The organism is Myxococcales bacterium, assembly GCA_016717005.1.
Taxonomy (GTDB): domain Bacteria; phylum Myxococcota_A; class Polyangia; order Haliangiales; family Haliangiaceae; genus UBA2376.
In genome coordinates this window covers 518,132-633,474 of sequence record JADJUF010000039.1, presented here as the reverse complement: position 1 = coordinate 633,474, position 115,343 = coordinate 518,132, and the positions used below count along the sequence as shown (strand labels likewise).

Sequence of the window (115,343 nt, the reverse complement as noted above, 5' to 3'; positions counted from 1 at the left end):
CGGACACCTGGCGCTCGTCACGCCGGCGACCGCGACCGCGCCCGAGCGCGAGCTCGAGCTGGCCCGGTTCATCACGCCGTACCGGGTCGGCGCCGAGCTCACCGTCGACGTCACCGATCTGCAGCGCGTGCTCGAGGGCGAGCGCACCCTGCGCGTGTTCATCGACACCTGGGTCGGCCCCGGCCACGCCAACGGCGCCGGCTGGCTGGTCGACGCGTCGTTCGAGTTCATCGGCGGCCTGCCGACGCCCGACCCGGTCGCGGTCGTGCCGCTGTGGGCGCCGCAGCGCGTGGTCTACGGCGATCCGCTGCGCCCGAGCGACGTGACCGCGACCGTCGACGTGCCGGCCGGCACCACCGCGGTGCGGGTGCGCTCGCTGGTGACCGGCCACGGCCAGGGCAACGCCGACAACTGCGCCGAGTTCTGCGCGCGCGATCACACGGTCGCGATCGCCGATCAGCTCGACGTCCGCTCGATCTGGCGCGCCGACTGCGCGACCACGGCCGCGCCCGGGCAGCAGGGCAGCTGGCAGTACCCGCGCGCGGGCTGGTGCCCCGGCGCGATCGTCGCCCCGTGGATCACCGACGCGGCGCCGGCCGCGGGCCCGATCACGATCCGCTACGACGTCGCGGCGTACGAGAACACCTGCCGCCCCGACGCGCCGACCTGCGCCGGCTGCGCGCTCGGGACCGGCTGCGACTACGACGGCGGCGCGCACACCGAGCCCGGCTGGGAGCAGTCGGCGGTGTTGATCCTGTACCGATGAGCGCGCCCGCGGGCGCCGGCCGACCCTGAGGCGGGGACCGCGAGGTCCCGGTGCGGCCGCCGCGGTGGGACGTGGGCGATCCGGCGACCCGGCGCGCGGCGTGTGAGGTCGAGGGGTTGCGGGCTGGCCGGGGCCTTGCTGAAGCGAGTGGTGCGGCCACGCTCACCCGCCGCTTAGGAGCACCCATGACTCGCCTGATCACCCCCCTCATCGCCTCCACGCTCTTCGCCATCGCCTGCACGCCGGTGTCGCCGGCCGAGGAGGTCGCCAGCGACCTCGAGCTCGACAACGGTGGCCTCGACACCACCGACGAGGCGCCCGAGTTCGGCGACGCCGCCACGTTCACCGCGGCCGCGGTCGAGGCCGACACCGCGATCACCGACACGATGGACGCCGACGCCACGGTGACCGACCTGCGGACCCGCGCCGACGCGACCCACCTGCGGGTCGCGATCGTCTGGGGCCAGATGCCGCCCGATCGCGACGCCACCACCGGCCACGACTGGAGCGGCCGCATCCAGATCTCGCGCGGCGCGCTGGTCGTGAAGCGCACGATCGGCTTCGAGGCCGCGACCGATCAGCTGATGCCGCGGACCGCCCGCGACGCGGTCGCGTTCGCGTCGATGACCAAGCCGTTCGCCGACGGCCTCGTGCTCGAGGTCCTGACCGACGCCGCCGACCTGTCGACCGTGACGCTGACGTACACCAGCCGCGACGGCGCCACCACCGCGGCGGTGCCGCTGGCCGCGCTGATCGCCGGGCCGGTGAGCGCCGACGTCGGCGCCGACGGCGACCGCATCGTCGCCACGGCGCTGCGCGCCGGCGACGCGTGCGATCACGGGTTCGTGCGCGGGCGCTGGCACGCGCTGCGGCCCGGGCTGGGCCGCTTCCTCGGCGTCGCCACCGACGCCGACGGCCAGCGCATCGGCCACCTGCGCGGCATCTGGGGCCAGCGGGACAGCGGCGCCCAGGTGTTCTTCGGCAAGTACATCGACGGCGACGGCCGGTTCCGCGGGCTGATGGTCGGCAGCTACGTCGACGGGACCTTCCGCGGGCGGTGGATCGTCGGCACCGGCGACCACGGGCTGATCCACGGCATGTACCGCGACGGCGCGGCCACCGACGCGATCGGCGGGGCCTTCGTCGGGCGCTGGGCCGAGACCTCGTGCGCGGCCGACCTGCCGTCGTCGTGACCCGCGGCGGTCCGCGGCGGATCGCGATCAGCCAGCGCGCGCGATCAGCGCCAGCCCGACCGGCGCGCGCGGAGGCCAGGGCCACGCCGAGGTCGGGCCGCTCAGCCGCGTAGCCAGAAGTCCTCGCCCATGCCGAAGCGATCGTCGACCTCGATCGGGTCGAGGCCCGGCGGCGCCAGCCGGCCCTGGCAGCGCCCGAACGGCCCGCGGTAGCGGCTCTCGATCACGCCCAGGTTCAGGCGCACGTCGCCGGGCACGGTCGGCTCGAACACCAGGTCGACCTGGCCGGCGCGATCGCGCACCAGCCAGCGCTCGCCCGGCGCGCGCTCGCGCTCGCGCGTGACCGTCACCGCCGGCAGGCTCGCCACCTGGTCGCCGACCCAGACGCAGTTCTCGTTCCAGCGCTCGGGCTCGACGCACTGGTTGCGGGTCAGGTTGAAGCCGCGGGCCACGCCGTCGGCGCCGCGCCACAGGCTGGTCACCCAGTCGTACTGCATCGTGTACGGGTAGTAGGCCTTGTGATCGTCGAGCGTCGCGACCGCGCCGTCGAGGTCGTGGTGGACGCCGTCGATCGACAGCTCGCCGGTGACCGGGAACAGGCCCTTGTGCGAGTAGACGCTGCCGTGGACGAACGGCAGGTTGACGACCTGGGCCGCGCCGGCGTCGGTCGCGAGCGTGAAGTGGCCGCGCATCGCCGGGCCGCCGCCGTGGGCCGCGACGTCGAGGTCGACGTCGACGCGGCCGTGGGCGAGCTGGTTGGTGAAGGCCAGCTGGCTGGTGCGATCGGCGTAGGCCGCGCGCGAGTCGATCAGCTGATCGGTCAGCCGCAGCGCCCGCGGCCGCAGCTTGCGCTCGTGCAGGTGCTTGACCGCGCGCGCGCGATCGTAGGCCTTGATCTGCACCATCGTCACGAGCTTGGTGTCGACCAGCGCGACGTTCATGAACAGGGTCGGCGTCGCGACCTGCACCGCCTGCCACTCCTTGAGCCGCCACCAGCGCAGCGCGCGCGGCAGCCCGCGGTAGGGCAGGTCGATCAGGTTGGTCCTGGCCAGCGGGCCCTTCCAGCGGCCGAGGTGGAGGACGCCGTCCTCGACCAGGGCGACCGGCGGGGCGGTGAAGCCTTCGGGGAACGTCGCCACGGCGCGGGTATACCACCGGCGCTACACTGCGCGGCGATGCAGCTCACCTCGATCCTCGGCAACTCGCAGCGCCTCGACGGCGGCGCCATGTTCGGCAACGCGCCGCGCCCGATGTGGGAGCGCTGGATCGCGCCCGACGACCACAACCGGATCCCGCTGGCGTGTCGGTGCCTGCTGGTGCGCGACCGCGGCCGGACGATCCTGTTCGAGACCGGCATCGGCGCGTTCTTCGCGCCGACCCTGCGCGAGCGCTACGGCGTGGTCGAGGACCGCCACGTGCTGCTCGACAACCTCGCCGCGGTCGGCGTCGCGCCGGCCGACGTCGACGTGATCGTGCTGTCGCACCTGCACTTCGATCACGCCGGCGGCGCGCTGACCGCGTGGCAGGACGGCGTCGCCCCGGCGCTGGCGTTCCCGAACGCGCGCTGGGTCGTCGGCGCCGCCGCCTGGGCCCGGGCCCGCGCGCCGCACGCCCGCGATCGCGCCTCGTACATCCCCGAGCTGCCCGGCCTGCTCGAGGCCACCGGCCGGCTCGAGCAGGTCGCCGGCGATCGCAGCGAGGTGCTGGGCGACGGCTATCGCTTCCACACCAGCGACGGCCACACGCCGGGGCTGCTCCTGGCCGAGCTGGCCGCGCCCGGCGGGCCGATCGTGTTCGCCGCCGATCTGATCCCGGGGCGGCCGTGGGTCCACGTGCCGATCACGATGGGCTACGACCGCTACCCCGAGCGCCTGATCGAGGAGAAGCAGGCGCTCCTGACCGATCTGCTGGCCCGCGGCGGCCGGCTGTTCTTCACCCACGACCCGACGATCGCGATCGGCACGGTCGCGCGCGACGCCCGCGGCCGGTTCCACACCGTCGACGAGCACGCCGCGCTGCCGTGACCGTCAGCGGGTCTGGGCCGCCGCCGATCGCGTTCACTCGACGAGGTCAGCGGGATCTGGACCGCGCCGCTGATCGTGTTCACTCGACGAGGTCAGCAGCGCTGGACCGTGCCGGCGAGCGCGTCGCGCGGGGACCCCGTCAGCGGGTCTGGACCGCGCCGCCGATCGGGTCGCGCGGGGACCCCGTCAGCGGGTCTCGACCGTGCCGCCGATCGTGTCGCTCGGCGACCACGTGAGCGCGTAGGTGGTGACGCCGGCGCCGACCGCGACCACGCCGCCGGCGATGGCCCACACCCACCACGTCCGGTGCCACGGCGTCGGCGGGTCGTAGCGCAGCGGGATGTCGCGCGGGCGTCGCGGCGACGCCCACGCCAGCGTGTCGTTGCCGTCGGGGTCGTGGGCGATCGCGTAGATCTCGACGCCGGTCGCCTCGGTCGCGGTGATCGCCGGCAGCTTGACGCGCCGGCGCTGGCCCGGCGGCGGCAGCGGGACCTCGGCCGCCTGCCACGCGGTCGCGCCGCGCTGGCGCACGTACAGGGTCGCGGTCGCCAGCACGCCGACCGGGTCGGCGACGGTCTCGAGATCGACCAGCACCGGCTGGCCGACCTTGCGATCGCGCGGCCACGTGACCTCGAGCTCGCGCGGCGCCCGCTCGGCCAGGGCGGCGCGGATCGGCCCGAACCGATCGGTCGTCTGCTCGCTGAGCTGGCAGTCGAGCTGGTAGTCCGGCGCGATCGCCAGCAGGCGATCGAACGCGGCCCGGACCGCCTCCTCCTTGGCCGGGGTCGGATCGTCGTGGGCGATGTACGAGCGGACCTCGCCGCGCGCCTGCCACAGCCGCACGTGGCTGGCGAGATCGAGCGGCTCCCGCGCGGCCTGGTCGAGCGCGGCCAGCGCGGCGTCCATGTCGGCCGCCTTGGTCGCCTCGGCGCTCGCGGCGAGCGCGGCCGCCGCGGTGCGCGCGACGCAGGCGGCGCCGTCCCAGCGCCGACCCTCGGCGCACGCGTCGCGGAGCGTCAGCGTCGTCGCCGCCGGGCCGTGGTGGGCGCAGGCAGCGGCGGCGACCGCGATGGGGATCAGGCGACTGCAGCCCACGGGTCGCAACGATACCCAAGCTCCCATGGCTTTTCGATCAGCCGGCGACCGCAACGACCGCTCCACCGGGGCACCGGCTGATCGGGTTGCCGTCTCACGCGTGCAACATCCTGGAATCACGCTGACGCGTCCGCGATCACGCGTGGCACGCCGGCTGCTGTTGAGGGCTGGCATGAAGCGTCTCCTGTCCGCCTGCCTGCTCGCGTCGCTGCCCGTGGTCAACGCCTGCACCGACGTCGCCGACGACGCCGAGGCCAACCTGCCCGGCGACATCGACAACAACCCGGAGGCGACCGCCGGCGGCAAGGGCGACGCCTGGAACGCCGACAACGACCCGGCGCTGCTCGCGCGCGCGCTCAACTACCGCCTGGCCGAGCTGCCGATGCAGGGCAAGCTCGACAAGCCGGTCTGGAAGGATCGCTACCCGAACGCGCCGGCCGACATGGTGCCCGCGTGGTCCGACACCTACTGGCCGACCTACGAGGGCTCGACCAACCACCGCTGGGTCGATCGCCAGACCCGGTCGCCGCTCGAGAAGTACGACGCGGCCTACAACGGCGCGCCCGGCTGCGACGCGCAGCCCGCCAAGATGTGCGGCGCCACCGCCAAGGCCGACTGGGACCAGTACTTCACCTGCGCCGGCCCCGCGGCCAAGTGGCAGATGCGGAACTTCCAGTCGCTCTACCAGCAGATCGACGGCATCGACAACGACGGCGACGGCCAGAAGGACGAGTGCGACTCGTCGGACCGCGAGGGCGCGCAGGGCTGGTGGGGCCTGTGCCACGCCTGGACCCCGGCGTCGCTGCTCGAGCCCGAGCCCCAGCACGCGGTCACGCTCAACGGCCAGACCTTCGAGGTCGCCGACATCAAGGCGCTGACGATCACGCTCTACGACAAGACCAGCGCGATGATGCTGGGCGGGCGCTGCAACGCCGAGACGATCACCCACGACGCCGAGGGCTCGGACGCCAACACCGAGTGCATGGACGTCAACCCCGGCGCGCTGCACGTCGTGCTGACCAACTTCCTCGGCCTCAAGGACATGGCGCTGATCGAGGACCGCACCGCGTCCGATCAGGTCTGGAACCAGCCGCTGGTCGGCTACACCGTCGACAAGCAGGTCAAGGTCACCGCGACCCAGGCCAACGCCTGCGTCGGCGCGTCGGGCTCGACCTGGAAGTTCAACACCAAGGCCAAGAGCCTGTACGAGGTCGAGCTCACGACCGACTACCTGACCGAGGGCTCGGCGTCGAAGCGCCCGCTCGGCATGGCCAACTACGTCAGCCACGACACCTACCACTACATCCTCGAGCTCGGCTCGACCGGCAAGATCATCGGCGGCAAGTACTGCACCGACTCGGTCGAGGATCACCCCGACTTCCTGTGGGCGCCGACCGCGGTCTCGACCTCGAGCTCCGGCCGCAACCCGTTCGTCGACCTCGCCAAGGTCCGCCAGCTCATCAACCTGTCGATCAGCCCGGCCACGCCGCCGCCGGCCGGCGGCGTCAAGACCTACGAGTCGACCACCTCGGTCGAGATCCCCGACGACAGCCCCGCCGGCGCGGCCAGCGACATCACCGTGCCCGACACGTTCACCTTCACCTCGCTGTCGGCGTCGGTCGACATCAAGCACACCTACCGCGGCGACCTGCGCGTGTCGCTGCTCAAGAACGGCGCCGAGCTCGCGGTCCTGTCCGACAAGGTCGGCGGCTCGGCCGACGACCTGGTCCAGACCTTCACGCTGACCCCGGCCCAGCTCGGCGGCACCAGCGCCGGCCAGGGCACCTGGACGCTCAAGGTCGTCGACACCGCGGCGGTCGACACCGGCCACATCGCCGGCTTCAAGCTGGTGTTCACGACCGCGAACTGACGCAGCGGCGCCGGTTCCGCGCGACGCTGGGCTCGACCGCCGGGCGTCGCGGCGGTTTCGGCGGGCGCGACGCTGGGCTCGACCGCCGGGCGTCGCGACATCTTTGGCGGGCGCGACGCTGGGCTCGACCGCCGGGCGTCGCGACATCTTTGGCGGGCGCGACGCTGGGCTCGACCGCCGGGCGTCGCGACGCTGGGCTCGACCGCCGGGCGTCGCGGCATCTTCGGCGGGCGCGACGCTGGGCTCGACCGCCGGGCGTCGCGGCATCTTCGGCGGGCGCGGCGCTGGGCTCGCCCGCCGGGCGGCGCGGCATCTTCGGCGGGCGCGGCGCTGGGCTCGACCGCCGGGCGTCGCGGCATCTTTGGCGGGCGCGGCGCGGGGCTCGACCGCCGGGCGTCGCGGCGGTTTCGGCGGGCGCGGCGCCGGCGGGGTGCGACGGGCGCGGCGCTTCCGGGGGCACAGCGCCGGCGATGGTGCGACGAGCGGCGCCCCGGCACGGCGCGCGCGCGCCGTGGACGTGTTACCCACGGGCTCATGAGCAAACGCCACATCGGCGCCACGGTCCCGACGCCTGTCATGCCCGGCTTCGTCAAGTCGGCGCTGGCCGCCCGGGCGCTGACCGACGCCTACCGCGCGCGGCCGAAGTACCAGCAGACCGAGTACCTGACCTGGATCGAGGCTGGCAAGCTCAACGACGAGAAGCGCAAGCGCCTGGCGCAGATGCTCGACGAGCTGGCCGCCGGCGACACGTTCCAGGGCGCGCCGTGGGCGCCACCGGCGCCGGTCGCGCCGGCCGCGAAGTAGCCCGCGCCGGTCAGCGATCGGCGCAGCAGCGGTAGTCGTACGCGTCGAGCACCGAGTGGGTCGAGGTGTCGTCGCACGAGGCGTACCCGCGCTTCTGGGCCACGCCGCCGCTCTCCTCGGCCACCCACTCCCACTCGGGCGTGCTGCCGGCCCCGTCGTTGGCCATGTCGACCAACCCCGCCGCGCACGCGCAGGCCTCGGCCCACTCGGCGTCGGTGCACAGCCGGGCGCCGTCGGCGGCGCAGGCGTCGCGCGCCGCGGTCCAGTCGATGTTGCCGCGCTCGGCGATGTCGACGCAGACCGGGCCGCCCGCGCAGGTCGGGACCATCCCGGACGGGCACGCCGCCAGGCCGTCGAGCTCGACCGCGTCGACGGCGGCGTCGATCGGCGCGCTCAGCTCGTCGTAGCCGATCCGGCCGCACGCGCCAGCGATCAGCAGCGCGAACGCGAGGCGAGCCGGGACGGTCACGATCGTCGATTCTACGCTGGCCGCCGGCGGCGCGTCGCGCAAAGTTCGCGGGAGCCTGGCGCCCAGCCCGTCGGGGGGCCGACGGGCGCGATCCCGTCCGCCTCACCGGAGGGCCTCGGCGGCGTACCCGACGGTGACCCGCCGACCCGAACGCGCCGAAACGCCGACAGCGTGCCCGGTGTGACCCGCGGGCCGGAACGCGGACGGCGTGACCGGACGGCGTGAGCCGACGGCGTGACCGGGCCCGAAAATGCGTTCGGCGGCCGTAACCGGCCGCCGAGTGTGGTGTGTCCCCTTCGAAGGTTCGCGAGTCGCAGGCACCGGATCCATGCACACGTCGCCGTGTACCTGGCTGCCTCTCTTGGAGCTCACTGCTCTCGAGTGTTGTAAGAACCGTCGTATCGGCGCTTTTGGTTACGCCGCTCCCATCATTGCCTCGCCATTTCTGACGGACCGAGATGGTCTTCCGTGCGGTTCCGTTCGCCCGTTCTTCCAAAGAAGCCGGGGTCATCCTCGTGTGCGCTTCGCTCTCCTCCAGAGTTGGTCGTGTCCGCGTCGGCCCGTTCGCTTGCGTTCCCGGGCGCCTTCCATGGGGTCTGGTTCCTCTTCGCGACGTCGATCCAGCGAGTCCACTTGCCGACGAGCATCCCAGGCTCGTCTACGTTCCGCCCACAGCGTTTCGCACGCTCTCGACGGCTTCCTCCTCGCTCGATCTTGCAGATCTATTTCACTCTGCTGCCACGTCCAGGATTTCGCGTCGGGGTTGCTCCCCCGGCCAAGCTGCACCACCTCGTCGGTGGCCATGCCCTCGCGCCGTTGGCGCCGCGTCTCTGTCGCCGGTTACCCGACGACGCCAAGCCGCGTCGCGTCGACCTCAGGGCCTTGTTCCAGGCCGGGATCCGGTGCGCAAGCCCGAGCGGTTAGCCCGGGTGTCGTGCCCGTGTCCCTTCGCGTTTGTCTCCTTCGGACTCTAGCTGCCGACCTTGCCCCGGCGATGAACCGCGGCTCCACCCTCGACCTTCTCGCGCGCCGCTCACGTGCTGCGCGCGCTGGCCCTGGCGTATCGATCGACCGACAGCGTCGATGCTCTATCTCTAGATCACCCTTCCGTTCGAGATTTGCGGCCTGCTGTCGCCCCCGGTTGCCCGGTGACCCCAGCGAGGCCCACCACGCTCGAGCGGTCCGTTACGACCGCCGAACGGAGCGGTGTATTGCAGTCGATGTGCCAGGTCCGAGCGACGCGCAACCGCGCAGATCTTCGTCGGTGCCGCGCGACCGCACCGTCGCCGCTCCCGACACGTCTGTGGATAAGCTCTGGAGTGCGTGTGCGTGGGGGCGGCGCTCCCGTCAGCGCCGCAGGCCCTTGGCCGCCGACTGTCCGCGGCGGCGACAGTGTCGGGAGCAACGACACGCGCCGCGGTCCCGAGCGGGACGCAGGTCCCAACATCCGGCGGCGCGATCGGCTCGACGCCCGGCGCGATCTGGGCGTACGTTCCTGCCGTGATGAGTATCCGAACCCTGTTGCCGGTCCTCCTGCTCACGGCCGCTTGCGGCAGCGCCGCCGAGGAGGGCGCCAAGGAAGCCAAGCGCGAGGCCGACGTGGAGCGCGCCAAGGCGGCGGCCGCGGTCAAGCCGGTCGATCGCGTCAAGGCGCCGGTGCCCCAGGGCACCCGCCTCACCTGCGCCCAGGTGATGGACCCGACGGTCTACACGGAGGCGCTCGGTGAGCTCGACCCGCTGACGGTCCGGGACTCGACCGGCGCGATGGCCGACGCCACCGTGTCGTGCTCGCTCATCCGCGGCGGCGTGCGCCCCGACGCCAAGGCCCAGGACAAGCTGCTCAAGAAGAACGGTCGCCTCGGCGTGCTGCCCGGCGACGAGATCTGCAACGTCACCCTCTACTGCTGGGTGATCGAGGAAGAGGCCAAGTTCAAGGATCGGTGCCGCGCCACCCCGACCGAGATGCGCAGCCCCGACGAGGGCAACACCGGCGGCTTCGCCTGCAAGGAGACCCGTCAGAGCGGCGAGTTCGACATCGACTCGTTCCGGTTCTACGACACCGACACCAAGTGCGTGATCGGCGTCCGCGGCGGCCCGAGCATGAGCGACAACGACAAGATCGCGGCGTGCGCCCGGGCCGCGCGCGACTCGATCGGCCCCGAGCACATCAAGCCCGACGCGTCGCCCCGTTACGACGACGCGCCGGTCGCGCCGCCGACGCCCTGAGCCTCCCGGGCGGCCTGCGCCGGGGTACCCCGTCGGGCGCGAGCCGCCGCGACGCAGCTCCCCGACGCGAGCCTCCGGTCGCGTGGACGTGCGCTCGGTCGAAGCGGCTCGCAGCCCTGAGGCGATCGCGCGGGGTGAAAGCCGCCGCGTCGGGGTTGCCGCGGGTCTCGCCCGCCCGTACGGTCGCCGGCGGAGGAACTCATGCACGCACGCTCACTCCGTCCGTGGCTGGTCGGGCTCGCGCTCCTGTGCGCGGCGCCGCTGGCCGCGCAGCCGGCCCCCCCCGCCGCCAAGCGGGCCCCGCCGCCCGCGACCGATCCCGTCATCGTCCACGAGAAGTACGTCCTGCCCAACGGGCTCGAGGTCATCCTCGCGCCCGACTCGACGGTGCCGCTGGTCGCGGTCAACGTCTGGTACCACGTCGGCAGCGGCTACGAGGTGCCGGGCAAGACCGGCTTCGCGCACCTGTTCGAGCACATGCTGTTCCAGGGCTCGAAGAACGTCGGCGAGGACCGCCACTTCGACGTGCTCAAGAACATCGGCGCGGGCGAGGTCAACGGCACGACCAACCCCGACCGCACGAACTACTACGAGCTGGTGCCGTCGAACCAGCTCGAGACCGCGCTGTGGCTCGAGAGCGATCGCATGAGCCACCTGCTCGAGCTGCTCACCCAGAAGAGCCTCGACAACCAGATCGAGGTGGTGCGCAACGAGCGCCGCCAGCGCTACGACAACGTGCCCTACGGCAAGGCCCGGTTCGCGCTGTACGAGGCGATGTACCCCGAGGGCCACCCGTACCGCTACCTGACGATCGGCCGCCACGAGGACCTGGCCGGCGCGTCGCTCGACGACGTCAAGAACTTCTGGAAGACCTGGTACGTCCCCGCCAACGCCACGCTGGCGATCGTCGGCGACTTCGATCCCGCCAAGGTCAAGCCGGTCGTCGCCAAGTGGTTCGGCTCGCTGCCGCCGTCGACCAAGCCCGCGGTCGTGGCGGTGCCGGCGCCGACCCCGCGAGCCGAGCGCCGCGAGGTCACGGACAGCTTCGCCAAGCTGCGCCAGATCACCTGGGCGTTCCAGGCGCCGGCCAACTTCGGCGCCGGCGACGCCGAGCTCGACATCCTGGCCAACGCGCTGGGCGATCGCGGCACCGGCCGCCTCTACAAGATCCTGGTGCACGAGCGCCAGCTGGCGCAGAGCGTGAGCGTCTACCAGAACGGCTCGCAGTTCTCCGGCATGTTCGTCGTCTCGGTCACCGCCCAGAGCGGCGCCGACCTGAGCGAGATCGAGCGCGTCGTGCGGGCCGAGCTGGCGCGCGTGGCGGTCGACCCGCTGACCGAGCGCGAGGTGCGGCGCGCGGTCACCGGGTTCGAGGCCACCGTCGTCTGGGGGCTCGAGGGCCTCATGGCCCGCGCCAACGTCCTCCAGTCCTTCAACCACTACCTGGGTGCCCCCGACCGCCTGACCTGGAGCCTCGACCGCTACCGCCAGGCGACGCCCGACGCCATCCGCACCGTCGCGGCGCGCGTGCTCGACCTCGAGCGCGCGGTCGTGATCGTCACCACCCCCGGAGGTGGCAAATGAACCGCACCAGCCGCGTCGCCGCGAGCTCGCTCGCGACCCTCGTCATCAGCCTCGCCAGCGCGTGCTGCCCGGCCCCGGCCGCCAAGGCCGTCACGCCGACGCCGCCCCCGGTCGCCGACGTCACGCCCCCTTCGCCGCCCCCGGAACCACCCATGCCGCCGCCGCCGCCGATCCCGACCCAGACCGCCGCGCCGCAGGACCTGGCGTTCCCCGACGAGCCGTTCCGGGCCAGCCAGCCGGTGGCGGGGCCGCCGCGGCCGTTCCAGCTGCCGAAGGTCCAGACCTTCAAGCTGGCGAACGGCATCCAGGTCTACCTGGTCGAGCAGCACACGCTGCCGATCGTCAGCCTCGATCTGACGTTCGACGGTGGCGCCGAGAACGACCCGGTCGGCAAGGAGGGGCTGGCGTCGGTGTGCATGTCGCTGATGAGCGACGGCACCGAGGCCCTCGACAAGATCGGCCTGGCCGAGGCGCTGGCCGACACCGCCTCGAGCGTCAGCTCGTACGCCGGCAGCGACACGCAGGGCCTGTCGATGTCGACCTTGTCCAAGCACCTCGACGCCACCTTCGGGCTGTTCGTCGACACCCTGCGCACGCCCGGCTTCCGCGCCGACGAGTTCGACCGCGCGATCAAGCGTCGGCTCGAGGGCCTCAAGCAGGCCCGCGGCTCCGCCGACGCGGTGGCGTCGCGCGTGGGCGGCCCGGTCCTGTACGGCGCCGCGCACCCGTTCGGGCGCATCGTCACCGAGGCGTCGCTCGGCAAGCTGACCGTCGACGACTGCAAGGCCCACCACGCCAAGTTCGTGCGCCCTGGCGGCGCGCAGCTGTTCGTCGTCGGCGACCTCACCGCCGACCAGGTCCGCGCGCGCTTCGCCGACGGCCGGCTGGCCGCCTGGAAGGGCAAGGTCCCGGCCCGGGCGAAGCTGCCCGCGCCGAAGCCGGCCGGGGCCCGGATCGTGTTCGTCGACATGCCCGGCGCCGCCCAGTCCCAGGTCGGGCTGTCGTACTTCGGCCCCAAGCGGACCGCGCCCGACTACTTCCCGACCTCGATCATGGCGTCGATCTTCGGCGGCGGCTTCACCAGCCGGCTCAACATGAACCTGCGCGAGGACAAGGGCTACTCGTACGGCGCCCGCGGCGGCGTCAGCTACAACCGCGACTACGGCGTCATCGCCGCCGGCACGTCGGTCCGCAGCGACGCCACCTACCAGACGCTGCTCGAGATCGTCCGCGAGCTGCGCGAGCTCAGGTCGGGCAAGCGGCCGCCGACCGACGAGGAGCTGACCCGCGAGAAGGCCAGCGCCGTGCTGGGCATGCCGAGCCGGTTCGCGACCGCCGGCGCCGCGCTCGGCATGTTCCGCGCGCTGGTCTACTACCGGCTCCCGCTCGACTACTGGGGCAGCTACGTCGGCAAGGTCGGCAAGGTCGCCCAGGCCGACGTGGTCAAGGCCGCGGCCCGGTACCTCGACGACACCAAGGCGGTCTACCTGGTCGTCGGCGACGCGACCGCGCCGATGATCGTGCGCGACGGCGCCACCGACAAGCCGCTGATGCGGGGCGACAAGCAGCTGACGCTGCGCGAGGCCCTCGAGCTGCTCGTCGCCGACGGCACGCTCGGGCCGGGCGGGCTGCTGGTGCTCGACGCCGACGGCCAGCCGGTGCCGTGATCCGGATCGCGCGCGGCCGGCCGGGCCCGCGCATCCGCGACGGCGCGTGGTAGCCTGACCCGATGAGGGCCACGCTCTGGATCGCTGCGATCCTGGCCGCGGGCGCCTGCGAGTTTCGCGGGACCGCCACCGACCCCGACGCCGCGCCCCGGCCCGACGGCGGCGGCGACGCGGCCGGCCCCGACGGCGACGGCGACGGCGTCCCCGACGCGGTCGACGTGTGCCCGACGGTGTCCGACCCCGACCAGCACGACGAGGACGGCGACGGCGTCGGCGACGCCTGCGACAACTGCCCGACCGTCGCCAACCCCGATCAGGCCAACGTCGGCGAGACCGACGCCGGGGTCGCCGTCGACGAGGCCGGCGACGCGTGCGATCCGTTCCCGAGCGCCGCCGGCAACGACATCGTGCTGTTCGATGGCTTCGCCGGTCGGCGGGCGCTGTGGACCGTCGACAGCGGGACCTGGGTCTTCGGGGATGACGCCGTGACCGCGACGGATGCCGGCGCGGTCGCGCGGCTGTACTGGGCCGGCGACCAGCTGGGCGCCGGGGTGGTCGAGGTGGTCGGCCGCCTGGCGAACCCGTCACCGGGCGGCGACAGCGTCGGGGTCCTGGCGCAGTGGACCCCGACCGTCGACGCCGGCGGCGTGCGCACGACCTGGGACTCGGGCTACCTGTGCCAGGTCTACGACGCCCCGACCGCGAACCTGCAGGCCAACCTGTTCTTGCTCCAGGGCGCCACGATCGTCGGGGCCGGCACGACCGCGCTGCCGACCGCGTCCCCGTCGCTGGTCGTGGGTCCGCGCTGGCGCCTCGTGCACACCGCGGTGCCGTCGGCGCGGTCGTGCGCCGCGCGAGCTGACGACGGCACCAGCCTCGTGACCACGCCGACGTCGAACACCGCTGTGGTCCAGGGGCGGGTCGGGCTACGATCGGGGTACGCGGAGGCTCGCTTCGAGAGCATCATCGTCTACGCCGCGCCGTGAGTCGATGTGCTCTGTTTGTCTACCCGTGTGAGATCGCTCGCGAAGTCTGGCCCCCGCCACCCGATCGCTACCCCGGTTTGAAATTGGATCAGCGGCGACTTCCTGCGAGACTCTCTGTTGGGATCGCGTCCTTCGACGTGACCTGGACTACCCATGGACCCAACTCGCCGCCACCGTCCTTCGCCGCGCCAGGGTGACCGTCACCGCCGCGGCAGCGCCATGATCGTCGCGCTGATCGCGCTCACCGGGCTGGTCACGCTCGGGAGCCTCACCGTGATGTCGATCCAGGGCGGCATCACCGCCGTCGGACAGGATCGCTCGAAGTCGGTCGCGCTCTACATCGCCGAGTCGGGCGCGGCCGCCGGCGCCGACTACCTGCGCAAGAACATCCAGAACGTCACGTTCTTCAGCGATCTCGTCGAGCCCAACAACGTCAACCCGCAGAAGCCCACGGGCATCGCCGGCAACGGCGCGCGCCCCGGCCAGTCCGGCAACATGTTCTCGCTCGACCAGAACGCCTGGTACGAGGTCGAGATCCTCAACAACGTCGAGGACGGCGGGCTCGCGGCCGGCGACGACACCGACAAGGCCGTCGTGATCCGGTCGACCGGCCACGGCCCCGGCGGCGCCACCGCGCAGGTCGAGTGGTACATCGCGGCCGACGCGATCACCGGCCTCGGTCGGCCGTGTCCCAGCTACGGCCAGAAGGGCATGTCCGAGGACGGCGCCGGCCGCAACGACTGCCTCACGACCGTGGTGTCGACCGACGTCGCGACCTACTCGCCGGGGACCCCGTGACCATGTCCGTCCATCGCCCGTACAGGAGCCCTACCATGCGCGCCAACCCGATCTCTCGGACGGTCGCCGCGGTCGCCGCGGTGACGCTCGCGGTCAGCCCTGCGTACGCGGACGTGACCAACTGCCCGCAGACCTCGCCGACCACCGGCTGGGCGGGCGCGTCGCTCGACACCGGCACGGTCAAGAACGGCATCGTCTACGACAGCACCGGCGCCCGCCTGCAGCTGCAGAACGGCACCGGTCAGTTCCGGTCGACCTCGCTCGGCATCAGCGATCACTCGGTCTTCGCCGCCGTCGGCGACTTCGACCACGACGGCTGGGCCGACTTCGCCGGGGCGGCCGAGACCGACTCGTGGCTGCGCATCTACCGCAACCGGACCTTCGACAACCCCGCGCCTGACTGGAACGACGTCAACGCGGTGCGCACGCCCTCGTTCCCGACCGTGCGGGAGCTGATCGCGCCGACCTCCGGCGGCACCGCGGTCCGCCGTCGGCCGGTCGCGGTCGGCGACTTCAACGGCGACGGCTGGGACGACGTCTTCATCGCCGAGCACCGCAGCTCGTCGGGCCTCGACTTCGCGCCCTACAGCGCCAAGCTGTTCCTCAACCAGGCCTCGAACGACGGCTCGGGCAACCCGCGCTTCAACGCCGCCTACGACGCGATGTACAACTCGACCGCGCTGACCTCGCTCGGCATGCAGCCGTGGGGCGGCAGCACCGTCCAGGTCCTCGACTACAACGGCGATCGCAAGCTCGACCTGCTCTACGGCTCGGGCGACAGCGGCGGCACGCTCCGGGTGTTCCTCAACAACTGCACGCTGGCCACGGTCGCGAACCCGCCGGCGCCGCCGGCGCCGCTGCCGTGCTCGACCTCGCCCAAGTTCGTGTACTCCTCGGTGCTGATCACCAGCATGGGCATGGGCGCCTCGGGCACCGCCCGGTCCCCGGTGTTCTCCTACAGCGACATCGACGGCGACGGCTTCCTCGACCTCGTGGCGGGGTCGCCGGCCTGCTGCAGCACCGCGGGCGATCGCCTGCGGATCTGGAAGGGCCAGTCCGGCGGCGGCCTGGCGTCGACCTCGCAGTCGGTCACGTTCCAGGGCGGCGCCACGGTCGTGTTCCTCCACGACTTCTCCGGCGACGGCAAGGTCGATCTGGTCGTCGGCACCGACAACTTCAACTACAACGCCAACCACGGCGGCGACTCGTTCTACTGGGTCAACAACGGCACGGCGACGCCGTTCTCCGACACGCCGATGCAGCTCACGACCCACGACGACACGACGCTGATCGACTACGACGTCGGCTTCATGTTCGACTACGACCACGATCCGTCGGGCACGATGGACCTGATGATCGCCGACGGTAACCACACCGGCAGCTTCTTCATCCAGGCCAACCGCGTCGCCGCCAGCTACGTCGAGTGCGGCACCGCGGCCTCGGGCGTGGTCGACCTCGGCGCGCTGTCGTCGACTGAGATGGTCGTCACCGCCGCCCGCATCCACCCGACCTACTCGCTCAACGGCGGCTCGATCGCCTTCTACCTGTCCAACGAGACCCCGGAGAACTGGGTGCTGGCGACCGCCTGCCCGGACACGTCGGGCGACCTGTGCGTGAGCTTCCCGCACCCGGTCGGGCGCGACGTGCGGTGGAAGGTCGAGATGTGCTCGAACTCGTTCCACACGCAGACGCCGATCTTGACCAACGTCTCGGCGACGTTCGACTACACCGCGGCCCGCGAGCACTTCCGCGCCGGCGTGATCGTCAGCGACGGCGTCGCCTACCTGGGCGGCTTCCGCCAGCCCGGCGATCGCGGCCACCTGTTCGCGGTCAACGCCGGCCTGTCGCAGACCTACTGGGACGCGACCGACTCGATCGACGGCGTGTCCGACTCGGCGCGCAAGATCTACACGAGCAACACCAGCGGCACGTCGCGCCTCGACTTCACGACCAGCAACGCGTCGAACACCTCGCTGATCGCGACGATGGGCGCGGCCGACGGGGCGCAGGTCGCCACCGTGGTCGACTGGGTCCGGAGCGCGCGGTTCGGCGTCGGCAACGACGGCATCAACAAGAGCCGGGTCGGCGCCATCGAGAACTCGACCCCGGCGGTCCTGACCAAGCCCGGCTTCCCGATCTGGTACGTCTACGCCGGCGCCGCCGACAAGCTGCGCCACCAGAGCTTCCAGACCGCCCAGGCCGCCCGCCGCAACCTGATCCTGTTCGGCTCGAAGGACGGCATGATCCACGCCGTCCAGACCATGCCGACCGCGATGACCACGTCGCCGAGCGGCACCGAGGCCTGGGCGTTCGTCCCGCCCAAGGTCGCGTCGGGGATGATCGCCGACTACACCAGCAGCGTCAGCGCCGGGATCACGCAGATCGGCTCGTACCCCGACGGCTCGCCGACGGTCGCCGACTACCGCAAGGCCGACGGCAACTTCGCCACCGCCGTGGTCATGTCGAGCGGCGCCGGCGGCAAGAGCCTGATGGCGCTCGACGTCACCAGCACGATCAGCGCGAGCGGCACGGTCACCGGGCCGACCCCGATGTGGACGGTCGTGCCGGGCGAGGCCGACGCCGGCCAGGGCTTCTCGAAGCCGGCGGTCGCGCGCGTGCTGCTCAACGGCGTCGAGAAGTTCATCGCGGTCGCCGCCACCGGCATCGGCTACGACAACCCGACCGCGCCGTTCACCAAGGGCCGCATCGTCAGCGCCTACGACATGGCCACGGGGCGGCTGCTGTGGAAGTTCCAGGCGAAGTGCGCGATCACCAGCGACATCGCCACGTTCGAGACCGACGACGACCTCGAGCAGGGCGCGCCGACGTTCAACGGCTACGCCGATCGCGCGGTCTTCGCTGACGCCTGCGGCTACGTCTACAAGGTCGAGCCGGGGCGCGATCTCGACGGCGCCTGGAACGACAACACCGGCCTCGGCGCGATCGCGGTCGACGGCGCCACCACGACCCAGCCCGACGGCAGCCTGGTCACGACGCCGCAGTACGCGTTGTTCTCGTCGAAGCTCACCTCGGGCGCGCTCGCCGCCGAGAGCCCGATCGCGGGCACGCTGGCGGTCCGGTCGGACTCGACGACCCGGGTCGTCCTGTTCTTCGGCACCGGCGGGCTCGAGAGCCACGCGGTGACCGAGGCCAACGAGTTCTACGGGATCTACGCCGACACCGGTGAGATCCGCTCGAAGATGACCGGCGCCTGCGCCGGCAGCATGTGCGAGAAGTTCTACGGCGGCGCGGTGGTGACCACCCAGCAGGTGATCTTCACCCGCACCACCGACCCGGCGGTCGGGACGTCGACCTGTGACACCGGCTCCACCAAGGTGGCGGCGGTGTCGCTCGAGGCCGGCTCCGGCGACGCGTTCGCGGTCGACTTCACCCAGGACATCGCGTCGGCGGTCATGGGCGCGCTCTACGGCGACGCCGGGGCCCTGTACTTCGCGACCCTGGCCGGCGACGTGTCGCGCATCGGCACGCCGCGCTCGGCCGACGCCGGCGGTGACTCGGCCTCGACGACGATCAGCCCGTTCGGGCAGGGCAACGAGTCGGCCACGGTCGGCACCGTCGGCACCAACACCCCGCTGACGCTCCTGGGCTGGCGTCAGGTCTACTAGCGCAAGGATCGAGCGCACCACCATGTCCCGCGCCCCCCGCAGTCGCAGCCGACACCAGCGTGGCTTCACGCTGATCGAGCTGCTGGTCACGCTGGCGATCACCGTGATCGGGCTGACCGGGCTGATGTCGCTGCACATCGCCACGCTCAAGGGCAACGAGCGCACCGGCGACAACGGCAACGCGGTGGCGATCGCCCAGCAGACGCTCGAGGACATGCGCGCGCTGACGGTGCCCAAGCTGCTGGCCAAGTTCTCGACCACGACCCTGCCGATCGACGCCGCCCTCAACACGGTCGCGGGCCCTACCGGCACGACCTTCCGGCCGCGGGTCCAGGTCGAGGAGCTGACCACGGTCAGCCCCGACCTGATCAAGATCCGGGTCGAGGTGGCGTGGAGCGACGACAACGCCAACGGCGCCGGCACCGGCTCGGGCTCGGCCGCGGCGCTCGACCACTCGATCTCGCTCGAGCTGATCCGCACCGTCGGGGACGGCCTGTGAGCACGGCCGCCGGTTCGCTCGCCCAGCGGGGGCGGGGCGCGCGGTCGCCGCAGCGCGGCTTCACGCTGATCGAGCTGATGATCGCGCTGACGATCAGCGCGCTCCTGATCGCCATGATCCTGTCGATCTTCGTCCGCATGTCGACGGCGTTCCGCACCCAGCAGGCGGTGGCCGAGCTGCAGCGGACGTTGACCGCCGGCCAGGACGTGATCCAGCGCGACGTGCGCCAGGCCGGGTTCCAGATGATCGATGGCTTCCGCGTGTCCGGGACCCCGGCGGTCCACGCGGCGGTCGAGCTGCGCGACAACGCCAGCGGGTTCGGCCCCGACGAGCTCCACGTGTTCTACGCCGACTCCTCGGCCCAGGCCCGGGCGGAGGCCACCTTGGACACGGTGGCCGCCGATCCGTTCGTGACCTTCGCCGTCGACGACCGCGATCGCTTCGCGCCCGACGACGTCATCGTGATCACCAACCGCTCGTCCACGGTGCTGGGCACGCCGCCCAACCAGCTGGTCGTGATCCATACCCGCGCGTGCGTCGGCCAGATCCTGGCGATCACTGGGACGGCGCCGGCGACGATCACGCTGCGCACCGACGGCGACTGGGGCGAGCCCGACAACAACCAGTGCGACGACGTCCGCCTCAACCACGGCACCGTGACCCCGCGCAACACGATGGTCTACCGCTTCGTCGCGCGCGGCTACCGGATCGACGCGACCCGGCGGTCGCTCGGCGTGCTCCAGCAGTCACCGACCGGCGGGCTCCGGGCCAACGACTGGCAGGACATGGGCCTGGGCTTCACCGACCTGCAGGTGGCGTCGCGCTGGTACGAGGGCGAGGACCTGACGGCGCGGGCCACGACTGACACGCCCGACCTCGACACCGACGCGGACCGCGACTGGTACTCGGGCGCCGACCAGAACACGCTGACCGCGACCACGAACACGTTCACCGACGCCCGTCCGCTCCTGACCGAGCTGCGCGTCACCCTGGTGGTCCGCACCCGCGGCAAGCTCCAGTCGGTCGGCACCGCCAAGACCCCGTCCTTGACGGACCTGGCCCGACCCGACAACAACGACCTGGGCAACCGCGGCGCGGTGACCCTCGATGGCGTGCCCGACAGCAGCCGGCCCGAGGAGCTGCGCGGCGACGCGATCTACCGCTACGCGACGGTCGGCGCCGACCTGCGCAACCTGGCGGTGGCGCGGTGACCCGGACCGCGCGGCGCCGAGGCGGCTTCACGCTGATCGAGCTGATGGTCGTGGTCGCGATCGTCAGCGTCCTGGTGCTCTCGGCGTGGGTGTACCTGCGGCCCGATCCGCGACCGATCGACGTCGCCGACCAGCTCTCGGGCATGGTGTCGGAGGCGTCGCGGCGCGCGGTCGCCAGCGGGCCGGTCCGGGCCAACGTGTCGGACGCGCTCGGGGTCTCGGCGCGTACGCGGGTGATCATCGAGGCCGGCGACCCGGTCGTGATCTCGCTCGAGCGGCTCGAGGAGGACCCGTCACCGACCTCGACCGCGGCGGCCTGGGTCGAGTTCCGCCGGGTCGCGCTGGCGCGGCAGGTGAAGCTGGCGGGCTGGACCGAGCCGCCGACCGTGTCGGCGACGGCGGGGCCGGCCAACACCCTGGCCTCGGGCGCGAGCAAGGAGATCTACTGCGAGGCCAACGGGCGCTGCAGCGGCGTCATGGTGTACTTCGAGTCGGCCACCGGCAAGTACCGGGCTCGGATGGTCCTGCTGCCCCTGGGCGGGACCCCGATCACGTTCAGCTCGTGGTGACGTTGCGCGCTCCGCGAGAATCTCGCAAGATCGCGCCGATGGTCGCGTGGCGCTCTCTCCGTGTCGTGGCGGTGTTCGTGGTCCTGGCCCTGGTCGGCGGCTGCGCCCCGACCTTGCCCAAGTACGACTACGCGTCCGAGCCAGATCCTCGCAACGCCGAGTGGATCCTCGGCGTCGGCGATCAGATCTCGATCAACGTGTGGGAGAACCCGGGGCTCACGACCGAGGCCACGATCCGGCCCGACGGCAACATCACGATGCCGCTGGTCGGTGACCTGCACGCCGTCGGCGAGACCCCGTCGAGCCTCAAGGCGATGATCCGGGGCCGCCTGACCGACTTCGTCAAGCTGGGCTCGGGCTCAGAGATCACCGTCGCGGTGCGCGGGGCCAACAGCTACCGCTTCACGATCGTCGGCGAGGTGACCCGGCCGGGCGTGGTCCAGCTGGGCTACTACGTGACCGTGGTCGAGGCCATCGCGATGGCGGGCGGCTTCACGCGCTTCGCGGGCAAGAACAGCATCAAGCTCCTGCGCCGCGACCCCAAGACCGGCGTGACCCGCACGATCCCGATCGCCTACGACTTCCTGGCCGACGGCAGCCACCCGGAGATGAACCTGGTGATGATGACCGGCGACGCGCTCTTCGTTCCTTAGGGGGGCGCGCGCGCCTCCACGAGCGCCGCGTTCGAGCGGAGGCGCTTGGGTGACCAGGCCGCCAGGTCCCCTCGATTGGTTTGCGCGACGCGCGCGCGCGCGTTCGTGGTAGCGGAGGCGCTTGGGTGACCAGGCCGCCAGGTCCCCTCGATTGGTTTGCGCGACGCGCGCGCGCGCGTTCGTGGTAGCGGAGGCGCTTGGGTGACCAGGCCGCCAGGTCCCCTCGATTGGTTTGCGCGACGCGCGCGCGCGTTCGTGGTAGCGGAGGCGCTTGGGTGACCAGGCCGCCAGGTCCCCTCGATTGGTTTGCGCGACGCGCGCGCGCGTTCGTGGTAGCGGAGGCGCTTGGGTGACCAGGCCGCCAGGTCCCCTCGATTGGTCGCGACGCGCGCGCGTTGGTAGCGGAGGCGCTTGGGTGACCAGGCCGCCAGGTCCCCTCGATTGGTTTGCGCGACGCGCGCGCGCGCGTTCGTGGTAGCGGAGGCGCTTGGGTGACCAGGCCGCCAGGTCCCCTCGGACCGCGGTTCGGGGGACCCGGCGCGACGCGGCCGGAGTGCCGCACCACGGCCCTCCCGGGCCCCACCACCGGTCGGTGGAAATTACGCGGTCGACGGGGACCAGGGGCCTGGATCACCCGGCGCGCGCGATGACCTCGGACGCTGCAGATGCAGCGTGGGTCGGCGGCGCGGCGTCGTTGTGGTGGCGGCGCGATCGATTCGACTGCGCTGGTGGCGGGACGCGACGACCTCGGACGCTGCAGATGTAGCGTGGGTCGGCGGCGCGGCGGCGCGGGGTGGCGCGAGCGAGGCTGCGGGCGCTGGTGTCTGGCGGGCGGGCGGGCTAGACGGCGAGGCCCTTCTTGTAGGTGAGGAGGTCCTTCTGGGTCTTGAGGAGGAGCTGGTTGGTCTCGAGCAGCTCCTTGGTGCGCACGCGGATCTGATTGGCGAGGCGCTCGCGCTCGCGGGCCTCGGTCTCGAGCATCTCCTGGTACTTCACCTGGACCACGGCCTCGTCGGTGACGTTGCGCTGGATCTCGAGCGCGCCGACCGGCGCGCCGGCCTCGTCGGTGATCGGCACCGCCGACAGGATGAAGCGCAGCTCCTTGGCGTCGGGGTCGCCCAGGACCTTGCCGCTGATCTCGTCGAGGCGGACGTGGCGGTTGTCGGCCCAGCACTGCTGCGCGATGCACTCGGTCTTGCAGATGTTGAGCTCGAGCACCTCGTAGCAGCGCTTGCCCTTGAGGCCGCGCGCCACCTGGCGCGGCAGCATCGCGAAGAACGCGCGGTTGAAGTCGACGATCCGACGCTCGTTGTCGACGATGAAGTACGAGTCGACGATCGCGGTGGCGACGCGCTTGAACTCACCGAGGAACTGGGTCAGCGCCGGGTGCGGCTCCATGGCCTCGATCGTACCGGATCGCGCACGCGCCCGGGTCGCCCAACCCCAGGGTTCGCCCGGCGCCGCCGCGCCCGACGTCATCGCGGGCCATGACCCCAGCGCGTCCAGTCGAGTCGATCGCGCCGCCCCCCACCCCCCGCGGCGCCGCCGCCCCGCCGCCCCCCTCCCGGGCCCGACCCCCGCGCGTCCCGTCGAGCCGATCGCGCCCCCCCCCCCAGCGCCGCCGCGCCCGACGTCATCGCGGGCCATGACCCAGCCGCCAGTCGAGTCGATCGCGCCGCCCCCCCCCCGCAGCGCCCGCGCCTGACGTCATCCGGGCCAGACCCCAGCGCGCCAGTCGAGCGATCGCGCCCCCCACCCCCCCCGCGCCCGACGTCATCGCGGGCCATGACCCCAGCGCGTCCAGTCGAGTCGATCGCGCCGCCCCCACCCCCGGCGGCAGCGCCGCCGCGCCCGACGTCATCGCGGGCCATGACCCCAGCGCGTCCAGTCGAGTCGATCGCGCCGCCACCACCCTGAGCCGACGCAACGTGCGCTGAGTCCGCAGGGTCCGAGGTCATCGCGCGCGCCGGGTGATCCAGGCCCCTGGTCCCCGTCGACCGCGTAATTTCCACCGACCGGTGGTGGGGCTCGGGAGGGCCGTGGTGCGGCACTCCGGCCGCGCAGCGCCGGGCGCCCCGAACCGCGGTCCGAGGGGACCAGGCGGCCTGGTCACCCAAGCGCCTCCGCTAAAACCCCGTCCTGGTCACCCAAGCGCCTCCGCTAGAACCCCGTCGAGGAGTCAGCCGCTCGCGTCGCGCAAACCAAATCGAGGGGACCAGGCGGCCTGGTCACCCAAGCGCCTCCGCTAAAACCCCGTCCTGGTCACCCAAGCGCCTCCGCTAGAACCCCGTCGAGGACAGCCCGCCCAAACCAAATCGAGGGGACCAGGCGCCTGGTCACCCAACGCCTACGCTAAAACCCCGCCTGGTCACCCAAGCGCCTCCGCAGAACCCCGTCGAGGAGTCAGCCGCCTCGCCAAACCAAACGAGGGACCTGGCGGCCTGGTCCCTAAGCGCCTCCGCTAAAACCCCGTCCTGGTCACCCAAGCGCCTACGCAAAAAAACCGTCGAGGAGTCAGCCGCTCGCGTCGCGCAAACCAAATCGAAGGCGACCTGGCGTCGCCGCCGCCCCTCAGCTCGAGACGAGCAGCACCGCCAGCACACCGATCGCGATCATCAGCACGCCGACCAGCACGTAGATGACCATGCTCGAGCGCGGCTGCGTCAGCGGCCGATCTCCCACGATGCTGGCGCCGAAAGCCGGCGCCACGCCGGGGTTGGTGCCCGGCAGCGACAGGCCGCTCGGGCGGCTGCCCGGGTTGGTGCCCTGGAACGAGCCCACCGGCCGCATGCCCGGCTGGGTCGTGCCGGTCACCGGCGCGATCGACGGGCGGCTGCTGCTCTTGGCCGACATCTGCGGCTGGCTGCCGGTCGGCCGCGAGATCGACGGCAGCGACGGCACGCTCGGCAGCGACGAGATCGACGCGCCCGACAGGCTCGTGCTCGACGCGCGCGAGCGGACCTTGTTCTTGTCGTTGGCGTCGCCGGCCGCGAACTCCTTGATGACGCCGTTGATCTTCTCGGCCTCGGCGATCTTCTTCTGGTTCGACAGGAACGCGAAGTACGAGTCGGCCATGTCGTCGAAGTCCATGACCAGATCGCACTCGTCGCAGCGACACGTCGGCGGCTCGTGCGGCGGCGGGCCCATGTCGGTCGCGTCGACGAGCAGCACCTTCTCCTCGTCGCAGTCGGGGCAGAAGTACGGGACGTAGAAGCTCTTCACCACGCCCGAGCCGGTGAAGTTGTTGACCAGGTTGATCTGGGCGACGATCGCCGGCGAGCACTCGACCAGGACCGCCTTGGTCGCCTGGCTCTCGAGCTTGGTGAGCCAGTTGACCCAGTCGCGGACGCCGCACGAGTTGATGCGCTCGATCTCGCCTAGGTCGATCACGGCGGTACCGGCCGGGATCTTGTCCGTCAACGAGGTGAGCTCGTTGTCCTCGTCGATGACGCCAGCCAGCTTGACGTAGCTGACGTCGTCGCGATGGTGAACCGAGGCCTGAAACTTCTGGCTCATTGCGTCTCCGTCATGTCCTTCGAGCACAACATCCCAGCCGTCGCTGCGTAATGCCCGTGCCGCACCTTACACATTATACATCGCCTCGAACCCTTGTGTCGATCATATCGCGATCGTCCAGAGGGGATCCAGCGAGCGACCCGCCATCTGCAAGAGATCAGCCACTACTGGCCAGGTGCTCACGTATGCGTTGGTAGTCGTCGGACAGATAGAAGCGCACAAGGTCGGCGCCGCCGAGCACCGCGCCCAGCGCCACCGTCGCGTCGTGGGACAGGAGCATCTCGCCCGAGATGCGCGCGATCATCCAGGCCGCGGCCGCGAAGTCGTCGCACGCGACCAGGCCGCCGCGCTTGGCGTTCGCGAGCATGGCGTCGATCCAGACGTCGCCGTCGAGATCGCGGCCGCCGCCGGCGTGGCGCTCGAGCACCCGCTGGGCGCGCTTGGGCAAGGTGCGCACGAAGTCGTTGGTCGGCCCCGGGCGATCCGCCTCGGGCAGGAGCAGCGACTTCATGAACGCGCCCAGCTCGCTGCGCTGCTTGCGGCCGAGGTGGTGCAGGAAGGCGTAGCCGCCGCGCAGCGCCTCGAACGCCCAGCCGAGCAGGTACCGGCGCGGGCCGTCGGCCTCGTCCAGCAGCGAGCGATCGATCACGACCAGCCGGCGCGGCGACGCCACCATCGCGACCAGGCCGGGCACGCGCTCGCCCACGAACACGTCGGCGTCGATGCCGGTCAGGCGCGCGACGTCGGCGATCGCCACCCGCAGGCCGGCGTCGTCGATCCGCTGGGCCGGCATCAGGTTCTCGCCCACGAACGGGGCCGGGTAGAGCGCCGCCAGCTCCTCGTTGGCGGCCGCCATGATCTCGCCGAACACCTCGCGCGCGGCGCCGCTGACCAGCAGGCGCTGGCGGAGCTCGTCCTCGAGGCCGCGCACCGTGGGCGTGAACGGCAGCTGGGTGCGCACCCGCGCCGACTCGACGCGATCGCTGTCCGCGGCGAAGCCGAGCTGCTCCATGACGACGTGCGCGCGCATGGCCCGGTGGGTCTCGCCCAGCCGCTGGTAGTACTGCGCCAGCAGCCGGTACACCGGCGCGTGGTGGATCGTGCGGTCGAGCACCTTGCGCAGCTCGCTGACCGCCTTGCTCGGGTCGTCGATCGCGTAGATCTCGGCCAGCGCCACGCGATCGGTGGGGCTGTCGTCGACGCCGAGGATGCCGCGGTAGGCCTCGATCGCGGCCGGGCGCTCGCCGGCCGAGAGCAGGATCCGCGCGAGGCCGCGCTGCAGCGGCACCGCGGCGATCGGGCCGCCCTTCTCCATCGCGGCGTGGGCGGCGTCGATCAGGAGGGTCTCGGCGGAGGCGCGATCGCCGCCGTCGGCGGCGCGCCGGGCCAGCGCCAGCGCCGGCGGCGCGTAGCCGGGATCGTATTCGCAGGCGCGGCGGTACTGGGACGTGGCGCCGCGGGCGTCGCCGCCCACCTCGATGATGCGGCCGCGGTAGTAGTAGTAGCGGGCCAGGCTCTCGGGCGCGATCGCCGAGCCGGGCGCCGCCGCCAGCTCGATCACGCGATCGATCGCGGCCTTGGCCTCGGCGTGGCGGCCGAGCACGAAGTACTCCTGCGCGGTCAGGTAGTAGGCGTGCTCGTGGCTGGGATCGAGGTCGATGACCTGGCGCAGCACCGCGATCGCGCGGTGCGAGTCCATCTCGCCGTCGCCGTGGATCTCGGCCTGGCGCATCAGCGCGGCGATCCGGACCGCCAGCGGCGGCGGCGGCGTGGTCGTCACGAACGCGGTGATCGCGTCGGTGGCCTCGGCCCAGCGCCGCATGTTCAGGTCGAGCGTGATCCGCGCCGACAGCACGTTGAAGTCGTCGGGCGCCAGCGCGACCGCCTCGGCGTAGATGGCCTGGGCGCTGTCGAGATCGCCGTCGCGCTCGATCGCGGTGGCCTGGGCGACGCGCACGCGCGCGAGCAGCGGGCCGGCGTCGTCACGCTTCTTGTAGAGCTTGTCGAGCTCGCGGTAGACCGACTCGAAGTCCCAGGCGTCGGGGCGCAGGCGCTGGAGCTCGAGCAGGTTGTCGAGCGCCTCGAGGTTGGTCGGCTTGATCTCGAGCGCGACGATCAGGCTCTCGGCCGCGCCGCGGGCGTCGCCGGACTCGCGCTGGACCACGCCGCGGCGGCGGTAGAACTCGCTGCGGGTGTTGGGGTCCCCGTCGCGCATGGCCTTGACCGCGAGGGCCTGGGCCAGCGGCAGGGCCTTGGCCCACTGGCCGGCGTCGAAGAAGTGCTCGAACAGGGCCTGGTTGGCGGGCAGGCACTCGGGATCGACCGCGAGCGCGCTCTCGTAGTAGTGCATCGCCCGGCCGGCGTCGCCCAGGCGCTGCTCGTAGATGCGGCCGATCTGCGCGAACACGCCGGCCCGCTCCTTGTCGTCCTGCCACAGCTTGACCTCGAGCTCGAGGGTCTGGATGACCCGCGGCCAGTCCTCGCGCCGGCGGTACAGGTCGCGCAAGCCGTGGACGGCCGGCAGGCACGACGGCGACGTCTTGATCGCCGCGTCGTAGTAGCGGATCGCGTCCTCCTCCTTGCCGAACTTGGCCTCCATCACCGAGCCGCACTTGAAGTACAGCAGGGCCTTGAGGTTGCGATCGGTGGTGACGCGGATCTGCCGGCGGGTGACGTCGACGAACTCGGCCCACTGCTCGGTCGACTCGTAGATGCGGCCGAGCGCCTCGAGCGCGTCCTTGTTGGCGGGCGCGATCTCGAGGATGCGCTGGTAGTACTCGGTGGCCTTGGCCTCGTCGCGGAGGCCGTCCTCGGAGATCTGGGCGATCCGGCGCAGGATCGCGGTCGCGGCGTCGCCGGCGGGCGCGGTCGCCAGGCGCTTGCGCAGCACCTCGACCAGCTTGCTCCAGTCCTGGTTGCGGTCGTACCAGCGCTCGAGCGCGTCGAGCGCCTCGGCGTCGGACGGGTCGGCGTCGAGCACCTGCTGGTACAGGCGCGCGGCCTCGGCGAAGTCGCGCATCTTGGCGGCGGCGACCCGGGCGGCGCGCCGCAGGGCCTCGAGCCGGCGCTCGTCGTCGCGGATCAGCCCGGCCCGCTTCTCGTAGATGCTGATCAGCCCCGACCAGTCGTTCTTCTGCGAGTAGATCGACTCGAGGAACTTCACCGAGGTGTCGTTCTCGGGATCGATCTCGACGACCTTGGCGTACGACGACGCCGCCGCGTCGGCCTCGCCCAGGTACTGCAGCTGGACCTGGCCCCGGCGGGCGTACAGATCCGACAGCCGGTAGGCCCGCGACTGGCCGCTCTCGATCAGATCGATCGCCGACTGGTACAGGTTCATCGCCGCCGGCCAGCGCTCGTGCTTGTAGCAGAGCTTCTCGAGCGCGGTGAACACCTCGCGGTTGCCGGGGTCGGCCACGAACGCGGCGGTGTACGCGGCGATCGCGCCGTCGACGTCGCCGCGGCCCTGCTTGACGCCGGAGATGCGGAGGTACAGCTGCGCGCGCTCGAGCTTGTCGATCGTCGAGTCGGCGCGGGTCTCGAGCACCCGCAGCAGATCCTTGTCGCGGCCGGCCTGCTCGTACAGGCGCTCGAGCGCCTCGAGCGTCGGCACGTGGTGCGGGTTGCGCTCGAGCACGGCCTCGTAGGCCAGCGCGGCCTCGCCCGGCTTGTCGAGGCGGACCTCGCGCAGCTCGCCGATGCGCAGCAGCAGCGCGATCTGGGGCTCCGGGGCCGTGGCCGGCGTCGCCGCGAGCTCGCGCTCGAGCGCGGTCACCAGCTCGGCCCAGCGCTCGGCCTGCTCGAGCAGCCGGGTCAGGTCGCGGTGGCTGTCGGTGGCGTTGGGCGCCTGCACCGCCAGCGCGTGGTAGCGGATCGCGGTGTCGACGTCGCCGAGCTTGTCCTCGGCCATGCGCGCCAGCGCGCTCGCCAGCCGCGGGCGATCGGGCGCCGGGGCCTGATCGAGCTCGGCCTGGCGCACCGTCGACAGCTCGGTCCACTCCTCGAGTCGCTCGAGCGCCTCGGCCAGGGTGCGCAGGTGCGCGAGCGACGGGGCGGCCTGGCGGAAGGTCGTGGCGATCGCGCGCCAGTGCAGGCCGGCGCGCCCGACCCGCTCGACCCCGGCCAGCGCGTGCTCATGATCGGGCTCGATGGTCGCGGCGTCGGCGTAGGCGGCGACCGCGCGCGCGGTGTCGCCGGCGGTCTCGTGCAGGCGGCCGGCCTCGAGCTGGACGATCAGGCGGCGCGACGGCTCGACGCCGCGGTCGAGCTCGGCGGCGAGCGCGGCCAGCAGGCGGTCGTGGCGCTGGTGCTTGCGGTGCAACGCGGCCGCGGCGCGCAGCGGCTCGGGGCTGCGCTCGTCGAGCCGGGCCGCGCGCTCGTACGCCGCGAGCGCGGCGGCGTCGTCGCTGCGGTGGGTCTCCTCGAGGCGCCCGATCTCGAGGTAGAGCTCGGCCTGGCGGCGCGCGTCCTTGGTGCGCTCGGCGATCTTGGCCCGCAGCTCGATGGCCTTGTCCCAGGCGCGGCCGTGCTCGTACAGGCGCGCGAGCTCGTAGGTGACGTCGAGGTCGTCGGGCGCCAGCGCCTGCGCCTGCTCGAGCACCGTCCGGGCCTTCCCGACGTCGGCGAGCTCGCCGGCCAGGAGCGCGCCGTGCTCGCGCAGGAGCGCCGTGCGCGTGGCCGTGCCCGCGACCTGCGCGGTCAGCTCGGTCAGCACCTTCGACAGATCGCGCCAGCGCTCGCCCTTGCGGTAGATCGCCGCGAGCGCGACCTTGGCCGCGGGGTCGGTCGGCGCGTGGCGGGCGGCCGTGGTGAAGGTGTCCTCGGCCTCGACGAAGCGCCCCCGGCCCAGCTCGAGCGTCCCGGCGACGGTGAGGTGGGCGGCCGCCACCCGCGGGTCGGCCGCGGCGCTGGCGGCGGCGAGGTGGAGGTCGCCGAGGTCGCCGCGCTCGTGGCGCCGGCGCGCCAGGCGCAGCTGGTGGTCGAGCTCGCTGGTGCGCGCGTCCGGCGCGCGCTCGGCGGCGCCGATCCGGACCAGGTCGGCGGCGCGCGGCAGGTCGCCGGTGCGGGCCTCGACCACCAGCGCGGCGCGGCGCAGGTGCTTGCCCGCGACCAGCGCCGCGATCAGCGGCTCGGGCGCGCCGGTGACGAGCAGCGCCGACAGCACGCGGGCGCCGTGCGTCGACGGCGCCAGCGCCAGCGCCGCCTCGCCCAGCTCGACCGCGGGCAGGCCGTGGGCCGCGGCCAGCTCGAACGCGCGCCAGGCGTGGGCCGCGGCGGCGATGCCGAGGCCCGACGCGCCGGACAGCGTGTGCAGCTCGCTGACCGCGTCGGACCAGCGGCCGGCGAGGACCGCGACGGTGGCGGCCGCGGTGTGCGCGAGGATCGCGCCGAAGTCGGCCTCGGGCGCGATCGCCCGGTAGCCGGCGAGCGCGCCGGCGAGATCGCCGCTGCCGCGGTGGGCGTCGGCGAGCTGGTAGCGCGCGGCGGCGGCGGCGCGCGGGGCGCCGCCGTCGTCGGCCAGGAGCGCGTGGCGCTTCTCGAGCAACGCCACGCGATCGCCGGGGCGCGCGCCGGGCGTGCGGGCGTGGGCCTCGAGCGCCAGGTCGATCGTGCGCAGCCAGTGCACCGCGGTGCCGCGCGTCGGCTCAGCCGCGAGCACGATCGGGGTCAGCTCGACGGCGCGGGTCGCCTGCCCGAGCCGGTCGAGCACGAGCGCCTGGGCCTCGGCGACGTCCTCGGGCCGGGCCCCGGGCGCGGTGGCGGTCGCGACCGCGGCGTCGGCCAGCTCGCGCCACTTGCCCGCGGCGCTCCGGGCGATCGCGGCCAGGTCCTTCAGGTCGGCGGCGACCGCGGGCTCGGCGCCCTCGGCGGAGCCGGCCAGGATCGCGAGCGCGGGCGCCGGCGTCGCCATCGCGTACAGCCAGGCCTCGGCGAGGTCGCGGCGGATGCGGGCGCGGTCGCGGGCGTCGGGCACCCGCTCGATCCCGGCGGCGGCGGCCTGGAGCAGCGCCGGATCGGCGGCGGCGATGCCGTAGCCGAGCAGCAGGCGCGCGGACAGCGGGTGGCGGTCGGCCAGCTCGAGGTAGCGGGCGGCGTCGACGCTGTCGTCGAGCAGGTCGGCGCTGATCATCGCCTGGCGCACGTTCAGGTCGGCGAGGCGGTCGTCGCCACCGGGGACCTTGGCGGTCAGCAGCGCCTCGGCCTCGTTGGCGAGCACCTCGACGATGGCGTCGACCATCGCGGCCGAGCCGGCGCCGTCGACGCGGCGCGTGTGATCGCCGGTGGCCTCGTCGTCGCTGGCGGCGATCCGGATCGGCGGCGGCGCCGGCGGCTTGGCCGGGAGCGCCGGCGGCGCCGGCACCGGCGGCGGGCTCGGGGGCGCGGCCTTGGCCGGGGTCGGGCCGTCGCGACGCGGGAGCGTCGGCAGGCTGGGCAACGCCGGCAGCGGCGGCGGGCGCTGCGGGCGATCCGGCGGTGGCTCAGCCATCGAAATCATCGTAACAGGGCTGGCGGTCGGATGCGCAAGCCCGGCATCCAACCCGATCACCCGGGCGGGGTGGCGGACGCCAGGTAGGTGGGGGTGCTCTCCCGTCGCATTGACGCCGTCGGCGTCGAGTTGGTATCCTGTGGCAGATGTCCGGCCCGGTCCGAGCCGTATGCGTCACCCGGAGCGTGGCGCTCCGGAGGGCGCTGCGACGGTCGCTGCACGCGGCGGGGGCGGAGGTCGAGTTCGTCGACGAGGTCGGCGCGATCGCCAACGCGCCGACGCTGGTCGTGATCGATCGCCCGACCCACGACGGGATGACCCCGGCCGAGCGCGCCGCGCTGGCCTCGGGGCGCGCGATGCTGGTGGTCGGGGTGTCGCTCGCCGACGACGGCACCGTCGACGGCCTCCGCGCCGAGGGGTGCAACCACGTCATCACCGGCGAGGACGAGCCCGACGACGCCGAGCTGGTCGTCACGTCCGGCAAGCTGTCGTCGGGCGACATCTTCGGGCTCGAGAAGTACCTGGCGTGGGGCGTGCGCGTGACCGAGCTCGAGGTCGCGAACTACGAGGAGAAGCGCGCGGCGCTCCTGGCCGTGACCGCGTCGGCGCGCGAGGCCGGGGCCCGCCGGCCGATGGTCGCGCGGGTCGAGAGCGTCGTCGACGAGCTGCTGATGAACGCGATGTACGACGCGCCGGCGGCCGCGCTCGGCGACGCGCCGCAGCTGCCGACCGATCTGCTCGCGCGGGTGGCGGCGCCGGCGCGGCTGCGGTGGGCGTCGGACGGCCGCCACTTCGCGGTGTCGGTCGAGGATCGCTTCGGCGCGCTGGTGAAGGGCGCGATCGTCGATCACCTGCAGCGCGCGCGCGCCGAGCGCGGGCGGCCGCGCGGGTCGAGCGAGGCGGCCGGGGCCGGGCTCGGGCTGTACTTCATCGTGTCGTCGGTGACCCGCTTCATCGCCAACGTCGAGCCGGGCGCGCGCACCGAGGTGATCGGCCTGTTCGATCTGCGCCAGGCCGGGCGCGACGCCGAGTCGTGCGCGCGCTCGCTGCACGTGTTCGCGACCGCGAGCTGAGCGTCGGCCGCCCCCCCCCCCCCCCCCCCCCCCCCGCCCCCCCCCCCCCCCCCCCCCCCCCCCCCCCCCCCCCCCCCCCCCCCCCCCCCCGCGCGGGCGACGGTTCACGATCGCGGGCTGACGTGTCGTGCGCGCGGTCGCTGCACGTGTTCGCGACCGCGCGCTGAGCGTCGGCGCGCTCGCCGTCAGGCGCGTGAGCGGCGCAGCGCGCCGAGGGCGGTGCCGATCGCGGCGCCGACGGCGACGAGCGCCCCGGTGGTCGCCGGCCGCGGGCTGGTCGCGACGGCGATCGCGGTCGGCGCGAGCGTCCAGACCGCGAGCCACAGCGCCACGGTCGCCCGGCGGGCCCGGGTGATCGCGGCGGGGGCCAGCGGCAGCGTCGCCGATGACCGCGCCAGCTCGAGGGGCGGCTGGCCGGTCGCGCGCGCGAGCGTCGCCGCGATCGCGGCGGCGGCGCCGGCGGTGATCGCCAGCCAGGCGTCGGCGTCGGCGGGCCGGCCCAGCCCGAGCGCGACCAGCGCGATCGCGGCGCCGGCGCCGGCCAGCGCGAACAGCGGATAGCGCCGGCGCGTCAGCCGCGCCAGGCGATCGAAGACGCGGCTGGCGTCGCCGCCGAGCCGGGCGCCGGCCGCGCGCTCGACCGCGGTGGCGCGATCGATCTCGAGGTGCGCGAGCAGCTGGCGATCGAGCGCGGCGACCTCGCGCATCGCCCGCGGGTAGACCCGGGGCGCGGCCGCGGTGGCGGCGGCGGCGGCGAGCGCGGCGGCGAGCGCGAGCCCGGCCAGCACCAGCGGCCCCTGGGCGCCGGCGCCGTCGGCGATCCAGCCGCCGGTCGCCGCGGCGGCGAGCACGACCCCGGCGATCGTGGCCCCGGGCAGCGCGCCCAGGAGCGTCGTGGTCGGGACCTGCTGATCGCCGCCGAGGGCCTGGGTCGCGGCCGCGGCCTGCCCCGACGCGACGACGTGGGCGGCGCCGACGCACACCGCCGGCACGAGCGCGGCCGCGACCACCGCCAGCGCCGCGATCACCGCCGCGAACCGCGCGCCGGTGCCGGCGTCGGCGATCGTCGCGACGATCGCGGTCGGCGCCGCGACCACGACGCCGAGGGCGGCGCCGCGGACCGCGCGCACCAGCGCGACCCACCACAGCGCGCCGCCGGGGATCGGCAGGCGCGCCACCATCGCCGCGTCGGCGCGCCAGAACATCCGGTGCGGCGCCATCATCATCGTCGGGACCAGCGCGACCAGCGCGACCGCGATCAGGTACACCGGCCCCGGCGCGACCCGGGCGCCGTCGAGCCAGCCGTCGCGCGCGAGCGCGAGCGCGGCCAGGCCCAGCCCCGCGAGCAGCGCCAGCACCAGCGCGCCGCTCGGTCGGCTGCCGCGGCGGCGGCGCTCGTCGAGATCGGCCCAGGCCAGGAGCGCGCGTCCGTCGACCATGTCAGGCCACGCCGCGGTCGGCGACCAGGCCGACGTAGAGCTCCTCGAGCGCGCCCGGCCCCGCGGCCACGCGCGCGCGCAGCTCGTCGCCGGCCAGGTCGGTGACGAGCTTGCCCTGGTCCATGATCAGCACGCGCGACGCCATGCGCTCGGCCACGTCGAGCAGGTGGGTCGACATGACGATCGCGGCGCCGCGCGCGGCGGCGGCGGTCAGGCACACGCGCGCGCGTCGGGCCGCGTGCGGGTCGAGGCCGTTGAGGGTCTCGTCGAGCAGCACCACCGCCGGCTCGGCGACCAGCGCCGCGGCCAGGCCGACCCGCTGGCGCATGCCGAACGACAGCTCGCGGCACGGCCGATCGGCCACCGCCGCCAGCCCCAGCTCGTCGAGCAGCGCCCGCTCGGCGGCGCGATCGTCGGCGCCGCGCACGGTCGCCACCATCGCGACGTGCTCGGCCACGGTGAAGTACTCGTAGAGCGATGGCGGCTGGTCGGCCAGCCCGAGCTTGCGCTTGGCCGCCAGCGGATCGAGCGCGAGGTCGGTGCCGGCGATCGAGATCTCGCCCTGGGTCGGGCGCAGGCCGCCGGCGATCGCGAGCAGCGCGGTGCTCTTGCCGGCGCCGTTGGGGCCCAGCAGCGCCACCATGCTCCCCGCGGTCACCGTCAGCCCGAGGTCGTCGACGGCGATCCGGCGGCCGTAGTGGACGGTGAGGTGCTGGACCTCGAGCGCTACGACTGGCTCTTGCATAGATCGATGTTCCACTTGTACGAGACCCGGTAGACGATCTTGGCCTGGCCGCGGGCCGGCACGACCGTGCGGAGGCTGACCAGCTGCTCGCCCTGCTTGCCGATGTCGGCGGTCGAGAAGTACACGAGCTGCCAGCACCGGCCGCGGTACATGTGCTCGCGGGCCTCGAGCGTGACCGCCTGGGCGCCGGCGTTGTCGAACTCGAGCGTGTACTCCTCGATCAGCCGCTCGCGCGCGTGGTCGAGCTCGAACATCGACTGGGTCCGCCGCCCGGTCACCTCGGTCGAGCGGCCGATCGCGATCGCGACGGTGCGCGCGGCGCCGTCGGCCGGCGGCAGCAGCTGGCCCTCGCCGCGCCACGCGAGCTGACCGTCGGCGTCGAGCCCGAACATCCGGATCGGCCCCGACGGCAGCGGCGCCGCGCTGACCTGGGCCAGCGCCAGGCTGACGCTGACCTCGACCTGGGGCGACCACCGCTCGACGCCGAACCGCGGATCGTCGTTGGGGCGCATGCCGAGGCCGTCGAGGCGCGTGCCGACCGGGTCGTAGACCAGGATCGGCTGCAGCGGGATGGCGCGGTTGGTCAGCCCCAGATCGAGGCGCTGGGGGCCGGGCCCGATCGCGAGCGCGCGGCCGACCGGCAGGATCGCGCGGTCGCGGGGCAGGGCGGCGCCGGGCTCGGTCGGCAGCGGCGCGTCGAGCAGGCCGACGTCGGCCCGCCGCCACCGTCGGCCGGTGCGGTTGTCGAGGCGCAGCGCGCCGTGCAGGCGCCCGCGGCCGGCGCCCTCGTCGACGAGCGTGTAGCCGGCGGCCCAGCTGAGCGCCGGCGTGCGGTAGCGGATCGCGACGGTGATCGTGCGGTCGCGGGCCGGGCTGGTCACCGCGATCGCCGGCGTCGGCCCCTCGAGCTGCGCGGCGCTGGCGATCACGACGCCGTCGGCGGTCGCGACCGCGACCCGCCCGTCGGGCTCGACCCCGAGCCGGCGCCCAGCGACGGTCCGGGCCCCGATCCGCGCGACCACGGCGTCGCCGGCGTGGGGCTGGGTCCAGCTCCAGGTCGTGACCGCGGCGTCGACGCCCTCGACCTCGAGCCCGTCGCGGGCGATCGCGGTGGTGGTCAGCGCGATCGTGCCCCGGCCGGCGCCGTCGAGCGCGACCGGCACGCGCTCCTCGATCAGCGCGCCGTCACGGTAGAGCGTGATCAGCGCGTCGCCGCCGCCGGCGCCCGCGCGCGGGGCGGCGCGGCCCAGGCACCCGGCCGCGAGCCCCAGGGCCACGCCCGCCAGCGGCAGCCGCCGGTTCACCACTCGTACTGCACGGTGAAGGTGACCGACCTCGACGCGCCGGCCGGCACCTTGAGCCGGTACTCCTGGGCGCGGTCGTCGGCGCGCGTGCCCTTCACGCTCTCGCGCAGGATCTTCCAGTGGTGCCAGCGGTACATGTACTCGCGCACGACCACGTCGGCGGCGCTGGCGCCGTCGTTGGTCACGGTCACCTCGATGTCCTCGCGCATCGACCGGCCGCTGCCGTCGGGCTGGCACTGGACCTGGGTGCGCTCGCCCGAGATCGTGCCGACGTCGCCGCCGCCGACGCTGACGCGCACGACCCCGGTGGTCGCGCTGGCGCGCAGCTCGTCGGTGCCGATCACGGTCAGCTCGTGGCCGCTGCGGCGCAAGAGCCGGACCCGGCCGCTCGGCAGCGGCACGCCGACGTCGATCTCGAGGTACTCGCCGGTGCGCGGGTTGAGCGGGACGTAGGCGCCGCAGTCGGAGGTCGGGCTGGCGTTGTCGGCGCCGGCGCCCTCGGCCAGCGCCTCGAACACCAGCGCCTTCCGGGGCTTGATGCCGGTCTTCTTCGGCGCCAGCTCGACCTGGACCGCCTGGCCCGAGCGCAGCGCGACCTTGCCGGGGATCTTCCACGCGCGGGGCTTGGTCGAGCTGGGGCGGCCCGGGGCCAGGCCCAGCGACGCGAACAGGCCGTCGCCGCCGCCGGCGGTCAGCGTGAGGTCGACGTCGGCGAAGTCGGCGCCGGTGTCGTTGGTGATCGTCGCCCACGCGGTCAGATCGAGCGTGCCGTCGTCGGCCAGCACCGCGGAGTAGTCGGGCTGCCACCCGAGCGCGTCGGCGCGGTAGCTCACGACCACGTCGTGGCGCCCGGCCCGGGCCGCGGTGAGGCGCCACTCGAGCGTCGGCTCCTGATCGATCGCCGCGGCCGCCAGCTTGATCGCCAGGATCTGGGGCCCGCGCGGGACGATGTGGGCGGCGCGATCGCCGGTGTCGATCACGAGCGCGTCGGGCGCCAGCGCCCGCAGCGTGCCGGTCAGCTCGCCCGACGCCAGCGTGATCGTGATCGGCTTGCCGACCTGCCGCAGCAGCAGCGCCTCGGGGTTGACCAGGTCGTTGATCAGGCGCTGCTCGACGACGCGGGTGCCGCTCGGATCGGTCGTGCTCCGGAACTCGACCGTGGCGGCGTCGAGCGTCGCGGCCACGCCCGGGAACCGCAGCGTGCCGTCGGCGCCGATCTCGACCTGGCGCTCCTGGGTCACGTAGCCGCTGGCCGCGCCGCCGCCGCCGCCGTAGGACTCACCGCCGAAGCTGGGATCGGCGGCGCGCTTGATGTTGATCACGGTCGTGCGATCGCGGCCGCCAGCGACGGCCTGGCCGCCGATCGCCAGCGCGAGGGCGGCGCCGCTGGCCATCACGAGCACGCGACCCGGGAGCGGAGAGGTCATCGGCGGCAGTGTACCAGTCCGGTTCGCGGTGGGCCGCTGCCGCTGGCGAATGCGCGACCGCCACCGGTATAGTGCCGCCCGTGGTCCTGGCTCCCGCCCTCACGGCCCTGCGTGGCGTCTCGCCCTATGGCGAGGCCGAGCGCGGCGCGTTGCTCGGCCGAGACGCCGAGCGCGACGAGCTGGTGCGCGCGATCACCAGCGACAGCTTCCGCGCCGGGCTGCTGTACGGCGAGGCCGGGGTCGGCAAGACCTCGCTCCTGCACGCGGCGGTGATCCCGGAGCTGCGCGAGCAGGGCGTGGCGGTGGTCGTGGCCGACGATCCGGCCGCGCCGGCCGACGCCCTGGCCCGGGCCATGGCCGAGGCGGGCCCGCGCACGACCCCGGGCGAGGCGGCGTCGGCGTACCTGGCGCGGGTGGTCGCGGGGCTGGCGCCGGGGCAGCTGGCGCTGTTCGTGATCGACGACGTCGACGACGTGATCACCCACGGCGGCGAGGCGGTCGTCACCGAGCTCAACGAGGTCTACGCGCGCGTGGTCGGTCGGTCCGGCGGGCGCGCGCGGTTCGTGTTCGCGTGCGCCAGCGCGCGGGTCCACGTGCTCGATCTGCTCGAGCGCCGCACCGGCTCGCTGTTCCCGCCGACCGCGCGCTTCGAGCTGGGGCGGTTCACGACGGCGATCGCCAGCGACGTGCTCGGCCGGGTCCTCGCCGACGCCGGCGTCCCGGTCGAGGCCGGGCTGGTCGAGGCCGTGGCCGCGGCGCTCCACCGCGACCGCGGGGTCCTGCCGGCCGAGCTGCAGCTGCTCGCGTGCGCGCTGCGCGACCAGCGGATCTCGTCGCCGGCCGCGCTGCGCAAGCTCGGCGGCGTCAGCGAGCTGGTCCGGACGTGGCTCGGCGGCGCGGCCCGCGCCGGCGGCGATCCCCGCACCGGCCTGCGCGTGCTCGGCGAGCTGACCGCGGGGCCGGTGGCGGCGGCGACCATCGCCGAGCGCCTCGCGCTGGCGCCGGCGACCGTCGACGGCTGCCTGCGCGGCGTGGCCGAGCGCGGCGCCGCGGTCGCGATCGGCGATCGGTGGCAGCTCGCGCACGAGGTGCTGATCGCGCCGGTGCGCGACCTGACCGCGGTCGAGCGGGCGCTGGCCCGGCGCGGCCACGAGCTGCTCGGCAAGAAGGCCGAGGCCGGCGCCCGCCTGCGCGCCGCTGAGCTGTGGGCGATCTACCGCGAGGGCATCGCGCCGACGACGGCCGGCGAGCGCGCGGTGCTGGCGCGCTCGCGCCGGTTCTTCCGCAACGTCGGCATCGCCGCCGCGGCGGCGCCGGTGGCGCTGCTGATCGCCCTGTGGGCCGCGCAGCGCGGCCACGCCTACCTCGACGTCGACACCCGCGCCGGCGGTGACCGCGTGGTCGTGCGGGCCGGGCGCCCGGGCCTCGCGGCGTTCGACTGGCTGCCGAGCTCGCCCGGCTTCGGCGACGTGATCGCCGATCCGGGCCTGTCGCGCGCGATGATCGCGCCCGAGGCCTGGGGCCGGCTGCGCGACCGCGACGTGGTCGCCAGCCTCGGCGGCTGGGGCGGCTCGCTCGACGACGTGCTCGAGCCGCGCCTGGCCGCGCTCCTGGCCTACGCCGCCACCGGCGACGCGGCCCGGTTCGAGGCCGTCGCCAAGCTGGCCGCCACCGACGACGAGCTGGCCGAGCTGCTGACCGCGGTCGCGCCGATCGCCCGCGGCGCCGACGCCGAGGTCCGGGTCGTCGAGGCGGCGCTGGCCAAGCCGTCGCCGGCGCTGCGCCAGGCGGCGATCACCGTCGCGGGCGCGGCCGCGCTGCGCCAGGACGGCGCCTACCGCGAGATGCTGGTCCGGGCGCTGTCGGCCGCCGACCCCGAGCAGCGGCGGATCGTGATCACCGCGGTGCGGCGGTTGCCGGCGCCGGCGGCGCGCGCGCTGTTCGACGCGGCGCTCGGCCGCGATCCCGAGCCGGCGGTGCGGCGCGAGCTGTTGCTCGAGATCGCCGGCGCGCCGACCGACGAGGTCGAGCCGTCGGTCGACGACGCGGCCGCGATCCTGGCCGATCCCGACGCCGGCGCCGCGCTGCGCGATCGGGCCAAGGCCCAGCTCCGCCGCGCGATCCGCGGCGAGCGCGCGGTCGCGGCCGACGCGGCGCTGGCGGCGTCGAAGGTCTGGAGCGACGAGGCCGCGACCACCGACGTGCGGGTGTTCGCGATCAAGCTCGTGCTCGAGGAGTTCGACATCGGCACCGGCGGCGCGCCGACGCTGGCGCCCGCGGCCAAGGCCGCGCTGGCGGCCCGGGCCGAGGCGGTGCGGGCCGCGGTGGTGCCGCTGTACGCGCGCGCGGCGCCGGCCGAGGCCGCGCCCGAGATCCAGCGCCTCGCGGGCGAGCGGCTCAGCCGCACGATGCGGGTCGCGGTGACGCTGGGGTGGGGTGAGCTCGCGCGCGCCCACGTCGCCGCGGCGGCGCCGGCGCTCGAGCGCCTGCTCAAGGACGAGTCGTTCGAGGTGCGCGCGGCGGCGGCCGAGGCCTCGGGCTTCCTCGGGCGCCCGGCCCAGGAGGCGCTGATCAAGCTGGTCAAGAACGACCGGCTCGAGGTCGCGGTCGGTGCGTGCCGCGGCCTGGCCAACACCGCCGCGGTCGGCGCGTCCGCCAACGTGGCGATCGACGGCATCGCCCAGCTGTGGAAGCGCAAGGGCCGGTCGCGGCGCGAGGCCGCGACCGTGTTCGCCGAGATGGCGCGGCGGCAACCGGGCCCGGTCATGAACTACCTCGTCGCCGCGGCGCGCACGCCCGAGGATCCGGCGCTGCACCCGATCGGCACCGCGGGCCTGTGCGTGGCGGCCACCGCCGGCAACGCCGAGGCTCGGCGCCAGCTGCTCAAGGTCGCCGACGATCCGTCGGCCGAGGTGCGGCGGATGGTGATCGCGTGCGCCGCCGACGGCCCCCAGCCCGGGGCCAGCGGCATCGCCGCCGCGACCCGCCTGGTCCGCGATCCGGACGCGTCGATCCGGGTCGAGGCGGCGCGGGTGCTGGCCCAGGCCGTCGCGCGCGGCGGCAAGGTGTCGGCCGGCGTCGGCGACAGCCTGGTCGCGTTGATCGGCGATGGCGATCGCGACGTCCGCGCGGTGGCGATCCGCGCGATCGCGGGGCTGGCGACCGAGGCGCCCAAGACCGCCGGCGCCGCGCTGATCAAGGCGTTCGCCACCGGCGACGAGTCGGAGCGGCTGCTGCTGCTGCGCACCGGCCGCGCGATCGGCACGACCGAGCTGGTCGAGCAGGCCATCGCCGACTCGTCACCGCTGGTGCGGGTCGAGGCGGTCGACACCGCGCTGGCGACCGGCGTCCGGGTGTCGGCGACCGTGGCGGCGGCGCTGGCCGACGCCGATCCGCAGGTCCGCCGGGCGGTGCTCGATCGCCTCGGCGGCAGCCAGGACAAGCTCGACGCCGCCGAGCTCGATCGCGCGCTGGCGCTGGCCGTGCGCGATCCCGATCCCGAGCTGCGCCAGCTCGCGCTGACGACGCTGGCGCGGGTCGCGCCCAAGGACGCGGTCGTGGCCCGGCTCGGCCGGGCGCTGGGCGCGCGGGCCGAGCGCGCGCGCGCCCAGGCGGCGGCGGCGGCGATCGGCCTGGTCGAGCGCGACGCGCCGGCGGCGGTCAAGCTGCTCACCCCGCTGCTCGCGGATCCCTCGCACGACGTGCGGGTCGCGCTGATCGGGTCGCTGGGCGCGGCCTACGCCGTCGTCAACTCGCCCGAGCAGCTCGCGCAGCTGCTGGCGCGGGCCGAGACCAACTCGATGCGCCGGCTGGCCGCGGCCGCGGCGTTCGTGATGCTGGCCCGCACCGAGGCCGGCCGGGCGGCGGCGACGGTGGCGCTGGGCAAGGTCGCCGAGCGCGGGCCGGTGATGGCGCGCCGCACCGCCAACCTGGCGCTGGGCCTGGTCAAGGCCAACGCCGACGGCATCGCGTTCCTCGAGCAGCTGGTCCCGTGACCGCGGCCGCGCGGCGCCGTGCCACGGCGCCGTGACGGTGACCGCGCGGCGCGCGCGGTGCGCTATGGCGCCGTGACGGTGACCGTCGTCGTGATGCCGCCGCGGACCCAGAACTTGCCGGTCACGGTGATCGAGCGCGGCGCGATCGCGGCGACGATGTCGTCGCAGATCTGGTTGGTCACGGCCTCGTGGAACGCGCCCTGATCGCGGAAGCTCCACAGGTACAGCTTCAGCGCCTTGAGCTCGACGCACAGCTGGTCGGGCGTGTACGCGATCGTGATGGTCGCGAAGTCGGGCTGGCCGGTGAGCGGGCACAGGCACGTGAACTCCGGACACTCGAAGTGGATCACGTAGCCGCGGCTCGGGCGCGGGTTGGGGAAGGTCTCGAGCGTGGTGCTCGGGCGGGTGGTCATCGCGGCGTGTCTAGCCCAGATCCGCGGCGGCCGCCATCGCCGCCGAAAAGACCGCGGGCTCGCCGAAGCGAGCCCGCGTAGCTAGTGCGCACGGATCCGGCAGCGGACCCGCTTGCTCTTGCAGACGGACGGACGGCCAGCTACGGCCGTCCCTCCTCAGAGCGACGTTTGGTACTCGGCATGTCTTTCGTTCCTCCCCTGGCATAGGCCAGAGCCCGGCGGACGGCCCGCAGGCAAGCGGCTCCCGTGGCCGGGCCTTCGTGATGGGCGCTTCGGCCCGTTTCGAAGCCCACCCAGCTCACTCGCGCGATGGCGAAGGCCGGTGTTCTCGGCGACATGATCGCAAGAAGATCGTAGGGCATCTCGGTGCGGTTGGCCAGTGTTCCTCGCGGCCCCCCATGATCGGGAGCACTCCCGGAGGTGGCAACGTGCGAACCATGGCGGCACGGCGTCCCACGGCCATCCGGGTTCGGGCGAGGATGCCGCCCATGCGTACCACCCGCGTCCTGGGGCCCCTCGTGCTCGCGCTGTCCGTGCTCATCGCCGGCGTCGGTGTCGCCCACGCCAAGCCCGATCCGAAGCAGGCCAAGATCAACGTCTACGTCGACATCCTCAACAACTGGTCGTCGTACGTCTACAAGCAGCGCAGCGACTACGCCGCGTGGGTCGACCTGACCAAGGGCCCCGACTGCAAGGCCAGCAAGGCCCGCGGTCCCAGCGCGATCGGCGACACCGCGAAGACCACCACCTTCCCCGGCTACCTGAAGGCGCTCAAGAAGGGCCCGAAGCTCGCCGTCGACGCGGCCGCCACCAAGATGGTGACGACGCTGATCGCGCTGTGGCAGCCGACGTCGGAGGCCAGCGAGTACTACTTCAAGCGCCAGTGGAAGGACGACGACTGCAAGCGCGGCCTCGAGCTGCACGCCACGCTGACCGCGCTGTGGGACGAGTACGCGGCGGCCGATCGCGACGTCCGCGGGTTCGTCGTCGCCTTCAACGACGAGCGCGAGGTCAAGCAACTCGCCACGACGACGAAGAAGTACGGCAAGAAGCTCCGCTACCACTACGAGCGCACGATCATCGACGGCAAGCTCCTGATCCGCGCGATCGACCTTGCGATGGAGGCCACGCCGATCGACGGCGCCGCGATCGACGCGCAGCTCGCGGCGTTCGTCGAGGTCTTCGAGAGCGCGACCGCGCTGGTCGAGGGCAACCGCACCAACCGCAAGATCTACGACGTGCTCTACCAGGGCGGCTACACCCAGTTCCTGACGCGGGCCGGCTGGTACCGCGACGCGGTGCAGCGCCTCACCGCCAAGATCGCCGACCCCAAGGCCAAGCCCGAGGCCATCGCCAAGGAGCACGAGGCCGCGATCAAGGCCTACAACTCGATGATCGACGGCGCCAACGCCGTGCGCCTGACCGCGTCGATCAAGTAGCCGCGGATCGGCGGAGCCCTCCAACCGTGGAGACCCCAGCCCCTGCCTGGGCCCCGGCGCATGCCGGGGCAGGAGCTTTCAGCTCCGGCGCGCCGTCCCGGCAAGCCGACCCGCGCAGCACGCTCCGGGCCGTTTTCATTCGCCGTGCCACCGCGGATCGGCGGAGCCCTCCAACCGTGGAGACCCCAGCCCCTGCCTGGGCCCCGGCGCATGCCGGGGGAGGAGCTGGCGCGCCCCCCCCGAGGCGAAGCACGACCCGCGCAGCACGCTCCGGGCCGTTTTCATTCGCCGTGCCACCGCGGATCGGCGGCGACCACCAAGCGTGGAGACCCCAGCCCCTGCCTGGGCCCCGGCGCATGCCGGGGCAGGAGCTTTCAAAGCTCCGGCGCGCCGTCCCGAGGCGAAGCACGACCCGCGCAGCACGCTCCGGGCCGTTTTCATTCGCCGTGCCACCGCGGATCGGCGGAGCCCTCCAACCGTGGAGACCCCAGCCCCTGCCAGGGCCCCGGCGCATGCCGGGGCAGGAGCTGCCCCCGAGGCGAAGCACGACCCGCGCAGCACGCTCCGGGCCGTTTCAGGAGGGGGCCCCGGCGCATGCCGGGGGAGGAGCTTTTCGAAAGCTCCTCTCAGTAAGCTCCTCTCTATCAAAACGTGAAGATCTGGTCGGCCTTGGGCATCGACGGCGCCTTGGGCGCCGCCTGCTCCGCCTTCTTGATGATCGGAGGCGGCGGGTCGACGGCGAACCGCGCGGCGGCCGAGGTCATCGGGGCCGGGCGGGGCGCGGGGCGCATCGGCGCTGCCGCGGGGCGCATCGGCGCGGGCTGCGGACGGGCGGCGGGGGCCGCGCTGGGCTGGGCCCGCCCGAGGCGATCGCTGCCGACGGTCGAGTTGCTCGCGAGGCCAGCGGCGCTCGCTGAGACCACCCCACCCGCGTCCTCACCGAGGAAGTCGCCGACCCGGCTCTCCACGAACTGGCTCATCGAGATCCCGCTGGTCTCACAGAATGACTTCAGGCGCTCATAGGTCGAACGGCTGACACTGATGCTCCGCCGGGTCTGCTTCTTCGCCATATTGATTCCTTACGCTACCAGTAGGGTACCGTCAAGGACGAGCTACTATAGGTAGGTACCCGCCCTGTAACGAGGTTTACCTCCCGGGTCTGACATCGAAGCGATCAATTCGATCAGGTCGGGGAGGCGCACAGGTGGGGTAGGCTGCGCCGCCATGCCCCTGGCTCCCCTGCCGATCGACGTCGTCCTGCCCGACCTGGTCGAGGCGGTCCGCGACCGCGGCGCGGCGGTCCTGGTGGCCCCGCCGGGCGCGGGCAAGACCACCCGGGTCCCCGGGGCGTTGCTGGATGCTGGGCTGGCCGGCGCCGGGGACGTGGTGGTGCTCGAGCCGCGCCGCCTGGCGACCCGGCTCGCGGCCAACCGGGTGGCGTTCGAGCGCGGCGGCCGGCCGGGCGACGAGGTCGGCTACGAGGTGCGGTTCGATCGCAAGGTCAGCGGCGCGACCCGGATCCGGTTCGTCACCGAGGGCGTGCTGACCCGTCGGCTCCTGGCCGACCCCGAGCTGCGCGGGACGGGCGTCGTCATCCTGGATGAGCTGCACGAGCGCCACCTCGCCGGCGACCTGGCGCTGGCGCTGCTGGAGCGGCTGCGGCGGACCCGGCGGCCGGACCTCAAGATCGTGGCGATGTCGGCGACGCTCGACCCAGGCCCGATCGCCGCGTTCCTCGACGCGCCGCAGGTGGTGTCCGAGGGCCGGGCGTTCCCCGTCGACGTCGAGTACCTGGCGGCGCCCGACGACCGGCCGCTGGGCAAGCAGCTCGCGAGCGCGATCCGCCGCATGTGCCAGGACGGCCTGACCGGCGACGTGCTGGTGTTCCTCCCCGGCGCCGGGGAGATCCGACGGGCCGGCGAGGACCTGGCCGACGTGGCCGGGACCTTCGACCTGATGATCGTGCCGCTCTACGGCGACCTGCCCAGCGACGAGCAAGACCGCGCGATCGCGCCGGCGCCGCGGCGCAAGGTCATCCTGGCGACCAACGTCGCCGAGACCTCGGTGACCATCGACGGCGTGGTGGCGGTGATCGACGCCGGCACCGCCCGGGTCGCGCGGCACTCGCCGTGGTCGGGGCTGCCGAGCCTGGTCGTCGAGCCGATCTCACAGGCCAGCGCGATCCAGCGGGCCGGCCGCGCCGGCCGCACCCGGCCCGGCCGCGCGCTGCGCCTCTATACCAGGCACGACTTCGACACCCGGCGGGCGCGGGAGGCGCCGGAGATCGCCCGTGCCGACCTGGCCGAGGCCGCGCTCGAGCTGCACGCCGCCGGGTTCGCGCGCCTGGCCGACGTGCCCTGGTTCGAGGCGCCGCCGGCGGTGGCCGCGGCCGCGGCGGACGAGCTCCTGCAGCGGCTCGGCGCGATCGACGGGGCCGGCGCGCTGACGGCGGTGGGCGAGCGCATGCTGCGGTTCCCGGCCCACCCGCGCCAGGCCCGCGTGCTGATCGAGGCCGAGGCCCGCGGCGTCGAGCGCGAGGGGGCGATCGTCGCGGCGCTGCTGGGCGCGCGCGAGCTGCGGCTCGAGAAGCGCGGGCCCCGGGCCATGGCGCGCATCGCCGCCGACAGCGATCTGATCGAGGACCTCGACGCGCTCCTGGGCGCGCGCGCCGATCGCATGCGGCCTGGCGCGCTGCGCGACGCCGGCCTCGACGTCGCCACGGCCCAGGCGGTCGATCGCGCGGCGCAGCAGCTCGAGCGCCTGACCCGCCGCGGCGGCCGGCGTCCACCCGACGACGCCGCCGTCGACGAAGCGCTGCTGTACGCGATCCTGGCCGGCTACCCCGATCGGGTCGCGCGCCGGCGCGGCCGGTCGGCCGACGTGGTGTTCGCGGGCGGCGGCGCCGGCACGCTGGCGCCGTCGTCGGTGCTGTCGACCGCCGCGGGCGCCGAGTTCGTGGTCGCGGTCGACGCGAGCGAGACCGGCAAGACCCAGGTCAGCGTGCGTCGGGCCAGCCGGATCGAGCCGCTGTGGCTGCTCGACCTCGACCCCGAGCGCGTGGTCGACACCGACGAGCTGGTCTGGAACCGCGCGGCCGAGCGGGTCGAGCGCGCCCAGCGCACCAGCTACGGCGGCGTGATCCTCGACGAGCGCGTCGACCCGGCCGCGGCCCGGCGCGATCCGCGCGCGGCGGCGGTCCTCGCGCGCGAGGCCGTGGCGGCCGGGATCGAGCGGTTCGTCGACGCCGACGCGCTCGCGGCCTGGCGCGCGCGCCTGACCTTCGCCGCCGCCCACCTGCCCGAGCTGGCGCCGCCCGACGACGCCGCGCTGACCGCGGCGCTGGCGCGGGCGTGCGAGGGCATGGCGTCGTTCGCCGAGCTGCGCAAGGCCAACCTGTTGCAGCTGCTCGACGCCGACCTCGCGCCGCTGCGCGCGCAGCTCGATCGGATCGCGCCGACCCACGCCGAGCTGCCGCGCCGCCGGCGGGTGCAGATCCACTACGAGCTCGATCGCGCGCCGTGGATCGCGTCGCGGCTGCAGGACTTCTTCGGCGCGCCGCGCGGGCCGATGGTCGCCGGCGGCCGGGTCGCGCTGGTGCTGCACCTGCTCGCGCCCAACCAGCGGCCGGTGCAGGTGACGCAGGACCTGCCGGGCTTCTGGCAGCGCCACTACCCCGACCTGCGCCGCCAGCTCATGCGCCGCTATCCCCGGCACGCGTGGCCCGAGGATCCGATGGTGTTCCTCAAGGACTGACGTCCGCGGGCGACCGGCCACGCCCGCGGCGGGGCGAGGTCACGGCAGCCGCAAGATCAGCGTGCGCTCGACCATCGTCGGTGCCGCGCGCGCCTGCTCGAACGTGTACTCGAAGCCGACGTGGACGTCGTTGTCGGCGCCCGGCACGATCGTGGTGCACGCCAGCGCCGCGTACTCCTGATCGTCGCCGAGCTGGTGCAGGGTGTACCCGAGCTCGAACGTCGCCGACCCCGGGTGCGCGGGATCGCCCGACATCGTGGCCTCGCCGAGATCGACCGGCGACGACGGGTCGATCGCGCCGTCGTAGCCGACCTTGATCGCGGCGAAGGTCACGAGCTGGCCGTCGACCGGCGTCCCGCCCGGCGTCACGACCTGGCACCAGACGTGGAAGGTGACGCTGACCTGGCGCTCCTCGTCCCGCACGCAGCCCGCCGCGGTGGCGCCGAGGAGCGTGAAGGCCGTGAGGAGGAGCGGACCGATGGGCCGCATGCCCTGGGTGGCTGCATACCGCGTACCGCCGCGATCGCGTCCGCGGCGGCGCCAGCGCGGTGGCGGGCGCGCGGCGCCGCCGACCTTGCCGGCGGCGCCGACCTCCCCGGCAACCGGTGCGCGAAATCAGGGCAGCTGGTGGACGCTCGCCGGCGGCAGCTGCGCGGCGCCGATCAGCTTGAGCGAGCCCGCGAGGAACACCAGCCAGGCCGGTCGGTAGCGCAGCTTGTAGTGCCCGCCCGGCGCCAGCGTCAGCGCCAGCCCGCCGACCGAGGTCCGCGAGGTGAACAGGTACGGGTACCAGGCCTCGAACACGTAGTGCCCGGGCGGCAGCGAGAACGTGTGGGTGCCCCAGGTGCGCCGCTGGGCCAGGCCGTTGACCGAGATCGACGGGGTGACCAGGTACAGCACCCACATCATGAAGAAGAACGACAGCTCGATCTCGACGGTCGCGGGCGGGCCGGGCGGCGCTTGAGGTTGCATCGTGGGGCGAGCCTACGAGGCGCGCGCGCGTCGGCTCAATCGATCCCGCCCTGGAACCGCGCGCGGCCGCACGCGCCGGGGCTGGCGGCGCCACACCCGCGCGGCGCGACCCTGGCCAGGCCCCGGCGGTGCGCTACGCTGCGCGACTTGCCGCCTGCGGCCGTCGAGACCCGCCCGCGCCCGCGCGTCGTCCTCGCGCTGCGCGGCGTCGCGTGCGCGCTGGCGCTGCTGGCCGCGACGCCCGCGGTCCGGGCCGACGAGGCGCCGGCGCCGACGACGCCGGCGCTGTCGGCGGGCCGGCGGGCCGCGGCGGTCGGCCTGGCCGTGGTGCCCGGGGTGATCGTGCCGGGCCTGGGCACGTACGTCGCGCGCGAGCCGCGGGCGGCGCGGCGGGTGCTGGCCACGCGCGCGGTCGGCCTGGGCTTGATGCTCGTCGGCGGCGTGCCGCTCGCGGCGACCTACGGCTCGGGCAAGCTGATCGTGCCCAGCGTGCACCTGGTGACCGCCGGCGTCGGCGTCTTCCTGGGCGGCTGGTGGGCGGACATCGCGGCCGCGGCCGGCGGCCGGCGCGGTGGGCCGCGGGCGCTGCCCGCGGTCGAGGTCGGCGTCGACAGCACCTGGCTGCGCGACGGCTACCACGGCGATCGCGCGCTCGTGGGCGTCAGCGGGCGCGCGCGCGCCGGGCGCTGGAGCGCCGCGGCCCGGACCGCGGCCGCGGCCGACGGCACGCTGGTCGTCGCGCGGCTCGACGGGGCCGCGCGGACCTGGGGGCGCACGACCGCGCGCCACACCGGCACGGCGATCGACGTGCGGACCGCGCTCGAGCTGGCGCGCGCGCGCGACGAGCGCACCACCACCGCGACCGGCGAGCTGGCGGTGCACGGCCGCCTGGCCGCCGACCTGCTCGATCCCGCGCTCGCGGGCTCGTTCCTCGATCTCGACGCCGGCCTCGGGCTCGAGCTCGTCGACTACCGCGCCGGCGATCGCGATCTCTCCGGCGTGCTGATCAGCCGCTTCGCGTGGGGCGTGTACCTGCCGTGCGCGCGTGGGGAGGTCGCGGCGTTCTACGATCATCGCCGCGACACGCTGGCCGGCGGCCTGGCCGCGGGCCGCGCCGCCGGGTTCTTCGGCTCGGTCGGCGTCACCGCCGAGGTCGTCGTCGACGGCGTGTGGACGGTGGCGGCGTCGGCCGAGGTCGGCAACGCGTGGGTCAACACGATCGGTCTCCGGCGAGGTCTGCCATGAAGCTGTCCACCATCGTCGGCGCGGCGCTCGCGCTCGCCGCCTGCACCAGGCCCGGCGAGGACCGCGCGCTCGCCGACGGCCAGGTCGGGGTCGCGACCAGCGCCGGCGTCACCGTCGCGGTCACCGATCGGCTCGCGGCGATCCGGACGCTGGCGCCGGGGCAGCTCGAGCTGTGGGCGTCGGCGCCGGTGCTCGAGGTGACGATCGACGTGCCGGTGAGCGCGGCCGGCGCCTGGCGCGTCACCGTCGCCAACGCGCTGCCCGACGCCGACCTGCGCGAGGCCGGGGTCGCGATCGGGACCGCGGTCGCGGCGCCGCGGCCGACCGTGCTGGTGCGCGACGTCGCGCTGACCGCCGGGCGCCACGTCATCACCGTCGGGCCGGCGCCCGAGGGGCCGGGGCCGTTCCGGATCGCCGCGATGGCCGACATCCAGACCGGCCTGCCGACGGTCGACGAGGTGTTCGCGGCCATCGCCACGACCTCACCCCGGTTCGTGGTGTGCATGGGCGACCTGACCGAGCGCAGCGGGCTCGAGGAGTACGCGCTGTTCGAGGCCCAGCTCGCGACCTTGCCGGTGCCGTTCTACACGACGCTCGGCAACCACGAGCTGTGGGCCGACCCGGCCCGCTACTTCGACCGCTACGGCCGCGCCACGTTCCAGTTCGTCTACCGCGACGTCGCGTTCACGTTCGCCGACAGCGGCGACGCCGGGCTCGATCCGCTGGTCGAGGACGAGGTCGACGCCTGGCTGGCGCGCGCGGCCGACCGCACCCACGTCTTCCTGACGCACTTCCCGCCGATCGACCCGGTCGGGATCCGCGACGGCGCGTTCCGCAGCCGCCGCGACGCCCACCGCCTGATCGGCAAGCTCGCCGACGCCGGCGTCGATCTGGCGCTGTACGGCCACATCCACAGCTACGCCGCGTTCGAGCACGCCGGCATCCCGGCGTACGTGTCGGGCGGCGGCGGCGCGCGGCCCGAGCTGTGGGACGGCATCGGCCGGCACTTCCTCGTGCTCGAGCTCGAGGCCGGCGCGCGGCCGATCGTCGGCGTGCGCCGGGTCGATTGAGCCGCCGCGGGCGTGGCATGCTCGCGCCGATGCGCACCTCGTGGCTCCCGATCGTCCTCGCCCTGGCCGCCGCGTGCGGCGGCTCCTCGAAGTCGGCCCCGGCGACCGCGCCGGCCGCGACCGCCGCGCCGGCCGCGCTGCCCGAGTACTGTGAGGGCTACTCGGGCTGCGCCGACGAGGCGGTCCGCGATGACTTTGACAACCGGTCCGACGACGAGCTGTCGGCCGACGAGCGGGCGGCGCTGACCGCGGCGGTCGCGGACCGCCTCAGCGCGTGCGGCGCCACCTGGGCCGGCCTGACGCCGCACCAGCAGACCTGGCTCGAGGCCTGCACCGGCTGTGGCGGCAGCTGCGACGTCTACGACTGCCTCGACCAGGCCGGCGCGATCGGCGAGGGCGACACGTTCGCGTGCGACACCGGCGCGGGCGACGACGACGCGGGCGACGACGACGCGGGCGACGACGAGTAGCGCGGCGCCGGTCGGTCACCGCGCCAGGCGGCGCAGCGCGCTGTCGGGCGCGAGGTACTCGTCGAGCTCGGCCGGCTTGAACCAGAACCCACCCGACGGCTCGCACGCCGCGATCACGTGCGGGAAGTCGTAGTCGTAGGTGAACCCGACGCGGCCGTCGCTGACGCCGACGCTGTCGAGGTGCGCGACCGTGAACTCGCCGTGGAACGGGTCGTCGTCGCCGTCGACGCAGTCGGGGCGATCGGCGCGCGCGGCGGTCAGCTCGGCCTGGAGCTGCGCGTCGACCCGCGCGGCCAGGGTCGGCAGCGCGTCGGCGCGGAACAGCTGGGCCGCGGTCAGGCGGGCGCCGGTGGTGGTGTCGAACAGGAAGTGCTCCTCGTACGTGTCGGCGTAGGCGCCCAGGGTCTCGTGGACGATCCGCACGTCGAGCAGGCCGTCGGCGTTGTGCCCGACGACGTAGTCGATGCCGACCTCGCCGTGGGCGTCGAGCTGGTCGGCGGTCGCGGGCGTGCCGAGCGCGGCGGTGATCGCGGCCGACGCGGTCGGGTTGCCGGGCACCGTGACCCGCGGCAGCCGGACCGTGCCGTCGGGCTCGTCCTCGGTGGCCGGCACCGTGCGCTCGAGCGGCTCGAGCACCGCGACCGGGTAGGCGGCGTCGGCGCTGGCGGAGTTGCCGACGGTCGGCTTGGCGGCGCCGCCACAGGCGGCGAGGGTCGCGGCCAGGGCCGCCGTGAACAGGACCGCGCGGATCGTCATCGGGGCCTCGGTAGCACGGGCGGCGCGCGGCCGGAACCGTCCGCCGACATCAACAGGTCGGCGGGCGGCGGCCGGCCGCGTCGGCTTGTTCCCGGCGGGCCCCCGATCGCGCGCGGTGCCGCACATTGCTCGCGGACTTGCGCCACCCGCAGCCTCAGCCGCCGCGCAGCACGGTCACCGACCCGCGGCAGCGGGTGGCCGCCACGTAGTAGAGACTGCGCTCGCGCGGGTCGCCCGGCTCCGCCAGCAGGAAGGTGCATGACCACCTGGGTGAAGTCGAGCCCCTTCACCCGGTGCATCGGCGCGACGCGCACGCCGGGCGCGTCGCCGTCGCCGTGTGCGACGGTGGCGCCGGCGGCGCGATCGACGCGTCACCCGACACGCCGATCGCGGCGCTCAGGTGGCGACCGCGGGCGCGGCGGCCACGGCAGGAGGCGCCAGGGGTTGTACGACTATCCGTCCGACTTCAGCGGCGGGCCGACCTGCGGCTGCGGGGCGTCGTGGTCGTCGTCGTGCGGCGGCGACCCCGTGAACGTGGCGGCGTGGAGCGCTGATCCGACGGCGGCCGCGCTGTCGGCGGAGTGGCGGGCGCGCTGCGTCGGCGGCGCCAGCGGCGTGTGCGACTGAACGCGCGGGACCGCGTCGTGCGTGGGCGGCGAGTGCCGCGGCACCACGTTAGACTGCTTCACCCGCGATGCCGGCGTCAACTGACCGGGGCGACGCTCCGACGCCGTGCGGGTCAGCCGCGTCGCCCTGGCCGCGTCGTCGCCGCGAGCCAGGCGAGGTCGGCGCGCCAGCGCTCGCAGACGGCCTGATCGGCGGTGAACAGGCGCGCGTAAGTGTGCTAATTTCGCACTTGCGATGGCCAAGTCCTGGGAAGATTTTGGAAAGCGGGTCCAGAACGCCCGCAAGGCCGCCGGGCTGACGCAACTCGAGCTGGCGGCCGAGCTGGGTGCCGAGCGCACGGTGGTGACGAAGATCGAGAGCGGGCAGCGGACGGTCGATTGCCTGACCTCGCCCCTCGGTCGTGAGCCGCCGCGGCGGCAGGACATGATGCGGCGCAGGCAGCTCCAGGCGCTGGCGCAGGACGTCGAACAGCTCATCGAGATGGGCGCGCTGCAGCCAGTCGACGCGAAGCCGGCCGCGATCGAGTCGCTGGCGGCTGCCGAGGCGGTGGCGCTGACGACGCGGCAGGCGGCCGGGCTGCGGGTCGACGAGCCGGCCTGGGAGCTGGTCGCGCTGGTGGAACGGCTCGGGCTCTACGCGTTCGTGCTCGGGCTCCAGGACGACGGCCCAGCGCAGGCGGAGGGGTCGTACCTCGCCCTCCGTCGCGGCGGCGTCGCGTTGATCGGGAACGCGGGCGGCAGCGGACGCCGGCGCTTCAGGATCGCGCACGAGCTCGGTCATCACGTGCTAGCGGACGAGTTCGCGCCGGAGTGGATCGTCGGCGCCGGCGCGACCGAGCGCGAGAAGGTCATCAACGCCTTCGCGATCCACTTCTTGCTGCCGCGGCCGGCGGCCGAGCAGCGATGGCGGCAGTACGGGGGCCCCGACGCTCCGCGCGACGCGGCGATCCGCATCGCGGTCGAGTTCGGGTTGAGCTGGGGGGCTGCGTGCGCCCAGCTCCAGCGGGTCGGCTGCTTGTCGGCGCCCCAGTACGACGCCGTCGCGCCGGCGACGCCGACGGGGCTCGATCTGGTCGAGCGCGAGCTGCGCGTCCGCAGCGACGTCGAAGCGCCGCAGGTGCCGCCCGGCTATGCGGCGGCGGTGGTGCGCGCGCTCAAGCGCGGCCGCATCGGACCCACCCGCGCGATCGAGCTGCTACACGGCACGATCAGCGAGCGCGACCTGCCGCCGGAGCGGCCGCTCTCCCTCGACGCGATGACGGCCGAGCTCGACGTGCTGCCGGAGTGAGCGGTGCCCCCGACGCTCGGCTTCGATAGCTCGGTCTTGAGCCCGTTCGCGCGGGCGAGGCGACTCGACGCGCTCGAGCGCCTCACGGACGGTCACCGGCGGGTGGTGACGCGCGCCGTGCTCGGGGAGCTGGATCGAGGCCGCGCAGACTGTCCTGCGCTGGCCCAGGTCCCGGCGCTGCCGTGGTTGGAGATCGTGGCGGTCGATACCCTCGACGAGCTCGTCGCGTTCAGCGACTTCGTTCGAGCGCTCGGTTCGAGCGACCGGAACATCGGCGAAGCCTCGCTCCTCGCCTGGGCCCAGGTGGCGTCGGGCGTGGCCATCATCGACGACAATGCCGCCGTCAGCGTCGCGCGGTCGAGGGAGGTGACCGTGCGGCGTTCCCTCGGCCTCGTCGCCGACGGATTGAACCGCAAGCAGCTCGGCGGCGGCGAGGCGCGCGTGCTGGTCGATGAGTTGATCGCGGCCGGTGGTGCCAGGTACCCGTGCGATGGGGGCGGCTTCGAAGCTTGGGCTGAGCGCAACGGGCTGCTCGTGCCGACGTGACCGGTCTCCGGGCTCGGAGGTTTGGTTTCACGCAAGCCCCCGCCGAGTCAGTGCAGCTCGGGCCAGAGCACGTGGTACGCGCGGTGCGACAGCACCAGCTGGGCGTACTCCTCGAGGTCGCCGCCGGAGTCGCGCAGCACCGAGAAGTTGAAGTCGACCATCGCGAGGCCGTCGGAGATGGTCGCGAGCAGCTCGTCGATGCGGGGCTGGTCGTTGCGATCGGTGGCGATCGTCGTCAGCCGGCCGCGCAGCGCGTCGAAGTGCGGCCGGGTGCGGGCGTTGAGCGCCAGGATCCGGGCCGGGCGCAGCCACGACAGCGCCATCGACGCGATCGCGCGGGTGTCGGCGATCATCGACTCGAACGACAGCGACGGCTCGACCAGGCCGATCATCGCCGGCTGGGCCATGTGGGTCTCGGTGGCGGCCTTGAACAACAGCGCGCCCGGGTGGACGTTGTTGTGGGCCATGCCGTTCTCGTGGAGCAGCGCGACCTGGCGGGTGATCAGGAACGCCAGGCTGAGCGCGCCGTCGACGTGCAGGTCGACCTCGGCCAGCTGGGCCCCGAACTTGGGATCGTCGATGAACTCGGAGAACAGCAGCAGCGAGCCGGTGTTGGTGTCGAGGATGACCTTGTGCAGCGTGGTCATCATCCCGCGCCGCACCTTCTTGAGCGTCGGCAGGTACACCTGCTGCCAGGCGTCGACCAGCCCGCGCGGATCCGGCAGCTGGTGCAGGTCGATCACCGTGACCAGCTTCGGGAAGGTGTTGGCGTCGGGGAACTTGCCGGCGCTGAGCAGGTCGGGCCGGGGCGTCGCGACGAAGATCGGGTGGCCCTTCACGCGGCCCAGGCTCTTCTGCAGCTCGTAGCCCCAGGTGTGGAGCGAGGCGTCGGCCAGCTCGATCTCGGCCGTGGTGATGGTCTCGTCGCGGCGGCGGTTGTAGACCTGCTGCAGGCGGGCCGGGCGATCGACCTGGGGCGCGCCCATCGTGGCCGAGAAGAAGAACCGACTGTCGGCGGCGCGATCGTCGAGATCGGGCAGGACCGCGCGCAGGTCGGCGATGATCGACGCCACCCGCTGGTAGCGCTGCGACGGGTCGCGCTCGAGGCAGCGCTCGATGATCGGCCGCAGCGGCCGCGGCACGGTGTCCGGGTAGTGGACCCGGCTCTTGCCGTCGACGACGATGCCCTCGCCGATCCGCATCAGCAGGCCCCACATGTCGTCGGCCTTGCCGTAGGGCAGCTCGTCGGTGAACAGCGCGTGCAGCGCGCCGCCGACCGCGAAGATGTCCATCGTCGGGCTGACCGGCAGCTCGGCCAGGCCCGGGTCGACGGTCTCCGGCGGCACCGAGTAGCCGGGCGAGCCGAACACCCGCCCGCGGTAGTGGGTGGCGTAGGTGCCGCCGGCGATGTCGTCGAGCGACAGCGCCAGGTCGAAGTCGAACAGGTAGGCGACCGCGGCGCGCTCGTCGAGCAGGACGTTGCGCAGCGTGAAGTCGCGGTGCAGCAGCCGCACCTCGTGCAGGTGGCCGAGCGCGTCGAGCGCCTGCATCAGCAGCTGGGTGCGCTGGCGCGCGGTCAGCTTGTGGCGCGAGATCGCCTCGAGCAGCGTCACGCCCATGCGCGGCGTGATGTTCAGGTAGTTGTCGGCGATCGGCGAGACGCAGTAGATCGGCAAGAGGCCCGGGTGCGACAGCGCGGCGATCCGGGCGACCGCGTTCTGGTTGATCGCGTGGTCGCGCCGGGTGACCTCGTCGCTCCGGAGCTGGTTCAGGTACTGGGTCTGGAAGGTCTTGCCGACCACCAGCTCGACCGGGCCGGTGCCGTCGAGCCGGCGCTCCATCTCCGAGACCGTGCCCATGCCGCCGGCGGCCAGGTGGACGCCGAGCGTTCGGAAGAAGTACCGCCCGTACCGGAACACGTAGTCCGGATGGGTCAGGTCGTCCGCGCGCAACGCGCCGAGTTGGGTGTTCTCAACCCAGGGAGGAGGTTGCATGCGGGCTGGGCAGCCGGCGCTGGCCGGCCCTGTAAATGTACAGCCCGGGGCCGGCCAGCGGCAATCGCCGGACCTGGGATCCTTGTCACGTCCCCGCCAGGACGCGCGGGTGGAGGGAGCGCCGCACAGCGCGCCTCCGGACCGCGGTCGGCGTGCGCGCCCGCTCATCACGGCGGCCCGGACCCGCAATTCAACCGCTGGAAATCATGAGCTGGGCCGCGGCCGGCGGCAATTTGTCGCAGCGGCGGTGGATCCTGGCGCGATCAGCCCATCGTCGTGGTACCGGTGGCGTCCTCGGCGCATCTCACGTCGAGTCCTATGCTCGAGCACCGCCTGTCCAAGCTCGTCGCCCTGATGGCCTTCCTGATGTTGATCATCGGGGGCACGGTCAACGCCACCGGCTCGAGCCTGGCCTGCGAGTGGAGCGTGCGCTGCAAGGATCAGCTGTTCCCGACGATGCAGGGGGGCGTGCTGTTCGAGCACGGCCACCGGCAGTTCGGGTGGATCCTCGGGCTCCTGCAGATCGCGCTGACCGTCACCCTGTGGCGGCGGCGGCCCGCGGCGCGTCGGCTCGCGGTGCTGACGCTGGTGATGGTGTGCGTCCAGGGCGTGCTCGGCATGGTCACGGTGGCGTTCAAGCTGCCGTGGTTCGTCTCGACCCTGCACCTGCTGCACGGCCTCGCGTACTTCGGCCTGTTGCTCTACATCGCGTACCTCACGCGCGCGGTCGTCGGGCCGCTGCCCGAGGAGGCCAACCAGCACCGCGCCCGGCTGGCCGCGCTCGGTGACGGTCGGCGCTGGATCAAGATCGCGCTCGGGTTCCTGTTCGTGCAGCTCACGCTCGGCGCGCTGGTGCGGCACTTCGAGGCGACGCTGGCGTGCCTCGACATGCCGTCGTGCAACCTCGGCGAGTACTGGCCGGCCGCGTTCGTGCAGCGCATCCACATGATCCACCGCGGCTTCGGCTGCGTGACCGCGGTCGTCACGCTGGTGGCGGCCGTGCAGGTCTGGAAGCGCGCGGCCGCGTGGCCGACGCTGCGGACCCTGGCGCTGATGGCGCCGATGATCGCCGCGGCCCAGGTGACGCTCGGCGTCTACACGGTGCTGACGATGCGGTCGGTGCCGGTCGCGGTCGCGCACTTCGCGGGCGCCACCGCGCTGTGGGGCACGTGGCTGGGCGCGGCGATCGCGACCGGCTCGGGCCGGCGCATGCTGCCCGGCGGCGGCACCGGAGGCATGGTCCCGTGACGCTCGCCAACCGTCCCCGCGGCCTCGCCGACGTCGTCGCGCTGGTCAAGCCGAACATCGCGTTCATGGCGCTGCTCACCGCCGCCGGCGGCATGAGCCTGGCGCCGGGCCCGTTCGTGCTGACCCACGCGCTGGTGCTGCTGCTCGGCACCTCGCTGATCGTCGGCGCCGCCAACACGCTCAACATGTACCTGGAGCGCGACATCGATCGTCGGATGGCGCGCACCAAGGACCGGCCGCTGCCGGCCGAGCGCATGGAGCCGGAGTTCGCGCTGGTGTTCGGGCTGGCGCAGGCCGCGATCGCGGTGCCGATCCTGTCGTTCGGGCTGGGACCGGCCGGGCCGCTGACCGGGCTGCTCGCGGTGATCGCGTTCGTGTCGTACGTGCTGATCTACACGCCGATGAAGCAGCGCTCGCACCTGGCGCTGTGGGTCGGCGCGGTCCCGGGCGCGATGCCGGCGCTGATGGGCTGGACCAGCGTGACCGGCTCGATCGACGCCGGCGGCGTCGCGGTGTTCGCGGTGCTGTTCTTCTGGCAGATCCCGCACTTCGACGCGATCGCGCTGTACCGGCTCAAGGACTACGAGCGGGCCGGGCTGATCACCGTGCCGGGCGCGCGCGGCATGGCGGCGGCGCGGATCGAGATCGTCATGTACGCGCTGGTGCAGCTGGCGGCGAGCCTGCTCCTGTACTCGCTGGGCGTCTGCGGTCGCGGCTACCTCGTCGTCGCGACCGCGGCCGGCCTCGGCTTCGCGGCGCTGGCGGCGCGCGGGCTGATCCGCGGCGACGCGCGCTGGGCCCGGTCGGTGTTCCTGGCGTCGATCGTGTACCTGCCGACCGTCTACACCGCGATGGTCGTGGACGGGCGCCTGTGAGCGAGGCGACGCCGAGCGCGCCGCCGGCGCGGCCGTTCTTCGGCCAGCCGTTCGCGTGGCTGGCGCTGGCCGTGGCGCTGACGATCGTGCCGATCGTCGCGGCGCTGGTGCAGACCGGCTGGCCGTGGCCGCGGCTGCACCCGGCGCTCAACGCGGTCATGAACGGCTCGTCGGCGGTGTTCCTGATCGCCGGCGGCGTCGCGATCAAGCGGCGCGCGCTCGACTTCCACAAGAGGGCGATGCTGGCGGCGGTGACCTGCTCGGCGGTGTTCCTGGTCAGCTACGTGATCCGGTTCGCGACCACCGGCGCGCACCGGTACCCCGGCCACGGCGCGGCCAAGACGTTCTACCTGGCGCTGCTCGGCAGCCACACGCTGCTCGCGGTGGTGGCGCTGCCGCTGGTGCTGCGGTCGCTGTGGCTCGCGCTCAAGGGGCGGTTCGATCGCCACCCGAAGATCGCGCGGTGGGCGTACCCGATCTGGCTCTACGTCTCGGTCACGGGCGTGGCGGTCTACGTGATGCTGTATCATCTCGCCTGAGCGGGATGACCAGCGACGCGCGCGCGCCAGCGACGATCGGGGACTACCGGGTGCTGCGCGTGCTCGGGCGCGGCGGCATGGGCGCGGTCTACCTGGCCGACGATCCGGTGCTCGATCGCCGGGTCGCGCTCAAGGTGATCGACGGCTACCGCGATCACCCGAGCGCGCGGGCCCGGTTCCTGGTCGAGGCCCGGGCGATCGCGCGCCTCAACCACCCCAACGTCGTCGCGGTCTACCGCGCCGGCGAGCACGACGGCGAGCCCTACCTGGTGTCGGAGTTCGTCGACGGCACGCCGCTCGATCGGCTGGCGCGGCCGCTCGACCCGGCGGTCGCGCGGACGATCGCCCTGGGCCTGGCGCGCGGGCTCGCGGCGGCCCACCGGCAGGGCATCCTCCACCGCGACGTCAAGCCCGGCAACGCGATCGTCGGCGTCGACGGCACCGTCAAGCTGCTCGACTTCGGCCTGGCCAAGCTGGCCGAGCCCAGCGGCGTGGTCGAGCCGGGCGCGGCCCCGGGGGCGGCGACGTCGATCGCCGATCAGCCGACCGTGCCCGACGTCGCCGGCCCGGCGCGCGCGGCGGATCCCGACGCGACGCGGACGTTCACGCCGGCGACGCCGAGCCCGACGTCGCAGCCCGACACGAGCGATCTCACCGTCGCCGGCAGCCGCATGGGCACGCCGCGCTACATGGCGCCCGAGGCCTGGCGCGGCGAGCGCCTGACCCAGGCCTCGGACGTGTTCTCGCTGGGGCTGGTGCTGTGGGAGCTGTTCGGCGGGCGCCACCCGCTGGCCGGGCTCGACGGCGACGCGCTGGCGGCGGGGGCGGCGCGGGTGCCGTCGCTGGCGACCGCGGCGATCGCGGTCGCGCCGGCGGTGGTGGCGGTGATCGACCGCGCGGTGGCGGCCGCGGCCGCGGCGCGCCAGGTCGACGCGGGCGCGCTGGCCGACGAGCTCGAGGTGGCGTTCGACGCGCCGGTGGTGACGGCGGCCCGCGGTGACGAGCGCCCGGCGCGGTGGATGGCGGTGCTGATGATCGCGGCCGGTGGCGCTGCGGTCGCGGGCGTGGCGTGGGTGGCGCGGCCGCGCGGCTCGTCGCCGGTCGCGGCCGCGGCGGTCGGGCCCGCCCTCGACGCTGGCGGCCTCGCCGACGCGGCGGCGCCGCCGGCCCGGCGCGTGACCGCGGTCGACGGCTGCGCCAGCGATCCGGTGTTCCTGTCGGGCGACACGCTCGCGTACGCCTGGCGTCACCGCGGCCAGGTCGAGGTGATGGTGATCCGCGGCGGGGCCGCCGCGGTCCCGGCGTCGACCGGCGCCGACTGGCGCCTGCGCCCGACCCCGGGGCGCCACCCGGCCGAGTTCCTGTACGTCGCGCAGCGCGACGACGGCAGCGCGATGATCCGCGCCCACGACCTGACGATCGGCGCCGAGACCGACGTCGTCGCCGGGCACGCGGTCGTGGCCGACTACGGCACGCTCTACTACCTGAGCGCGGCCCACTCCGGCGAGCTGTGGCAGAAGACCGGCTCCGTCGAGCGGCGCTTCGCGACGCTGCCGGCCCAGCGCCCGGCGCAGCAGCTGGCGATCGCGCCCGATCATCGGCACGTCGCGGTGGTCACCGGCGACGACGAGAGCGATCCGGGGCTGTGCCTGGTCACGCTGCCCGGCGGTGAGGTGATCTGCCCGCCGACCGACATGCTCCAGGTCGGTGCGCTGGCGTTCGCGCCCGACGGTGGCGCGCTGTACTACCCGGCCTACGTCGGCGTGCGGCGCCTCGACCTCGCGACCGGCGCCGACACCGTCGCCGTCGCCGACGTCTGGGCGCCCGGCGGCGTCGCGATCCACCCCGACGGCACGCGCCTGGTGCGCTCGGAGTGCCGGAGCTGGGGGGCGGTGGCGGCGATCGGCGGCGGCGCGCCCGCGGTGGTGCTCGATCTGCCGTACGTCGACCGGCCGACCCAGGGGCCCGACGGCGCGCTCGCGCTGGTGACGATCCGCCCCGGCGGCGGCACGCGGATCGTGCTGTGGCGCGAGGGCACCAAGCTCAAGGACGCGCGCGAGCTCGCCAGCGGCGACGGCGATCTGGGCGCGGCCAGCTTCTCGTCCGACGGCGCGCGCGTGGCGTACACCGTCGACGCGGAGGCCGGCGAGCGCGGCGTGCGGGTGGCGCCGGTGGCCGGCGGCGATCCGGCGGCGTGGACCACCGACGCCGGCGATCGCGACGCGCAGTGGCTGGCCGACGGCGCGCTGCTGTTCACGCGGCTGGGCGCGACCGCGGCGGTGTGGCGGGTCGCGGGGCCGGGCACCGCGGAGCGGATCCTCGACGACGCCGCCCTCCAGGACGTCGATCGGGCCCGGGGGCGCGCCCTGGTCGTGCGCGGCGAGCGCGCGCTCGGCTGGCTGGCGGTGGCCACGCGCGCGTTCACGCCGATCCGCGTGACCGGCGTCGGGCCCGGCGCGATCCTGGCGGCGCGGCTCCACCCCGATCGGCGCGCGGCGATCGTGCTCGTCGACGGCCCGACCCAGATCTTCTACCGGGTCGACCTGGCCACCGGCCGCGCGACCGTGCTGCACCGGCTCGGCCGCGGCGACAGCGCCGGGCGCCCGGGCGTGCTGGCCGACGGGCGGGTCGTGTTCCGCGCGGCGACGTACATCGGCGATCTGTTCGAGGAGACCGGCCGGTTCTGAGGTTCCAGTGGGCCTGTCGCCAGGCCCTCCCCCGTCGGGGGCAAGCCCCGACAGGGCCCTCACCCACGACCACCCACGACGCGAGACTCCCGGCGCGCGGCTCGGTGCTCGACCGAGAGAGTTGCGAGCTCTGAGTTTCCTGGGAGGCCGGTCGCCAGGTCGCCAGGCCGCCCCTCGTGGAGAGGTGACCTGAGCTCGGTCGCGTCGGTCAGTAGACGTAGTTCCACAGCCAGTTGCTGGCCGGGTTGGTGGCCGGGGTGCACTCGGGGGGCGGGTTGGGCGCCCACGAGCCGGTGGCGGGGGCGTCGATCGGCGCGGGGCACGACACGCTGGTCGCGCCGGGGCGACGACCCGAGGCCACCAGGTCGAGCACCTTGGTCGACGACACGCAGTGGGCGCCGCGCGGGGTCCAGACCGCCTCGAAGTCGGCGTCGCCGATGAACGCCGGGTCCCAGCCGTCCCACTCCACCGAGATCGGGACGCCATCGACGGTGTGGGCCTCGCCGGTGCCGCAGTAGTCGGCGCGCACCATGCGCACGCACGCGGCGCGCTGATCCTCGGCCCGCGGCGACACCCACGGCGTGAGCGGCCGCGTGCACTTGAGGATCGCGCCGTTGGTGCACGCGAAGGTCAGGCGGCTGGCGTCGCTCGTGTACGAGGCGGTGTCGGTGTACGGGATCGGTTGCAGGTACGTGCGCGGGCCCCACCCGCCGGTGGTCACCGAGGCCAGGTAGCCGGCGCTGGCGCCGGCCGCGTCGCACAGCGTGCCCCCGCTCGCCGGCAGGTTGGGCGTGCCGCTCGGCGCGGTGACCGTGACGCGGTACAGGGCGACGCCGTCGTCCATCGCGACGAGCCGGTACGGATCGCGGCGGTAGCTGGTGCGGGTGGGCGTCGCCGCCTCGGGCGTGACCACGTACTTGGTCACGAGCCAGCCGGACGACTTGCGCGCGGTCATCACGGTGGCGACGCCGCTCGCGGGGCACGTGACGGTGACCAGCGCGCCGGTGGTCGTGGCGCTGTAGTTGTCGTTCTGGCCGAGCGCGCTCGCGGAGCGACAGGCCGACGCGCCGCTGCACACGCGCAGCATCGGGTCGGCGCCGCTGACCGCGCCGAGCCCGAACACGCCCACGCCGGCCGCGGTCGACGCGCCCGGGGTGCAGCCCATGACGTGGTGGGCCTTCCAGCCGCAGTCGCTCGTCACCGCGGCCGGGCCGTTGCCGGTGGCGCACGCCGTCAGGACCGAGCTCGACGGGATGGCGTCGACGTAGGTCGCGATCCGCAGCTCGATCGCGTCGGGGTCGCCGGGCGCGACGACGGTGTCGCCGGGCGTCGTGCTGGTGACGAAGGTCAGCGCGGTGACCTCGCTCGAGGTCAGCAGCTCGGGGTAGACGCCGGTCGACGCGACGGCGTTGACGACCAGCCGATCCGCGGTCGGGTAGAACGACCCGGTCAGCACATTGTAGCGGCCCGACGACGGGCACGCGAACGTCGCGACCGCGGTCGGGCCCGCGCCGACCGGGCACGACACCGCGGTCTTGAGCGCGCTGGCGTAGGTGCAGGGCGCGGTGCCGGTGCAGGCCCGGAGCACGACCGACGGCGTCGTGTAGGACGGCGTGGCGGTGCCGTCGGGCGCCGCCATGGCGCTGCCGGCGACGCTGGCGCTGCTGCAGCTCCCGGCCGAGACGCTGACCGGCTGCCCGGCGCTGCAGACGCCGACGCCGTCGGAGGTCCAGCCGCAGTTGCGGCTGTAGCCGCTGGTGGCGCACGGGGTGAGCACCGACGAGGTCGACGTGGCCAGGCGCCGGAAGCGGGTGCCCTCGAGCCGGACCGACGACGCGACACCGTTGACGAACACCGCGGTCGTGCCGGGCCCGTTGCCCATGCCGATGCCGTTGCCCATGCCGATGCCGTTGCCCATGCCGATGCCGTTGCCCATGCCGATGCCGTTGCCCATGCCGATGCCGTTGTCGAGATCGGCCGACGAGACCTGGGCGGCGACCGGCGCGGTCGAGGCCACGAGCGCGAGCGCGAGCAGGGAGAGGATCCGCATGGGGCGCGGATGAGCAAGGCGCGGGCCACGGTCGATGGGCCCGGCGCCCGCGGCCTGCGCGCGCGTGAGCAAGAACTGCTCAGGGCCGGCCCGGCGAGCAAGGACTGCTCAGGGCGTGGCGCAGATCCGGGCCCCGATCAGCGCGTCGCGGAAGCCGGGCTCGACCTCCTGGCTGTTGGCGAGCTGGGCCAGGAACTGGGGGTAGAACCAGGCGCCGCCGCGGAACTCGTCGGTCGTGGCGCCGCGGACCAGCTCCCAGACGTTGCCGACCAGATCGTCGACGTCGAACGGGCTCCGGGCCCCCGGGTGCGCGCCGACCTCGTCGGGGCCCGACGCCGCGAGATCGGCCGAGCGGTGGGTCTCGTAGGTCGCGGCGTCACCGGGCGCGAGCGCCGGCCCGTTCGGGAACGAGCGCGCGTCGGCGCCGCGCGCGGCCCGGACCCACTCGCGGGCCGTGCACAGCCGCGCGCCCGGCACCCGCTTGGTCCGATCGAGCCACGCGGCGTAGGCCTCGACGTCGTCGACCGAGACGCCGCTCACCGGCAGCCGCGTCCACGCCAGGTCGCGGTGGTCGGCGCGGGCCGGGATCGTCAGCGCCTCGCCCGGCGCCAGGTCGAACCGCAGCGCGATCGTGCGGAGCAGGAGCCGCCACCCCCCGCCCGCGCCGGGCCGCAGCTCGACCTTGGCGGGGCTGTGCAGCACGTCGCGGGCGCCGTCGCCCGGCGTCCGGGCCCGCCGCTCGGCCGGCGGCAGCTCGTCGAGGAACGCGATCCACTCGGCGAACGTGACCTCGTGGCGCCCGATCAGGAAGGCTGGGGTCGAGACCCCGTGCTCCGGCGGCGCGCCGAAGAACCGGCGCAGATCTTCGTCACCGGCGTACCCGAAGCGAAACCGGCCGGCCGGGACGTAGACGAAGCCGTCCGGGACGCGGGCGCGGTCCGGCAGCGCCACCGTCGCGCCGAAGTGCTCGCCGCGCTCGAGCACGACCGGGTAGCGGATCGGCGTGCCCGCGACGTCGAACGTGAACCGATACGAGCCCGGCGGCAGCGGCTGGTTCGTCAGCGGCAGGTGCGCGGTGATCTCGACCAGCTCGGCCGCGAGCCGGTCGCCGCGCTCGACGTAGCGCTCGAGCACGAACGGCACCGGCGCCGGCGTCGTCGTGATCGACACGGTCGCGGGCGCCTGCCAGCGCGCGGCGATGCGGCCGCCGTCGTCCCACAGCGCCAGGCGCTCGAGCAGCTCGCCTTGTTGCGCGGCGTCGTGGTCGCCCTCGGCCAGCGCCAGGCGCTCGTAGGTGAGCTCGGCGAGCTGGCGGCGCACCGCCGCGCGCCCGGGGGCGAGCAAGAGCGCCGCCTCGAGCGCGCGCGAGCCCGACGCCAGCTCGCGGCGCGCCGCGCGGATCAGGGCGCGCGCGTCGGCCCACTGGCGCTCGCCGTCGTCGCCGTGGCCGTCGTCGAACGCGGCGAACGCCGCGGCGCGGGTGCGGCCGGCGGCCTCGGCCGCGCGGGTGCCGGCCGCGACCGCGGCGGCGGCGGTGGCGCGGTGGCGCGCGACCGCGCGATCGCGGCGGGCGTCGTCGGCGAGCCGCAGGCCGAGCCAGACCAGGGCGGCGAACGCCGGCACCGCGGCGATCAGCGCCCGGCGGCGCCAGCGGGTGCGCGCGACCGCGCGGCGCGAGGCGGTCACGAACGCGGCGTCGGCGCCGATCGGCGCCGGGTCGAGCCCGGCGACCTCGGCCAGCTGGCGCGCGCGCAGGAGGCCGTCGACCGGTCGGTCGAGGCGCGCCCACTCGGCGGCGGCGCGCTCGAGCCGCTCGCGCACCGCGCGATCGTCCTTGCTGCGCTCGTGCCAGCTGCGCAGGGTCTGCCAGCCGTCGAGCAGCGCCTCGTGGGCCAGCTCGTAGCTGGCGTCGTCGTCGTCGCCGCGCGCCACCACCAACCGTCCGCGCACCAGCTCGTCGAGCGCGACCCGGGCGTCGGCGTCGACGGCCAGCGCGGCCTCGTGGCGCCGGGCCCGGGTGCCCTGGGCGGTGACCAGCGCCAGCACCACCCGCTGCGCGGCCGCGCGCTGGGCCGGCCGCAGCCGCGCCAGCACCGCGTCGGCGTGGCGGGCCAGCGCGCCGGTGACCCCGCCGATCGCGGTCAGCTCGGCCGCGGTGAGCGAGGTCGCGCCCGCGGCGCGCGCGTGCCAGAGCTCGGTCAGGGCGAACTGCAAGAGCGGCAGGCTGCTGTCGGCTCGGGCGCTGGCGGTGAGCAGCGCCTCGACCAGCGCGTCGTCGAGCGCGACGCCCTTGCGGGCCGCCGGGCCGACGATGGCCGCGCGCAGCTCGGCCGGCCCCGGCGGCAAGAGCAGGTGCAGCGCCCGGGTCAGCTCGTCGGCGCGGGCGAACCGCGCGGCCACGCGCGTCACGAAGTCGGAGCGCACGGTCGCGAGCACGCGCACGGTCGGCGTGGTGATCGCCAGGTGCCGCAGCGCCTCGGCGACCAGCCGGCCGTCGTCGTCGGCGGCCAAGGTCGCCAGCTCCTCGAGCTGATCGACCAGCAGCACCAGCGGGTGGCCGGTCGCGCTGGCCTTGCGCACCGCGCGCGCGAACTCGGCCGGGTCGCGGCGCAGGGTCGCGACCAGCTCGTCCTCGTCGAGCCCCGCCGTCGGCGCCAGCGCGGCGACGAGCGCGGCGACCGGGGTCGCGCCCGGCACCATCGTCGCGGCCCGCCACGACCGGCCGTCGCCGAGCGCGCCGTCGACGATCGCTGGCAGCACGCCGGCCTTGCACAGCGACGACTTCCCGCAGCCGGAGTCGCCGACGATGACCACCATCGGCTCGCTGCGCAGCCGCTCGAGCACCGCGCGGATCGCGGCGTCGCGCCCGAAGAACAGCGCCCGGTGCTCGGCCTCGAACGCCGCGAGGCCGCGGTAGGGGTTGCCGTCGGGGACCGCGCCGGCGCGGCCGGCCGCGGCCAGGGGCCTCGAGCGCGTCGCGCAGCTCGTCGCCGTCGCGGTAGCGCGCGGCCGGCGCGCGCGCCAGGCACCGATCGATGATCGCGGCGAGGCCGGCGGGCACCGTCGGGGCCCGGTCGCGCACCGCCGGCGGGGCGCCGTCGACGACCCGCGCGCGCACCTGCTCGAGCGGCGCGCCCTTGTGCGGGGTGGTCCCGACCACCAGCTCGAACAGCACGACGCCCAGCGCGTACACGTCGGACGCGGGCGTCGCCGGCTCGCCCAGCCACGCCTCGGGCGGCATGTACGCCGGCGTGCCGAGCACGGCGCCGGCCGCGGTCATCGCGTCGGGCCCCGGCGTCTCGGGCGCGACCACCTCGGTGCGGTCGTCGTCGCGTGGCTCGACGACGGTCGGGGGCGCGCTCGGCAGCGTCGCCACCAGGCGCGGGTCCGCCTGGGGCCGCGCCGGCAACGTCGCGACCGCCCGGGCGTCGGGCGCGGGGCGGGCCAGCTCGGTCGCGGCGACGGCCTCGGTCTCGGGCGGCGCTGGTGGCGGCGGCGGGGCCGGCGCCGGGTCGCCGCGCAGCTTGGCCAGCCCGAAGTCGAGCAGCTTGACCTCGCCGTCGTCGGTGACGACCGCGTTGGCCGACTTGATGTCGCGGTGCAGGACGCCGCGCTGGTGCGCGGCCGCGAGCCCGCGCGCCATGCCGACGCCGAGCTCGAGCGCGCGCGTCCACGCGACCGGCTTGGGCAGCTCGGCCAGGGTCTGGCCGCGCAGCAGCTCGCTGACCAGGTACGGGAACCCGGCGGCGACGCCGGTGCGATGGACGACGACGACGTTGGGGTGCTGCAGCCGCGCGATCGCCCGGGCCTCGATGCGCAGCCGGTCGAGCGCGGCGTCGTCGGCCTCGGCCGCGAGCAGGAACTTCACCGCCACCAGGCGATCGAGGAAGACGTCGCGGGCCACGTAGACCTGGCCCATGCCGCCGTGGCCGAGCGGGCCGACGAGCCGGAACTCGTCGAACTCGGCCGGCGGGGTCCACGGCGGCGCGGGCGACATCGCCGTCATCCTACCCACCGCGCCGCGCGCGCGCGGCCGGGGTTGATACAATCACGCGCGTGACCGACCACACGCTGCCGGATCCGACCCAGGCGACGCCGCGCGACCCCGGCGCCACTCCGCCGGCGCTGGTGGTGATCGAGGACGACCGCTCGTGGCGCTACGTGCTGCCCCCGGCCGGCGCGGTCACGATCGGGCGCGTGCCCGAGTGCGAGGTCGTGCTCGGCGATCCGACCGCGTCGCGCAAGCACGCGCAGCTCCGGATCGACGACGGGCGCGCGTTCGTCGCCGACCTCGGCAGCTACAACGGCACGCTGGTCAACGGCGACGCGATCGCGGCCGAGCGCGAGCTGCGCACCGGCGACGTCATCCAGATCTGCACGACGATGATGGTGTTCCACGGCGGCGAGCGCCGGGTCGAGCCGCCGGCGACCGTCGACGACGCCACGCTGCACCAGCGCCTGACGCTCGAGCTCGACCGCGCCAGCCGCTACCAGCGCGCGGTCACGATCGTCGCGGTGCGGTTCGCCACCGCCGGCGCGCGCGACGGCGCGCTCGCCGCGATCCGCGGCGCGGTCCGGTCGATCGACACGGTCGGCACCGACGGGGCGACCGGCGTGCTGGCCCTCTTGCCCGAGCTGGGGCCCGACGAGCGTGGCCCGGCGGTGGCGTCGCTGACGGTCGCGCTGCGCGGCCGGGGCGCCCGGGTCGGCTGGGCCGCGTTCCCGGGCGACGGCGTCGGCGCGGCCACGCTCCTGGCCTCGGCCCGCGCCGCGGCGATGGCGGCGCCGGTCGATCACGCGGTCGCCGCCGACGCGCTGGCGCGCCGCTTGACGATCGGCGCCGCGACCGTCGTGGTGGCGGAGCCGGCGATGGTGCGCGCGTTCGCGCTGATCGAGCGGTTCGCGGTCAGTGACCTGCCGGTGCTGATCCTGGGCGAGACCGGCGTCGGCAAGGACAGCGCGGCGGTGGCGGTCCACCACTACTCGCGCCGCAGCGGGCCGCTGCGCACCGTCAACTGCGCGGCGATCGCCGACGGCGTGGTCGAGAGCGAGCTGTTCGGCCACGAGCGCGGCGCGTTCTCGGGCGCGGTCGCCACCCGGATCGGGCTGTTCGAGGCGGCCGCGGGCGGCACGGTCTTCCTCGACGAGGTCGGCGAGCTGTCGCTGGCGGTCCAGGCCAAGCTCCTGCGCGTGCTCGACGGCAAGGCCATCACCCGGGTCGGCGGCACCGACGACCGGGCCATCGACGTCCGGGTCGTGGCCGCGACCAACCGCGATCTCAAGGCCGAGGCCGCGGCCGGCCGGTTCCGCGAGGATCTGTACTACCGGCTGTCGGGCGCGACCGTGGCGCTGCCGCCGCTGCGCGAGCGCCCGCGCGAGCTGCCGCTGCTGGTGCGCGAGCTCCTCGCCGCGGCGTGCGCGCGCCTGGGCCGCGAGCCGGTCGAGGTGACGCCGGCGGCGATGCAGGTGCTGGCGCGCCACCGCTGGCCGGGCAACATCCGCGAGCTCAAGAACGCGCTCGACTACGCCGCGGCCGCGTGCGACGGCGACGCGATCGATCTGTGGCACCTGCCGCCGGCGCTGGTCGGCGATGTCGAGCCCGGGGGCGGCGCGGTGGCGGCGATCCGCCCGGCCGACACCGCGTCGCCGGGGCCGCGCACGGCCGAGGGGTTCCGGCCGATCGCCGACGAGCTGCGCGCGCTCGAGCGCAAGCGCATGCTGCAGGCGCTGCGGGTCGCCGACGGCGTCCAGACGCGCGCGGCGGAGCTCTTGCGGATGCCGCGACGGACGTTCGTCGCGAAGATGCGCGAGTACGGGTTGCACGCGGAGCTCGGCGAGAAGGCCTGAGCGACGACCTGCTCTGGCTCCGGTTCGGGCTCGGGCTCGGGCTCCGGATCGGGCACCGGCTCCGGCTCGGGGGCCGGCTCCGGCTCGGGGGCCGGCTCCGGCTCGGGGGCCGGCTCCGGTTCCGGTTCCGGGCTCCGGCGGGGCGCTTGCGGTCGGCGTCGATCCGCGCCAAGGTCCGCGAAACCGGCGCCGGCCCCGACCCCGTGCGGGGACCTGCGCCCTCCTCGGAGGATCCCATGGCCGATGTGTTCATCTACGACGTCGTTCGCACCCCGCGCGGGCGTGGCAAGGCTGGCAAGGGCGGGCTGTCGCAGCTCCACCCGCAGGAGCTCCTGGCCCAGACCCTGAACCACATGGCCGGGCGCCTGCAGCTCGACAAGAACCTCGTCGACGACCTGTCGATCGGCTGCGTCACCCAGGTCAAGGAGCAGGGGGCGTGCATCGCGCGCACCGCGCTGATCGCGGCGCAGTGGCCCGAGGACGTCACCGGCTTCACGGTCAACCGCTTCTGCGGCTCCGGCCTCGAGGCGGTCAACTCGATCGCCGCCAAGATCGGCGCCGGCTTCATCGACGGCGGCATCGGCGGCGGCGTCGAGTCGATGTCGCGGGTGCCGATGGGCGCCGACGGCGCGATGCTCGACGGCCTCAACGAGCACCTGCGCGCGCGCCTGTTCATGGTCCCGCAGGGCATCTCGGCGGATCTGATCGCGACCCGCGAGGGCTTCAGCCGCGCCGACGTCGACGGCTTCGCGCTCGAGTCGCAGCAGCACGCCGCCCGGGCGATCGAGGAGAAGCGCTTCGACAAGTCGCTGTTCACGGTCCAGCACCTCGACGGCTCGGCCGCGCTCGGCCGCGACGAGCACCCGCGCCCCGACACGACCCGCGCGTCGCTGGGCGCGCTCGCGCCGGCGTTCGGCGCGATGGGCGCCGCCGCGATGGGCCCCAACGGCGAGACCCTCGATCAGCTCGCGCTCAAGGTCTACCCCGACACCAAGGCGATCGACCACGTCCACACCGCTGGCAACTCGAGCGGCATCGTCGACGGCGCGGCCACGGTGCTGATGGGCAGCCGCGAGTGGGGCGAGCGGGCCGGGCTCAAGCCCCGCGCCCGGATCCGCGCGATGGCGACCGCCGGCGCTGAGCCGGTGATCATGCTGACCGCCCCGGCCCCGGCCTCGGCCAAGGCCCTCAAGCGCGCGGGCATGAGCGCGCGCGACATCGACCTGTGGGAGATCAACGAGGCGTTCGCGGTCGTGCCGCTGCAGACCATCCGCGCGCTCGACATCGATCGCGCCCGGGTCAACGTCAACGGCGGTGCGATCGCGCTGGGCCACCCGCTCGGCGCGACCGGCGCGATCCTGCTGGGCACCGCGCTCGACGAGCTCGAGCGCACCGGCCAGGCCACCGCGCTGGTGACGCTGTGCATCGGCGGCGGCATGGGCATCGCGACGATCATCGAGCGGGTCTAGTCGATCCCGCGGTGCGTCGGGCGATCGCGATCGCGGCGGTGGTCGGGGCGTGCGGACCGGCCGAGGCGCCGCCGCCGCCGACGATCGTGTACGTGGCCGCGGCGTCGCTGGCGCCGGCGCCGCCGGCGACCGCGCGGCTGGGCGTCGGCGCGCCGCGGGCGCCGGTGGCGTCGACGCCGATCGTCGCGGGGCCGGACGGGCCGACGACGCCGCTGGTCGCGATCGCGCTGGTCGGCAGCGACGATCGCGGCCCGGCGGTCGTCGCGCTGTCGGGCGCCGACGGTGATGGCCCGGCGATCGATCTGATCGACGTCGACGCCGGCGTCGTCCGCTGGCGCAGCCGCGCGGCCGGCGTGCCGGCGGTGGCGATCGTCGGCGACCTGGTGTTCGCGGCCGGCGCGGGCCGCGTGGTCGCGCTCGATCGCGCCACCGGCGTCGAGCGCGGACGGGTCGACGCCACGTGGCTGCGGACGGGGCCGGCCGCGGGCCCCGCGCTGGCGCTGGTCGCCACCGCCGCCGGCGTCGCGCTGTTCGACGGGGCCCGGCTGGGGCGCACCGTGGCCGTGCCCGAGGGCGCCAGCGCCGACGATGTCGTCGCGGTGTGCGACGTCGGCGCGCGGTTCGTGCTGGCGTGGCGCGCCGGTCAGCTCGCGCGCTGGGACCTCGACGCGGCCGACGCGGTCGTGCGCTGGACGACCGCGGTGCCCACGGTCGCCCGGGTCGCGTGCGCCGCCGCGCCGCTGATCGTCGTCGGTGGCGGCGCGGTCCGGGCGCTGACCGTCGACGGCGAGGTGATCGGCGCGGCGCGGGCGGCGGACGACGCGTGGGTCGATCCGCGCGCCGGCGACCGGGTCGAGCTCGCCACCGCGCTCGGCGTGGAGGCCCGCTCGCGCGATCTCCGCACCGCGCACGGGCTGGTGCCGATCGCGGTGGCGCGCCTGGTCGCGGCCCGCGGCGCGCGTCGGCTCGCGGTCGATCGCGCCGGCGCGTGGGTGCTGCTCGACGGCGACGGCGCGCAGGTGCTGGCGGCGCCGGGCGCGGGCGCGGCGGTGGTGGTCGGCGATCGCGCGCTGGTGGCGGGGCCGGGCGCGCCCGGCGAGGTCGCGGCGCTGACCCGGTACCTGCTGCCCGCGGCGGCCGCGGTCGCGGCGGCCGCGCTGGCGCCCGAGGTGGTCGAGCTGCTCCCGCCGCGGACGCGGGTCGATCTGCCCGCGGCGCCGGCGGTGGTCGACGCGATCATCGGCGATCCCCACGTCGACGACGTCGTCGCGGTGGCGTTCGATCCGCTCGACGGCGAGCGGCTGTACGCGCTGGTGCGGGACGACCACCCGACGCTGCCGCGGGGCGCCGGGCTCGCGGCGTACGATCTGCACGCCGAGCGCTGGCGCTGGATCGAGCGCGGCGCGTGCCCGCCCGGCGCCGTCGTCGCGATGGCGGTGACCTCCGCGGTCGTCGCGTGCGCCGCGCGCGGGCCCGGCGCCGACGGCGGCGCGGTCCAGGCGGTGACCGCGAGCGGGGGCGCGCGCGCCTGGCGCTGGGGCGGCGCGACCGTCGACGGGCTGGTCGCCGGCGGCTCCGTGGTCGCGATCCTGAGCGGCGCCGAGGTGGTCGTCGTCGACGCCGCGACCGGCCTCGGGCTGACCCGCTGGCGCGCCAGCGACGGCGCGGTCGCGCGGCTGGCGATCGCCACCCGCGGCGCCGACACCCGCATCGCCAGCTACGAGCACGGCGCCGTGGTCGTGCGCTCGCGGGCGGTGGGGTGGCTGCCGATCGCCGCCACCGCCGTCGACGGCGCCGTGGCCGCGGTGTTCGCGTATGGCGATCGGTTCGCGGTGGCCCTGGCCGACGGCAGCCTGTACCTCGTCGGCGACGACGGCGCCGCGACCGCGGCCGGCGCGATCGCGGCCGGCTGGCTGCCGCGCGGCGACCAGGCGGTCGTGACGCGGTCGGACGAGCAGGGCGGCGCGGTGGTCGCGGTCGACGCCCGCGGGGTGCCACGGGTCAGCGCGGCCGTGGCCGCCCGGGTCGTCGGCGTCGGCGCCCGCGCCAACCTGGCCGAGGCGCCGCTGGCGCTGGTCACCGCGGCCGACGAGGTGATCGTGCTCGATGGCGCGGGCGCCGCGGTCGCGCGCGCGCCGGTGCCGGCCGCCGCCGCGGCCTGGACCACGGTGATCGACGGCCGGCCGGCGGCGGGCGCGGTCCTGGCCGGGCCCCTGCGCGTGGTCCGGCTCGCGTGGCCGTGACCGCCCGGTGAAATCCGCGCCGAACGCACCCGACGAGGGCGGGCGCGCGATACATTGAACCCATGGCCCTTCCCCTCCGTGCTGCGCTGCGTTCGGCCGGCCGTTTCGTGGTCCAGAACCCGTCCGCCATGTTCAACATGGCCCGCCACGCCCTGGGGATGCGCATCGCGGTGCCCCTCGACGCCGTGCGCTGGTTCATCGCCTCGACCCCGCCCAGCAAGAAGGCGCCCCAGGACGTGACCGTGCTGGCGCGGCCGCCGGCGATCGCGGTCGGCGCCACGATCGATCTGATGGGCACGACCGTCCGGGCCTCGGCGTCGATCAAGATCGAGACGATCGAGGTCGCGCCCGAGCAGCTGCGGGTCAAGATCCGCCTCGCCAACATCGATCTGAAGGTGCTGGGCGACGCGCAGACGCCGGTCGCGGCGCTGATCAAGAGCGGCGCGCTCGACCTGTCGAAGCCCGGCAACCTGCTCAAGTTCGCGCCCAAGAAGCCCGACGTGCTGGTCGAGGCCAACGACGACATCATGGTGCTCGACCTGATGCGCAACCCGAAGATCCGCCAGAACGAGCGGGTCCGGCGCGTGCTCGAGACCCTGACGCCGGTCGTCAACGTCACCGGCATCTCGACCGACGGCGACTTCCTCGTGCTGCAGCTGCGTGCGACCCCGCTCGGGATCCCGCGCGCGTTCAACGCCGCCCGCGCGCTGGCCGCGGGCTGAGCGTCGAGTCGGCGCGCGTGGGTTCCGTCGCCGACCGCGACCGTGCCGGCCGACCCACCGGCCGCGCCGCCGTGGCCGCGCTCGCGATCGTCGGGCTGGCGCTCGCCGGCTGCGGCGAGAAGCGCGAGACCCAGCCGGCCCGGACCGAGCCGCTCGGGCGCGTCGTCGACGCCGGGGCGGCCGCCCCGACCGGCCCCGATGGGGGCGACCTCGCGCCGATCGGGACCGACGACGACACCGCCGCGGCCACGCCGCCCGGGAGCATCGCCGCGTGGCAGGCGGTGATCGATCGCGATCGCTACCTGGCCCGGCGCGGGCAAGGCGCGGTGATCGTCGGGCGGATCGGCGGCGAGGCGATCGCGCCGGGCGCGCGCGGCGTGATCCGCTGGCTGGTCGACGAGACCGAGGGCAACGGCGCGCTGGCGGTGCGGGTCGCGATCGCCGGCGCCCCGCCGGCCGAGGGCGCGCGCGTGGCCGTGCGCGGCGCGTGGGCGCTCGACAGCCAGCGCCGCTGGTACTGGCAGGCCGAGGCGCTGACCCCGGTGACCACGCCGCCGCCGGCGGCGCTGCCCGAGCCGCCGCTGCCGCCGGGGCACCAGCTCACCAGCGGGCCGCCGCCGTCCGGCTATCGCGCGGTGTCGCGCGGCAAGGACGGCGGCGTGATCGTCTTCGGCGTGATCCGCTCGTCGAACGGTGACGACGACGGCTGGGTCATCGGCGACGACTCGTTCTCGCTGCCGATCGCCAACCTGACGCTGCCCGGCGAGCGGTCGAGCTACGGCGGCCACGATCTGCGCCACGACGACGAGCGCTGGCAGCTCAAGCGCGGGGTGCTGTACTGGGTGCGGATCGATCGCTACCGCCGCAAGACCCCCGACGCGCGCGCGTACCTGCGCGCCCTGACCGCACCCGTCAAGGTGCAGTAGCGCGCTTCGGTCGGCCCGGGGCCGGTGAGTGCGCTACGCTGCCCGGCGATGAAGCTCGTCGCCACCATCGCGTTGGTCCTGTGCATCGGCGGGTCGACCGCCGCCGCCCAGGCTCGTCCGCCGCGGCTGTTCCTCGACGACGCCACCCGCGCGATCTGGAAGTCCCAGGCCAAGCAGAGCGGCACGGCGGTCAACGGCGCGATCACCGTGTGCCGCGGCATCGAGCGCGACGGCGGCGACCACACCCACGCGGGCTACATGGGCCTCGAGTGGGCCCGCTACCTGCAAGCGTGCCTGGTGGCGTGGGCCGCGACCGACGACGCCGGCGACGCCCGGCGCGCGATCATGTTCCACACCGCGATGATCGACGACCTCGACCGGCTCGGCGACGGCAAGGGTGGCGACCTCGCCGCCAACCGCGACAGCGGCTTCTCGATCCGCGCGCTCGGGCCCTACACCGCGGTCGCCTACGACTGGCTGCACGATCAGCCGGGCATGACCGAGGCGCTGCGCGCGCGCACGCGCCAGCGCTGGGCCGCGTGGACCAGCTGGTACCTGGCCAACGGCTACCGCGCCCGCAGCCCGTCGACCAACTACCACGCCGGCTACCTGGCGGCGGTCACGTTCATCGCGATCGCCCAGCGCGGCGAGGCCGGCGCCGCCGGCGACGCGCTGTGGACGCTGGTCGCCGACGAGCTGTGGCGCAAGGACATGGCCAAGGCGATGGCGCCCGGCGGCGTGCTCGAGGGCGGCGACTGGGGCGAGGGCTGGCAGTACGGGCCGCTGGCGGTGGTCGAGTACGCGGCCGCGGCGCGGGCGATGGCGGCCCAGGGCGTGCGCGTCGACGGGGTCCGCGCCTGGCTCGACGCGCTCCTGGCGCGCACGGTCCACGCGCGCGCGCCCGGCGGCGGCATCTTCGTCGGCGGTGACACCCAGGACGAGCAGCCCAACCTCGCCCCCAACCCCAACACCTACTTCGCGGTGCTGATCGGCGACGCGTCCCCGACCTACAAGGCCTGGGCCGCGGGCGAGCTGGCGCCGCTCGGTGGCCGCGCCGACTTCCCGCTGTTCGGCGCGCTGGCCGCGGCCGCGGGCGTGACGCCGACGCCGGTGCCGCGCGCGACCTGGCCGACCGCGTACCTCGCGGCCGGCACCGGCGCGTTCTTCGCGCGCACCGACTGGAGCAAGCAGGCGATCTGGTTCGTCAGCCAGTGCCAGCACACGATCGACGTCGATCACAGCCACCCCAACGCCGGCAACTTCGTGCTGTCGCGCGGGGCCGACGACGTGATCGTCGACCCGACGCCCTACGGCTCGCTGTCGACGATGACCTCGAACGCGCCGTCGGTGGTGTCCGCGCAGCTGCCGCCCGACTACCTCCCGAGCCAGGCGTGGTGGAGCGTCAAGACCGGCTACGCGTGGGCGCGGCAGACCAGGTCGGGCGTGATCGCGACCCGGTGCGACTACGCCGATCAGTACAAGTTCCAGGATCGACCCAGCGACGTGCCGGCGGCGCTGCGCGACGTGGTCGTGGTGCCGTGGGGCGACGGCGCCACGGCGATCGTGGTCGATCGCGCGGCGTCGGGCGACGCCAAGCGCGGGTTGCACCTGCGCTTCCGCACGCCGGCCAAGCTCGAGGCCAAGGGCGCGCAGGGCGCGGGCTCGCTCGGCGCCACCGCGCTGCGGATCACGACCGTGGCCACCAGCGGCGGCGCGCCGGCCCACGAGCGCGAGCCCGCCGGGAGCTGCTTCGTCGACAAGTGGACCCGCGGCAACTGCGCCGCGGCCCGCTTCCCGATCGAGCAGTGGCGGCTGGTGGTGCCGGGCCCGACGATGACCGCGATCCACGCGATCGATCTGGTCGGCACGCGCACGGCGATGGCCGAGCTCGCGACCACGACCCAGGGCGACGTCACCGTGATCGCCGCGGCCGCCGCGCACTTCGCGGTCGTCGTCGGCGGCGGCGCCACGACCAGCTACGCCGGCCCGCGCGGCGCGCGCCACGTCGTCCTCGATGGGCCCACCGGCGCCGACGCCGTGGTCGCGGCGGTGGCCGACGGCGGCGGCTGCAAGGTGACGGTCAGCGCCAGCGGCGCGGGCACGACCGTGGCCGGCCGGCCGCGGGTGTTCACGCTCGACGACGCCTGCGCGGTCACCGCCGACGCGCCGCGGGTCACCGCGCCGCCGGGCAGCGACGTCGCGGTCGACGCGATGCCGCCCCAGGTCGACACCAGCGGGCCGGTCGCCGACGCGACCCCGGCCGGCGACGCGCCGGCGGCGCCTGGCGGCGCGCCGCGGTCGGCGCGCAGCGGCTGCTGCGGCGCCGAGGCCGCGCCCGGCGCGCCGATCGCGATGGCGGTGGTGGTGGCGCTGGCGTGGTTCGGGCTCGGTCGGCGCCGGCGGGGTCGTCGGTCGTGCGCGGGCTGATCGGCGCGGCCCTGGCGCTGGCCGCGTGCGGCGCCGACGTGGCGCCCCCGGCGCGCGCGGTCGACGCCACGCCCCCGATCGACGCGGCGCCCGGCCCGATCACCGTGCGCGTGCTCGCGACCGTCCAGGATCCGGGCGCGACGCTCGGCGCGCCTCTGGCCGGCGTGCAGGTGGCGTTCCTGCCGCCCGACGGTCCGGCGCTGATCACGATCAGCGACGACGCCGGCCTGGCCACGGCGACGGTGCCCTCGGGCGGGGCGGTGGTGGTGGTCCGACGCCGCCCGTTCGACGCGCCCGACGTGACCATCTTCCTCGACGTGCCGGCCGGGAGCGCGCTGGTCGACGGCAACCGGCCGCGGTGGTTCGGTGGCGCGAGCCTCGGCGCGCGCGCCGCCACGATCGCGCCGTGGCCGAGCGGGACCGTCGAGCTGACCGCGAGCTGCGCCGGCCGTGGGTTCCAGGACAGCGCGACCTCGATGCGCTGGTTCCAGCCGCGCTGCACCCGGGCCGACGACGCGACCGTGGTCGCGGTCGCGCACGCGAGTGACGGCAGCGCCGCGTACGCCGCCCGCGCCCACGTCGACCTGACGGACGTCGAGGTGATCGCGCTGCCGCCGTGGCAGCCGCTGACCGACACCGAGCTGATCCTGACCAACATCCCCGAGGTCCGGACCCTGGCGGTCGTCACCCGGCGCCAGCTCGACCTCGACGCCGAGTGGAGCAGCGTGACCGCGACCGGGTCGATCGAAGGCGCGAGCCTGGTGGTGCCGGTGCCGGTGGTCCCGATCGGCGAGCTGGCGACGCTGGAGGTCCAGCTCGAGAGCCCGGTGGTGACGACGCTGCACGCGCGCCTGGTGCGCCCGGCGCTCGAGCGGCGGACCGTCGTCGACGTGACCGCGACCGCGCCCCCGACGCTCGGCACCCGCGGGTTCGACGTCGCCACCCGCGCGCTGACCTGGACCTACCAGGGCGGCAACGGCCGGCGCCCCGACGTCGTCGTCGCCACCTTCACCGGCGTCGTCGCGAACGACGCTGTGACCTTCCGCGTGATCGCGCCGGGCGATCGCACGCAGGTGACGCTGCCGATCCTGCCGCCCGAGCTGGCCGAGGTCGACCTCGGCCCCGAGGCGACGACGGTCGGGCTCGTGCTCGTCGCCGTCGAGCTGCCCGCGATCGGCGCCTACGCCGCCGCGGCGTCGCTGGTCGGCGTCGCCCGCCGCGACGCCGAGCTCGACGGCGAGCTGCTGTCGGGGCTCGACCAGGACTGGTGGCTGTCGCTGCGGTGACCGCGTGTGCGCAGAGCTTGTAAGTTCTTCGGTCGAGCACCGGTCCGCGCGCCGGGCGTCTCGCGTCCTGGGCCCTATCGGGGCTTGCCCTCGAGGATGCCGACGCCCTGGTCTGGACTGAGACCGTCGAGACGTCGAGGCCCCGGGACGCCTGCCTGGGTTCGGCGACGAACCCTCTGGAACTCAGACGTCTTCGTCGGCGTCGGTCAGGTGCCAGGCGCCGACGTCGGTGATCAGCGCCCGCGCCGCGGCCGCGGCCCGCGCGCCGGCGGTGACCGCGATCATCCGGTTCGACGCGCGCTCGGTCAGGCCGCGCTCGGTCAAGGCCGTCACCAGCCACGGCGCGCCCAGGTAACGCATCGACAGCGAGCTCGCGCCGGCGCGGTACATCGCCAGCGGCAGCCGATCGATCAGCGCGATCACGTCGTCCTTGTGCCCGAACAGATCGCGCACGTGGGCCATGCCGTCGACGAGATCGACCACCGCGTAGGCGCGGACGTCGCCGCTGGGGCGATCGCACGCCAACCACCAGGTCCGCTCGGGCCGCGGCCGGAACCGCCACGCCAGGAACCGGGCGCTGCGCTCCGCCACCACCTGGTAGCTGGCGCGCGCGCTCGCCCACAGCCCGTCGAGGCGCCCGTCGGGCCGGGCCGCGGTGACCAGGCGCAGCCGGCGGATGGCCGCGATCGCCGCCGGGACCTTGCGGGTGAGCTGGGCGACGTCGACGGCGGCGCCGGCGACCGCGGCCAGGGCCGGCACCTGGGCCGCGCGCAGGAGCCACGGCCGCAGCGACGCGGGCGCGCGCGCGACCGCGGCGTCGTCGACCCGGGCCGCGAACGCGCGGTGGCGCAGCGGCAGGGCGTAGCGGCCGATGACGCCCAGCGGTCGGTAGCCCGCGCGCTTGAAGACGCCCTCGGCCAGCTTGTTCGGGAAGCCGTAGGCCAGGTCGAACTCGGCGTCGACGAACGCCTTGCCGGCGCGCACCAGCGCCAGGGCCGGCCCGACCGAGCGGTGGGCCTTGTCGACGGCGAGATCGGCCAGCAGGCCGGCCTTGCCCGACCCGGCGCCGACCTGGAACCGGCGCACGCCGACGCCGGCGGTGCCGACCGCCGCGCCGTCCGCGGTCAGCACGAACGCGGTGGCGGGCGGCTCCGGCGCCTCGAGGTACAGCCACGCGAACTTGTCGGCCGGGTGCGCCTCGAGCGTGAGGTTGTCCCGCCACAGCCGCTCGAGCTCGGCGCGCACCGCCAGCGGCGGCGCGGGTTCGACCCGGTAGCTCGGCGGCATCAGGTCCGGGCTTGCTCGCGGCGGATCCCCTCGCGCACGCCGACCCGCGGCGTCCAGCCGAGCAGCTGCTCGGCCTTGCCGGTGCCCCACGACAGCCGCGCCAGCGCCGACTGCAGGCGGTAGAGCGCGATCGGCGACGGCTTGCCCAGCGCGCCCAGCGGCAGCTCGGACAGCTTGCCGAGGCCGAACAGGATCGTCCGCGGCACGGTCATGATCCTGCCGCCGCCGGTCAGCTCGAGCACGTCGGTCTGCTTGAGCTGGGCGCCGTCGATCAGCTGGATGATCTCGCCCTTGGTCAGGCGCTTGGCGACCGACGCCATGATCGCGTCGACGACGTCGTCGATGTAGATCAGCGGCAGCTCGAGCTGGCCGTCGCCGAGGATCAGCCAGCGGCCGCCGGCCCGGCGCGCGACCGCGCCGTTGACCAGCGGGATGCCGCCGCCGAAGATCTGGCCCGGGCGCAGGATCACGCACGGCAGCCCGGCCGCGGCCGCGGCGCTGACCAGCTTCTCGGCCTCGAGCTTGGCCCGGGTGTAGGCGCCGCGCTCCTCGGCCCGCGGCTCGAGCGCCGCGCGCTCGTCGATCACGCCCTTGCCGACCGAGCCGGCCCAGTCGATGACCGACATCGACGAGATGTGGACGAGCTGCTTGACCGCGTACTTCTTGCACGCGGCGATCACGTTGCCGGTGCCGACGACGGTGCCGCCGAGGTGCTCGGGCCAGCCGCCCTTCATCGCGGCGCCGACGTGGATGACGGTCTCGGCGCCCTTGACCGCGCGGTCGACCGCGGTCGGATCGCCGAGGTTGCCGATCGCGTACTCGACGCCCGGGACCGTCCGGGTCGGCACCCGCCGCACCATCGCGCGGACCTTCTTGCCGTCGGCGACCAGGCGCCGCAGCACCGCGCCGCCGAGCGAGCCCGACGCGCCGGTGACCAGGAACGGCACGGCCTCGGACAGCGTGAACCGGGCCAGCGCCGCGGCGTGCTCGGCGTCGGCCGCGCGCGCGACCTTCTCGACCCACTCGACCACGTTGACCGCGTCCTCGACGGTCACCGGCGGCGGCTCGCCCGCGGCCAGGCGCCGGTAGAAGTCGGCGACCAGGTTGCGCAGGCCCTGGTAGCTCTGGACCTCCTTGCGCACGAACTTGTAGACGCCGATCGGCACGTCGATCAGCGGCTGCAGCGAGTCGGTGAACGCGTTGAGCAGGCGCTCGGCGGCCTTGGGCAGCGGCGTCGACGCGCGCTTGCCGTGGAACATCGCGAACAGATCGACCCGGAGCACGCCCTTGGTGCCGTGGATGATGATCTGGCTCTGCATCGGCTTGACGTTCCACGACAGCTGGAACTGGCCGAGCCCGCGCGCGCACCGCACGACCGCGCGCCACTCGTCGAACGCGAGGTTGGGATCGCCGCCGAGCGAGCGCCACGACGCCTCGACGTCCTCGATCGTGCCGAGCAGCTCCTGGATCAGGTACAGGCAGTGGACGCCGATGTCGCGGAACGGGTAGCCGGCGTCGCGGTAGTGCGGCGGCAGCGGCCCGCCCTGGTACGGCGGGTACTCGCTGCCGCGCAGGATGTCGACCGAGACGATCTGGCCGAGCGAACCCGACCGCACCGCCGCCAGCGCCCGCTCGACCTGGGGGTCGTAGAGCAGCGAGTGGTTGACGGTGATGGTCTTGCCCTTGGCCTTGGCCAGCGCCGCGAGCGCGCGGCCCTCGGCCGGGTCCTCGGTCACGGGCTTCTCGACGATCACGTCGCAGCCGGCCTCGAGCGCGGCCCGCGCGATCTTCGCGTGCGACGACGGCGGGGTCAGCACGTGGATCACGTTGGCGCCGGCGGCGACGAGCGCCTCGAGCGACGGGTAGACCGTGACCTTGTGCTTGTCGGCGAACGCGGCGGCGCGCGCCGCGTCGAGGTCGACCACGCCGACCAGCTCGACGTCGGGCAGGGCCCGGACGGCGGCGACGTGGAACTCGCAGATGTTGCCGGCACCGATCATGCCGGCGCGGTAGCGGGCTTGGCTCATGACGTCCTCTTTCTCCCAGCGATGTCGTCGACCACGCGCGCCACCTCGGCGACCCGGGCGGCCCAGGTCTCGGTGCGCATCGCGTCGGAACGGGCGCGGCGGCGATCCGGGCCGCCGTCGGCGAGCGCGGCCACCACGGCGGCCTCGGTGGCGTCGACGCCGTCGGCGACGGCGCACAGGTGCTGGTAGCGCACCACCTCGGGCACCGGCGTCGAGACCACCGGCACGCCGGCCGACAGGTACTCGCGCAGCTTGATCGGGTTGACGTAGGTCATCCGCGCGTCGATGCGGTACGGGATCAGGCCGACGTCGAAGGCCTTGCAGTAGGCCGGCAGCTCGGCGTGGGGCTTGCGCCCGAGCAGGTGGACGTTGGCGAGGCCGCGGACCGCGCTGACGTCGGCCAGCGCCTGGCCCAGCAGCACGATCGACCACTCGGGGTGCCGCCGGGCCAGCGCGGCGATCAGGTCGTAGTCGACCCAGTCCTGGAGCGTGCCGTAGAAGCCGACGATCGGCCGCGGCAGCGCCGCGACGTCGGCCGGGAGCGCGGTGGCGTCGTCGAGCGCCCGCGCGAACAGCGCGTGATCGACGCCGTGGGGCGACACGAACGTGGCCGGCTGCTGCGCGCGCTTGGCCTCGGCCAGCGCGTGGTTGATCGCGAAGCACGCGTCGACCTTGGCCAGGAGCCTGGCCTCGGCCGCCTTGGTGGCCTGCTCGTCGAGGTACGAGAACAGCGACCACTCGTCGACGCAGTAGTAGACGCTCGCGCGCTCGCCCAGGGCCCCGACGTAGTCGGCGGTGTTGGGCAGGAACGTCCACAGGTCGAACTCGGTCAGGCCGAGGCGCCGGCGCAGGATCGCGATCGTCGCCTTCAGGATCGCCTGGTTGATCCGCTGCGCGTAGCGGTTGTGGGGCAGGGGCAGCACCAGCGGCGAGAACACCCACAGGTCGTCGCGGACCTTGACCGGGCCCCGGGCGAACTCGCCCAGCTTGCGCTTGATCTTGCCCAGGTCGCGCCCGCTGGTCAGCTTGGGCGTCCGGGTCGCCACCGAGTTCAGCCACAGGACCGGTCGCGTCTTCGCGAGCTCGATCAGCACGTGGTGGTTGCTGGTGGGGTCCTCGTGCCAGTCCTTGGCGAAGGCGATGATGCCGGGTCGCGAGGCCATGGCGTCGCGAAGGTACGGACGTGGCCCCCGGATGTCCACCCCCGGGCGGGCCCAAGGTCCGGAGCGGGGTTCAGGCGGCGCCCGTCGCGCCGAGCGGCTCGACGCTGCGCCGCGCGCGATCACCGCGCTGATCGCGCGCGCCGCTGGCGGGGGTCGGCGCGCGCGCTGGCGGCGAACGGCGTGACGCGCTCAGAACGTCCAGGTCGCGGTCGCGCTCGCCGCGCCCGGCGCCGCGCTGGTCGACACGAGGGGGACCCAGCCCGGCGTCCGCTCGTACGTGTCGCGGCTGCCGACGAGGGCGCCGAGGACCAGGCCGGCGACCGCGCCGACGGAGCCGCCGGCCAACCCGAGGACCACGGCCTTCTCCCCGGCGTCGAAGCGAAAGCAGAACCAGTCGGTGTCGAGGCACGGCGGGTCGTCGCCGTCGACGAGGCCGGCGACGGCGCCGGTGGCGGCCCCGGTGAGCAGCCCGATGCCGGCCCCTTCCAGCGCGCCTCGGCCGTGATCGACGCTGTCCGCGGGCAGCGAGCCGGTGGTCGCGACCTGGTGGGTGTGCGTGCAGGCGGTAGCCGTGACGGCGAGCGCGAGGGCGAGGACAGCGACGAACCGGGGCATGGCCGGACCATTGAGCAACCGCTGTGCCGCGGCCCAGTCAGATGTAACTATACGGTTTCTATTACTGCCTGGTGGCGGATCTCGAGCGTGGGGTGTCAGTCGTCCACCTGTGGCGCTCGGCGGCATCGCCCACACATCAGACGGCGTCAGCCGTGCACCCGTGGCGCGAACGGCGCCGCCGCGGCGATTGCCAGACGTTGCCCGCGAAACTCGGCGCGGGGCCGCGTCCCACGGGGCGTACGGGGCGTACGCGGTGACCGCCACGGTCCGTGGCGAGGGCCGCGCCGCGTCCAGCGAACCCACGGAGGCAATGGACATGACGGACTTCGAAGCACGGATCGGGCGACTCGGCCTCGCCCACGATCTGCCCAAGATCAAGGATCTGGTCATCGCCGACAACGAGACGGTGTACGTCTCGCACAGCGAGCCGACGATCGCCGGCGCCCGCTGGCTCAAGGACGCCGGGCGGATGATGAAGCCGAAGGACTTCGATCAGCTCAAGGAGTGGATCGGCGTGCCCGACGCCACCGCGGCCAAGGTGCCGCACGCGCCGACGTTCAGGCGCCGGCGCGTCCCAGCGCCGCACCTGGTCGCGCACCACGATCACGCCACCAAGGTCGACTACGCGCGCGCCTACGTCTTCGGCGACTCGACCAAGATCGCGCGGCTGCCGATCGAGCTGAGCGAGATCCTGCAGCACATCGTCATCCACTTCGCGCGCGACATCGTCGTCGGGCACAACGCGACCTTGGTCTACGGGCCCGACAACCACTCGGTCCAGGCCCGGCACATCAAGATCCACACCGGCGGACAGATCCGCGTCAACTCGTACATGAGCATCAACTGCACCTCGCTGGCCGCCAAGCTGGCCTGAAGGAGAACGACCATGGCTGACATCCTGGCTCGCGGAGTCGACGGCTCCAGTGGCACTGCAGGCACCAACGGCGGCAACGGCGGCAACGGTTCGGAGGGCGTCGACGCCCACTGCAACTGGGCGTCGGGCTGCAGCGATCCCACCTCGGGCGGCCGCGGCGGCGACGGCAGCGGCGGTTCGCGCGGCGTCGACGGGCAGAACGGCACCGGCGGCGGCAACCTGACGATCACGATCACCGAGATGCTGACCGACGTCGCGGTCGAGTCCCGCGGCGGCAACGGTGGCGGCGGCGGCGTCGGCGGCAAGGGCGGCAACGGCGGCGCCGGCGGTCCCGGTGGGGCCGGCGACAGCGACGGCGCGTACAGCCGAGATCCGGTCGGCGGCGGCGCGGGCGGCGACGGCGGCACCGGCGGCGCGGGCGGCAACGGCGGCAATGGCGGGCCGGGCGGCAACATCACGATCCTGTTCACGGCCGGGGCGGTGCTGACCGGTCAGGTCGCGAACTCGTTCGGCGGGGTCGGCGGGCTCGCGGGCGGCGGCGGCCCGGGTGGAGACCCCGGGCAGGGTGGGCGGCGCGGCGGCGACGGCGCGCGGGCGGCCGCGGGCTCGCCCGGCGCCAACGGCCAGCCCGGGCACAGCGGCAGCGACGGGCCCAAGGGCTACGTGACGATCGTCCAGAAGTCCTGACCCGGTGGCGGCGCGCCCGTCGGCGGCGCGGCGAGGAGGCCCCATGCCCGTGATCCCCGAGCCCTCGACCACGACCCTCGGCGCCGCCGTGCGCGCGCACCTCGAGCGGCTGCTGCCGCTGTTCGACCTGACCTCGGCCCGGGCGCTGGTGCTCGACGCCTACGACCTGGTCACGCGCGAGTCGCTGGCGCTCGACCGCGGGGCGCCGCTGCCGCGGTTCTCGACGATCAACAACGACGGCGTGCCGTTCGAGCTGTCGCTCTCGCTGGGCGGCGGCGCCGGGGGCCTGCGCCTGCTCGCCGAGATCGGTGTGCCGGGCTCGTCGGTGCCGAGCCGGATCGCGCTGACCCGGGCGCGGCTCGACCCGCTGCTGGCGCGCCTGGGCCTGACCGGCGCAGCGCCGGCGCTGGCCACGGCGCTGGCGCCGCTGATCCCCGACGACCGCGCCGCGCTGACCGCGTGGCAGGGCGGCGTCTGGGTCGCGCTGGCGTTCCTGCCCGGCGGGCGCGCCGGCCTGCGGCTCTACGTCAACGGCGCGGTCGGCGATCGCCGCGAGCGCTGGCTGCGGGCCGGCCGGACGCTGGCCCGGCTCGGTCGCCTCGACGCGTGCGCCGCGCTGGCCGATCTGTCGCCGCTGGTGTCGGGGTTCGCCGAGCCGCTGGGCGTGGCGCTCGAGGCCGAGCCCGACGGGCTCGGGCGGGTGAAGCTGTACCTGCGCTCGACCCGCGCGCGCACGGAGGATCTCGACGCGCTGCTGGCGGCCACGGGGCACGGCGGTCACGCCGCCCGGGTCCACCAGTTCGTGGCCGCCCACGTCCGCGACGACCGGCCGTTGCCGGCGAGCGCGCTGGTCGTGTCGCTCGAGTTCGCGGCCGGGACCGGCGCCGTCGACGTGAAGCTCGACGCCTGCAGCCACTGCTGCTTCGACGACGACGCCGGCGCGCGCGCGCGGCCAGCCGCGGGTTGATCGACGCGTGGGGCTACCCGGCGGCGACGTACGAGGTGGTGCTCGACGAGCTGGCGGGCGCGGCGCCGTCGACCGCGGGCCTGCAGCACCACGCCTTCCTCGGGCTCGGCCTGGCGCACGCCAAGGCGCCGCGCTTCAACCTGTACCTGAAGCCCGCGGCCCCGGCGTCGGACGTGCTGGCGCCGGCGTCGCGGTCGCCGCACGTCGCGGTCGCGGGGCCGGTCGCGAACATGCGCGCGATCACCCACGCGATCGACTTCCTGCTGGCGCACCAGTCGAGCTGCGGCCAGTGGCTCGACTTCGCGTTGCCGGTCGGGCCCTCCGACGCGTGGGTCACGGCCTACGTCGGCCTCGCGCTGGCCGAGCTGCCGGCGGCCTACCGGTCACCCGCGGTCGCCGCGGCGATCGCCCGCGCCGCCGACTGGTGCGAGCAGGCGATGGGCGCCGACCACGGCTGGGGCTACCACGCGTTCACCAGCAGCGACGCCGACTCGACGGCCCACGCGATCCGGTTCTTGCGGGCCGCGGGCCGGGCCGTGCCCGCGGCCTGCGTCGCGCGCCTGATGGCGTTCCAGCGCGTCGACGGCGGCTTCGCGACCTATCGCCGCGACGATCCCGACGACACCTGGGGCCACAGCCACGCCGACGTGACCCCGGCGGCGCTGCGCGCCCTCGCGGCCGAGCCGACCGCGCGCGCCGCGGTCGTCGCCGGCGTCGCCTACGCCGCCGCGCAGCAGCGCGCCGATGGCACCTGGCCGTCGTACTGGTGGCACAGCCACGCCTACGCGACCCGGCACAACGTCGCCGCGCTGACCCAGCTGGGCCATCCCCTCGACGCCACCGCCATCGCCGCGGCCTGGGCCGTCGACGCCGCGACGCCGTTCGATCTCGGGCTCGGCCTCGCGTGTCGGGCCGAGCTGGGCGCGCGCTTCGACGACGCGCTCGCCGGTGCGCGCCGCGCGCTCGTGGCCACGCAGGACGACGACGGCGGCTGGCCCGCGGCGCCGATCCTGCGGTTGACCGACCCGCGCTGCGCGGCGCCGTGGGCGCAGCCCGACGCCGGCACGCTCTACGCCGATCCGCGCCGGCTGTTCACGACCGCCACCGTCCTCACCGGCCTCGCCGCCGGCGCCTGGTCCAGATGAGGCTGGGCCTCAGTAGCTGACGCCGACCGTGATCTGGAGCGCGATGTCGAGGCTGGTGTAGTCGACGGTGTCGATCGCGATCCCGCCGGTGCAGGCCGGGCGATCGTCCACGTGATCACCGTGGAGGATGCCGGCGGAGGCGCCCGCGACGACCTGGCCGCGCCTGAGCTGGCCGATCGCGGTCGCTTCCCAGCCCAGCCCGCTGGTGGTGGGGTCACCGCAGAAGTTCTCGATGAGGCCGCTGAAGTCGTAGCTCGGACGATCGGTGCCGACGAGGCCCTCGAGCGCGACCGACATGCCGGGGCGCTCCGCCGCGACCCGCGCGCCGCCGGTGAAGCGCCAGCGCGTGACGCCGTCGAGGCCATCGTCCGCCTTGACGTCGCCGTAGCGCGTGTGCGCGGCCGACGCCACCGGGCCGACCAGCACGCGGACGTCGGGGCGAGTCCAGACCGGGAACAGCCAGCCGACGTGCATCGAGACGTGCAGGCCGCCCTTGACGATCTCGGTGTAGAGCTTGTCCTGACTGTCGTCGCGCTCGTCGGCGATCGGCGCCACGTAGCCGACGCCGACCTCGCCGATCGGACCGGCGTGCGCGGCGGCGGAGAGCGCGACGCCAGCCACGAGGATCACGGAGAGGCCAGGTCGAGTTCGGATCATGAACGGGACGCTACCGCGGGCGCGCGACCCGGTCGCGAACCCGAGGGCCTTTGTGATCTCGACCGGCGCGACCGCCGTCCCGCCGCCGGCGGTTGCCGGCCGCCGCCGGTTGCCCGCCTTCGCCGTTGTGCGCCCCGGCGCCCCGGCGCAGGCTCGGGGCATGAATGACATCTGGGGTGTCGTCCGCGAGGTCCACGGGCAAGGCTGGGTGACCGGGATCGGGCTGGGCTTCCTGGCCTGGTTCGTCGTCCGCCACGTCGTGCTCGGCTTCTACACCGTCGATCAGAACGAGCGCGCGGTGCTCACCAGCTTCGGCCGGGCCCGCCGGATCCTCGGCGCGAGCACGGTCTACACGCCCGAGGGCGCCGGCATGCGCGACTCCGAGAAGGAGCGCTACCACTACCCGCAGGTGCAGGTGATCCCGCCGGGCGGGCCGTACTTCCGGTGGCCGTGGCAGCGGGTCCACAAGGTGTCGATCGCGACGCGCACGGTCAACATGGCCTGGGATCCCGAGACCCCGAGCGCCAACCGCAACGGCACGCTGCTCGACGCGGTCACCAAGGATCAGCTCCACGTCGGCCTGACCGGGCAGATCCGGTTCCGGGTCAGCGAGCAGAACCTCTACGCGTACCTGTTCGGGGTCAAGCACCCGGTGGTGCACGTGATGGGCTTCTTCATCTCGATCCTGCGCGAGCGCATCGCCAACTTCGAGCAGCCGCCCCGGGCGGCGGTGGTCGGCGACGACACCGAGGGCCGCGACCTCGCCGCCGATCGCACCGGCGCCTCGGCGATCTCGGGCATCTCGATCAACGATCTGCGCAAGAACCTGCGCGCGCTCAACGACATGATGGACCACGAGTGCGCGGCGTCGGTGGCGCGCTACGGCGTCCACCTCGACGCGTCGCTGATCACCGAGATCTCGCCGCCGCACGAGGTCGAGAGCGCCCTGGCCGCGATCAACACGGCCTACAACCAGGTGTCGTCGGACATCAGCCTGGCGCAGGCCGCGGCCGATCAGCGGATCGTGCAGTCGCGGCGCGCGGTCGAGATCGAGACCCTGCGGGCCCAGGCCGAGGTCGAGCCCCTGCGCGCGCTGTCCGACCAGCTGACGCGCCTGCGGGCCCAGGGCCCCGACGCGCTGACCACGTACCTGCGCAACCTCAAGCTCGGCCTGTACGACAAGGCCGACCGCGCGTTCGTGGAGGCGAAGTGATGTCGGGCCCGGTCCTGGCCCTGGCCCTGATCGCGATGCTCGGCTGGTGGGTCGCGGTGCCGGCGGTGCTCGCGATCCTCCGCGGGCTCGGCTTCTACATCGTCGTGCAAGAGCGGCAGGCGCTGGTCTACACGCTGTTCGGCAAGGTCGCGGCGGTCTACGACGAGCCCGGCCTGGCGTCGCTGTGGCCCAAGATGGGCGTGAAGGCGCTGCTCGTGCCCCTGCTCGGCAAGCGCTACGACCTCGACCTGCGCATCTACCAGACCTACCTGCGGTCGCAGCCGGTCAACTCCGAGGAGGGCGCGCCGATGGGCATCGGCGTCTGGTACGAGATGTTCATCTCGGATCCGGTGGCGTACCTGTTCAAGAACCAGGACCCGCGCGGCTCGCTGCACGCCAACGTGTCGAACGCGACGGTGCGGTGCCTGTCGAACATGAAGCTGGCCCGGCTGCTCGAGGATCGCCACGAGCTGTCGCAGACGGTGCGGGCCGAGGTGTCGCCGCGGTCGCAGGACTGGGGCTTCAAGGTCGGCTCGATCTACATCCGCAAGGTCCACTTCCGCGACGCCGGCATGACCCACCAGATCGAGGAGAAGGTCGTCAACCGGCTGCGGCAGGTGACCTCGGCGATCCGGCAGGACGGCGCCAACCAGGTGAGCGTCATCACCTCGAGCGCCGACCGCACCGCCGCCGTCGAGTTCGCGCGCGCCGGCGCGATCCGGCCCGAGATCGTCGGCGCGGCGCTGCGCGAGATCTCCGGCGATCGCGAGATCGCCACCGCGATGTTCGAGGTGCTCGAGATCCAGCGGCTCCTGGCCAGCCCCGCGCGGATCACGCTCCTGCCGCCGTCGGGCGTCACCGACCGCGGTCAGCTCGTGGCCCAGCTCGCCGCGCGCGGCGCCGATCCCAGCCACGCGCGCTGAGCGTCGCGTCTGGACACCACGTCCAGCCAGGTCCGCGCGGGGCGCGCAAGCGTGCGGGCGCGCGTCGGCGCCGGCGGGCACGTCGGCGGCATTCGCTCGGGCGATGCCACCTCGCCCGGATCCGGTCGCCGCGCGCAGCTCAGCGCTTGCCCTTGCGCTCGACCCACAGCTCGGCCTCGGCCCGGTAGTAGGTCGCGGCCGCGCCCTCGATCGTCGGCAGGGTGCCGGCGTTGACCATCGCGGTGACGGCGGTCTCGAGCGCGATCATGCGGTCGAGGTGGGCGCGGGCCGCGGCCGCGAGCGCCTTGCCCTTGAGCGGCTGGTCCCGCTGGGCGTCGAGCCAGCGCACCGACCACGTGTAGACCAGCTCGGGCGTCGCGGCGCCCGCGGCGAGGCGCGGCTGGGTCGCGGCGAAGGTGGCGGCGGCGGCCGCGACCCGGGCCTCGGCGCGGATCGGCCGGGCGGCGGCGGGGCCGGCGAGGGCGGCGAGGGTCAGGATCAGGGCGGCGAGGCGAGGGCGGAGGTCGCGCATGGCCTCAGCGTGCCACGGCGCGCGCCGGCGCGCGGCCGTGTTCAATCGTCGAGCGCGCGGTCCTCGCGGCCCTTGCCGCGGCGGGCCACGCCCAGCGCGTCGAGCTTCTTGCGCAGCGTGTTGCGGTTGAGGCCCAGGATCTCGGCGGCCTTGAGCTGGTTGCCGCCGGTCTTCTCGAGCACCAGCGCGAACAGCGGCCGCTCGACCCGCTCGACCACCTTGTCGTAGAGATCGTGGAGCGGGTACCCGTCCATGCGCTGGAGGAAGCCGCTCAGCTTGGCCTGGACCACCTCCTCGAACGACAGGTCCTCCATCGGCACGCGCTCGGCGACCACCGGCAGCACCGCGTCGACGTCGCCGGCCTCGATCCGGCTGCCGGTCGTGCGCAGGACCAGCCGGCGGCACAGGTTCTTGAGCTCGGCGACGTTGCCGGGCCACGGGTACTTGACCAGGCGCTCGTGGGCGCGGGTCGAGACGGTGAGCTTGCCGCGGCCGGTGTCGTCGCCGTAGCGGCGCACCCACCGCTCGACCAGGGTCGGGATGTCGCCGCCGCGATCGCGCAGCGGCGGCACGTCGATCCGCCGCGCCGCCATCGGCTCGTACAGCTCGGTCGTCAGCATCTTCGCGGCGACCGCGCGCTCGAGATCGAGATCGGCCGAGCCGACCACGCGCACGTCGAAGACCTCGCCCGAGGAGTCGGGGCGGCGCTCGCGCTCGGGCGCGCGGATGGCGCGGCGCAGGGCCCGCTGGCCCGAGGCCTGGACGTCGCACACGTCCTTGACCAGGAGCGTGCCGCCCTGGGCGGCGCGCAGCACCCGGCGCGCGCGCTCGCCGTCGTCGCCGGTGTCGCCGCCGCCGGCGGACTCGAAGGTCGGGCGGACCGCGACGAAGCGGCCGGCGCGGCGCGGGCTGGCGACGTGCAGCACCCGCGCCACCAGCTCGCGGCCGGTGCCGTGCTCGCCGCACACCAGCACCGGTCCGTCGGAGTCGGCCATGCGCTCGATCGTCGCGACCACCGCGCGCATGGCGGGGCTCTCCGCGACCAGGTAGTCGCGCGGGTTGGTGTCGGGGCGCACCATCAGGCGGCGTCCTCGACGCCGCCGGCGCCGCCGTCCATCTCGGCGCGATCGGCCTCGGGCGCCAGGCCCAGGCTGGACCGTCGGTCGAGCAGCCCGGCGAAGTAGGCCTCGCTGGTCGCGATCGCGGCCTCGACCCCGGGCGCGGCCCAGACCTCGATCCGCAGGCGGTTGCAGCCGTACAGGCCGCGCGCGTACCACGCGCACGCCTTGCGGACCTCGTGCAGCACCCGGGGCCCGCTCTTGAGCTCGAGGATCAGGCCGACGTGGCGCCGGAACACGTCGCGGCGCTCCTCGATCGTCGGCGGTCCGGGATCCGGACGACCGGCGGCGACCGCGCCGATGCGCGCGAACAGCCACGGGTTGCCCATCGCGCCGCGGCCGATCATGACCGCGTCGCAGCCGGTGGCCTCGCGCAGCCGCACGAACCCGGCCACGTCGGTCACGTCGCCGTTGCCGACGACCGGCACGTCGCGCGGCACCGCCTCGCGCACCAGCCGGATGATCTCGTGCTCGCTCGAGCCCGCGAAGCCCTGCGTGCGGGTGCGGCCGTGGACCGTGATCATCCGGGCGCCGGCCTCGACCAGGGCGCACGCGAACTCGGGCGCGTTCTTGTGGGTCGCGTCCCAGCCGGCGCGGTGCTTGACGGTCACCGGGACCTCGGGCGGCACCGCCGCGACGACCGCGCGCACCAGCCGCTGCGCGACCTCGGGCTCGCGCATCAGCGCCGAGCCGCACTCGCCCGCGACGACGCGCTTGGCCGGGCAGCCCATGTTGATGTCGACGAGCGACGCGCCGATCGACACCGCCATCTGCGCGGCGATCGCCATCCGCTCCTCCTCGCGCCCGAAGATCTGCACGCCGAACTGCCGCCCGCCCAGGCTCGCGGTCATCTTGCCCTGCGTGCGCTTGTCCCCCACCGCCAGCGCGTGGGCGCTCAGGAACTCGGTGATCGTGAAGCCCACGCCGTGCTCCTCGGCCACGGTCCGGAACGGCAGGTCGGTGACCGCGGCCATGGGCGCGAGCACGACCGGCGGATCGACGACGATGGGTCCGACGCGCATGGGCCGGCGAAGATAAAGGATCGGGTGCCCAAGGCAAGCGCCTTCCGGGTGCGGCGCAGGGTAGCGGTCGGTGACCGTGGACGCGGCGGCCCGACCATGGGCAAGATCGCATGGATGCGGGGCCTCCGACCCAGGCTGGCCGCGGCGGCGGCGGTCGGGCTCGGGCTCGCGCCCGCGGCCCCGGTCCGCGCCGACGAGCTGACCCTGGCGTTCGTCGGCGACGTGATGTTCGGGCGCTACGTCCCGGGCGGGTTCGCGCCGATCGCGGCCGAGCAGGACGATCCGTTCGCGACCGTCGCGCCGGTCGTGACGGCGGCCGACCTGGCGTTCGCCAACCTGGAGACCCCGGTCATGGCGGCGCCCCCGGCCACGAGCCCGTGGGGGACGCGGATGCGATTCGTCGCGACGCCGCCGCGGGTGGCGACCCTGGCCGCGGCCGGCTTCGACGTGGTGTCGGTCGCCAACAACCACCACTACGACCTGCGCGCGCGCGGCGTGGCCGAGACCCCGCGCCACCTCGCCGCGCTCGGCCTGCGCGCGGTCGGCGCGGCCCAGCGGCGAGCGCCGATCCGGATCGAGACGATCGAGCGCGCGGGCTGGCGGATCGCGGTCATCGCCGCGACCACGGTCCGCAACGGCGAGCAGCGCCCGGGCCAGCCGCGCTTGCCCCACGTCGACGAGCGCCGGCTGGCGAGGACGCTGGCGCCGCTGGTGCGGCGGGCGCGCGGCGATCACGACGTGGTGATCGTGCTGATGCACTGGGGCCGCGAGTACGCCGAGGTGCCGTCGGCCGGGCTGATCAAGGCGGCGCGGGCGCTGGTCGACGCCGGGGCCAGCGCGGTGATCGGCGGCCACCCGCACGTGCTGCAGCCGTTCGAGCGCTACCGCGGCGCGGTCATCGCGTACTCGCTCGGGGACTTCCTGTTCGACCACACCCGCGCCGATCGGCGCCTGGGCGGGGTGCTCACGCTCGGGTTCACGCGCGCCGACGCGGTGTGCCTGGCGTCGGCGCTGCTGACGCCGATCGTCCACGCGCCGACGCCGGCGCCGCACCCCGACCTGGCCGTCGGCGTCGACGGCGACCTCGTGCGCGCGCGCGTGACCCGGCTGTCCGCGGCGGCGCCGTTCGCGACCGCGTGGACCGACGACGGCACCGGCGCGCTGAGCGCGCCGGGTGCGTGCCCTGGTACCGTCGCGCCATGAGCTACCGCGACGACGTCGAGGCGCTGTTCCAGCGCGCCCGCTCGCTCCAGGCCGAGGTCGATCGCCTGCAAGCCGCGCTGGCGGCGCGCCCCGCGGCCGACGCCCCGGTGGCGCGGATGACGCCACCGCCGGCGCGCCCGCCGCGGATCGGATCGCCGCCGCCGCGGGTCGAGCGCGCGCCGGTGCTGGCCGACGGGATCATCGCCGACGTCGAGCGCGCGCTCCGGCGCAGCGCCTGGCTGCCGCCCCAGGACGAGGCCGCGGCGGTGGCGGCGACGCCGGTCGAGCCCGGCCGCGACGATCCGTACTACGGCGTGCTGGTCGCGCGCCTGACCGAGACCGAGTACGTGTTGATGATGCGCGTGCTGGACCTGCTGGCCGACGACGACTTCCGGCCGGCCGCGGTCGCGCGCAACCAGGCCGCGTTCGATCAGCTCGCCGCCGAGCTGCGCGCGCGCCTGGCCCGCCCGGGCTGATCAGCCGGCGGCGGCGGCGGCCGCGAGGTCGTCGCGCAGGCGGGTCAGGACCTGACCGAGCAGGTTCAGGCCGCGCCACTTCGCCGGCACGGTCGCGTGCGGGCTCGACGACGCCAGCCCGATGCCCCAGATCCGATCGAGCGGGCTGGCCTCGACCAGCGTGGTCCCCGCGGTGGCCAGGAGCGCGGCGTGCAGCGCCGGCGCCTGCGTGAACTTGGCGTGGTTGCCGGCGTAGACGATGGCCTCGCGCGCGACCTTCCAGCGGTGGTCGTCGAAGCCGCGGACCTTCCGGCCCAGGGCCTTGTGCGCGCGCGGGTCGTCGATCGCGAGGATCTGCGCGGCGACGTCGGCGTCGTCGAACAGCCGGGCCTTGCCGTGCATCATGAACTGCTCGGCGCAGGTGAACGCGTGGCCGTCGACCGTGAACGCGCACGGGTGCCACTGCGAGAACGGCGAGTCCGGTCGCCAGAAGAACGTGAAGCCCGCGCGGGTCTCGGTCGGCATAATGGTGTCTATATGACACTAACGAGGACGGCGCAAGCACGATCGTAGATCGGCCGTCGCCGCGGCGCGTTGACTACTCCATCCCCGCCGCCACCAACCGCTCCACGCCCCGAGGACCTCATGCACCCGCTCCGCTCGCTCGCCCTCGCCACCACCCTCGCGCTCGCCGCCTGCGCCCCGCGCGGCCCGGCCGCGGTCACGTCCAGCGACGGCGGCCGCGTCACCGCGCCCCAGGCCGCCCTCGATCGCGCCGCGGTCCGCGCGCGCCTGGCGGAGCGCCGGCAGGAGACCTTCCAGCGGTTCCTGGCCTACCGCGAGGCCCGGCTGTATCCGCTCAGCCCGGGCCCGGGGCGTCAGCACATCTGGCTCGACGCGCGCGGGTACCTGTGCGCCGCCGCGACCATGATCAGCGCCGACTGGGGCCGCGACGCGACGATCGCCGCGGTCGCCGGGAACCTCGCGATCCGGATCGCCGACGTCCGCACGGGCGCGATCGCCGACTGGATGCTGACCTCGGGCCTGACCCAGCACGAGCTGGTCGCGATCCAGGTGCCGGGCTTCCAGGACGAACCCGTCGAGGTGCGCCCCGGCCCCGAGGTCGCGAAGATGTACCCGCTCTACATCGAGGTCGAGCGCCAGATCACCTCGCAGTGGGACGCCAACCTCGACCTCGCGGTCGACCGGCTGATGGCGCGCCCGGCCCTGGCCCGGGCGTTCCTGGCGGGCCGGCTGCCCGCGGCGCCGAGCGCGCCGAGCGCGCCTACCGAGGCGGCAGCTCCGTCGGTCGGTTGATGTTGGTGAAGCACGCCAGCGTCGGATCGACCGCGCGCACCGCGGCCTCGTCGACCCACGCCACCGGCAGCGCCCGTCAGCGCCGCCGCGACCTTGTAGTCGCCGGCCGCGAGCCGCGCCGCCAGCGCCGGGTGCGCGCGCCGGTGCCACAGCGCGCACAGCGGCTCGGGCCAGCCGCCGATCGTCGCCGCCACCGCGTCGACGTCGGCGCGCGCGCGCGCGATCAACAGGTCGAGCACCGCCGGGGCCAGGTGCGGCATGTCGCCAGCGACCGCCAGGAGCCACGGCGTGTCGATCGCCGCCAGCGCCGCGACGATGCCGGCCAGCGGCCCGGCGTCGGCGACGCCGTCGATCACCTCGCGCAGATCGTCGGCCAGGCCAGCGCCGGGCTCGGCCACCGCGACGATGATCTCGCGCGCCCGCGGCGCCAGCACCGCGCGCTGCCGCGCCAGGATCGTGGTGCCGTCGATCTGGAGCAGCGGCTTCACCACGCCGCCCAGGCGGCGGGCGCGGCCGCCGGCCAGGATGCACGCCGTCAGGTCGGAGCGCGTCAGCACGCGCGCAGCCTACCCGATGTGGCGCCGCGCCCGCGTGGCCGCCGCCTGCGCGCCACCGACTCGCGGCTGGATCGCCTCCACGCCGCCTGGGCGCCGTCGACGCGCCACCAACTCGCGGCGCGATCGCCCGCGCGCCGCCTACTCGACGCCGTACAGCTCCTTGAAGGTCGCGCCGTAGCGCGCGTGGGCGTCGTCCTTCACCGGCGCGCCGTGGGCCGAGATCAGGTGCTTGTAGGTCAGCGCCTGGAGCCGCGCGAAGTCGCTCGCCTGCGCCTGCGACGCCTGGCGCCAGCCCGGCCCGACGTTGCACGGCTTGATGAACCCGATCTGCCCCATCGTCGCCGCGCTGGTCTCGTCGAACCACTCGTCGGCCTCGGCCCAGTTCTGCAGGCTGTCGCAGCTGATCAGGATGCCGCCGTCGCGGTCGATGCGCAGCACGCCCTCGGGCTGCTTCGCGGTCTCGTACACGAACAGCGACGCGCCGGCGAACGGCGTCGCGCCGCCCACGACCAGCTCGACGTCGGTGGCCTTGCCGCTCTCGTGGACCGCGCCCGGCAGCGCCCACAGCCGCGCCTGGTAGCGATCGACGTAGAACGCGTCGTCGATGCCGTGGAACGCGCCGATCTTGACGACGTGCTTGACCCGGCCGAGCTGGTCGAGCGCCGCGAGGCCGGCGTCGTCGAGGCGGACGGTGTTGATGAGCGTCAGCTCGTCGCCGTCGCGCACGACCGTCATGTTGCGCGAGAACTGCCAGGTCTGGCCCTGGAACGTCGGCCGCGAGGTGCCGGTGACCAGGAAGACGTCGGTGAAGACCTCGGCCAGCGAGCCGTGCGGCATGACGGGGGTGTGCGTGTACATGGCGGCGATGCTACTGCACCGCGCCGCGCGGCGCCGAGCCCGCCGACGCCGGGCGGTCATCGGTCGGCCACGCCGGCGACCGCAGCGCGGGTGGCGACACCCCAGCCCCACCCGCGCGGTCGGGTCGATCGGGGTGACGACGCACCGGGCGGCGTTGCGATCGCGGGCGGTTGCGATCGGCACGGCGCGCGCACTACCGGGGCCATGCAGCTCGAAGCCTTCGCCGTCACCGCCACCGGGCGCCGCGCCCACAACGAGGACGCCGTGTGCGCCCGCGCCGATCTCGGCCTGTTCGTCGTCGCCGACGGCATGGGCGGGTACGAGGGCGGCGAGATCGCCAGCCAGGTCGCGGTCGCGACGATCGAGGAGCTGGTCGCGCGCACCGCCGCCGACGCCGACGTCACGTGGCCGTACCGCGCCGACGTGCGGCTCGATCCGATCGCCAACGAGGTCGCGGTCGCGACCCGCCTGGCCGGCGCCCGGATCGCGGCGCGGCGCACCGGCGTGCTGGCGCAGATGGGCTCGACGGTCGCGGTGCTGCGCATCGACGGCCGCCGCCGCCTGGTCGCGATCGGCCACGTCGGCGACAGCCGGATCTACCGCCTGCGCGCGGGCGCGCTCGAGCCGCTGACCGTCGACCACTCGCTGTGGGCCGAGCTGGTCGCGGCCGGCGCCGAGCCGGTCGAGCGCGACGCGTTCCCGTACAAGCACGTCGTCACGCGCGCGCTGGGCACGCCCAGCGGCGAGCCCGAGGTGCGGCTCGAACCGGTGCTGGCCGATGACGTCTACCTGCTGTGCAGCGACGGCCTGTCGGAGGTGCTGGCGCCGGCGGTGATCGCCGCGCACCTGGCGCAGCCGCCAGCCCGGGCGGCCGCGACGTTGGTCGACGTGGCCTACGCCGCCGGCAGCCGCGACAACATCTCGGCGGTGGTGGTGCGGGTCGTGGCGTGACGGTGGCCGGCGCTCACTCGTCGTCGGCGCCGTGGTCGTCGAGCAGGCCGTGGCGGCGCGCGAGCGTGCGCAGGTGCTTGCGATCGAGGTCGGCGGCCCGGGCGGCGGCCGCGACGTTGCCGTCGGTCCGCGCCAGCAGGTCGGCCAGGTAGCGGCGCTCGAACCCGTGCACGACCAGCTGCTTGGCGTCGGCGTAGGGGAGGTCGGTGCGCACCGGCAGCGGCTCGTCGTCGGCGCCCGCGGCGGGATCGATCCGGATCGGCAGGTCGGCGAACGCGCGCGCGCCCGGCGTCAGCGCCAGCGCCCGGTCGAGCACGTTGCGCAGCTCGCGCACGTTGCCGGGCCAGGCGTGGGCCATCAGCCGGTCGAGGCCGGGGCCGCTCGGCGTCGGCGCGTCGAGCCCGCGCGCGCGCAGGATCGCGGTGGTCAGGATCGCCAGGTCCTCGCGCCGGGACCGCAGCGGCGGCAGGCGCAGGCGCACGACGCCCAGCCGGTACAGCAGGTCGGCGCGGAACCGCCCGGCCGCGACCTCGGCGTCGAGATCGTCGCGCGCGGCCGCGACCACGCGCACGTCGACCGCGCGCTCGCGATCGCCGCCGAGCGGGCGCACGACCCGCTCCTCGAGCACGCGCAGCAGCCGGGCCTGGACGCTCGGCGGCACGCGGCCGAGCTCGTCGAGGAAGATCGTGCCGCCGTCGGCGCGCGCGAACAGCCCGCCCCGGGGCGCGGCCGCGCCGGTGAACGCGCCCTTGACGTGGCCGAACAGCTCGGAGTCGAGCAGGCCCTCGGGCAGCGCGCCGCAGTCGACCGCGACGAACGGGCCGCCCCGCCGCGGCGACGCGTGGTGCAGCGCCCGCGCGACCAGCTCCTTGCCGGTGCCGGTCTCGCCCTCGACCAGCACCGTCACGTCGGCGCCGGCGACGCGCTCGAGCACCGCGAACACCTCGCGCATCGCCAGGCTCTCGCCGACCAGCTCGCCGAACCGGCGCGCCTGGCTGGGCGCGAGCTCGAGCGGCTGGGCCTCGGGCTCGATCCGCACCGCGGTGCGGCCGAGCTTGAGCGTGGCGCCGGCCGCGACGTGGGCCTCGGCCACGCGCGAGCCCTCGAACCAGGTGCCGTTGGTCGAGCCCAGGTCGCGCAGCCGGAAGCCGGCGCCGTCGGCGGCGAGCTCGAGGTGGCGGCCCGACACCCGATCGTCGGACAGCACCAGCCCGACGTCGCGATCGGTGCCGATCACGATCGCGCGGTCGCCGACCTTGCAGGCCCGGCCGCGATCGGGCCCCTCGATGACGACGACCTGGCAGCGCGGCGGCCGCGGCGGGCCGTCGAGCGCCTCGCTGAACACGGTCGCCACGCGCGCGGTCGCCACGCCGCTATCATATACGCATGAGCGCGCGCAGCCTCGGCCCCTACCGCCTCGAGCGCCGCCTCGGCCACGGCGGCATGGCCGAGGTCTGGCTGGCCGTCAGTTTCGGGGCCAGCGGCTTCGAGCGCCGGGTCGCGATCAAGACGCTGCTGCCCGAACTCGCCGGCGACGCCGACCTCGAGCGCGCGCTGATCCACGAGGCCTGCGTGAGCGGCCAGCTCGCGCATCGGAACCTGGTCGCGGTGCTCGGCCTCGGCGTCGACGCCGGCCGCTACTACGTGGTCATGGAGTACGTCGACGGCGGCGATCTCGACCGCCTGACCCGGGGGCGCGCGCTGCCGCTGCCGCTGGCGCTGCTGGTCGTCGAGGAGCTGGCGCTCGGGCTCGACCACGTCCACCGCGCCGTCGACGCGCGCGGCCTGCCCCTGGGTCTGGTCCATCGCGACGTCAGCCCCGGCAACGTGCTGGTGTCGCGCGCGGGCGAGGTCAAGCTCGGCGACTTCGGCATCGCCAAGGCCACGGCGCTGGCCGATCGCACCGGCGGCCTGCGCAAGGGCAAGTACGCGTACATGTCGCCCGAGCAGCTCGGCGGCGAGCCGCTGACGGGCGCCAGCGATCAGTTCGCGCTCGCGGTCACGCTGGTCGAGCTGGCCACGGGGCGGCGCCCGTTCGACGGCGACACGCCGCTGACGACGATGGCCAACGTGCGGCGGGGCGAGGTGCCGCCGCTCGACGCGCTGCCGCCGGTGGTCGCCGCGGTGGCGCGGCGCGCGCTGGCGCCGGCGGCGGCCGACCGGTACGGATCAATGGAGGCGCTGCGGCTCGCGGTCGCGGCCGCGCGGCGCGCGCTGCCGCCGGTGGCGCCGCCCGACCTGGCGCGGTGGCTCGCGGGCTGAGCCGCGCGGCGCGCGTCGATCTCGAAGGCGCTGACCCGGGGCCCACCTGATAGAGTCGGACGTGATGGAGATCGGCACGGTCGAGGAGCTCTGGCGCTTTCCGGTGAAGTCGATGGGCGGCGAGCGGCTGCCCACCGCCCAGGTCGGTGACCGCGGGCTCCACGGCGACCGCTTGTGGGCCGTGCGCGATGAGGAGCTGGGCGTGATCACGCACGCCAAGCGGCTGCCGATGCTGCTGATGTGCGCGGCGCGGTTCGTCCGCGAACCGCCACCTGACGTCGGGCCCGACTCGGTGCCGCCGGTGGTCGTGACCCTCCCCGACGGCACCACGGTGACCTCCGACGACGCCGCGGTGCACGCGCGCCTGTCGGCGGTGGTCGGCCGACGCGTCACGCTGCAGGCGCTGCGCCCCGCGAGCGACCGCGCGCACTACCGCGCCGCCAAGGCCACCGCCGACGGCATGCGCGGCGAGTTCGCGATCGAGCCCGGGCAACCGCTCCCCGACTTCTCGATGATGCCGCTGGGCAAGCTCCTGGAGCTGGGGCGCTACGCCACGCCGCCCGGCACCTACTTCGACGCCGCGACCCTGCACGTGATCACCACGGCCAGCTTGGCGGCGCTGCGCGACCTGGCCGACGCCGACTTCGATCGCCGGCGCTTTCGCGCCAACCTGGTCGTCGCCACCCCCGGCGCCGCAGCGCTGCTCGAGGCGACGTGGAGCGGCGGCCGGCTGGTCGCGGGCGGCTGCACCGCGGCGATCGAGTGCCCGACGCCCCGTTGCTCGATGCCGACCCGCGCCCAGCCCGAGCTGCCCGCCGCGCCGGTGGTGATGCGCACGATCGCGGCCCACGCGCAGCGCTGCGTGGGCGCCTACGCCACCGTGGTCACGTCGGGCCCGGTCGCGGTGGGCGCCCCGGTCACGTTCGAGCCGGCGCGCACCAGCCGCGTCGGCGCCTGGGGCCGGGCCCGCGCCACCGGGCTCAAGCGGCGCTTGCTGCGCGCCGCGATGCCGAAGTGACGGCGCGGCCCGCGCGACGGCGCCGCGCCGAGGGCGTCGGTGGCTCGCGAGCTGAGCCGCGCCCAAGCCCCTGACCAGCCGCGCGTCAGGAGCGCCGGCGCTTGCGGCCGCGCAGCGCCTTGATCGCGCCGGCCTCGAGCAGGCGCCGCAGCTCGGCCTCCATCTCGCGCGCGAACAGCACCTTGACCGCCTCGATGCCGAGCGGGCGCAGCGTCGCGAACGTGGCCTCGGGATCGGCCAGGGCGACGCCGCCGTCCTTGATGCCGTCGACGAACAGCTCGACCAGGTCCTTGACCGCGCGGCCGAGGTGCTTGCGCAGGACCTCGGCCGAGCGGGTCGCGGTCGGCAGGTCGATGCCGGCGCCGGCCAGCTTCATCGCGATGCCGAGCAAGGCCGGGCTCGCCACCAGGTAGACGTCGCCGTGGCGCGCGATCAGCTTGGCGCGGACCAGGTCGGCGACCAGCCCGGGCCGCTTGCTGCCGGTCAGCGCGTACAGGCCGGCCTCGTCGACGGTGCGGGCCGAGTCGTCGGCCCACGGCGCCTGGACCTCCTGCTCGATGCCGAGCCACTCGGCGAGGTCGAGCTCGCCCTTGTCGATGCCGGCGACCAGATCGCGGATCGCGTCGATGCGCAGGCCGCGATCCTGGAGCTGCGCGATCAGCTTGAGCCGCTCGACGTGGGCGTCGCCGTAGTACGCGACGCGCCCGCGGATCTCGGGCCGCATCAGCGCGCCGCGGGCCTGGTAGAAGCGGATCGTGCGGGTCGGGACGCCGACCTGCGCGGCCAGCTCGTCGATCGTCAGGGACGCGGCCGGCGCGGCGGGCGGCGGCGGCGCGGGCGGCGCGGGGGTCGGCATGCCTGGCGCTAGTAGTAGCATCACGCGGCCTCGCGCAGCACCGCGCGCGCGCCGTCGGCGCGGGCCAGGTGCTTGATGTGCCGGAGCGCCTTGGCCAACGTGCGGCCCCAGGTGTCGCTCTTGTAGGCGAAGCCGTGGCGGGCCGCGATGGCCCGGACCTCGGGCGCGATCTGCCGCAGCCGCGGCGGCGGCAGCGTCGGGAACAGGTGGTGCTCGATCTGGCGATCGAGGCCGCCGCACAGGATCGACACCGGCGTCGACACCTCGAAGTTGTTGGTGGCCTCGAGCTGCATCGCGTACCAGGCGCCGCGGCTGGCGGGCTTGGTGCCCTCGGGCCAGCTCGCGACGTCGCCGCCGACGTGGCCGCAGTAGATCGTCGCCGCCGAGTAGACGTCGCGCAGCACCTCGGCGACGACGTTGCCCGCGAGCACCTTCCACCACAGCGGGCCGGCCAGCGCCGGGTACAGGCCGTAGTTCTTGGCGTAGTACGGCACGTACTTGCGCAGCGCCTTGTGCCAGGCCGCGCGCACGCTCGCCGGCGAGCGGTCGGGCAGGACGTCGAACCGGCCGGGCAGGCCGTTGTCGGCGAGCGCGTCGGCGACGCCGGTGAAGTGCAGGTTCATGCCGAACGTGAACGTCGGCACCAGCGCCAGCAGGTACCAGGGCTGGCGCGCGTGCCCGGGCCGGTGCGGCGTCTGCGCGGTGAGGCGGATCGGCCCGAAGTGGATGTCGGGGTCCTTGCCGGCGACGTTGGTGTTGCCGTGGTGCTTGTGGTTGTGGCCGGCGCGCCAGGCCTCCTCGTCGATCGGCACGTCCCAGGCGTAGCCGTCGCTGTGCCAGCGCTCGGCGCCGGGCAGCTTGTCGTAGGCGCCGTGCAGCGCGGTGTGGCCGAGCTCGGTGGCCTCGAGCTGCTTGTGCAGCCACAGCGCGACCACCCCGGCCGACCACGTCACCGGGTCGAGGCTGACGTGGATCAGCACGCGCCCGATGACCTCGGCGGCGGTCGAGATCCGCTGGACCGAGCGGACGTGGGCGAGGTCGTCGGCGCCGAGCTGGGCCATGACCCGGGCCTTGAGGGCGTCGAGGTCGGCGCCGAGCGCGCGGTGGCGGGCGGCCAGGGCCTCGTCGCGGGTCGGGCGCGGGGCCGGCGGCGGCGTGAACGGGGGCGAGGCAAGATCGTGCGACGCGACGAGTGCGGACGTCATGGCGACTCCTGGACAGGGCAGGCGAGCGCCTCCGCTGCGGGCGACAGGCCCAGGCAGCACGGCACTCAGCGATGAGTCATTGATAACTGTGACACCGTGCGGTGTCAAGATGAAAACTCACGCGCCGCGTCAGCACGCTCCGGGCGCGCCCCATGGCGGCGGCGACCTGCGCCCGCCTTACCGCGCCGGCGGCGGGTGGGCGATGATCGCGCGCAGCTCGGACGCCATGTCGGGGTTGCCGGCCGCCTCGAAGCCCACGACGGCCTCGCGCAGCAGCGCGAGGCCGCGCGGTCGACCGGCCTTGGTCTCGATCAGGAGCTGGCCCACCGCCGCCTGGAAGTTCGCCTCGTGCCCGGGCTCGCAGCCGCGCGCCCGGCACAGCCCGAGCCCCGCTTCGTAGTAGCGCATCGCCGCCGCCGGCTCGGTGTCCTCGAGGCACTCGCCGAGCTGACCGTACGCCGCGACGAGCGTGAAGTATCGCGATGGCTCGAGCACGCGGATCGCGTGCTCGAGGTACGGCCGCGCGGCCGCGCAGTCCCGGCGTCCCAGCATGGCGCCGAAGGAGGCCTCGAGGTCGGCGTAGGCGATCGAGTTCGTGCCTTGCAGCGACGCGACGATCTCGAGCGCCCGCTGGTAGTGCGCGCGCCCCTGCTCGGCGTCGTCGAGCCAGGTCGAGTAGACGTTCGCGATCAGGCGCTCGGTCGACGCGATCGACGAGGTCATGCCGGCGTCGCGGAAGATCTCACCCGCGCGCTCAAGATCCGCCAGGGCGTCGCGCGGGCGTCCACGCCTCCCCGCGAGGCTCGCCCGCAGCTGCAGCAGGCTGGCGAGGGCCGGCGTGCCCCGGGTGTCGCCCGCGCGTTCGTGGATCGCCATCGCCTCCGCCGCTGCCGCCTCGGCGCCCTCGAGGTCGCCGACCCGGTGCCGGGCGACGGCGAGGAACATCAGCTGCTTCGCGACGATGGGGTGCTCGGCCTCGTATTCCTGGCGGGCCGTCTCGAGCGCCGCCTCCTCGAGGCGGACCTGCGCGTGCCCGTCGCGTTCGATGAGGCCACGGGTGTGGATGAGCATCCAGCGCAGCCCGGGCGCGACCGCGAGCGGCTCGGCCTCGTCGAGGTAGCGCCGCGCATCGTCGTGGTCGTCGTTGCGCGCGGCGGCGGTCGCGAGCTTCACGCGCGTGCGCACCGCCAGGGCGGGCGTGACCTCGGCCCGCAGCAGCGCCGCGCTGGTCGGTCCGGCGAGCACCTTGGCCCGGAGGTAGTCGCCTTCGTCCAGCGCTTGCTCGAGCAACGCGGCCCACGCGAGCACCAGCCGCTGATCGTCCTTCGCGCTCGCCGCGACGCGCGTCAGCTCGTCGGCGAGCTCGCCGCGCGGCAGCAGCAACGCCTCCCGACACTGCACGACCTCGGCCAGCGCCTCCGCGGTGAGGGGCGCCCAGGCGAGCGCGCGGGCGTCGCGCAGCGCGGCCTCGGCCGTGTCGAGCGCGGCGCGGTACGTGCCGCGCAAGCGTGCCGTCGCGGCGTCGCCGAGGCGTGTCCGGATCGCGGCCACGTCGACGCGGCGCTCACCCGAGGGGGTCGGGCCGCTCGCCAGCAGCTCGTCGGTGCGATCGCAGTCGTCGAGCGCCGCGAGCTGTGCGACCGCGGCCGGGGCGCCGGCGACGACGTCGCGCGTCGCGTCCGCAAGCGCGCCCGTCAGCTGCTGCAACGCGGCGCGCCGCGCCTCGAGGCAGCTCATGCGCCGATCCAGCAGATCGGCCGACTGCGAGTGCTCGACGTTGGTCGCCCGACAGGCGGCGACGACCTGGTCGCGCCACGCGGCCGCGTAGCGATCCAGGGTCGGACCGACGCGCGCGAACATCGCGCTGGCGAACGGCGCGCCGGTGGCGCTGAACGCCGCCTCGACCCGGGCGCGCGCGGCCGGTCCCCAGATCTCCTCCAGCGCACGGGCTGGCGCTGGACACGGATCTGGGCGCGGTGACTTCGACGTCCACAGCACGCCCCCCACGACCGCCGCGAGCGCGATCGGTCCCGCGGCGAAGGCCACCCGGCGCGGACGCCCGAGCCGGCGGTGGCAGTGATCGAGCAGCGCGGCCAACGTGGGCCAGCGCTTGTCCGGCACGGGCGCGAAGCCGCGCGCGACGGCGTCGGTCAGCCAGCCCGGCACGCGCCGCCGCGGCTTGGGCGCGTCGCCGGATCGCTCGATCCGCGCACCCTGGGTGCGGGTCGCGGCCTCCTGCGGACGTTCGCCGTGCAGGCCCTCCCACAGGCTCACGCAGAAGCTGTACTGATCGGCCCGCGCGTCGACCGCACGGCCCGCGGCTTGCTCGGGCGCCATGTACGCGGGCGTGCCGGCGACGCTCGACGCGTCACGCGGCGTGGCGCCGTCGTCACCGTCGGCGCTGGCCGCCGCGATCCCGAAGTCTGCGACCAGCACCTCGCCGGCCTCGCTCACCAGCACGTTCCGCGGCTTGAAGTCACGGTGCACGATGCCCGCGTCGTGCGCCGCGACCAGGCCCCGTCCGGCCTCGATGAACCGCGCCAGCACGTGCCGCCACGGCCGCGGCTCAGCGTGCATCCAGTCGTGCAGCGTCCCGCCCTGGACGAGCGCCATCGCGACGTAGACGCCGCCGGCGTACTCGCCGACATCGAAGACCGGCACCACGGCGCGGTGGTGTAGCCGCGCCATCGCGCGCGCCTCGGCGAGCAGCCGGGCTCGTCCGCTCGCCCCCGCCGCCGTCGGCTGCACGACCTTGATCGCCACGTCGCGCTCGAGCTCGACGTCGCGCGCCCGATACACCCACCCCATGCCGCCGCCGCCGATGAACTCGAGGATCTCGTAGCGCCCGAGCTTCGACCCGGCCGACAGTCGCCCACCGCCCGCGCCCGCGCCGCCTGGCGTCACCCCGGCGTCCTCGGCCGAGACCGTCTCTTCCAGCGCGGGGTCGACCTCGCCGGAACCGTCATTGCTCGCCATCGACGCCTACAGTACCGGAAGTCCTCGCCCGGATTGCGCGGCCGTCGTGGGTGACGGGACCGCGTGGCCGGCGCGATGCCACCCCGCGAACTCGGTGCCCACGAGCGGACGGGCGGGGCCGCCGAGGCCGCCACGCCGTGTCAGGGCGCTGTCCGTTCGGGCAGGGCCGCTTGCGCCTCGGCGCCGCGTGGCCACCCTGGGTCCATGATCCGCGAGGACTACCTGATCCGGCTCATCCGCCAGGCGGCCGAGGTGATCGCGCGCGCGGCCGGCTTCAACACCCGCCGCCGCTACGACGACGCGGTCGACGCGCTCGCGCGCGGCTGGGACGAGCTGCTCGGGACGCCGCGCGATCTGCTCGAGGTCGTCGACGACGCGACCCTGGCCGACCTGCTGCGCGAGCCGGCCCGCATGCGCGTGGCGGCCGGGCTCCTCGCCGAGGAGGCGCGCGCGGTCGCCGGCAAGGGCGATCCGGTCCACGCCGCGGTGCTGAGCCGGCGGGCGATGCGCCTGTACGCGTCGGCCAGCGTGCTCGAGCCCAGCGAGGACGACGACGCCCACATCCTCGAGCTGTCGCGCGCGGTCGTGCCCGGCACTGCCTGAGCTTGCGCACGAAGCGCGCATCTCCGCTGGACGATCTGGGTCGTCTCAGGAGAGGGGCCCCAGCGCATGCTGGGGGGAGGAGCTTGCCCGACGGCCTCCGGGGCGGGACGCACCCGACGCCGAGGACGAGCGCGCATCTCCGCTGGACGATCTGGGTCGTCTCCGGAGGGGCGCCCCAGCGCAAGAGGCGCTTGCGGACGCTGCTCCGACGGCCTTCAGGGGCGGGACGCACCCGACGCCCGAGGACGAGCGCACATCTCCGCTGGACGATCCGGGTCGTCTCAGGAGGGGGGCCCCAGCGCATGCTGGGGGGAGGAGCTTGCGAAAGCTCCTCCCTAGGTGTCAGCGCAGCAGGAGCTCGATCGACGCCTGCGGCGGGGTCGTGATCTCGAGGCCGTCCTTGCCGAGGTAGGCCGAGATCTCGGTGCGCAGGCCGAGCTCGCCGGGCAGGTAGACGCCGGGCCCGATCGTGAAGCCGGTGCCGACCACGAGGTTGCGGGCGTCGTGGACCTCGAGGTCGTCGAGATCGGTGCCCGAGCCGTACAGGTCGACGTCGAGCGAGTGGCCGGTGCGGTGCAGCACGCGATCGCCGAGGCCGGCGATCACGATCGACTCGCCGGCGGCCTTGTCGACCTCCCAGCCCTGGATCGCGCGGCGACGCTTGACCCGATCGCGGATGATCCCGATCACCGCGTCGCGGGCGCCGGTGGTGGCGGCGAACAGCTCGGCGAGCCGCGGCGTCACGAGCGCGTCGGCGACCGCGACCCACGTGGCCGCGGCGTAGATGCCGCCGTCGACCTTGCCGGCCAGGCCCAGGACGATCAGATCGCCGCGGGTCAGCGTCGCCGAGCGCTCGGCGGTGGGCGCGTAGGTGGGGTCGGCGGTGTTCGCACCGAACGCCACCATCGGCGCGGGCCCGATCAGGCCGCGGGTGGCCATGCCGCGGGTGATGTGCGCCGCGACCTCGTGCTCGGTCACCGCGGCGCCGCTGCGCAGGCGTTCGCTGATGAAGCTGAGCGCGTCCTTGCGCAGCTCGGTCAGGTGGTGCGCGGCGAGGTAGTGGGCCTTGCGCCCGTCGAGGCCCCAGCTGGCCTTCGCGAACTGCACCAGCGCGTCGCTGGGCTTGACCGTCACGCCGGCGGCCCGCACCAGCTCGATCGTGCCCGCGTCGACCAGCGACAGCGACGGCAGCGCGCCCTTGGGCGAGTACTCCATCGCCAGCGCCTTCTTGCCCTTGAGCAGCCTCTTCAGGCTGGCGTCGAGATCGCGGTAGCCGGTGTAGATCACGCGGCGCCCGGGGATGTCGCGGAAGCTGGCGACCTCGGACGCGTGCACGACCAGCGTCGGCTCGCCCACGCGCGGCACCAGGTAGAACCAGCGCCGCGTCGGCGCGCCGGTGGCGTCGACCAGGCTGCGCGCGACGTGGTTGATGCCGCCGTGATCGGCGAGGAGCCAGCCGTCGAGGTTCTGGACCGCGAGCAGCCCCTGGACCGCGGCGACGTCGATGCGCCCTGCGGTCGTCGTCGGCGGCGCGATCGTCGTCGGCGGCGCGATCGGCGCGATCGGCGGCGCGACGGGCGCGATCACCGGCGGCGGCGCCGTCAGGTCGGCGTAGGGATCGACCGGGCCGACCGGGGCCGGCGGCTTGGCGCCCTTGCCGGGCTTGACCGGCTTGGCCGGCTTGATCGGCTTCCCGGGCATCGGATCGGCGTAGGGATCGACCGGCGCGACGACGACCGGGGGCGGCGGCGCGGCGTCGGCGTAGGGATCGACCGGGCCGACCGGGGCGGGGGCGGGCGTGGCGCCCTTGCCGGGCTTGGCCTTGACCGGCTTGACCGGCTTGACCGGCTTGGCCGGCGCCGGATCGGCGTAGGGATCGAGCGGCGCCTCGACGGGCTGCGCCCGCGCCGGCGGCGCGAGCGCGATCACGGCGGAGATGAGGGCGAGGCAAGCGCAGCGGATCATGTCGACTCCTCGGCGGCGCGGCGGACCTGCGCCAGCTCGCGCACGATCATCTGATGGATACCACTGCCCGCGGCGATGGCCTCCCCGGAACTCGCGGTGAAGGGCCGGCCCCGTGTGTCGGTCACAATCCCCCCGGCCTCCTCGACGAACAGCGCCCCGGCCGCGATGTCCCACGGCGACAGCCGCTGCTCCCAGTAGCCGTCGAGGGCGCCGGCCGCGACCAGGCACAGATCGAGCGAGGCCGCGCCCAGGCGCCGGCAGCCGCCGGCGAGGCGCTGGAAGTGCTCCCACGCGGCGAAGTTGTTGTGCGGGTTGGTGGCGCGGTCGTACGGGAACCCGCTGACCAGGAGCGCGCGCTCGAGCCGATCGACCGCGCTCACCTGCAGGCGCTCGACGCCGCGGCCGCGATCGGCGAACGCGCCGCCGCCGCGCCGGCCCCAGAACGTCCAGCCCAGCGCCGGCGCGGTCACGACCCCGACCTCGACGCCGGCCGGGCCCTCGAGCGCGATCGACACCGCCCACAGCGGCAGGCCGTGGGCGAAGTTGACGGTGCCGTCGATCGGATCCACGAGCCACCGGCGCGGGGCGTCGCGGGTGCCGCCGCCCTCCTCGCCCAGGATCGGGATCTCGGGCGTGGCCGCGCCCAGCCGCGCCCGCACCAGCTCCTCGCACCGGGTGTCCCACTCGGTCACCAGGTCGCGCGGGTTGCTCTTGTAGCCGACGTGGTCGGGGCGGGCCGCGTCGAGCAGCGCGCGGCACTCCCCGGCGATCGCGCGGGCCAGCGCCAGCATGCGATCGAGGGCGGCGAGATCGAGCGGCGCGACGGTCATGCCGCGAACAGACTACAGATCGAGGCGCATGGCCACGAACTTCGAGTCGGTCGAGCGCTGGAACGTCGTGGTCGCGGCCACGTCGGGCGACACCGTCGAGCGATCGACGACGCGGAAGCCGAGCTTGGCGGCGAAGAAGTCGCTGGCGGTCTCGGTCAGCAGGTAGATGCGCCGGACCCCGCGGTACCGGGCCCACTGCACGACCACGTCGGCGAGGATCCAGCCCAGGCCCTGGCCGCGGGTCTGCGGCGACACCGCGAGGTCGCGCAGGATCGCGTCCTCGCCCAGCACCTCGAGCGCGACCGTGCCGGCCACGCCGTGCTCGTTGCGCAGCACGAAGAAGTGCGCGAGGTCGGTGTCGGCGGCGTCGTCGAGCGTCAGCCCGACCGACGTCAGCACCGCGCGGATCGCGTCGCCGTCGGTGCGGTGCGCCGGCATGACCGCGTCGCCGATCGCCGTCAGCAGCTTGTCGTGGAAGCCCTCGAAGCTACCCGACGACAGCGCCACGACCACGTCGCCGGGGCCGGCCGCGCCCGCGACGTGCTTCACGAGCTGCTCGATGTCGGGCAGGTACGTGGCCTTGGTGCCGGCGCGGTGCAGATCGAGCGCGAGCCGCTCGGGATCGAACCGCTCGTCCTTGGGGATCTTGTCGGGATCGTGGAGCTTGCCGACGACGACCTCGTCGGCGTGCGCGAACGCCGTCGCGAACTCGTCCTGGAACGTGCGCCGGCGCGACGTCGCCGAGCGCGGATCGTAGGCGGCGATGATCCGGCGCTTGGGGAACCGCCGGCGCAGGCCCTCGCAGCGTCTCGCGCACCGCGGTCGGGTGGTGGGCGTAGTCATCGAGCACCCAGACGCCGCTGGCGATCCCGCGCAGCTCCTGGCGGCGGCGGATCCCGGCGAAGTTCGCGACCCCGCGGCGGATGATCTCGGTCTGGACCCCGCGGTCGGTGGCGACGGCGATCGCGGCCAGGACGTTGCCGACGTTGTGGCGGCCGGCGAGGAGGGTCTCGAACCGACCGCGCGCCTCGCCCCGGCCGACCACCTCGAAGCTGACGCGGCCGCTCTTGCCGTACTCGAGGTTGTGGGCGAACCAGGTGACGTCCGCGGGCGCCTCGTTGCCGTTGTCGAGCACCGCGTAGGTCTCGACCCGGCACGCGGCGGCGCCGGCGATCGCCAGCGCGTCGGGCGCCTCGTGGCACACGACCAGGAGCCCGTCCTCGGGCAGCAGCGCGACGAACTTCTTGAAGGTCTCGCGGACCGCCTCGAACGACGCGAAGATGTCGACGTGGTCGAGCTCGACCGACGTGAGGATCGCGGTGCGCGGCCGGTAGTGCAGGAACTTGGGGCCCTTGTCGAAGTACGCGGTGTCGTACTCGTCGCCCTCGACGACGAACTCCGGCCCCTTGCCCAGGAGCCAGCCCTGGCCCAGCGCGATCGGCACGCCGCCGACGAACAGGCCGGGATCGTGGCCGGCCTCGGTCAACAGGTGGGCCACCAGCGAGGTGGTGGTGGTCTTGCCGTGGGTGCCGGCGACCACGATCGAGTGGCGTCCGGTCAAGAGCTGCTCGCCGAGCACGGCCGGGAACGAGGTCAGGGTCAGGCCGCGGTCGCGCGCGGCCGCCGCCTCGACGTGGTCCTTCGAGTGGGCGTTGCCGACCACGACCAGGTCGGGCTGCCAGTCGAGGTTGGCGGCCCCGAAACCCTCGAACACGGGGATGCCCAGCGCCGCCAGCTGGTCGCTCATGGGCGGATAGACCGCGGTGTCCGAGCCACGGACGTCGTGGCCGGCCGCGCACAGCAAGCCGGCCACGGCCCCCATGCCGGTACCGCCGATTCCGATGAGGTGCACCTTCACGGCGGGCGGAAGGTATACGGTCGCCGGGGGGCGGTAAAGCCGCGACGGCGGTTTTGCCGTGGCCGCCAGACCGCGATATCCTGGACCACTGTGGGAGGGTCAGAACGTCGTCTACACCATCGTGGCTCGGCCCGCCCGGGCCGCCACCTCCACCTCGAGTGGCGGACGGTGGGGACCGCCTGGGGGGCGACCGACACCCGCGACATCGGCGTCGGCGGGGCGTTCTTGCTCGCGGTGGCGGTCCCGGTCGGGACCGGGCTCGAGGTCGCGGTGCCGGTGCCCGGGCGCGCCGCGCCGTTGATCCTGGGGGCGACGGTGCGGTGGGTCTCGCCCGAGGGCGTCGGCGTGCAGTTCCTCGACGTCGACATCGACGTGCTGCTCGAGCTCAACACGCTCCTGGCCGAGCAAGCCGACGGTGCGTAGCCTGGCGCTGGCGCTGGCGCTGGCGCTGGCCTGCGCGCTGGGCGCGCCGATCGGATCGGCCGGCGCTGGGCCGCGCGCGAGCGGGCGCTGGCCGGTCGCCGACCCCGCCGCGGCGCGGGCGATGCTCGGTCGGCTGATCGGCCATCACGTCGGCTGGCGCGACGGCGTGCTGGTCATCGACGACGTCGCCGGCGCGGGCCGGCCGTGGGTCGGCACCGTCGAGCGGCGCGGCGCCGCGCTGTGGCTGGTCGGCGACGGGTTCGCGTGGCGGCTGCGCGGCCCGCTGGCGCGCCCGCGCCTGGCCGGGCCCGGCTACGTGATCTGGGCGATCGGCGCGCTCGCCGGCGACGCGCTGGTGCTCCGCCGGCTGGGCGTGCTCGCGCCGCCGCCGCGCTGACCCGCGGTGCGGGCGGGGTCACGGCCGCGGCAGCAGCATGCGCGCGAACGCGCGCGGATCGGCGACGTCCTGGGCGCGCAGCCAGGCCTCGGCGTCCTCGCGCAAGGTCGCGCCGCTGGCGGTCGCGACCAGCTCGCCGCGGCACTGGCGCGCGACCTGGGCGTGCAGCGGCATCTCGGCCGTGCGCAGGCGATCCTCGGCGGCGACCAGCTCGAGCACCGCGCGATCGCGCTTGCCCTCGGCCAGGCTCGCGCCGGCCACCAGCAGCGCGCGCAGCCCGTCGGCCCACGGCACGCCCTCCTTGCCGAGCGCGGCGATCGCGCGCCGGGCCACGACCAGGCGATCGGCGCGGGTCGCGGCCAGCGCCGCGCGGCCCAGCAGGAAGTAGGCCTCGACCCGCACCGACTGGACCCGCAGCAAGAGCGATCGCTCGAGGTCGCGCCACGCCCGGTCGACCCGCGCCAGCGCGCCGTCACCGTCGCCGACGTACAGGTCGACCTGGGCGTTCGACAGGACCTGGTAGTAGTCCTGGAGCTGGAAGGCGTCCTCGTCGCCGCGCTCCATCGCGACCTGGAGCGTGTGGGCCCGCGCGTCCTCGGGCTTGCCCAGCACCAGCCACGCCACGTTCGAGCGCCACGACCGGATGCCCTGCTGGGCGTAGACGTCGCCGCGATCCTCGGCCTCGCGCAGGAACACCGGCGCCCACCGGGTCAGCTCCTTGAGCTGGCCCCGGTAGAACATGTTGGCGAGGAAGAAGATCTCGGTGAGGTCGATCTCCCAGCGGCCGCCGACGCCGTGATCGCGCATCCGGCGCAGGCCGGCGGCCATGTGATCGTGGGCGGCGGCCCAGCGCCCGACCAGGAACTCGGACAGGCCGGTGCAGGCCTCGACCAGGCCGATCACGTACTCGTCGCCGACGCTGTCCGCGACCTCGCGGGCGCGGGCGGCGATCCGCTCGGCGCGCTCGATCGCGTCGCCGCCGGTCGAGGCGAGGTAGCCGACCTCGAGCGCCAGCGCCATCGCGATCCGGCGCGGCTCGCCCAGCGCCAGCGCGCGCCGCAGGTGCCACAGCTGGACCAGCTTGCCCAGCACCGGATCGGCGAACGACAGGCCGCTGCAGATCGACCAGAGCAGGTCGACCGCGTGGGCCTCGGCCATCGACACCTCGACCAGCGTCCGGCGCTTGAAGCGGGTGCCGCGGAGGCGCAGCGCGACCCGCTGGGCCGCGACGTTCCACACCGTCGCGCGCTGGGTCTCCGGCAGCTCGTAGCCGATCGTCCGCAGCACCGAGCGCGCCAGCTGGATGCCCTCGCGCAGCCGGCCGGCGCGCAGCAGCTGCTCGAGGCGGAGCCGCTCGATCTCGCGGCGCTCGGCTGGGTCGACGAGCGGCGCCGCCTCCTCGTACATCGCCGCGGCCTCGAGCAGGTGGCCGGCGCTGACCAGGGCCCCGGCGCGGCTGAGCAGCAGCGCGCACCGGACCGCCGGCTCGAACGTCCCGAACTCGAGCGCGATCGCGTACAGATCGGCGGCGCGCCGGAACGCCAGCGCCTCGGCGGCGGCGGCGCCAGCGCCGATCGCGCGCTCGGCCGCGCCCTGGGCGTCGCCGGCGCCGAGCAGGTGGTCGACCAGCGGCTCGAGATCGCCCGGGACCGCGCGCTGGTAGGCGCCCGCGAGCTCGCGGTGCGCCGCCATCAGCTCGCCGGTGGCGAGCTCCTCGACGACCGCGGCGCGGATCCGGTCGTGGTACGGCTCGACCCGGTCGCGATCGGGCTGGGCCCGGACCAGGCGCTCGGCGCGCAGCACCGCCAGCGCGCCGCTGACGTCGTCGATCCCCGCGGCGGCCGCGACCACCTCGGCCGGCATCGGCCGGGCCGCGACCGCGCACGCGCGCAGCAGGGCCAGCGCGTTGGCCGGCAGGCGCGCGATCCGGTCGCGCAGCAGGTCGTCGAGCGTGGTGGCGCCGCCCGCGGTCGCGGCCGAGCGCGCGAGCTCCGACAGGAACAGGGTGTTGCCGCCGGCGTCGCGCACCAGCGACGCGGCCCAGTCGTGATCGCCGTCGCCGGGCATCCCGGCCAGCGCCTCGACCAGATCGGTGGCCTCGTCGACGGCGAGCGGCGGCACCGCGATCGTGCGGACGTCGGGCACCAGCGACGCGGTCGCGACCCGCTTGTGGATGAACGACACGATCGGGCCGTCGGTGTCCTCGGACCGGTGCACCAGCAGCAGCAGCAGCGGCGGTCGATCGGCCCGGGCCATCAGATCGACCAGGAAGCCGGCGCTGTCGAGGTCGCCCCACTGCAGATCGTCGACCGCGACGACCAGCGGCCGCAGCGCCGCCAGCCGCGTGAGCAGGATCCGCAGCGCGGTGAAGCCGCGCCGGCGCAGCTCCTGCGGATCGGCCGGCTGGAACCTCCTCGTCACGGGCTCGGCGATCGTGGGCACCCGGCGCAGCACCGGGAACA

At 74.6% G+C, this 115,343-nt stretch carries 85 protein-coding genes and 5 pseudogenes (2 of these 90 running past the window's edge); 50 read left to right on the top strand and 40 right to left on the bottom strand.

Features of this window, described 5'->3' with window-relative positions; genetic code table 11:
• Together IPL61_33660 and IPL61_33655 are read left to right on the top strand one after the other, a co-directional pair.
• Positions 1-766: the 3' portion of a hypothetical protein gene (locus IPL61_33660; GenBank protein MBK9036137.1), read on the top strand. The gene continues 281 nt to the left of window position 1, outside the view; 766 of the gene's 1,047 nt are visible here — the last part of the coding sequence; its start codon lies beyond the left edge, outside the window; the stop codon is at positions 764-766.
• A 185-nt stretch (positions 767-951) separates the two neighbouring features.
• A complete protein-coding gene (locus tag IPL61_33655; GenBank protein ID MBK9036136.1) occupies positions 952-1,959 on the top strand; it encodes a hypothetical protein in 1,008 nt (335 codons plus the stop codon).
• Positions 1,960-2,060: 101 nt separating this feature from the next.
• Here IPL61_33655 and IPL61_33650 read toward each other — a convergent pair whose 3' ends face one another.
• The gene (locus tag IPL61_33650; protein ID MBK9036135.1) at positions 2,061-3,098 is read right to left on the bottom strand and encodes a DUF2804 family protein; all 1,038 of its coding nucleotides are present in this window, start codon (positions 3,096-3,098) and stop codon (positions 2,061-2,063) included.
• 36 nt (positions 3,099-3,134) lie between these two features.
• On the opposite strand from IPL61_33650, the gene IPL61_33645 reads away from it, so the two are divergent.
• On the top strand, positions 3,135-3,983 hold the full coding sequence (locus tag IPL61_33645) for an MBL fold metallo-hydrolase (protein ID MBK9036134.1): 849 nt from the start codon (positions 3,135-3,137) through the stop codon (positions 3,981-3,983).
• 186 nt (positions 3,984-4,169) lie between these two features.
• Here the strand turns inward: IPL61_33645 and IPL61_33640 are convergent, their stop codons facing one another.
• Entirely contained in the window at positions 4,170-5,078 is a 909-nt protein-coding gene (locus tag IPL61_33640) for a hypothetical protein (GenBank protein MBK9036133.1), read from the bottom strand.
• Positions 5,079-5,250: 172 nt separating this feature from the next.
• Here IPL61_33640 and IPL61_33635 point away from each other — a divergent pair, with 172 nt between their 5' ends.
• Together IPL61_33635 and IPL61_33630 are read left to right on the top strand one after the other, a co-directional pair.
• Complete coding sequence (locus tag IPL61_33635; protein MBK9036132.1) at positions 5,251-6,948, top strand: proprotein convertase P-domain-containing protein; 1,698 nt, start codon at positions 5,251-5,253, stop codon at positions 6,946-6,948.
• A 576-nt stretch (positions 6,949-7,524) separates the two neighbouring features.
• Positions 7,525-7,752: a YdeI/OmpD-associated family protein gene (locus tag IPL61_33630; protein ID MBK9036131.1), complete on the top strand. Its 228-nt coding sequence runs from the start codon at positions 7,525-7,527 to the stop codon at positions 7,750-7,752.
• Between the two features lie 10 nt (positions 7,753-7,762).
• Here IPL61_33630 and IPL61_33625 read toward each other — a convergent pair whose 3' ends face one another.
• A complete protein-coding gene (locus tag IPL61_33625; protein ID MBK9036130.1) occupies positions 7,763-8,221 on the bottom strand; it encodes a hypothetical protein in 459 nt (152 codons plus the stop codon).
• A gap of 1,503 nt (positions 8,222-9,724) precedes the next feature.
• Here IPL61_33625 and IPL61_33620 point away from each other — a divergent pair.
• The 10 genes and pseudogenes from IPL61_33620 to IPL61_33575 all read left to right on the top strand — a co-directional run bounded on the left by IPL61_33620 (position 9,725) and on the right by IPL61_33575 (position 22,040).
• Positions 9,725-10,447, top strand: a complete 723-nt coding sequence (locus IPL61_33620; GenBank protein MBK9036129.1) for a hypothetical protein — start codon at positions 9,725-9,727, stop codon at positions 10,445-10,447.
• Positions 10,448-10,648: 201 nt separating this feature from the next.
• Positions 10,649-12,031 (top strand): insulinase family protein, encoded by a 1,383-nt coding sequence (locus IPL61_33615; GenBank protein MBK9036128.1) that lies wholly within the window; start codon positions 10,649-10,651, stop codon positions 12,029-12,031.
• Positions 12,028-13,698, top strand: coding sequence for an insulinase family protein (locus tag IPL61_33610; GenBank protein MBK9036127.1), 1,671 nt, complete (start codon positions 12,028-12,030; stop codon positions 13,696-13,698). Before IPL61_33615 ends, IPL61_33610 begins: the two co-directional genes overlap by 4 nt.
• A 62-nt stretch (positions 13,699-13,760) precedes the next feature.
• Positions 13,761-14,021 (top strand): annotated as a pseudogene (locus IPL61_33605) (thrombospondin type 3 repeat-containing protein).
• A gap of 882 nt (positions 14,022-14,903) precedes the next feature.
• A complete protein-coding gene (locus IPL61_33600; protein MBK9036126.1) occupies positions 14,904-15,482 on the top strand; it encodes a hypothetical protein in 579 nt (192 codons plus the stop codon).
• A 35-nt stretch (positions 15,483-15,517) separates the two neighbouring features.
• The gene (locus tag IPL61_33595) at positions 15,518-19,108 is read left to right on the top strand and encodes a VCBS repeat-containing protein (protein MBK9036125.1); all 3,591 of its coding nucleotides are present in this window, start codon (positions 15,518-15,520) and stop codon (positions 19,106-19,108) included.
• Positions 19,109-19,130: 22 nt separating this feature from the next.
• Positions 19,131-19,607 carry a prepilin-type N-terminal cleavage/methylation domain-containing protein gene (locus IPL61_33590; GenBank protein MBK9036124.1) on the top strand — a complete coding sequence of 159 codons (477 nt, stop codon included), beginning with the start codon at positions 19,131-19,133 and terminating at the stop codon, positions 19,605-19,607.
• Positions 19,604-20,818 carry a prepilin-type N-terminal cleavage/methylation domain-containing protein gene (locus tag IPL61_33585; GenBank protein MBK9036123.1) on the top strand — a complete coding sequence of 405 codons (1,215 nt, stop codon included), beginning with the start codon at positions 19,604-19,606 and terminating at the stop codon, positions 20,816-20,818. The genes IPL61_33590 and IPL61_33585 overlap by 4 nt, the downstream gene beginning before the upstream one ends.
• On the top strand, positions 20,815-21,387 hold the full coding sequence (locus IPL61_33580) for a prepilin-type N-terminal cleavage/methylation domain-containing protein (GenBank protein ID MBK9036122.1): 573 nt from the start codon (positions 20,815-20,817) through the stop codon (positions 21,385-21,387). Before IPL61_33585 ends, IPL61_33580 begins: the two co-directional genes overlap by 4 nt.
• 38 nt (positions 21,388-21,425) lie before the next feature.
• Positions 21,426-22,040, top strand: coding sequence for a polysaccharide biosynthesis/export family protein (locus IPL61_33575; GenBank protein ID MBK9036121.1), 615 nt, complete (start codon positions 21,426-21,428; stop codon positions 22,038-22,040).
• Between the two features lie 840 nt (positions 22,041-22,880).
• Here IPL61_33575 and IPL61_33570 read toward each other — a convergent pair.
• From IPL61_33570 to IPL61_33560, 3 genes are all read right to left on the bottom strand, one after another.
• Positions 22,881-23,438 (bottom strand): PAS domain-containing protein, encoded by a 558-nt coding sequence (locus IPL61_33570; GenBank protein ID MBK9036120.1) that lies wholly within the window; start codon positions 23,436-23,438, stop codon positions 22,881-22,883.
• A gap of 1,173 nt (positions 23,439-24,611) precedes the next feature.
• Entirely contained in the window at positions 24,612-25,556 is a 945-nt protein-coding gene (locus tag IPL61_33565; GenBank protein MBK9036119.1) for a hypothetical protein, read from the bottom strand.
• A 157-nt stretch (positions 25,557-25,713) separates the two neighbouring features.
• Positions 25,714-32,043, bottom strand: a complete 6,330-nt coding sequence (locus tag IPL61_33560; GenBank protein MBK9036118.1) for a hypothetical protein — start codon at positions 32,041-32,043, stop codon at positions 25,714-25,716.
• A 146-nt stretch (positions 32,044-32,189) separates the two neighbouring features.
• Between IPL61_33560 and IPL61_33555 the strand changes: the two genes are divergently transcribed.
• Positions 32,190-33,116: a hypothetical protein gene (locus IPL61_33555; protein ID MBK9036117.1), complete on the top strand. Its 927-nt coding sequence runs from the start codon at positions 32,190-32,192 to the stop codon at positions 33,114-33,116.
• Between the two features lie 185 nt (positions 33,117-33,301).
• Here the strand turns inward: IPL61_33555 and IPL61_33550 are convergent, their stop codons facing one another.
• The 4 genes from IPL61_33550 to IPL61_33535 are packed head-to-tail and all read right to left on the bottom strand — an operon-like array spanning position 33,302 to position 38,031.
• Positions 33,302-34,555: a hypothetical protein gene (locus tag IPL61_33550; GenBank protein MBK9036116.1), complete on the bottom strand. Its 1,254-nt coding sequence runs from the start codon at positions 34,553-34,555 to the stop codon at positions 33,302-33,304.
• Position 34,556: 1 nt separating this feature from the next.
• The gene (locus tag IPL61_33545; GenBank protein MBK9036115.1) at positions 34,557-35,300 is read right to left on the bottom strand and encodes an ABC transporter ATP-binding protein; all 744 of its coding nucleotides are present in this window, start codon (positions 35,298-35,300) and stop codon (positions 34,557-34,559) included.
• Positions 35,282-36,604 (bottom strand): hypothetical protein, encoded by a 1,323-nt coding sequence (locus tag IPL61_33540; protein ID MBK9036114.1) that lies wholly within the window; start codon positions 36,602-36,604, stop codon positions 35,282-35,284. The genes IPL61_33545 and IPL61_33540 overlap by 19 nt, the downstream gene beginning before the upstream one ends.
• Complete coding sequence (locus tag IPL61_33535) at positions 36,601-38,031, bottom strand: DUF4139 domain-containing protein (protein ID MBK9036113.1); 1,431 nt, start codon at positions 38,029-38,031, stop codon at positions 36,601-36,603. The genes IPL61_33540 and IPL61_33535 overlap by 4 nt, the downstream gene beginning before the upstream one ends.
• An 80-nt stretch (positions 38,032-38,111) precedes the next feature.
• On the opposite strand from IPL61_33535, the gene IPL61_33530 reads away from it, so the two are divergent.
• Entirely contained in the window at positions 38,112-42,026 is a 3,915-nt protein-coding gene (locus tag IPL61_33530; protein MBK9036112.1) for a hypothetical protein, read from the top strand.
• Between the two features lie 62 nt (positions 42,027-42,088).
• On the opposite strand, the gene queF is transcribed toward IPL61_33530, so the two are convergent.
• Complete coding sequence (queF, locus tag IPL61_33525; protein MBK9036111.1) at positions 42,089-42,439, bottom strand: NADPH-dependent 7-cyano-7-deazaguanine reductase QueF; 351 nt, start codon at positions 42,437-42,439, stop codon at positions 42,089-42,091.
• Positions 42,440-42,927: 488 nt separating this feature from the next.
• On the opposite strand from queF, the gene IPL61_33520 reads away from it, so the two are divergent.
• Positions 42,928-43,878, top strand: coding sequence for a DUF3829 domain-containing protein (locus IPL61_33520; GenBank protein MBK9036110.1), 951 nt, complete (start codon positions 42,928-42,930; stop codon positions 43,876-43,878).
• 644 nt (positions 43,879-44,522) lie between these two features.
• Here the strand turns inward: IPL61_33520 and IPL61_33515 are convergent.
• Complete coding sequence (locus tag IPL61_33515; protein MBK9036109.1) at positions 44,523-44,948, bottom strand: hypothetical protein; 426 nt, start codon at positions 44,946-44,948, stop codon at positions 44,523-44,525.
• Between the two features lie 154 nt (positions 44,949-45,102).
• Here IPL61_33515 and hrpB point away from each other — a divergent pair, with 154 nt between their 5' ends.
• Positions 45,103-47,631, top strand: coding sequence for an ATP-dependent helicase HrpB (gene hrpB, locus IPL61_33510; protein ID MBK9036108.1), 2,529 nt, complete (start codon positions 45,103-45,105; stop codon positions 47,629-47,631).
• A gap of 39 nt (positions 47,632-47,670) precedes the next feature.
• On the opposite strand, the gene IPL61_33505 is transcribed toward hrpB, so the two are convergent.
• Both IPL61_33505 and IPL61_33500 read right to left on the bottom strand, forming a co-directional pair.
• Complete coding sequence (locus IPL61_33505) at positions 47,671-48,120, bottom strand: hypothetical protein (protein MBK9036107.1); 450 nt, start codon at positions 48,118-48,120, stop codon at positions 47,671-47,673.
• A 126-nt stretch (positions 48,121-48,246) separates the two neighbouring features.
• A complete protein-coding gene (locus IPL61_33500) occupies positions 48,247-48,603 on the bottom strand; it encodes a hypothetical protein (GenBank protein MBK9036106.1) in 357 nt (118 codons plus the stop codon).
• A gap of 147 nt (positions 48,604-48,750) precedes the next feature.
• Here IPL61_33500 and IPL61_33495 point away from each other — a divergent pair, with 147 nt between their 5' ends.
• Genes IPL61_33495 through IPL61_33485 form a run of 3 tightly spaced genes read left to right on the top strand, consistent with a single transcriptional unit; the run spans position 48,751 to position 51,388 of the window.
• Entirely contained in the window at positions 48,751-49,848 is a 1,098-nt protein-coding gene (locus IPL61_33495) for a hypothetical protein (GenBank protein MBK9036105.1), read from the top strand.
• Entirely contained in the window at positions 49,845-50,918 is a 1,074-nt protein-coding gene (locus tag IPL61_33490; GenBank protein MBK9036104.1) for a metallophosphoesterase, read from the top strand. The genes IPL61_33495 and IPL61_33490 overlap by 4 nt, the downstream gene beginning before the upstream one ends.
• 29 nt (positions 50,919-50,947) lie before the next feature.
• Positions 50,948-51,388 carry a hypothetical protein gene (locus tag IPL61_33485; protein MBK9036103.1) on the top strand — a complete coding sequence of 147 codons (441 nt, stop codon included), beginning with the start codon at positions 50,948-50,950 and terminating at the stop codon, positions 51,386-51,388.
• A gap of 15 nt (positions 51,389-51,403) precedes the next feature.
• On the opposite strand, the gene IPL61_33480 is transcribed toward IPL61_33485, so the two are convergent.
• Positions 51,404-52,144: a hypothetical protein gene (locus tag IPL61_33480; GenBank protein MBK9036102.1), complete on the bottom strand. Its 741-nt coding sequence runs from the start codon at positions 52,142-52,144 to the stop codon at positions 51,404-51,406.
• A gap of 444 nt (positions 52,145-52,588) precedes the next feature.
• Here IPL61_33480 and IPL61_33475 point away from each other — a divergent pair, with 444 nt between their 5' ends.
• From IPL61_33475 to IPL61_33465, 3 genes are all read left to right on the top strand, one after another.
• On the top strand, positions 52,589-52,771 hold the full coding sequence (locus IPL61_33475; protein ID MBK9036101.1) for a hypothetical protein: 183 nt from the start codon (positions 52,589-52,591) through the stop codon (positions 52,769-52,771).
• A gap of 234 nt (positions 52,772-53,005) precedes the next feature.
• Entirely contained in the window at positions 53,006-54,058 is a 1,053-nt protein-coding gene (locus IPL61_33470; protein ID MBK9036100.1) for an ImmA/IrrE family metallo-endopeptidase, read from the top strand.
• A gap of 3 nt (positions 54,059-54,061) precedes the next feature.
• Positions 54,062-54,604 carry a hypothetical protein gene (locus IPL61_33465; protein MBK9036099.1) on the top strand — a complete coding sequence of 181 codons (543 nt, stop codon included), beginning with the start codon at positions 54,062-54,064 and terminating at the stop codon, positions 54,602-54,604.
• A gap of 47 nt (positions 54,605-54,651) precedes the next feature.
• On the opposite strand, the gene IPL61_33460 is transcribed toward IPL61_33465, so the two are convergent.
• A complete protein-coding gene (locus IPL61_33460; GenBank protein ID MBK9036098.1) occupies positions 54,652-56,598 on the bottom strand; it encodes a protein kinase in 1,947 nt (648 codons plus the stop codon).
• 318 nt (positions 56,599-56,916) lie between these two features.
• Here IPL61_33460 and IPL61_33455 point away from each other — a divergent pair, with 318 nt between their 5' ends.
• From IPL61_33455 to IPL61_33440, 4 genes and pseudogenes are all read left to right on the top strand, one after another.
• On the top strand, positions 56,917-57,846 hold the full coding sequence (locus tag IPL61_33455; protein ID MBK9036097.1) for a heme A synthase: 930 nt from the start codon (positions 56,917-56,919) through the stop codon (positions 57,844-57,846).
• Between the two features lie 65 nt (positions 57,847-57,911).
• Positions 57,912-58,721 carry a protoheme IX farnesyltransferase gene (cyoE, locus tag IPL61_33450; GenBank protein ID MBK9036096.1) on the top strand — a complete coding sequence of 270 codons (810 nt, stop codon included), beginning with the start codon at positions 57,912-57,914 and terminating at the stop codon, positions 58,719-58,721.
• A gap of 158 nt (positions 58,722-58,879) precedes the next feature.
• Positions 58,880-59,260: a DUF420 domain-containing protein gene (locus IPL61_33445; protein ID MBK9036095.1), complete on the top strand. Its 381-nt coding sequence runs from the start codon at positions 58,880-58,882 to the stop codon at positions 59,258-59,260.
• A gap of 35 nt (positions 59,261-59,295) precedes the next feature.
• Positions 59,296-60,030 (top strand): annotated as a pseudogene (locus IPL61_33440) (serine/threonine protein kinase).
• Between the two features lie 2,125 nt (positions 60,031-62,155).
• Here IPL61_33440 and IPL61_33435 read toward each other — a convergent pair.
• The 4 genes and pseudogenes from IPL61_33435 to IPL61_33420 all read right to left on the bottom strand — a co-directional run bounded on the left by IPL61_33435 (position 62,156) and on the right by IPL61_33420 (position 68,003).
• On the bottom strand, positions 62,156-63,997 hold the full coding sequence (locus tag IPL61_33435; GenBank protein ID MBK9036094.1) for a hypothetical protein: 1,842 nt from the start codon (positions 63,995-63,997) through the stop codon (positions 62,156-62,158).
• Positions 63,998-64,105: 108 nt separating this feature from the next.
• Entirely contained in the window at positions 64,106-66,841 is a 2,736-nt protein-coding gene (locus tag IPL61_33430; GenBank protein MBK9036093.1) for an SUMF1/EgtB/PvdO family nonheme iron enzyme, read from the bottom strand.
• Positions 66,842-66,995: 154 nt separating this feature from the next.
• A pseudogene (locus IPL61_33425) lies at positions 66,996-67,277 on the bottom strand (protein kinase).
• Between the two features lie 243 nt (positions 67,278-67,520).
• A pseudogene (locus IPL61_33420) lies at positions 67,521-68,003 on the bottom strand (serine/threonine protein kinase).
• Positions 68,004-68,053: 50 nt separating this feature from the next.
• Here IPL61_33420 and IPL61_33415 point away from each other — a divergent pair.
• From IPL61_33415 to IPL61_33385, 7 genes are all read left to right on the top strand, one after another.
• A complete protein-coding gene (locus tag IPL61_33415) occupies positions 68,054-69,844 on the top strand; it encodes a sigma 54-interacting transcriptional regulator (GenBank protein MBK9036092.1) in 1,791 nt (596 codons plus the stop codon).
• 236 nt (positions 69,845-70,080) lie between these two features.
• On the top strand, positions 70,081-71,313 hold the full coding sequence (locus tag IPL61_33410; protein ID MBK9036091.1) for an acetyl-CoA C-acetyltransferase: 1,233 nt from the start codon (positions 70,081-70,083) through the stop codon (positions 71,311-71,313).
• Between the two features lie 11 nt (positions 71,314-71,324).
• A complete protein-coding gene (locus IPL61_33405) occupies positions 71,325-73,556 on the top strand; it encodes a hypothetical protein (protein ID MBK9036090.1) in 2,232 nt (743 codons plus the stop codon).
• A 137-nt stretch (positions 73,557-73,693) separates the two neighbouring features.
• Positions 73,694-74,278: a hypothetical protein gene (locus IPL61_33400; GenBank protein ID MBK9036089.1), complete on the top strand. Its 585-nt coding sequence runs from the start codon at positions 73,694-73,696 to the stop codon at positions 74,276-74,278.
• A gap of 71 nt (positions 74,279-74,349) precedes the next feature.
• Complete coding sequence (locus IPL61_33395) at positions 74,350-75,204, top strand: hypothetical protein (protein ID MBK9036088.1); 855 nt, start codon at positions 74,350-74,352, stop codon at positions 75,202-75,204.
• A 48-nt stretch (positions 75,205-75,252) separates the two neighbouring features.
• Positions 75,253-77,631 (top strand): hypothetical protein, encoded by a 2,379-nt coding sequence (locus IPL61_33390; GenBank protein MBK9036087.1) that lies wholly within the window; start codon positions 75,253-75,255, stop codon positions 77,629-77,631.
• Positions 77,619-78,917: a hypothetical protein gene (locus tag IPL61_33385; GenBank protein ID MBK9036086.1), complete on the top strand. Its 1,299-nt coding sequence runs from the start codon at positions 77,619-77,621 to the stop codon at positions 78,915-78,917. The genes IPL61_33390 and IPL61_33385 overlap by 13 nt, the downstream gene beginning before the upstream one ends.
• A 183-nt stretch (positions 78,918-79,100) precedes the next feature.
• Here IPL61_33385 and IPL61_33380 read toward each other — a convergent pair whose 3' ends face one another.
• The 4 genes from IPL61_33380 to IPL61_33365 all read right to left on the bottom strand — a co-directional run bounded on the left by IPL61_33380 (position 79,101) and on the right by IPL61_33365 (position 84,009).
• Positions 79,101-80,204, bottom strand: coding sequence for a hypothetical protein (locus tag IPL61_33380; protein ID MBK9036085.1), 1,104 nt, complete (start codon positions 80,202-80,204; stop codon positions 79,101-79,103).
• Entirely contained in the window at positions 80,204-82,231 is a 2,028-nt protein-coding gene (locus IPL61_33375; GenBank protein ID MBK9036084.1) for a Gfo/Idh/MocA family oxidoreductase, read from the bottom strand. The genes IPL61_33380 and IPL61_33375 overlap by 1 nt, the downstream gene beginning before the upstream one ends.
• Positions 82,228-83,394, bottom strand: a complete 1,167-nt coding sequence (locus tag IPL61_33370; protein MBK9036083.1) for a glycosyltransferase — start codon at positions 83,392-83,394, stop codon at positions 82,228-82,230. The genes IPL61_33375 and IPL61_33370 overlap by 4 nt, the downstream gene beginning before the upstream one ends.
• A gap of 189 nt (positions 83,395-83,583) precedes the next feature.
• Positions 83,584-84,009 (bottom strand): hypothetical protein, encoded by a 426-nt coding sequence (locus IPL61_33365; GenBank protein ID MBK9036082.1) that lies wholly within the window; start codon positions 84,007-84,009, stop codon positions 83,584-83,586.
• Between the two features lie 316 nt (positions 84,010-84,325).
• Here IPL61_33365 and IPL61_33360 point away from each other — a divergent pair, with 316 nt between their 5' ends.
• From IPL61_33360 to IPL61_33345, 4 genes are read left to right on the top strand one after another with little or no spacing between them, the layout of a single operon-like run.
• The gene (locus IPL61_33360; protein ID MBK9036081.1) at positions 84,326-84,883 is read left to right on the top strand and encodes a hypothetical protein; all 558 of its coding nucleotides are present in this window, start codon (positions 84,326-84,328) and stop codon (positions 84,881-84,883) included.
• Positions 84,884-84,895: 12 nt separating this feature from the next.
• Positions 84,896-85,570: a hypothetical protein gene (locus IPL61_33355; protein MBK9036080.1), complete on the top strand. Its 675-nt coding sequence runs from the start codon at positions 84,896-84,898 to the stop codon at positions 85,568-85,570.
• Positions 85,571-85,613: 43 nt separating this feature from the next.
• Positions 85,614-86,537, top strand: coding sequence for a hypothetical protein (locus IPL61_33350; GenBank protein MBK9036079.1), 924 nt, complete (start codon positions 85,614-85,616; stop codon positions 86,535-86,537).
• Positions 86,534-87,682, top strand: a complete 1,149-nt coding sequence (locus IPL61_33345; GenBank protein ID MBK9036078.1) for a hypothetical protein — start codon at positions 86,534-86,536, stop codon at positions 87,680-87,682. Before IPL61_33350 ends, IPL61_33345 begins: the two co-directional genes overlap by 4 nt.
• A 9-nt stretch (positions 87,683-87,691) precedes the next feature.
• On the opposite strand, the gene IPL61_33340 is transcribed toward IPL61_33345, so the two are convergent.
• Positions 87,692-88,312 carry a hypothetical protein gene (locus IPL61_33340; GenBank protein ID MBK9036077.1) on the bottom strand — a complete coding sequence of 207 codons (621 nt, stop codon included), beginning with the start codon at positions 88,310-88,312 and terminating at the stop codon, positions 87,692-87,694.
• 187 nt (positions 88,313-88,499) lie between these two features.
• Here IPL61_33340 and IPL61_33335 point away from each other — a divergent pair, with 187 nt between their 5' ends.
• Together IPL61_33335 and IPL61_33330 are read left to right on the top strand one after the other, a co-directional pair.
• Positions 88,500-89,552 carry an SPFH domain-containing protein gene (locus IPL61_33335; protein MBK9036076.1) on the top strand — a complete coding sequence of 351 codons (1,053 nt, stop codon included), beginning with the start codon at positions 88,500-88,502 and terminating at the stop codon, positions 89,550-89,552.
• Complete coding sequence (locus IPL61_33330; protein ID MBK9036075.1) at positions 89,552-90,475, top strand: SPFH domain-containing protein; 924 nt, start codon at positions 89,552-89,554, stop codon at positions 90,473-90,475. Before IPL61_33335 ends, IPL61_33330 begins: the two co-directional genes overlap by 1 nt.
• A gap of 139 nt (positions 90,476-90,614) precedes the next feature.
• Here the strand turns inward: IPL61_33330 and IPL61_33325 are convergent, their stop codons facing one another.
• Genes IPL61_33325 through dusB form a run of 3 tightly spaced genes read right to left on the bottom strand, consistent with a single transcriptional unit; the run spans position 90,615 to position 93,147 of the window.
• The gene (locus IPL61_33325) at positions 90,615-91,007 is read right to left on the bottom strand and encodes a hypothetical protein (protein MBK9036074.1); all 393 of its coding nucleotides are present in this window, start codon (positions 91,005-91,007) and stop codon (positions 90,615-90,617) included.
• A 41-nt stretch (positions 91,008-91,048) separates the two neighbouring features.
• A complete protein-coding gene (locus IPL61_33320) occupies positions 91,049-92,086 on the bottom strand; it encodes a sigma-54-dependent Fis family transcriptional regulator (GenBank protein MBK9036073.1) in 1,038 nt (345 codons plus the stop codon).
• Positions 92,086-93,147, bottom strand: a complete 1,062-nt coding sequence (gene dusB, locus IPL61_33315) for a tRNA dihydrouridine synthase DusB (protein MBK9036072.1) — start codon at positions 93,145-93,147, stop codon at positions 92,086-92,088. The genes IPL61_33320 and dusB overlap by 1 nt, the downstream gene beginning before the upstream one ends.
• Before the next feature lie 114 nt (positions 93,148-93,261).
• Here dusB and IPL61_33310 point away from each other — a divergent pair, with 114 nt between their 5' ends.
• On the top strand, positions 93,262-94,350 hold the full coding sequence (locus IPL61_33310; GenBank protein ID MBK9036071.1) for a CapA family protein: 1,089 nt from the start codon (positions 93,262-93,264) through the stop codon (positions 94,348-94,350).
• Positions 94,347-94,826 (top strand): hypothetical protein, encoded by a 480-nt coding sequence (locus IPL61_33305; protein ID MBK9036070.1) that lies wholly within the window; start codon positions 94,347-94,349, stop codon positions 94,824-94,826. Before IPL61_33310 ends, IPL61_33305 begins: the two co-directional genes overlap by 4 nt.
• On the opposite strand, the gene IPL61_33300 is transcribed toward IPL61_33305, so the two are convergent.
• The 3 genes from IPL61_33300 to IPL61_33290 all read right to left on the bottom strand — a co-directional run bounded on the left by IPL61_33300 (position 94,827) and on the right by IPL61_33290 (position 97,516).
• Positions 94,827-95,330, bottom strand: coding sequence for an NADAR family protein (locus IPL61_33300; GenBank protein ID MBK9036069.1), 504 nt, complete (start codon positions 95,328-95,330; stop codon positions 94,827-94,829). It lies immediately after the preceding gene.
• 617 nt (positions 95,331-95,947) lie between these two features.
• Positions 95,948-96,679 (bottom strand): molybdenum cofactor guanylyltransferase, encoded by a 732-nt coding sequence (locus tag IPL61_33295; protein MBK9036068.1) that lies wholly within the window; start codon positions 96,677-96,679, stop codon positions 95,948-95,950.
• 138 nt (positions 96,680-96,817) lie between these two features.
• Positions 96,818-97,516 carry a hypothetical protein gene (locus IPL61_33290; GenBank protein ID MBK9036067.1) on the bottom strand — a complete coding sequence of 233 codons (699 nt, stop codon included), beginning with the start codon at positions 97,514-97,516 and terminating at the stop codon, positions 96,818-96,820.
• A gap of 225 nt (positions 97,517-97,741) precedes the next feature.
• On the opposite strand from IPL61_33290, the gene IPL61_33285 reads away from it, so the two are divergent.
• Positions 97,742-98,488, top strand: coding sequence for a serine/threonine-protein phosphatase (locus tag IPL61_33285; protein ID MBK9036066.1), 747 nt, complete (start codon positions 97,742-97,744; stop codon positions 98,486-98,488).
• A gap of 13 nt (positions 98,489-98,501) precedes the next feature.
• On the opposite strand, the gene IPL61_33280 is transcribed toward IPL61_33285, so the two are convergent.
• Positions 98,502-99,842 carry a sigma 54-dependent Fis family transcriptional regulator gene (locus IPL61_33280; protein MBK9036065.1) on the bottom strand — a complete coding sequence of 447 codons (1,341 nt, stop codon included), beginning with the start codon at positions 99,840-99,842 and terminating at the stop codon, positions 98,502-98,504.
• Positions 99,843-99,874: 32 nt separating this feature from the next.
• Here IPL61_33280 and IPL61_33275 point away from each other — a divergent pair, with 32 nt between their 5' ends.
• A complete protein-coding gene (locus IPL61_33275) occupies positions 99,875-100,750 on the top strand; it encodes a serine/threonine protein kinase (protein ID MBK9036064.1) in 876 nt (291 codons plus the stop codon).
• 64 nt (positions 100,751-100,814) lie between these two features.
• Positions 100,815-101,768, top strand: a complete 954-nt coding sequence (locus IPL61_33270; GenBank protein ID MBK9036063.1) for an MOSC N-terminal beta barrel domain-containing protein — start codon at positions 100,815-100,817, stop codon at positions 101,766-101,768.
• An 85-nt stretch (positions 101,769-101,853) separates the two neighbouring features.
• Here the strand turns inward: IPL61_33270 and IPL61_33265 are convergent, their stop codons facing one another.
• The 3 genes from IPL61_33265 to IPL61_33255 form a co-directional block, all read right to left on the bottom strand.
• Complete coding sequence (locus IPL61_33265) at positions 101,854-102,624, bottom strand: MerR family transcriptional regulator (GenBank protein MBK9036062.1); 771 nt, start codon at positions 102,622-102,624, stop codon at positions 101,854-101,856.
• Positions 102,625-102,644: 20 nt separating this feature from the next.
• Positions 102,645-103,829 carry a fatty acid desaturase gene (locus tag IPL61_33260; GenBank protein MBK9036061.1) on the bottom strand — a complete coding sequence of 395 codons (1,185 nt, stop codon included), beginning with the start codon at positions 103,827-103,829 and terminating at the stop codon, positions 102,645-102,647.
• 177 nt (positions 103,830-104,006) lie between these two features.
• Positions 104,007-106,805 carry a serine/threonine protein kinase gene (locus tag IPL61_33255; GenBank protein ID MBK9036060.1) on the bottom strand — a complete coding sequence of 933 codons (2,799 nt, stop codon included), beginning with the start codon at positions 106,803-106,805 and terminating at the stop codon, positions 104,007-104,009.
• A 204-nt stretch (positions 106,806-107,009) separates the two neighbouring features.
• Between IPL61_33255 and IPL61_33250 the strand changes: the two genes are divergently transcribed.
• Complete coding sequence (locus IPL61_33250) at positions 107,010-107,408, top strand: hypothetical protein (GenBank protein ID MBK9036059.1); 399 nt, start codon at positions 107,010-107,012, stop codon at positions 107,406-107,408.
• A gap of 342 nt (positions 107,409-107,750) precedes the next feature.
• On the opposite strand, the gene IPL61_33245 is transcribed toward IPL61_33250, so the two are convergent.
• The 4 genes and pseudogenes from IPL61_33245 to IPL61_33230 all read right to left on the bottom strand — a co-directional run bounded on the left by IPL61_33245 (position 107,751) and on the right by IPL61_33230 (position 112,025).
• A complete protein-coding gene (locus IPL61_33245; protein ID MBK9036058.1) occupies positions 107,751-109,373 on the bottom strand; it encodes an aminopeptidase P family protein in 1,623 nt (540 codons plus the stop codon).
• Entirely contained in the window at positions 109,370-110,203 is an 834-nt protein-coding gene (locus IPL61_33240; protein MBK9036057.1) for an inositol monophosphatase, read from the bottom strand. The genes IPL61_33245 and IPL61_33240 overlap by 4 nt, the downstream gene beginning before the upstream one ends.
• A 12-nt stretch (positions 110,204-110,215) precedes the next feature.
• Positions 110,216-110,641: a GNAT family N-acetyltransferase gene (locus tag IPL61_33235; protein ID MBK9036056.1), complete on the bottom strand. Its 426-nt coding sequence runs from the start codon at positions 110,639-110,641 to the stop codon at positions 110,216-110,218.
• A gap of 12 nt (positions 110,642-110,653) precedes the next feature.
• Positions 110,654-112,025 (bottom strand): annotated as a pseudogene (locus IPL61_33230) (UDP-N-acetylmuramate dehydrogenase).
• Positions 112,026-112,151: 126 nt separating this feature from the next.
• Between IPL61_33230 and IPL61_33225 the strand changes: the two are divergent.
• Positions 112,152-112,484, top strand: coding sequence for a PilZ domain-containing protein (locus IPL61_33225; protein ID MBK9036055.1), 333 nt, complete (start codon positions 112,152-112,154; stop codon positions 112,482-112,484).
• Positions 112,477-112,881: a hypothetical protein gene (locus IPL61_33220; protein ID MBK9036054.1), complete on the top strand. Its 405-nt coding sequence runs from the start codon at positions 112,477-112,479 to the stop codon at positions 112,879-112,881. The genes IPL61_33225 and IPL61_33220 overlap by 8 nt, the downstream gene beginning before the upstream one ends.
• Positions 112,882-112,899: 18 nt before the next feature.
• Here the strand turns inward: IPL61_33220 and IPL61_33215 are convergent, their stop codons facing one another.
• On the bottom strand, positions 112,900-115,343 hold the 3' portion of the coding sequence (locus tag IPL61_33215; GenBank protein ID MBK9036053.1) for a protein kinase. The gene runs 1,285 nt beyond the window's last position; 2,444 of the gene's 3,729 nt are visible here — the last part of the coding sequence; its start codon lies beyond the right edge, outside the window; it ends in the stop codon at positions 112,900-112,902.

Excerpts from the sequence above, each read along its gene's own strand:
- IPL61_33655 (MBK9036136.1), top strand. The coding sequence starts at position 952 with ATGACTCGCCTGATCACCCCCCTCATCGCCTCCACGCTCTTCGCCATC.
- IPL61_33645 (MBK9036134.1), top strand. The coding sequence starts at position 3,135 with ATGCAGCTCACCTCGATCCTCGGCAACTCGCAGCGCCTCGACGGCGGC.
- IPL61_33635 (MBK9036132.1), top strand. The coding sequence starts at position 5,251 with ATGAAGCGTCTCCTGTCCGCCTGCCTGCTCGCGTCGCTGCCCGTGGTC.
- IPL61_33630 (MBK9036131.1), top strand. The coding sequence starts at position 7,525 with ATGCCCGGCTTCGTCAAGTCGGCGCTGGCCGCCCGGGCGCTGACCGAC.
- IPL61_33620 (MBK9036129.1), top strand. The coding sequence starts at position 9,725 with ATGAGTATCCGAACCCTGTTGCCGGTCCTCCTGCTCACGGCCGCTTGC.
- IPL61_33615 (MBK9036128.1), top strand. The coding sequence starts at position 10,649 with ATGCACGCACGCTCACTCCGTCCGTGGCTGGTCGGGCTCGCGCTCCTG.
- IPL61_33610 (MBK9036127.1), top strand. The coding sequence starts at position 12,028 with ATGAACCGCACCAGCCGCGTCGCCGCGAGCTCGCTCGCGACCCTCGTC.
- IPL61_33600 (MBK9036126.1), top strand. The coding sequence starts at position 14,904 with ATGATCGTCGCGCTGATCGCGCTCACCGGGCTGGTCACGCTCGGGAGC.
- IPL61_33595 (MBK9036125.1), top strand. The coding sequence starts at position 15,518 with ATGCGCGCCAACCCGATCTCTCGGACGGTCGCCGCGGTCGCCGCGGTG.
- IPL61_33590 (MBK9036124.1), top strand. The coding sequence starts at position 19,131 with ATGTCCCGCGCCCCCCGCAGTCGCAGCCGACACCAGCGTGGCTTCACG.
- IPL61_33575 (MBK9036121.1), top strand. The coding sequence starts at position 21,426 with ATGGTCGCGTGGCGCTCTCTCCGTGTCGTGGCGGTGTTCGTGGTCCTG.
- IPL61_33570 (MBK9036120.1), bottom strand. The coding sequence starts at position 23,438 with ATGGAGCCGCACCCGGCGCTGACCCAGTTCCTCGGTGAGTTCAAGCGC.
- IPL61_33565 (MBK9036119.1), bottom strand. The coding sequence starts at position 25,556 with ATGAGCCAGAAGTTTCAGGCCTCGGTTCACCATCGCGACGACGTCAGC.
- IPL61_33560 (MBK9036118.1), bottom strand. The coding sequence starts at position 32,043 with ATGGCTGAGCCACCGCCGGATCGCCCGCAGCGCCCGCCGCCGCTGCCG.
- IPL61_33555 (MBK9036117.1), top strand. The coding sequence starts at position 32,190 with ATGTCCGGCCCGGTCCGAGCCGTATGCGTCACCCGGAGCGTGGCGCTC.
- IPL61_33550 (MBK9036116.1), bottom strand. The coding sequence starts at position 34,555 with ATGGTCGACGGACGCGCGCTCCTGGCCTGGGCCGATCTCGACGAGCGC.
- IPL61_33545 (MBK9036115.1), bottom strand. The coding sequence starts at position 35,300 with ATGCAAGAGCCAGTCGTAGCGCTCGAGGTCCAGCACCTCACCGTCCAC.
- IPL61_33535 (MBK9036113.1), bottom strand. The coding sequence starts at position 38,031 with ATGACCTCTCCGCTCCCGGGTCGCGTGCTCGTGATGGCCAGCGGCGCC.
- queF (MBK9036111.1), bottom strand. The coding sequence starts at position 42,439 with ATGACCACCCGCCCGAGCACCACGCTCGAGACCTTCCCCAACCCGCGC.
- IPL61_33520 (MBK9036110.1), top strand. The coding sequence starts at position 42,928 with ATGCGTACCACCCGCGTCCTGGGGCCCCTCGTGCTCGCGCTGTCCGTG.
- IPL61_33515 (MBK9036109.1), bottom strand. The coding sequence starts at position 44,948 with ATGGCGAAGAAGCAGACCCGGCGGAGCATCAGTGTCAGCCGTTCGACC.
- hrpB (MBK9036108.1), top strand. The coding sequence starts at position 45,103 with ATGCCCCTGGCTCCCCTGCCGATCGACGTCGTCCTGCCCGACCTGGTC.
- IPL61_33505 (MBK9036107.1), bottom strand. The coding sequence starts at position 48,120 with ATGCGGCCCATCGGTCCGCTCCTCCTCACGGCCTTCACGCTCCTCGGC.
- IPL61_33500 (MBK9036106.1), bottom strand. The coding sequence starts at position 48,603 with ATGCAACCTCAAGCGCCGCCCGGCCCGCCCGCGACCGTCGAGATCGAG.
- IPL61_33490 (MBK9036104.1), top strand. The coding sequence starts at position 49,845 with ATGAAGCTGTCCACCATCGTCGGCGCGGCGCTCGCGCTCGCCGCCTGC.
- IPL61_33485 (MBK9036103.1), top strand. The coding sequence starts at position 50,948 with ATGCGCACCTCGTGGCTCCCGATCGTCCTCGCCCTGGCCGCCGCGTGC.
- IPL61_33480 (MBK9036102.1), bottom strand. The coding sequence starts at position 52,144 with ATGACGATCCGCGCGGTCCTGTTCACGGCGGCCCTGGCCGCGACCCTC.
- IPL61_33470 (MBK9036100.1), top strand. The coding sequence starts at position 53,006 with ATGGCCAAGTCCTGGGAAGATTTTGGAAAGCGGGTCCAGAACGCCCGC.
- IPL61_33460 (MBK9036098.1), bottom strand. The coding sequence starts at position 56,598 with ATGCAACCTCCTCCCTGGGTTGAGAACACCCAACTCGGCGCGTTGCGC.
- IPL61_33455 (MBK9036097.1), top strand. The coding sequence starts at position 56,917 with ATGCTCGAGCACCGCCTGTCCAAGCTCGTCGCCCTGATGGCCTTCCTG.
- cyoE (MBK9036096.1), top strand. The coding sequence starts at position 57,912 with ATGGCGCTGCTCACCGCCGCCGGCGGCATGAGCCTGGCGCCGGGCCCG.
- IPL61_33445 (MBK9036095.1), top strand. The coding sequence starts at position 58,880 with ATGAACGGCTCGTCGGCGGTGTTCCTGATCGCCGGCGGCGTCGCGATC.
- IPL61_33435 (MBK9036094.1), bottom strand. The coding sequence starts at position 63,997 with ATGCGGATCCTCTCCCTGCTCGCGCTCGCGCTCGTGGCCTCGACCGCG.
- IPL61_33410 (MBK9036091.1), top strand. The coding sequence starts at position 70,081 with ATGGCCGATGTGTTCATCTACGACGTCGTTCGCACCCCGCGCGGGCGT.
- IPL61_33400 (MBK9036089.1), top strand. The coding sequence starts at position 73,694 with ATGGCCCGCCACGCCCTGGGGATGCGCATCGCGGTGCCCCTCGACGCC.
- IPL61_33390 (MBK9036087.1), top strand. The coding sequence starts at position 75,253 with ATGAAGCTCGTCGCCACCATCGCGTTGGTCCTGTGCATCGGCGGGTCG.
- IPL61_33380 (MBK9036085.1), bottom strand. The coding sequence starts at position 80,204 with ATGCCGCCGAGCTACCGGGTCGAACCCGCGCCGCCGCTGGCGGTGCGC.
- IPL61_33375 (MBK9036084.1), bottom strand. The coding sequence starts at position 82,231 with ATGAGCCAAGCCCGCTACCGCGCCGGCATGATCGGTGCCGGCAACATC.
- IPL61_33370 (MBK9036083.1), bottom strand. The coding sequence starts at position 83,394 with ATGGCCTCGCGACCCGGCATCATCGCCTTCGCCAAGGACTGGCACGAG.
- IPL61_33365 (MBK9036082.1), bottom strand. The coding sequence starts at position 84,009 with ATGCCCCGGTTCGTCGCTGTCCTCGCCCTCGCGCTCGCCGTCACGGCT.
- IPL61_33360 (MBK9036081.1), top strand. The coding sequence starts at position 84,326 with ATGACGGACTTCGAAGCACGGATCGGGCGACTCGGCCTCGCCCACGAT.
- IPL61_33355 (MBK9036080.1), top strand. The coding sequence starts at position 84,896 with ATGGCTGACATCCTGGCTCGCGGAGTCGACGGCTCCAGTGGCACTGCA.
- IPL61_33350 (MBK9036079.1), top strand. The coding sequence starts at position 85,614 with ATGCCCGTGATCCCCGAGCCCTCGACCACGACCCTCGGCGCCGCCGTG.
- IPL61_33335 (MBK9036076.1), top strand. The coding sequence starts at position 88,500 with ATGAATGACATCTGGGGTGTCGTCCGCGAGGTCCACGGGCAAGGCTGG.
- IPL61_33330 (MBK9036075.1), top strand. The coding sequence starts at position 89,552 with ATGTCGGGCCCGGTCCTGGCCCTGGCCCTGATCGCGATGCTCGGCTGG.
- IPL61_33325 (MBK9036074.1), bottom strand. The coding sequence starts at position 91,007 with ATGCGCGACCTCCGCCCTCGCCTCGCCGCCCTGATCCTGACCCTCGCC.
- IPL61_33320 (MBK9036073.1), bottom strand. The coding sequence starts at position 92,086 with ATGGTGCGCCCCGACACCAACCCGCGCGACTACCTGGTCGCGGAGAGC.
- dusB (MBK9036072.1), bottom strand. The coding sequence starts at position 93,147 with ATGCGCGTCGGACCCATCGTCGTCGATCCGCCGGTCGTGCTCGCGCCC.
- IPL61_33310 (MBK9036071.1), top strand. The coding sequence starts at position 93,262 with ATGCGGGGCCTCCGACCCAGGCTGGCCGCGGCGGCGGCGGTCGGGCTC.
- IPL61_33305 (MBK9036070.1), top strand. The coding sequence starts at position 94,347 with ATGAGCTACCGCGACGACGTCGAGGCGCTGTTCCAGCGCGCCCGCTCG.
- IPL61_33300 (MBK9036069.1), bottom strand. The coding sequence starts at position 95,330 with ATGCCGACCGAGACCCGCGCGGGCTTCACGTTCTTCTGGCGACCGGAC.
- IPL61_33290 (MBK9036067.1), bottom strand. The coding sequence starts at position 97,516 with ATGCCGCACGGCTCGCTGGCCGAGGTCTTCACCGACGTCTTCCTGGTC.
- IPL61_33285 (MBK9036066.1), top strand. The coding sequence starts at position 97,742 with ATGCAGCTCGAAGCCTTCGCCGTCACCGCCACCGGGCGCCGCGCCCAC.
- IPL61_33275 (MBK9036064.1), top strand. The coding sequence starts at position 99,875 with ATGAGCGCGCGCAGCCTCGGCCCCTACCGCCTCGAGCGCCGCCTCGGC.
- IPL61_33270 (MBK9036063.1), top strand. The coding sequence starts at position 100,815 with ATGGAGATCGGCACGGTCGAGGAGCTCTGGCGCTTTCCGGTGAAGTCG.
- IPL61_33265 (MBK9036062.1), bottom strand. The coding sequence starts at position 102,624 with ATGCCGACCCCCGCGCCGCCCGCGCCGCCGCCGCCCGCCGCGCCGGCC.
- IPL61_33260 (MBK9036061.1), bottom strand. The coding sequence starts at position 103,829 with ATGACGTCCGCACTCGTCGCGTCGCACGATCTTGCCTCGCCCCCGTTC.
- IPL61_33255 (MBK9036060.1), bottom strand. The coding sequence starts at position 106,805 with ATGGCGAGCAATGACGGTTCCGGCGAGGTCGACCCCGCGCTGGAAGAG.
- IPL61_33250 (MBK9036059.1), top strand. The coding sequence starts at position 107,010 with ATGATCCGCGAGGACTACCTGATCCGGCTCATCCGCCAGGCGGCCGAG.
- IPL61_33245 (MBK9036058.1), bottom strand. The coding sequence starts at position 109,373 with ATGATCCGCTGCGCTTGCCTCGCCCTCATCTCCGCCGTGATCGCGCTC.
- IPL61_33240 (MBK9036057.1), bottom strand. The coding sequence starts at position 110,203 with ATGACCGTCGCGCCGCTCGATCTCGCCGCCCTCGATCGCATGCTGGCG.
- IPL61_33235 (MBK9036056.1), bottom strand. The coding sequence starts at position 110,641 with ATGCCGGCGCACCGCACCGACGGCGACGCGATCCGCGCGGTGCTGACG.